This is a genomic window from Natrarchaeobius chitinivorans (assembly GCF_003841505.1).
Taxonomy (GTDB): Archaea; Halobacteriota; Halobacteria; order Halobacteriales; family Natrialbaceae; genus Natrarchaeobius; species Natrarchaeobius chitinivorans.
This window is the reverse complement of the sequence record NZ_REGA01000019.1, coordinates 1-94,459: the sequence shown is the minus strand read 5'-3', so window position 1 is coordinate 94,459 and position 94,459 is coordinate 1. Positions and strand designations below refer to the sequence as shown.

General features: G+C 63.7%; 92 protein-coding genes, 2 tRNA genes and 1 pseudogene. 56 read left to right on the top strand and 39 right to left on the bottom strand.

The genetic code is table 11. The annotated features are described in order from the left end of the window. Positions 1-176: 176 nt before the first annotated feature. The gene (gene polX / locus EA473_RS18055) at positions 177-1,928 is read right to left on the bottom strand and encodes a DNA polymerase/3'-5' exonuclease PolX (protein ID WP_124197042.1); all 1,752 of its coding nucleotides are present in this window, start codon (positions 1,926-1,928) and stop codon (positions 177-179) included. Next, positions 1,928-2,368: a DUF5788 family protein gene (locus EA473_RS18050; protein WP_124197041.1), complete on the bottom strand. Its 441-nt coding sequence runs from the start codon at positions 2,366-2,368 to the stop codon at positions 1,928-1,930. The genes polX and EA473_RS18050 overlap by 1 nt, the downstream gene beginning before the upstream one ends. 230 nt (positions 2,369-2,598) lie before the next feature. Here EA473_RS18050 and EA473_RS18045 point away from each other — a divergent pair, with 230 nt between their 5' ends. The 6 genes from EA473_RS18045 to EA473_RS18020 all read left to right on the top strand — a co-directional run bounded on the left by EA473_RS18045 (position 2,599) and on the right by EA473_RS18020 (position 10,204). Continuing rightward, positions 2,599-3,780 (top strand): sugar phosphate nucleotidyltransferase, encoded by a 1,182-nt coding sequence (locus tag EA473_RS18045; RefSeq protein ID WP_124197040.1) that lies wholly within the window; start codon positions 2,599-2,601, stop codon positions 3,778-3,780. Then, entirely contained in the window at positions 3,780-5,582 is a 1,803-nt protein-coding gene (gene glmS / locus EA473_RS18040; protein ID WP_124197039.1) for a glutamine--fructose-6-phosphate transaminase (isomerizing), read from the top strand. Before EA473_RS18045 ends, glmS begins: the two co-directional genes overlap by 1 nt. A gap of 187 nt (positions 5,583-5,769) precedes the next feature. Beyond that, positions 5,770-6,708 carry a rhomboid family intramembrane serine protease gene (locus EA473_RS18035; protein WP_124197038.1) on the top strand — a complete coding sequence of 313 codons (939 nt, stop codon included), beginning with the start codon at positions 5,770-5,772 and terminating at the stop codon, positions 6,706-6,708. A 557-nt stretch (positions 6,709-7,265) separates the two neighbouring features. Further along, positions 7,266-8,066: an endonuclease V gene (locus EA473_RS18030; RefSeq protein ID WP_124197037.1), complete on the top strand. Its 801-nt coding sequence runs from the start codon at positions 7,266-7,268 to the stop codon at positions 8,064-8,066. Positions 8,067-8,229: 163 nt separating this feature from the next. Next, positions 8,230-9,171, top strand: a complete 942-nt coding sequence (locus EA473_RS18025; RefSeq protein ID WP_124197036.1) for a DMT family transporter — start codon at positions 8,230-8,232, stop codon at positions 9,169-9,171. 211 nt (positions 9,172-9,382) lie between these two features. Further along, positions 9,383-10,204, top strand: a complete 822-nt coding sequence (locus EA473_RS18020) for a LolA family protein (protein ID WP_124197035.1) — start codon at positions 9,383-9,385, stop codon at positions 10,202-10,204. Positions 10,205-10,276: 72 nt separating this feature from the next. Here EA473_RS18020 and EA473_RS18015 read toward each other — a convergent pair whose 3' ends face one another. The 3 genes from EA473_RS18015 to EA473_RS18005 form a co-directional block, all read right to left on the bottom strand. Beyond that, positions 10,277-11,197 (bottom strand): mechanosensitive ion channel family protein, encoded by a 921-nt coding sequence (locus EA473_RS18015; protein WP_124197034.1) that lies wholly within the window; start codon positions 11,195-11,197, stop codon positions 10,277-10,279. Continuing rightward, positions 11,194-11,442: a YhbY family RNA-binding protein gene (locus tag EA473_RS18010; protein ID WP_124197033.1), complete on the bottom strand. Its 249-nt coding sequence runs from the start codon at positions 11,440-11,442 to the stop codon at positions 11,194-11,196. The genes EA473_RS18015 and EA473_RS18010 overlap by 4 nt, the downstream gene beginning before the upstream one ends. 69 nt (positions 11,443-11,511) lie before the next feature. Then, positions 11,512-11,790 carry a ribonuclease P protein component 4 gene (locus EA473_RS18005; RefSeq protein WP_124197032.1) on the bottom strand — a complete coding sequence of 93 codons (279 nt, stop codon included), beginning with the start codon at positions 11,788-11,790 and terminating at the stop codon, positions 11,512-11,514. 258 nt (positions 11,791-12,048) lie between these two features. Here EA473_RS18005 and EA473_RS18000 point away from each other — a divergent pair, with 258 nt between their 5' ends. The 3 genes and pseudogenes from EA473_RS18000 to EA473_RS23265 form a co-directional block, all read left to right on the top strand. Then, positions 12,049-13,812 carry an ABC transporter substrate-binding protein gene (locus EA473_RS18000; RefSeq protein ID WP_124197031.1) on the top strand — a complete coding sequence of 588 codons (1,764 nt, stop codon included), beginning with the start codon at positions 12,049-12,051 and terminating at the stop codon, positions 13,810-13,812. Beyond that, positions 13,812-14,651 (top strand): phosphatase PAP2 family protein, encoded by an 840-nt coding sequence (locus tag EA473_RS17995; protein WP_124197030.1) that lies wholly within the window; start codon positions 13,812-13,814, stop codon positions 14,649-14,651. Before EA473_RS18000 ends, EA473_RS17995 begins: the two co-directional genes overlap by 1 nt. A gap of 345 nt (positions 14,652-14,996) precedes the next feature. Next, positions 14,997-15,593 (top strand): annotated as a pseudogene (locus EA473_RS23265) (class I SAM-dependent methyltransferase); the annotation flags it as partial. Positions 15,594-16,408: 815 nt separating this feature from the next. On the opposite strand, the gene EA473_RS17985 reads toward EA473_RS23265, so the two are convergent. Next, positions 16,409-18,187, bottom strand: coding sequence for a PAS domain-containing sensor histidine kinase (locus EA473_RS17985; protein ID WP_124197028.1), 1,779 nt, complete (start codon positions 18,185-18,187; stop codon positions 16,409-16,411). Between the two features lie 211 nt (positions 18,188-18,398). Between EA473_RS17985 and EA473_RS17980 the strand changes: the two genes are divergently transcribed. Together EA473_RS17980 and EA473_RS17975 are read left to right on the top strand one after the other, a co-directional pair. Next, positions 18,399-18,881: an Lrp/AsnC family transcriptional regulator gene (locus EA473_RS17980; protein WP_124197027.1), complete on the top strand. Its 483-nt coding sequence runs from the start codon at positions 18,399-18,401 to the stop codon at positions 18,879-18,881. Continuing rightward, on the top strand, positions 18,874-19,206 hold the full coding sequence (locus tag EA473_RS17975; protein ID WP_124197026.1) for a HalOD1 output domain-containing protein: 333 nt from the start codon (positions 18,874-18,876) through the stop codon (positions 19,204-19,206). The genes EA473_RS17980 and EA473_RS17975 overlap by 8 nt, the downstream gene beginning before the upstream one ends. Before the next feature lie 113 nt (positions 19,207-19,319). Here EA473_RS17975 and EA473_RS17970 read toward each other — a convergent pair whose 3' ends face one another. Then, a complete protein-coding gene (locus tag EA473_RS17970) occupies positions 19,320-19,787 on the bottom strand; it encodes an MGMT family protein (protein ID WP_124197025.1) in 468 nt (155 codons plus the stop codon). A gap of 92 nt (positions 19,788-19,879) precedes the next feature. On the opposite strand from EA473_RS17970, the gene trpC reads away from it, so the two are divergent. Genes trpC through EA473_RS17950 form a run of 4 tightly spaced genes read left to right on the top strand, consistent with a single transcriptional unit; the run spans position 19,880 to position 23,711 of the window. Then, the gene (gene trpC, locus EA473_RS17965) at positions 19,880-20,704 is read left to right on the top strand and encodes an indole-3-glycerol phosphate synthase (RefSeq protein ID WP_124197024.1); all 825 of its coding nucleotides are present in this window, start codon (positions 19,880-19,882) and stop codon (positions 20,702-20,704) included. Then, positions 20,701-21,972: a tryptophan synthase subunit beta gene (trpB, locus tag EA473_RS17960; RefSeq protein WP_124197023.1), complete on the top strand. Its 1,272-nt coding sequence runs from the start codon at positions 20,701-20,703 to the stop codon at positions 21,970-21,972. Before trpC ends, trpB begins: the two co-directional genes overlap by 4 nt. Continuing rightward, positions 21,969-22,889, top strand: coding sequence for a tryptophan synthase subunit alpha (gene trpA / locus EA473_RS17955; protein ID WP_124197022.1), 921 nt, complete (start codon positions 21,969-21,971; stop codon positions 22,887-22,889). The genes trpB and trpA overlap by 4 nt, the downstream gene beginning before the upstream one ends. Positions 22,890-22,913: 24 nt before the next feature. After that, positions 22,914-23,711 carry a 2-amino-3,7-dideoxy-D-threo-hept-6-ulosonate synthase gene (locus EA473_RS17950; RefSeq protein WP_124197021.1) on the top strand — a complete coding sequence of 266 codons (798 nt, stop codon included), beginning with the start codon at positions 22,914-22,916 and terminating at the stop codon, positions 23,709-23,711. A 74-nt stretch (positions 23,712-23,785) separates the two neighbouring features. Here the strand turns inward: EA473_RS17950 and EA473_RS17945 are convergent, their stop codons facing one another. Beyond that, positions 23,786-24,775: a phosphorylase family protein gene (locus EA473_RS17945; RefSeq protein WP_124197020.1), complete on the bottom strand. Its 990-nt coding sequence runs from the start codon at positions 24,773-24,775 to the stop codon at positions 23,786-23,788. Between the two features lie 59 nt (positions 24,776-24,834). Between EA473_RS17945 and EA473_RS17940 the strand changes: the two genes are divergently transcribed. Together EA473_RS17940 and EA473_RS17935 are read left to right on the top strand one after the other, a co-directional pair. Continuing rightward, positions 24,835-25,422, top strand: coding sequence for a SprT family zinc-dependent metalloprotease (locus EA473_RS17940; RefSeq protein WP_124197019.1), 588 nt, complete (start codon positions 24,835-24,837; stop codon positions 25,420-25,422). Positions 25,423-25,530: 108 nt separating this feature from the next. Continuing rightward, positions 25,531-26,073 carry a hypothetical protein gene (locus EA473_RS17935; protein WP_124197018.1) on the top strand — a complete coding sequence of 181 codons (543 nt, stop codon included), beginning with the start codon at positions 25,531-25,533 and terminating at the stop codon, positions 26,071-26,073. A gap of 153 nt (positions 26,074-26,226) precedes the next feature. Here EA473_RS17935 and EA473_RS17930 read toward each other — a convergent pair whose 3' ends face one another. Then, positions 26,227-26,781, bottom strand: coding sequence for a GMP synthase subunit A (locus EA473_RS17930; RefSeq protein WP_124197017.1), 555 nt, complete (start codon positions 26,779-26,781; stop codon positions 26,227-26,229). Between the two features lie 172 nt (positions 26,782-26,953). On the opposite strand from EA473_RS17930, the gene EA473_RS22405 reads away from it, so the two are divergent. Beyond that, positions 26,954-27,091: a hypothetical protein gene (locus EA473_RS22405; RefSeq protein ID WP_165875322.1), complete on the top strand. Its 138-nt coding sequence runs from the start codon at positions 26,954-26,956 to the stop codon at positions 27,089-27,091. A gap of 25 nt (positions 27,092-27,116) precedes the next feature. Here the strand turns inward: EA473_RS22405 and pan1 are convergent, their stop codons facing one another. Beyond that, positions 27,117-28,334, bottom strand: coding sequence for a proteasome-activating nucleotidase Pan1 (gene pan1, locus EA473_RS17925; protein ID WP_124197016.1), 1,218 nt, complete (start codon positions 28,332-28,334; stop codon positions 27,117-27,119). Between the two features lie 337 nt (positions 28,335-28,671). Between pan1 and EA473_RS17920 the strand changes: the two genes are divergently transcribed. From EA473_RS17920 to rad50, 3 genes are all read left to right on the top strand, one after another. Next, the gene (locus EA473_RS17920) at positions 28,672-28,941 is read left to right on the top strand and encodes a MarR family transcriptional regulator (protein ID WP_124197015.1); all 270 of its coding nucleotides are present in this window, start codon (positions 28,672-28,674) and stop codon (positions 28,939-28,941) included. A gap of 79 nt (positions 28,942-29,020) precedes the next feature. Next, positions 29,021-30,391: a DNA double-strand break repair protein Mre11 gene (gene mre11 / locus EA473_RS17915; protein WP_124197014.1), complete on the top strand. Its 1,371-nt coding sequence runs from the start codon at positions 29,021-29,023 to the stop codon at positions 30,389-30,391. Next, positions 30,388-33,066 (top strand): DNA double-strand break repair ATPase Rad50, encoded by a 2,679-nt coding sequence (rad50, locus tag EA473_RS17910; protein ID WP_124197013.1) that lies wholly within the window; start codon positions 30,388-30,390, stop codon positions 33,064-33,066. Before mre11 ends, rad50 begins: the two co-directional genes overlap by 4 nt. Positions 33,067-33,253: 187 nt before the next feature. Here the strand turns inward: rad50 and EA473_RS17905 are convergent, their stop codons facing one another. The 3 genes from EA473_RS17905 to EA473_RS17895 form a co-directional block, all read right to left on the bottom strand. Further along, positions 33,254-33,724: a DUF7346 family protein gene (locus EA473_RS17905; protein WP_124197012.1), complete on the bottom strand. Its 471-nt coding sequence runs from the start codon at positions 33,722-33,724 to the stop codon at positions 33,254-33,256. Then, positions 33,721-34,323, bottom strand: coding sequence for a DUF7322 domain-containing protein (locus tag EA473_RS17900; RefSeq protein WP_124197011.1), 603 nt, complete (start codon positions 34,321-34,323; stop codon positions 33,721-33,723). Before EA473_RS17900 ends, EA473_RS17905 begins: the two co-directional genes overlap by 4 nt. Positions 34,324-34,554: 231 nt before the next feature. Further along, positions 34,555-34,740, bottom strand: a complete 186-nt coding sequence (locus tag EA473_RS17895; RefSeq protein ID WP_124197048.1) for a DUF7331 family protein — start codon at positions 34,738-34,740, stop codon at positions 34,555-34,557. Between the two features lie 141 nt (positions 34,741-34,881). Between EA473_RS17895 and EA473_RS17890 the strand changes: the two genes are divergently transcribed. From EA473_RS17890 to EA473_RS17865, 6 genes are all read left to right on the top strand, one after another. Further along, positions 34,882-37,602, top strand: coding sequence for a DNA-directed DNA polymerase (locus EA473_RS17890; RefSeq protein ID WP_124197010.1), 2,721 nt, complete (start codon positions 34,882-34,884; stop codon positions 37,600-37,602). A 163-nt stretch (positions 37,603-37,765) separates the two neighbouring features. After that, positions 37,766-38,671: an ABC transporter ATP-binding protein gene (locus EA473_RS17885; protein ID WP_124197009.1), complete on the top strand. Its 906-nt coding sequence runs from the start codon at positions 37,766-37,768 to the stop codon at positions 38,669-38,671. Between the two features lie 59 nt (positions 38,672-38,730). Beyond that, positions 38,731-40,161, top strand: a complete 1,431-nt coding sequence (gene sufB, locus EA473_RS17880) for a Fe-S cluster assembly protein SufB (protein ID WP_124197008.1) — start codon at positions 38,731-38,733, stop codon at positions 40,159-40,161. 1 nt (position 40,162) lies between these two features. Beyond that, positions 40,163-41,383 (top strand): Fe-S cluster assembly protein SufD, encoded by a 1,221-nt coding sequence (gene sufD, locus EA473_RS17875; RefSeq protein ID WP_124197007.1) that lies wholly within the window; start codon positions 40,163-40,165, stop codon positions 41,381-41,383. A 216-nt stretch (positions 41,384-41,599) separates the two neighbouring features. Next, the gene (locus tag EA473_RS17870; RefSeq protein ID WP_165875321.1) at positions 41,600-42,667 is read left to right on the top strand and encodes an SDR family oxidoreductase; all 1,068 of its coding nucleotides are present in this window, start codon (positions 41,600-41,602) and stop codon (positions 42,665-42,667) included. A gap of 90 nt (positions 42,668-42,757) precedes the next feature. Next, the gene (locus EA473_RS17865) at positions 42,758-43,309 is read left to right on the top strand and encodes a hypothetical protein (protein WP_124197006.1); all 552 of its coding nucleotides are present in this window, start codon (positions 42,758-42,760) and stop codon (positions 43,307-43,309) included. Positions 43,310-43,367: 58 nt separating this feature from the next. Here EA473_RS17865 and EA473_RS17860 read toward each other — a convergent pair whose 3' ends face one another. The 3 genes from EA473_RS17860 to EA473_RS17850 all read right to left on the bottom strand — a co-directional run bounded on the left by EA473_RS17860 (position 43,368) and on the right by EA473_RS17850 (position 47,416). After that, the gene (locus EA473_RS17860; protein WP_124197005.1) at positions 43,368-44,957 is read right to left on the bottom strand and encodes an MATE family efflux transporter; all 1,590 of its coding nucleotides are present in this window, start codon (positions 44,955-44,957) and stop codon (positions 43,368-43,370) included. Between the two features lie 129 nt (positions 44,958-45,086). Continuing rightward, entirely contained in the window at positions 45,087-46,265 is a 1,179-nt protein-coding gene (locus tag EA473_RS17855) for an ArsA family ATPase (RefSeq protein ID WP_124197004.1), read from the bottom strand. Positions 46,266-46,315: 50 nt separating this feature from the next. Beyond that, the gene (locus tag EA473_RS17850) at positions 46,316-47,416 is read right to left on the bottom strand and encodes a pyridoxal phosphate-dependent aminotransferase (protein WP_124197046.1); all 1,101 of its coding nucleotides are present in this window, start codon (positions 47,414-47,416) and stop codon (positions 46,316-46,318) included. A gap of 172 nt (positions 47,417-47,588) precedes the next feature. On the opposite strand from EA473_RS17850, the gene EA473_RS17845 reads away from it, so the two are divergent. After that, positions 47,589-48,119, top strand: coding sequence for a CinA family protein (locus tag EA473_RS17845; RefSeq protein WP_124197003.1), 531 nt, complete (start codon positions 47,589-47,591; stop codon positions 48,117-48,119). A gap of 86 nt (positions 48,120-48,205) precedes the next feature. Continuing rightward, the gene (locus EA473_RS17840; RefSeq protein WP_124197002.1) at positions 48,206-48,703 is read left to right on the top strand and encodes a metal-dependent hydrolase; all 498 of its coding nucleotides are present in this window, start codon (positions 48,206-48,208) and stop codon (positions 48,701-48,703) included. A 23-nt stretch (positions 48,704-48,726) separates the two neighbouring features. Here EA473_RS17840 and EA473_RS17835 read toward each other — a convergent pair whose 3' ends face one another. Continuing rightward, on the bottom strand, positions 48,727-49,719 hold the full coding sequence (locus EA473_RS17835; protein WP_124197001.1) for a DUF7139 domain-containing protein: 993 nt from the start codon (positions 49,717-49,719) through the stop codon (positions 48,727-48,729). Between the two features lie 649 nt (positions 49,720-50,368). On the opposite strand from EA473_RS17835, the gene EA473_RS17830 reads away from it, so the two are divergent. The 6 genes from EA473_RS17830 (at position 50,369) to EA473_RS17805 (ending at position 57,847) form a co-directional block, all read left to right on the top strand. Next, a complete protein-coding gene (locus EA473_RS17830) occupies positions 50,369-51,766 on the top strand; it encodes an aspartate aminotransferase family protein (protein WP_124197000.1) in 1,398 nt (465 codons plus the stop codon). A gap of 7 nt (positions 51,767-51,773) precedes the next feature. Continuing rightward, a complete protein-coding gene (locus EA473_RS17825; protein WP_124196999.1) occupies positions 51,774-52,790 on the top strand; it encodes an NrpR regulatory domain-containing protein in 1,017 nt (338 codons plus the stop codon). Positions 52,791-52,931: 141 nt separating this feature from the next. Continuing rightward, positions 52,932-54,029 (top strand): ABC transporter substrate-binding protein, encoded by a 1,098-nt coding sequence (locus EA473_RS17820; protein ID WP_124196998.1) that lies wholly within the window; start codon positions 52,932-52,934, stop codon positions 54,027-54,029. A gap of 6 nt (positions 54,030-54,035) precedes the next feature. Then, a complete protein-coding gene (locus tag EA473_RS17815) occupies positions 54,036-55,145 on the top strand; it encodes an ABC transporter ATP-binding protein (RefSeq protein WP_124196997.1) in 1,110 nt (369 codons plus the stop codon). Beyond that, entirely contained in the window at positions 55,146-57,020 is a 1,875-nt protein-coding gene (locus EA473_RS17810; RefSeq protein ID WP_124196996.1) for an ABC transporter permease subunit, read from the top strand. It abuts the gene before it with no gap. After that, positions 57,017-57,847: a nitrilase family protein gene (locus tag EA473_RS17805; RefSeq protein ID WP_124196995.1), complete on the top strand. Its 831-nt coding sequence runs from the start codon at positions 57,017-57,019 to the stop codon at positions 57,845-57,847. Before EA473_RS17810 ends, EA473_RS17805 begins: the two co-directional genes overlap by 4 nt. 7 nt (positions 57,848-57,854) lie before the next feature. On the opposite strand, the gene EA473_RS17800 is transcribed toward EA473_RS17805, so the two are convergent. Next, positions 57,855-58,886 (bottom strand): DUF128 domain-containing protein, encoded by a 1,032-nt coding sequence (locus tag EA473_RS17800; RefSeq protein ID WP_124196994.1) that lies wholly within the window; start codon positions 58,884-58,886, stop codon positions 57,855-57,857. Positions 58,887-59,064: 178 nt separating this feature from the next. On the opposite strand from EA473_RS17800, the gene EA473_RS17795 reads away from it, so the two are divergent. The 5 genes from EA473_RS17795 to EA473_RS17775 all read left to right on the top strand — a co-directional run bounded on the left by EA473_RS17795 (position 59,065) and on the right by EA473_RS17775 (position 63,880). Next, the gene (locus EA473_RS17795) at positions 59,065-60,387 is read left to right on the top strand and encodes an aspartate aminotransferase family protein (RefSeq protein ID WP_124196993.1); all 1,323 of its coding nucleotides are present in this window, start codon (positions 59,065-59,067) and stop codon (positions 60,385-60,387) included. Then, positions 60,380-61,384: an agmatinase family protein gene (locus EA473_RS17790; RefSeq protein ID WP_124196992.1), complete on the top strand. Its 1,005-nt coding sequence runs from the start codon at positions 60,380-60,382 to the stop codon at positions 61,382-61,384. Before EA473_RS17795 ends, EA473_RS17790 begins: the two co-directional genes overlap by 8 nt. A 93-nt stretch (positions 61,385-61,477) precedes the next feature. Beyond that, complete coding sequence (locus EA473_RS17785; RefSeq protein WP_124197045.1) at positions 61,478-62,569, top strand: pyridoxal phosphate-dependent aminotransferase; 1,092 nt, start codon at positions 61,478-61,480, stop codon at positions 62,567-62,569. Positions 62,570-62,890: 321 nt separating this feature from the next. Beyond that, positions 62,891-63,175 (top strand): DUF5789 family protein, encoded by a 285-nt coding sequence (locus EA473_RS17780; RefSeq protein ID WP_124196991.1) that lies wholly within the window; start codon positions 62,891-62,893, stop codon positions 63,173-63,175. A 6-nt stretch (positions 63,176-63,181) separates the two neighbouring features. Beyond that, entirely contained in the window at positions 63,182-63,880 is a 699-nt protein-coding gene (locus EA473_RS17775) for a CPBP family glutamic-type intramembrane protease (RefSeq protein ID WP_124196990.1), read from the top strand. Positions 63,881-63,957: 77 nt separating this feature from the next. On the opposite strand, the gene EA473_RS17770 is transcribed toward EA473_RS17775, so the two are convergent. Then, positions 63,958-64,722 carry a PHP domain-containing protein gene (locus EA473_RS17770; RefSeq protein WP_243645297.1) on the bottom strand — a complete coding sequence of 255 codons (765 nt, stop codon included), beginning with the start codon at positions 64,720-64,722 and terminating at the stop codon, positions 63,958-63,960. Between the two features lie 264 nt (positions 64,723-64,986). On the opposite strand from EA473_RS17770, the gene EA473_RS17765 reads away from it, so the two are divergent. Beyond that, positions 64,987-65,274, top strand: coding sequence for a DUF7565 family protein (locus EA473_RS17765; protein ID WP_124196988.1), 288 nt, complete (start codon positions 64,987-64,989; stop codon positions 65,272-65,274). A gap of 385 nt (positions 65,275-65,659) precedes the next feature. Here the strand turns inward: EA473_RS17765 and EA473_RS17760 are convergent, their stop codons facing one another. Then, positions 65,660-66,097: a transcription elongation factor Spt5 gene (locus EA473_RS17760; RefSeq protein ID WP_124196987.1), complete on the bottom strand. Its 438-nt coding sequence runs from the start codon at positions 66,095-66,097 to the stop codon at positions 65,660-65,662. Then, positions 66,097-66,270 (bottom strand): protein translocase SEC61 complex subunit gamma, encoded by a 174-nt coding sequence (locus EA473_RS17755; RefSeq protein ID WP_124196986.1) that lies wholly within the window; start codon positions 66,268-66,270, stop codon positions 66,097-66,099. Before EA473_RS17755 ends, EA473_RS17760 begins: the two co-directional genes overlap by 1 nt. A 152-nt stretch (positions 66,271-66,422) precedes the next feature. Between EA473_RS17755 and EA473_RS17750 the strand changes: the two genes are divergently transcribed. Beyond that, positions 66,423-66,611, top strand: coding sequence for a hypothetical protein (locus EA473_RS17750; protein WP_124196985.1), 189 nt, complete (start codon positions 66,423-66,425; stop codon positions 66,609-66,611). A 210-nt stretch (positions 66,612-66,821) separates the two neighbouring features. Here the strand turns inward: EA473_RS17750 and EA473_RS17745 are convergent, their stop codons facing one another. From EA473_RS17745 to EA473_RS17735, 3 genes are all read right to left on the bottom strand, one after another. Further along, the gene (locus EA473_RS17745) at positions 66,822-67,934 is read right to left on the bottom strand and encodes a S1C family serine protease (protein ID WP_124196984.1); all 1,113 of its coding nucleotides are present in this window, start codon (positions 67,932-67,934) and stop codon (positions 66,822-66,824) included. Between the two features lie 586 nt (positions 67,935-68,520). Beyond that, positions 68,521-69,801, bottom strand: coding sequence for an alanine--tRNA ligase-related protein (locus tag EA473_RS17740; protein WP_124196983.1), 1,281 nt, complete (start codon positions 69,799-69,801; stop codon positions 68,521-68,523). A 93-nt stretch (positions 69,802-69,894) separates the two neighbouring features. After that, positions 69,895-70,428, bottom strand: a complete 534-nt coding sequence (locus tag EA473_RS17735; protein ID WP_243645296.1) for a helix-turn-helix domain-containing protein — start codon at positions 70,426-70,428, stop codon at positions 69,895-69,897. Between the two features lie 135 nt (positions 70,429-70,563). Here EA473_RS17735 and EA473_RS17730 point away from each other — a divergent pair. From EA473_RS17730 to EA473_RS17720, 3 genes are all read left to right on the top strand, one after another. Beyond that, positions 70,564-70,648: transfer RNA gene (locus tag EA473_RS17730), tRNA-Leu, on the top strand. Positions 70,649-70,805: 157 nt separating this feature from the next. After that, positions 70,806-71,369 carry a DUF420 domain-containing protein gene (locus tag EA473_RS17725; protein ID WP_124196981.1) on the top strand — a complete coding sequence of 188 codons (564 nt, stop codon included), beginning with the start codon at positions 70,806-70,808 and terminating at the stop codon, positions 71,367-71,369. A 135-nt stretch (positions 71,370-71,504) separates the two neighbouring features. After that, a complete protein-coding gene (locus tag EA473_RS17720) occupies positions 71,505-72,227 on the top strand; it encodes a hypothetical protein (RefSeq protein WP_124196980.1) in 723 nt (240 codons plus the stop codon). Here the strand turns inward: EA473_RS17720 and EA473_RS17715 are convergent. Together EA473_RS17715 and EA473_RS17710 are read right to left on the bottom strand one after the other, a co-directional pair. Then, positions 72,224-73,381, bottom strand: a complete 1,158-nt coding sequence (locus tag EA473_RS17715; RefSeq protein WP_124196979.1) for a LolA family protein — start codon at positions 73,379-73,381, stop codon at positions 72,224-72,226. The two genes, EA473_RS17720 and EA473_RS17715, sit on opposite strands and share 4 nt — an antisense overlap. Before the next feature lie 74 nt (positions 73,382-73,455). Then, positions 73,456-73,770, bottom strand: a complete 315-nt coding sequence (locus EA473_RS17710; RefSeq protein ID WP_124196978.1) for a hypothetical protein — start codon at positions 73,768-73,770, stop codon at positions 73,456-73,458. A 125-nt stretch (positions 73,771-73,895) separates the two neighbouring features. Here EA473_RS17710 and lrpA1 point away from each other — a divergent pair, with 125 nt between their 5' ends. The 5 genes from lrpA1 to EA473_RS17685 all read left to right on the top strand — a co-directional run bounded on the left by lrpA1 (position 73,896) and on the right by EA473_RS17685 (position 78,033). Next, positions 73,896-74,324: an HTH-type transcriptional regulator LrpA1 gene (lrpA1, locus tag EA473_RS17705; RefSeq protein ID WP_124196977.1), complete on the top strand. Its 429-nt coding sequence runs from the start codon at positions 73,896-73,898 to the stop codon at positions 74,322-74,324. A gap of 167 nt (positions 74,325-74,491) precedes the next feature. Continuing rightward, the gene (locus tag EA473_RS17700; RefSeq protein WP_124196976.1) at positions 74,492-75,019 is read left to right on the top strand and encodes an SRPBCC family protein; all 528 of its coding nucleotides are present in this window, start codon (positions 74,492-74,494) and stop codon (positions 75,017-75,019) included. Positions 75,020-75,151: 132 nt separating this feature from the next. Continuing rightward, positions 75,152-75,781 (top strand): nitrous oxide reductase accessory protein NosL, encoded by a 630-nt coding sequence (locus tag EA473_RS17695; RefSeq protein ID WP_124196975.1) that lies wholly within the window; start codon positions 75,152-75,154, stop codon positions 75,779-75,781. 193 nt (positions 75,782-75,974) lie between these two features. Continuing rightward, entirely contained in the window at positions 75,975-76,886 is a 912-nt protein-coding gene (locus tag EA473_RS17690) for a DMT family transporter (RefSeq protein ID WP_124196974.1), read from the top strand. 40 nt (positions 76,887-76,926) lie between these two features. After that, positions 76,927-78,033, top strand: a complete 1,107-nt coding sequence (locus tag EA473_RS17685; protein WP_124196973.1) for a carbon-nitrogen hydrolase family protein — start codon at positions 76,927-76,929, stop codon at positions 78,031-78,033. Here the strand turns inward: EA473_RS17685 and EA473_RS17680 are convergent. Then, positions 78,027-78,785, bottom strand: a complete 759-nt coding sequence (locus EA473_RS17680; RefSeq protein WP_165875320.1) for a helix-turn-helix domain-containing protein — start codon at positions 78,783-78,785, stop codon at positions 78,027-78,029. The two genes, EA473_RS17685 and EA473_RS17680, sit on opposite strands and share 7 nt — an antisense overlap. A gap of 87 nt (positions 78,786-78,872) precedes the next feature. Between EA473_RS17680 and EA473_RS17675 the strand changes: the two genes are divergently transcribed. Continuing rightward, positions 78,873-80,192: a cytochrome P450 gene (locus EA473_RS17675; protein ID WP_165875319.1), complete on the top strand. Its 1,320-nt coding sequence runs from the start codon at positions 78,873-78,875 to the stop codon at positions 80,190-80,192. Between the two features lie 32 nt (positions 80,193-80,224). Here EA473_RS17675 and EA473_RS17670 read toward each other — a convergent pair whose 3' ends face one another. After that, positions 80,225-81,616 carry a tRNA(Ile)(2)-agmatinylcytidine synthase gene (locus EA473_RS17670; protein ID WP_124196970.1) on the bottom strand — a complete coding sequence of 464 codons (1,392 nt, stop codon included), beginning with the start codon at positions 81,614-81,616 and terminating at the stop codon, positions 80,225-80,227. A 182-nt stretch (positions 81,617-81,798) separates the two neighbouring features. Between EA473_RS17670 and EA473_RS17665 the strand changes: the two genes are divergently transcribed. Continuing rightward, on the top strand, positions 81,799-82,770 hold the full coding sequence (locus EA473_RS17665; RefSeq protein WP_124196969.1) for a transcriptional regulator: 972 nt from the start codon (positions 81,799-81,801) through the stop codon (positions 82,768-82,770). A 246-nt stretch (positions 82,771-83,016) separates the two neighbouring features. On the opposite strand, the gene EA473_RS17660 is transcribed toward EA473_RS17665, so the two are convergent. Both EA473_RS17660 and EA473_RS17655 read right to left on the bottom strand, forming a co-directional pair. After that, positions 83,017-83,262 carry a glutaredoxin family protein gene (locus EA473_RS17660; RefSeq protein ID WP_124196968.1) on the bottom strand — a complete coding sequence of 82 codons (246 nt, stop codon included), beginning with the start codon at positions 83,260-83,262 and terminating at the stop codon, positions 83,017-83,019. 155 nt (positions 83,263-83,417) lie between these two features. Continuing rightward, positions 83,418-84,866 (bottom strand): NCS2 family permease, encoded by a 1,449-nt coding sequence (locus tag EA473_RS17655; RefSeq protein ID WP_124196967.1) that lies wholly within the window; start codon positions 84,864-84,866, stop codon positions 83,418-83,420. A 332-nt stretch (positions 84,867-85,198) separates the two neighbouring features. Here EA473_RS17655 and EA473_RS17650 point away from each other — a divergent pair, with 332 nt between their 5' ends. After that, positions 85,199-85,624: an acyl-CoA thioesterase gene (locus EA473_RS17650; protein WP_124196966.1), complete on the top strand. Its 426-nt coding sequence runs from the start codon at positions 85,199-85,201 to the stop codon at positions 85,622-85,624. 145 nt (positions 85,625-85,769) lie between these two features. On the opposite strand, the gene EA473_RS17645 is transcribed toward EA473_RS17650, so the two are convergent. The 3 genes from EA473_RS17645 to dcd all read right to left on the bottom strand — a co-directional run bounded on the left by EA473_RS17645 (position 85,770) and on the right by dcd (position 88,145). Next, positions 85,770-86,465 carry a class I SAM-dependent methyltransferase gene (locus EA473_RS17645; protein WP_124197044.1) on the bottom strand — a complete coding sequence of 232 codons (696 nt, stop codon included), beginning with the start codon at positions 86,463-86,465 and terminating at the stop codon, positions 85,770-85,772. Between the two features lie 21 nt (positions 86,466-86,486). Continuing rightward, positions 86,487-87,386 carry a thiamine-phosphate synthase family protein gene (locus tag EA473_RS17640; protein WP_124196965.1) on the bottom strand — a complete coding sequence of 300 codons (900 nt, stop codon included), beginning with the start codon at positions 87,384-87,386 and terminating at the stop codon, positions 86,487-86,489. A 156-nt stretch (positions 87,387-87,542) separates the two neighbouring features. Beyond that, on the bottom strand, positions 87,543-88,145 hold the full coding sequence (dcd, locus tag EA473_RS17635; protein ID WP_124196964.1) for a dCTP deaminase: 603 nt from the start codon (positions 88,143-88,145) through the stop codon (positions 87,543-87,545). A 122-nt stretch (positions 88,146-88,267) separates the two neighbouring features. On the opposite strand from dcd, the gene pth2 reads away from it, so the two are divergent. Then, positions 88,268-88,606, top strand: coding sequence for a peptidyl-tRNA hydrolase Pth2 (gene pth2 / locus EA473_RS17630; protein ID WP_124196963.1), 339 nt, complete (start codon positions 88,268-88,270; stop codon positions 88,604-88,606). A gap of 212 nt (positions 88,607-88,818) precedes the next feature. Here the strand turns inward: pth2 and EA473_RS17625 are convergent, their stop codons facing one another. Both EA473_RS17625 and EA473_RS17620 read right to left on the bottom strand, forming a co-directional pair. Further along, the gene (locus EA473_RS17625) at positions 88,819-89,175 is read right to left on the bottom strand and encodes a DUF7344 domain-containing protein (RefSeq protein ID WP_207890213.1); all 357 of its coding nucleotides are present in this window, start codon (positions 89,173-89,175) and stop codon (positions 88,819-88,821) included. 163 nt (positions 89,176-89,338) lie between these two features. After that, positions 89,339-89,644 (bottom strand): hypothetical protein, encoded by a 306-nt coding sequence (locus EA473_RS17620; protein ID WP_243645295.1) that lies wholly within the window; start codon positions 89,642-89,644, stop codon positions 89,339-89,341. Positions 89,645-89,724: 80 nt separating this feature from the next. Here EA473_RS17620 and truD point away from each other — a divergent pair, with 80 nt between their 5' ends. After that, positions 89,725-91,086, top strand: coding sequence for a tRNA pseudouridine(13) synthase TruD (gene truD, locus EA473_RS17615; RefSeq protein WP_124196961.1), 1,362 nt, complete (start codon positions 89,725-89,727; stop codon positions 91,084-91,086). A gap of 140 nt (positions 91,087-91,226) precedes the next feature. Here truD and EA473_RS17610 read toward each other — a convergent pair whose 3' ends face one another. The 4 genes from EA473_RS17610 to EA473_RS17595 are packed head-to-tail and all read right to left on the bottom strand — an operon-like array spanning position 91,227 to position 93,867. Next, positions 91,227-91,865 (bottom strand): 30S ribosomal protein S3ae, encoded by a 639-nt coding sequence (locus EA473_RS17610; RefSeq protein ID WP_124196960.1) that lies wholly within the window; start codon positions 91,863-91,865, stop codon positions 91,227-91,229. Next, positions 91,862-92,179, bottom strand: coding sequence for a KEOPS complex subunit Pcc1 (locus tag EA473_RS17605; protein ID WP_124196959.1), 318 nt, complete (start codon positions 92,177-92,179; stop codon positions 91,862-91,864). The genes EA473_RS17610 and EA473_RS17605 overlap by 4 nt, the downstream gene beginning before the upstream one ends. Then, entirely contained in the window at positions 92,176-93,387 is a 1,212-nt protein-coding gene (locus EA473_RS17600; protein ID WP_124196958.1) for an exonuclease, read from the bottom strand. The genes EA473_RS17605 and EA473_RS17600 overlap by 4 nt, the downstream gene beginning before the upstream one ends. Positions 93,388-93,396: 9 nt before the next feature. After that, a complete protein-coding gene (locus EA473_RS17595; protein WP_124196957.1) occupies positions 93,397-93,867 on the bottom strand; it encodes a 30S ribosomal protein S15 in 471 nt (156 codons plus the stop codon). A gap of 260 nt (positions 93,868-94,127) precedes the next feature. On the opposite strand from EA473_RS17595, the gene EA473_RS17590 reads away from it, so the two are divergent. Further along, positions 94,128-94,199: transfer RNA gene (locus EA473_RS17590), tRNA-Ala, on the top strand. Positions 94,200-94,459: the final 260 nt, after the last annotated feature.

Genomic DNA, 94,459 nt, shown 5'->3' with positions numbered 1-94,459 from the left:
CTTTAGCAGGATTCGTGCGCGGGTGATATCCTCTGCTCTATGTTCACCCGTCGAGATAATCGCCTCAAGTTCGCTTCGTTCCTTGTCAGAGAGGTTGACGATGTGCTTTTTCCGTCCCATCCCTATAGAGAGGTGCTCAGAAGAGATAAGCTAAGCAGTCGACGCTTGCAAGTGCACTAGTCGAGAAACGCCCGGAGTTCCTCGAGTTCCCAGGTGTTGATGACGTCGTCGGGTTCGGCCCAGCCGCGACGCGCCGTGTGGACGCCCCAGCGTATGTACTCGAGCGTCGACGGCCGGTGGGCGTCCGTGTTGACCGCGATCGGTGCACCGACCTCGACGGCCGCCTGGACGGCACTCCCCCAGAGGTCGAGTCGGCGCGGGTTACTGTTGACCTCGAGGGCGGTGTCGTGTTCGACGGCTGCGATGGCGAGTTCGGTCGCGTCGAACTCGAGTCCCGACCGTTCGTTGAGCATCCGACCGCTGGGGTGACCGAGCACGTCGACCGCCGGATTCTCGACGGCGCGAACGAGGCGCTTCGTCGCCGTCTCGGCGTCCTGATCGAGCGCGCTGTGAGGCGAGGCGACGACGATATCGAGCGCCTCGATCACCTCGCTCGAGAGACCGATCTCGCCGGTCGCGTCCACGTTCGCTTCGATGCCGGCGAAGACTGCGATGTCGCTCGCGGCGTCGACCTCCCGGACCGCCTCCACCTGTTCCAGGATCTCGGTATCCGAGAGCCCCATTCCGCCGACGATTCCGGGACCCTCGGCGTGGTCGGCGACGCCGTAGTAGTCGTATCCGCGAGCTTCGGCGGCCGCGACCATCTCCTCGATCGGGGTGTTACCGTCGGACCACTCGGTGTGACTGTGGAGGTCACCGCGAACGTCCTCGTGCTCGAGCAACGTCGGTAGATCGCCGCTCTCGGCTGCCACGATCTCGCCGCGGTCCTCGCGCAGTTCCGGCGGGATCCACGACAATCCGAGTGCCTCGTACATTCCCGCCTCGGACTCACCTGCGACTCGTTCGCCGACGCGCTGGCCCGCCTCTTCGTCGCCGACCTCGCTCACGTCGAACGCCCCGTACTCGTTGAGCTTCATTCCGCGGTCGATCGCGTAGTTTCGCAGGCTGACGTTGTGATCTTTGCTCCCCGTGAAGTACTGCAGGGCGGAGCCGAACTCCTCGGGAGAGACGACGCGCAGGTCGACGCGGATCTCGCCGACGCGAACGCTCGCTTTCTCGGCTCCGGACTCGATCTCGCCGTCGACGGAGTCCCAGCCGACGAACGCGTCGATCACCGACTCGTTCGCATCCGTCCCGACGAGGACGTCCACGTCCCCGATCGTCTCGCGCCACCGGCGGATCGATCCCGCGACCTCACAGCGCTCGACAGCGTCGAGTCCCTCGAGAAACGCGAGGACGTCGTCGGCGAGCGGACGCGCCTCGCCGAGCAGGTAGCGCTGTCCGATCTCCCGCGCGAACGCGACGTTCTCCCGGATGTTCTCCTCGGTCTTCGGGCCGAACCCTTTGACCTCGCGGATCTCGCCCGCCTGGGCCGCTTCCTCGAGGTCGTCGAGCGTTTCGACGCCGAGTTCCCGGTACAGTTTGCCGGCGGTTTTCGGACCGACGCCTTCGACGCGGGTGATGTCGGCGATCTCGATCGGCAGTTCCGCGCGGAGCTCCTCGAGTTCCTCGATCGCACCCGTTTCGACGTACTCGACGATCTTCGAGGCGATCGCGTCGCCGACGCCGTCGATCTCCTCTATCGTCTCGCGGTCGCCGTCGGCGACGTAATCCGCGATCGGCGAGGGGTGGGCTCGGACGTTTTCCGCGGCTCGACGGTACGCCCGGGGTTTGTACTCGACGTCGTCGGCCTCGAGCAGGTCGGCGAACTCCTCGAATCGGCCGGCGATTTCGGCGTTCGTCGCCATCAGCGTCCCCTCCGCGCTGCGGTGTCGTCCTCGCGGCCGAGGGCCTTCTTCAGGAACGACATCCACCGTTTCGTGTCGGCGGCCTGTTTTGCCTGCTGCTCTCGCTCGAGATCGGTCGAGCCGAGACTCTCCAGGGCGTTCAGCGCGCGGTCGATGCCGATGACGCTCCGGGCGAGTTCCTCGCCCTCCTCGCGGCTGATTTCGGCTTCCTCGATTCGCTCGAGTCGGTCGGTTCGCTCGCGTCGCAAGTTCCGTTTCGCCTGCTCGACGCGGTCGCGTTCGCCCGCCGGGATCGTCTCGCGGCGTTTGATCTCGAAGACGAACGTCCGGAGATCGATATCTTCGCCCTGTACCGTGATCGTCTCCGGAATCTCCGCGCCGACGGTCGCCCCGTCGCGTTCGACGCGTTCGAGCAGCTGCTTGCGCTCGTACTCTTGCACGTCTTCCCGTTGGGGACTGGTCGGCAAAAGTGTAGTCACGATCGGCGAACGCCCGGTCCTCACTGACGTGTCGAACGCCCGGTCCTTACTGACGTGTCGAACGCCCGCTCCTCACTGACCCGTCGAACTCCGTCTCGTTCCGGTGGCTGGAACAGTCATCGATACTGTTCGTTTCAGGGCTTGTTCCAGTTCGTAAAAGGATTAAATAGGTCGGCATGGCCGGTACTGGCATGTCCGATCTTACCGCCGTCGTACTCGCCGCTGGAGAGGGAAAGCGGCTCCGGCCGCTGACGAGCCATCGGCCCAAACCCATGCTCTCGGCCGGTACGCGACCGATCCTCGAGCATACAGTCGACGCAGTGATCGACGCCGGAATTACGTCGATCGTCGTCGTCGTGGGGTACAAACGAACCGACGTTCAATCGCATCTCGGTCCGTCCTACCGCGGCGTCTCGCTCACCTACGCCGTCCAGGAGAAACAACTCGGAACCGGACACGCAGTGTTGGCCGCGGAGCCGTACGTGGACGGCTCGTTTCTGGTCGTCAACGGCGATCAGGTCATCGACCGCCGGATCGTCGAAGACGTTCTCGAGACACACGCCTCGAGCGACGCCGTTGCGACGCTTGGACTGCTCCGTCGATCCGACGTCGGCGACTACGGCGGCGTCCTGACCGACGGCGAAAGCGTCACCGAGATCGTCGAAGCGCCTCGAGACGATCGGGACTACCGCCTCAATGCGGGCGTGTACGCGTTCGAACCGGTCGTCTTCGATGCGATTCGCCGAGCGGTACCGCGAGCGGGCGAACAGCAGATCGTCGATGCGATCGAGGAGCTGATCGACGAGCGCGACGGCGTTCGGGGAGTCGAATCCGAGGGGTTCTGGGCGGACGCCACGTACCCGTGGGATCTGCTGGACGTGGCGGAGACGATCATCGAAAACGGCGGCCAGACCGAGGTCTCGAGGACCGATTCGTCTCTTTCGGTTCACGACTCCGCGGTGATCAGGGAGCCGATCGTCGCCGGCGACGACTGCGAGATCGGCCCGAACGCGGTCGTCGGTCCGAACGTGACCCTCGGGACGAACGCGACGGTTGGATCGAACGCGGTCGTCGAGCGCTGCGTGGTCGATACGGACGTCCGCATCGGGGAAAACGCGACGCTGATCGACTGCGTCGTCGGACGCGGCGTCCACGTCGGAGCGGGGGCAGTCGTTCCCGGCGGACCGGGCGACGTTCGCGTGGGCGATCGAATCCACGAGGACCGACAGCTCGGCGCGCTCTTCGGCGACCGCGTCGACGACCGGGGCGGGACGCGGTACGTTCCGGGAGCCATCGTCGGCGCTGATGCCGTCGTTCGGGCCGGTTCGCTCGTCAGCGGACGAAATACGGACGTGAGGACGGTGGGTCGCTAATGTGCGGAATCATCGGCTACGTCGGCTCCGATCCGATGCCGGCGGAAGACGTACTGCTCGCTGGCCTCGAGCGCCTCGAGTACCGGGGGTACGACTCGGCCGGGCTCGCGGTCGCCGACTCGGCGCTCGAGGTGTACAAACGAGCCGGCGAGCTCTCGGCGCTCGAAGAGGCGGTCCCGACGGACGACGTTGCCGGTCCCGCAGGTATCGGACACACGCGCTGGAGCACGCACGGGCCGCCGACCGACGAGAACGCTCACCCCCACACCGACTGCGAGGGACGCGTGGCGGTGGTTCACAACGGGATCGTCACGAACGCCGAGGAACTTCGCGCCGACCTCCTCGAGTCGGGCCACGTCTTCGAGAGCGACACCGATACCGAGGTCATCCCCCACCTGATCGAAGCGTCCCTCGAGCGGGGGCTGGACCCGGAGGCGGCGTTCGAACGCGCGATCGAGCACATCGACGGCAGTTACGCGGTGGCAGCTACTATCGCGGGCTCGGACGCCGTCTACGCGACGCGGCGACACTCCCCGCTGGTGCTCGGCCTCGACGGGGAGACGACCTATCTCGCGAGCGACGTTCCCGCGTTCCTCGAGCACACCGACCGGGTGATCTACCTCGAGGACGAGCAGTTCGTTCGGCTGACGCCGTCGGAGGTCGTCATCAGGGACGACGACGGCTCGGTCGTCGAACCGAGCGTGGAGACGGTCGAGTGGGACCCGGAGGACGTCGGCAAGAGCGGCTACGACCACTACATGCTCAAGGAGATCTACGAGCAACCCCAGGCAGTCCGTCAGGCCACCCGGGGGCGAGTGTCGGAGCTGGACGGCTCGATCGAGCTTTCCGCCGTTCCGGAGTCGATACGGCGTGAGGCCGAACGCGTCCAGTTCGTCGGCTGCGGAACGTCGTACTACGCGATGTCCTACGCCGCGTCCCTGTTTCGCGAGCGTGGGATTCCCGCAGCGGCGTTCGTGGCGAGCGAGTACGAGACGGAGCGAGTGCCGATCACGGAGGACACCATCGTAATTGGCGTCACCCAGAGCGGGGAAACGGCCGACACGCTCTCGGCGCTGCGGGACGCGAACGGTGCCGGTGCGACGACGCTCGCGGTGACGAACGTCGTCGGCAGCTCCGCCGCTCGAGAGTGTGACGCCGCCGTCTACATCCGCGCCGGCCCGGAGATCAGCGTCGCCGCGACGAAATCGTTCGCCAGCCAGCTGGCGACGTTGTCGATGATCGCGAGCGTCCTCGCCGACGGGATCGAGCGCCCGTTTCTCGAGGCGATTCGGGATCTACCCGCGCAGATTCAGCGCGTGCTCGATCACTCGAACGCTCGTGAGGTCGCCGAGGAGATGGTAGACTCGGACGCGTACTTCTTCGTCGGCCGGCAGTACCAGCACCCGGTCGCCCTCGAGGGCGCGCTGAAGATGAAAGAGATCACCTACGAGCACGCGGAGGGGTTCCCGGCCGGAGAGTTGAAACACGGCCCGCTTGCACTCGTGACCGAGCGAACGCCGGTCGTCGCGCTCCTGACCGGCACTGACGCCGTCGTCGAGAAAACCCTCGGAAACGTCAAGGAGGTCGAAGCCCGCGGCGCGCCCGTCGTCGCCGTCACCGACGATCCCGACGGCGTCGATCACGTCGCGGACCACGTCCTCGAGGTGCCGGACACACACCGATACCTCGAGCCCGTTCTGACGAACGTCCAGCTCCAGTTGCTCGCCTACTGGACGGCGAACCTGCTCGACCGGCCGATCGACAAACCCCGGAACCTCGCGAAGAGCGTCACCGTCGAGTGATACGGATTGCCGTCCCGATGTCCCGGCGCACCGTCGTCCGGGTCGCGGGTGCGCCGGCAATGACGGGCAGTAAACGGTCTGCCACCGGAGTCCGGATCTCGAGGGCCGACCGGTATTCGATCGGGCTAGGCCCTCTTCCGGGAGCGAACCCCAAATCCCTTAGCCGTGCCACACATACCCCCGGTCAATGGCCAAGTGCGACGCGTGTGGGAAAGACGAAAGTATGCCGTACAACTGTCGGCACTGCGGGGGAACCTACTGTGCCGACCACCGGCTGCCGGAAAATCACGGGTGTTCGGGTCTGCAGAACTGGGACGACCCGAGCGGCGTCTTCGATAGCGGGTTCGACGATAGCGTCCAGAACGGGGGGGCGTCGACGCGGTCGAGGGTAACCGACAAACTCCCGATCGACACCGGTCCGGGCGGGCCGCTCGGGTACTTCCGCGGGAACGTGACCTACACGGTGCTCGCGTTGATGTGGCTGACGTTTCTCTTCCAGTGGATCGCCCTGTTGATCGGCGGGCAAACCCTGCACAACGACCTCTTCGCACTCTCGACGTCCAATCCCGAGTACGTCTGGACGTGGTTCACGTCCATCTTCGCTCACAGCCCGATCGGTATCTTCCACATCGTCTTCAACAGCATCGTGATCTTCTTCTTCGGACCGCTCGTCGAGCGCTACGTCGGCTCGAAGAAGTTCGCGATCCTGTTCGTCGTCAGCGGCGTCCTCGCCGGGCTCGGACAGATCGGCATTTCGCTCTACCAGGGCGTTCCCTCGAACGTCCTCGGTGCGAGCGGTGCCGCACTGGCGATCATGGGCGTGTTGACCATTCTGAACCCGAGTCTCAAAGTCTACCTCTACTTCATCCTCCCCGTTCCGATCTGGCTGCTCACGGCAGGGACGGCCGTCATCAGCGTCTTCTTCATCGGGACCGGCGGCGGCGGCAACGTCGCGCACATGGCCCACCTCGTCGGCCTGGTCGTCGGCCTGGCCTACGGCGAGTACGTCAAACGAACCCAGAACGTCCGCGCGCCGAACCAGTTCCAACTCGGGGGCGGTCCGGGCGGTCCCGGCGGCCCAGGGGGCCCAGGCGGCCCAGGTGGTCCCGGCCGAGGTCGGTTCTAGTACTCCTCTCATACGATTTACTGTAAATCAGTACCGGCGCACCCGGGACCCGGGCGGCGGGTGCGCCGATAAATCGGTACAGCAATCCGTATCAAGCGTCGATCGGTGCGACGGTCGGTCGATTCGCGTTTCTGGGCGACTCGAGCGCGCTCGGCGATGAACTGACCCGGGAGCGAACGGACTCGTTCGATTTTCGGTGGAAGGACTCTCGAGGAGCGTCGACGCGACCCGCCGGCGGTTCCGAGAAGCGGTGACGCGAACTCCGAAGGGTTTCTCGAGGTTGCTTGAGTGCCTTCCGCCAACACTTCTACTTTCGAAGCATTTTACTTTGATATTCGAAGTATAGGAGATTCGGCCTTCCTAGCGGTTCACAGAGATGCATAAGTTCCATCGGATCAACCGCCTTCGAGGTCCCCCCTCGAGCGACTCTTGATTCCGGGTCCGCCCTCGAACGACCCTTGGTTCCAAGTCCGCCCTCGAGCGACCCATGATTCCGAGTTTACCCCCGTAGATACCATACGACTGATTTTCGTCGCGCTCCAATCGGGACACGACCGATGACTCCGCCCCCACCGCCCCGCCCCGACCTCGCGCCCGACGCCCATCTCGAGCGCGCGGAGATGGAGGCCATGCAACGCGAAATCGCCGCAGCCGCCGTCTTCGAGGACGACTTCTCGTTCGACCCCGCCACCCTCGGAAACCCACTCGGAACGGCCTCGAGCGGGACCGAAACGCCGCTCGTCGCGGGCGTCGACCAGTCGTTTCTCACGAACGAGGCCGGCGACCAGGACCGCGCCCTGAGCGCCGTCGTCGCGATGCGAGGCGGCGAAGTGATCGAACGCGTCCACGCCGTGACGTCCCTCGAGATCCCCTACGTTCCGGGACTGCTCGCGTTCCGGGAGGGTGGGCCAATCCTCGCGGCGCTCGAGGAACTGTCCTGTGATCCGGACCTCCTGCTGTTCGACGGCAGCGGCCGCATCCACTTTCGGCAGGCCGGAATCGCGACCCACGTCGGCGTCGTTCTGGACGTCCCGAGCGTCGGCGTCGCGAAGAGTTTGCTCTGCGGGGAGCCTCGAGGCGACACGGAGAACCTGTCGCCGGGGACCCACGTCCCCATCGAGGCGAACTCGCGGGTCGATGCCGACGAGGGGACCCTGCTCGGTTACGCCGTCCAGACGAGACAGTACGACTCGCCGGATCGGTCGATCAATCCCCTCTACGTCAGCCCCGGCCACCGCGTCGGTCCGGAGACCGCCGCCGACGCGGCCGCAGCCCTCGCCACGACGTACAAACTCCCCGAACCCGTTCGACTGGCTGATTCGTACGCCGACGAGGCGAAGCGAGAGTACACCAGGTGAGCGGGTCATCCGAATTCCGTCTCCGCTCGAGGCTCGTCGCGGCGGATCGTAACCTCGATACTCGCGGACTACGAGGTGGGCCTGTGTACGACTTCGACGCTGCCAGTCCGACCGCGAGCCGGAAGCAACTCCAGCCCGAATCACGGTACCCTGGATCCGACTGATGTCGATCCCGGCAGTCATCCGCTCCTCGAGATCGACGGCGATGGTTTCGGCGTACCTGTTCGCTCTCGCCCCCCTCGCAGCGGCGACGCTGTGGGGTGGACTCTACGTCGTGAGCATGTGGGGGTTCGACGCCGTACCGCCGATGACGCTCGCGTTCCTGCGAGTCGTCGTGGGAGCGACGGCGTTGCTCGTCGTCGTTCGGCTGCTGTATCCTCGCCGTCGGTTCGACCGTCGCGATCTCCTCGCGTTCACCGGCCTCGGCGGCGTCCTCGCGGCGTCGATGGCGACGCAGTTTCTCGGGACCGCGCTCACGACCGCGAGCCAGGGCTCGCTCATCACCGTCCTGACGCCGGTGTTTACGATCCTCCTCGGCGTCACCCTCCTCGGAGAGCGACTCACGCCCCGTCTCGGTATCGGGATCGCCCTCGCAACCGTGGGAACGATCGTCGTCGTCTCTGGACAGTACGACCTCGCCGAACTCGCCGGCGTCGCCACGACGGGCATCGTCTTGCTGTTGCTCGCGAGCGTGACCTGGGCGCTCTACACCGTCTGGGGGAAACCGCTGATCGACCGGTACTCCGCGCTCGAGGCGACGACCTACTCCTGTGTGGCGGCGGTGCCGATGCTCGCGGCGCTGGTTCCGCTCGAGGTAGCGATCACGGACGCGTCGATCCGGGCGATCGAACCGACGCTAGGCGTCGTCGGCGCGGTCCTCTACCTCGGCCTCTTCGGAACCGCGGCGGCGTGGTACCTCTGGTACAAGGGAATGGAGTACGTCGACGCAAGCGTCATCTCCGCGTTCTTTTTCGCCCAGCCGATCGTCGGCGGCCTGCTCGGAGCGACGATACTCGGTGAATCACTCGGCACCCGGTTCGTCCTCGGTGGGATCGTGATGGCCGTCGGCGTCTTTCTCGTCTCGAACGACGGGCAAGGATCGTGAGCCCCTCGAGCGACCGGGACGTATCGCCCCGGGATGACACTGTCTCGACGCGACGCCACTACGAAGGTCCGGGTTGTCGTGTAACGTGGAATAATCCAGCAGTGACGGCTTCATCCGCAGGGCTACAGCCGTGGGCTTTCGCCTGTTCTTTCTGTAATACCGCTGTCCAGCGATGAAAAAACTTACCACGATTCTTTCGAGAGGTTCACCAATGGGCCGAAGTCACTCCGTAGCCGTGCTCTGTATTCTCGCCGTCGTCTTGCTCCTTGGCGGATGCAGCGTCCCCGGCGAACCCCTTGGCGACGGTTCCACCGAGGATCCAGACGCCAACCTGGACCACGAGCCGGACCCTGAAGCGGTGTTCGAGGCTGCGTTCGTCCACAGCGACGATCTAGAGGACGTCTCCGGCGTGCGGACGACGACAGCGACGGACGGGACAGAGACCGCGGCGGAAGTCATCAGGGTTCACGAACGACCGTACGTCGACTATCGAAGCGAGGTCCTCGAGTCCCCGACCGCCACGGATGGAACGATCTACGTCTCCAACGCCACCACGACGTGGTGGTACGACGCGGAATCGAACTCGGCGAGTTACTACGAGGCGGACGAACCGTACGGAAACGAGGACGTTCGCGCCGCGCGTGCCGAACAGGCCGAACGGCAACTCGAGATGTACGATCTCGAGTATCGCGGCACGGAGACGATCGCGAACCGTGACGCGCACGTCCTCGAGGTCGAGGCCAGAGACGAAGTCGTCGAAGACGGCATTTCGTTGCTGGTGGGTGAGACGGAGTTCGTCTACGCCCTCGAGACCGTCGACCCGGCCGACGAACTCGCTGTCCACCAGCAGACGATCTGGATCGACGCCGAGTACGCATATCCACTGAAAGAGGAACTCGTCGTCGAACGACCCGACGGGGACCGACACACCCTGACCGAACGGTTCGACGAGGTGACGTTTAACGCCGGCGTCGACGACGAGACGTTCGCCTTCGATCCGCCCGAAGACGCGGAGGTCGAAGACGTCTCCTGACGATCTGTGGCCCGAAAATCCGACCGATTTCCGTCTCGAAATCCCGTGACGGTTCCGAAACCCACGGAGTGACTACTCGGCTGCCGACGAGAGATCGGGCCGTTGCTCGAGTGCCAGCCCTCCCTCGAGAGTGCGGACGGGGTAGGGGATGTCGATACCCTCCTCGTCGAAGCGCTCTTTGACTGCGGTGACGTACTCGCCCTTGATTCGGACGAAATCTGCGCGGGAAGGGTTTTCGATCCAGAACCGCGACTGCAGCCCCACGTCGGAGTTGCCGAGTTCCGTTAGCCGAACGGACGGTGCGGGATCGACCGCGATATCCGGATGATCCTCGGCTTCCGCGACGATGATCTCGGTGGCCCGCTCGATGTCGTCGTCGTAGCCGATACCGAAGACGAACTTCAACCGGAGCGCGTCGGCGTCGACGGGGTTTTTCAAGACGTTCTCGGTGAGCGCCGAGTTTGGGACGGTCAACAGTTCGTTGTCGAACGTTCGCACCCGGGTCACCCGGAGGCTGATGTCTTCGACGACGCCAGCGTGGTCGTCCCACTCGATCCAGTCGCCGATCTTGAACGGGCGGTCGATGTAAATGAACACGCCCGCGACGAAGTTCCTGATGACGTTTTGCATCGCCAGCCCGACCGCCAGCGCCCCGGCGGCGGCGATACCGGCGAGCGAGACGAGGAAGTTCCCGAAGTCCGCCGCCCCGAACGCCGTCGCAAGCGCGACGAACACGATACCGAACTTCGCGATCTTCATCAGCGGTCTGCGGGCGTGGCGGTCGAGGTCGCGCCGATCGAACGCGCGGGTGAGCACCGGAAGCACGACCAGCCGACCTATCACGTAGACGACGAGAAACGCGACGACGAACAGAAGCAGGCGCTCGAGCGCAGCGGCGGCGGTCGCGTCGCCGATCGCCTCGGCGAGTACTTCGCCGACGACGCCCGTATCGGCACCCGGCCCAGCCTCGAGAACGATTGCGGCGACGCTCATCGGTAGAAGACTGCCGTGTGCCCTCGAGTCTCGACGAGGTCCGCACCGACTCTGTCGGCCAGATCCGCAGCCTTCTCCTCCGTCGATTCGCCGGCGCGGGCGGCTCGGAGTAACTTCACCTTGACCAGGTCCCGGTTCGATAGCTGGTCGTCGAGTTCGTCGACGACCGATTCGATCCCGCTTTTGCCGACCCAGACGGTCACGTCGAGGTCGTGTGCGCGCCGTTTCCGTTCCTCGTGGTCCATAACCCCGAATAAGGGAGGCGACTGATTTGAATCTTCTCGAATCGGAACGGCGACGGTCTCCGGTCGCTGTCACTGCTCGTAGGGGTACCTCGCGTGGGATCCGCAGTCGCAGGTGATAACGACGTGTCCGTCCTGTAATCTGACGCGGGCGTTCGTTCCCGGCCGAAGGTAGGCATCACAGGAATCGCAGGTGAACCGACGGAACGATCGGGGCAACGTCAACCGATTTCGTTCGGCCACCCGGCGCGCGAGTCGCACGTAGTATCTGGCCCGGTCGTCCTCGCCGTCGGCTGCCGCTGCTCGAGCCAGATCGTGTAGCCGGTCGATCCGTTCGGCGGCGACGTCCATAGGTGACGTTTCGGCGGTTTGCGTATTGATGTTGCGTTCTGTGGATCCGCCGGTCGAGCACTCGCGACCTCGTGTCGAGATCTCGATCCCCAGACCGGGTTAGTGGTTTCTTATACCCGGTCGGGACCACAATACTATTATGCACACCTCGGGGAGAGAGAAGCAAGTGACCATGAACCGCCGGCCTTCCAGGGGCGTCTCCACGCCATCAGCGAAACCCTGTTATAGCGACACTGGCGAACGTTCCACCGACGCCGGATGACCGATCCCCCTCCGAACAGCGATTCTGCTCGCGGTTTCAGCCGACGAGCGATGCTGGCGAGTGTAGCGGGAGCGACCGTCGCGACCAGTGGTTGCGTTCGCCAGGTCAGAAGTACCGTAAACCGGGACGGGATCGACCAGCTCTCACTGACGATCACCACCGTTCCCGCCGACGCCGACAGGGAGAGTATTCAGCTCGCACGGGCGCTCCGCGATGCGTTCGAGGCGGCCGGCATGGACGTCTCGATCGAGATGCAGGCGCCGGAGGAGTTCCACCGAACGGTGTTGATCAACCACGACTTCGACGTCTACGTCGCCAGACACCCCGGCGGTGTCGATCCGGACTATCTCTACGAAACGTTACACTCACGGTACGTCGACGAAGCCGGCTGGCAGAACCCCTTCGGGTTCGCGAACCTGGCCGTCGACGAGTTCCTGGAGAGCCAGCGAGCCGCTGCCGACGACGACCGGGCAGAAGCCGTAACGGAGACGCTCGAAGCCCTCGCACTCGAGCAACCGTTCGTTCCGATCTGTGTTCCCGAAGAGTACCGCCTCGCCCGGACCGATCGGTTCGACGGCTGGGAAGACGACCGCATCCCGACTCGACTGGGATATCTGGGCCTCGAGACGGGCGAAACCGTCCGAACGCTTCGGCTCGTCCACACGGACGCCCGGCTCTCGGAGAACCTCAATCCGCTCTCGGTCGAGTACCGCGACGACGGGACGGTCACGGATCTGCTGTACGACTCGCTCGCGGTGGAACGACCGGAACACGGCGAGTTAGAGCCGTGGCTCGCCGACGGCTGGGCGTGGGAAAACGAAACGCTGACCGTCGAACTCCGCGACGGACTGACGTTTCACGACGGCGAGTCGCTCACCGCGGCCGACGTCGCGTTCACCTACCGGTTTCTGGCCGATACGACGCTCGGTGACGCCGACGTTCCGGCACCGTCACCGCGGTTTCGCGGACAGGCCGCTGCGGTCGACGGGATCGACGTGGTCGACGACCGCCGGCTCGAACTCGCGTTCTCGATCGGCGAACCGGCGGCCGAGCGGGCGCTTTCGGTCCCGATCCTTCCGGAACACGTCTGGCGTCCGCGGGCGGAACGAGCGACTGTCAGCGGCGTTCGCACCGCGGACGGGACGACCGAGGCGCTCGTCACCGACAACGTCCCGCCGATCGGGAGCGGCCCGTTCGAATTCGCCGACCTGGTCGAACGGGACTCGGTCACGCTCGAGCGCTTCGACGAGCACGTCACGCGCCGACCCGACGTCGACCTCCCCGAGCCGACCGTCGAACGGATCTCGATCGCGATCGATCCGCGGAGTACGTCGGCGATCCAGCTCGTGAGCGCGAACGACGCCGACGTCACGAACCGGCCGCTCGAGAGCTACGTGGTCGACGACGTCCTCGAGTCGGTTCCCGAGGACGTTCGGGTGCTCCAGTCCCCGTCGCGGCGCTTCTATCACCTCGGATTCAACGCGCGAAAGGCACCGTTTAGCAATCCACGCTTCCGTCGCACCGTCGCGAGGCTGGTCGACAAACAGTGGCTCGTCGAGGACGTATTCGACGGCCACGCCAGACCGGCCGCGACGCCGGTGGTCGAGGAGTGGACTCCGGAATCGCTCGAGTGGAACGGCGACGATCCAGAGACGCCGTTTCTCGGAACGGACGGCGACGTCGACACCGCCGCCGCGAAGGCCGCCTTCGAGGACGCTGGCTTTCGGTACGACGGTGACAGGCTTCAGGTGAGACGCTGATGTTGATGCAGGTACTCACCCAGCTGGTGATCGTCGTCTCCCTGCTGATGATCGTCTCGATCGGTGCTTTCGTCGGGCGATACCGGCTGCGGGATACGCGAACGGAGTGGCGGAGGCGGGTTCGAGAGGCTGCACCGATCACGCTTCTCCTCGCGCTCGTTTTACTCGGTAACAGCGTCGCGAGACAGACCGTCCCGGAACTCTCCTGGATGATCGGCTGGAACCTCACGTGGCCTATCTACGACCTCGAGGGTCAGTTCATCCTCTGGCTGCAATCGTACGCGACGCCGTCAGTGACGGCGTACTTCTCGTTCGTCTACATCTACGGCTACGTCTTCTTGCTCGTGTTTCCGATCGTCGCCTACTTCGCGCTCTCGAATACGAGACCGCTTCGGGAGCTGCTGACGGCGTACACGTTGAACTACGCCCTCGGTCTCGTCCTCTACGTCTTCGTCATCGCGTACGGCCCACGAAACCTCATGCCCGAACTGGTCGACGCGCTGTTGTACGATACGTACCCACAGTACCAGCACCTCACCAGACAGGTCAACCGCAACACGAACGTTTTCCCGTCGTTACACACCTCGCTGGCCGCCACGGCCGGGTTCCTCGCCTTCCGCACGCGAGGCGTCTATCCGAAATGGTTCGTCGTCGCGACGGTGCTCGCGCTCTCGGTCGCAGTTTCGACGATGTATCTGGGCATCCACTGGTTGATCGACGTTCTCGCCGGTATCGTTCTCGCATACGTCAGCGTCACACTGGCCGGCCACCTCGTCGGTCGGTGGTCGCTCTCGAGTCGACTCGCGGGGCGCGTCCCGTACGTGTCAGATAACACGTGACCGGTGAGCGGGCGGAATATGAACCACAGGACGTCACTGCACACCTGATCGTACGAGGAGAACGCGGTTCGGAGCGTGCGCGGTTCGGAGCGAGTGAAACGAGCGAGAACCGCGGACTGGCGAGCGGGGAACGCAGTGACCCGTGAGCTGTTCGATCGGTGTGGGAATAGTTCCAGTTGCTACTATAGCCACGGGAAGAGCGTGCCACAGATCACTACTCGCATCTGTCCAGTAACAGATACAGGGTACATCTCGCGCAGTCGTATCGGCGACTCCGAACCGGTTGAACACATCCTGTTCTGAAAAGTGGAAATTTATCGCACCAGAACCTATGGGGTAGGTGAAATGGACGAATCACCAGAACAGTTCCGATTGACCGAGAAATCAGCCTCGGATTTCGATCCCAACTTCGGGAACGCAGCGACGGATTACGAACGGTACCGTGCCACGTACCCATCCGAGTTATTCAGTCGACTGAATGCCGTTGGGGTCGGAACAGAGAATCAACGAGTCCTCGACCTCGGTACCGGAACCGGATTTCTTGCTCGGGAACTACGCCAGCGTGGGAGTAGCGTCATCGGCGTCGACCTCGAGAGGGAGTTGCTCGCTGTGGCTCGTCGTGCAAGTAGAGAAGGGACTGATAATGTAGAGTACATCTGGGCGAGGGCTGAACAGACACCGGTTCGAGAGAACAGCGTCGATGTCGTGACTGCGGGCCAGTGTTGGCACTGGTTCGATCGTGACCTCGTGTATTCCGAAGTGCAACGCGTTTTGACGTCCGGCGGCACAGTCGTCATTACGCATTTTGATTGGCTACCGAGGAGCGGGAACGTCGTTGATGAAACGGAACAGTTGATCCTCGATTGGAATTCCGAATGGCCGGGTGCAGGTGGAACCGGTTTCTATCCCGAGTGGACGCGAAATCTATCCGAGGCCGGGTTTCGAAATATTGAGACATTCTCGTTCGAGACTACCGTCGAGTATTCACACGACGCGTGGCGTGGGCGCATTCGAGCGAGTGCTGGAGTCGGCGGATCGTTATCTGAGGAAGAGATCCGGAAGTTCGATGAGCAACTCGCCGACCACCTGAAATCGTCGTTTCCCGACGAACCGCTCGAAGTCCCTCACCGATCGTTCACCGTCATCTGTACGGCCCCATGAGTGTTGAGTTCGCGTCCCTACCGCCGGGCTGGTGGTTCGCTTGCGCTAACTACCAACTTGATTTCTGAGCAGCAGTAAAGAGTGATATCCCGCGAACGGCTGTCAGTCAGACATTCCACAATTCCGGGGCCTTTCTCACTCGTCTGTAGTGACTGGTTAGAGCGTCGTAAGCCGGTTCGTGCAACCAAGAGAAGAAAACAACCGGGATCAGTCCTGGGACGGACTAACGTAGCGTTTCATCCCTTCCAAAGTAACAGATGCCAGTCATGTTGGAATCGGCATGCAAGAGGTAGAGGATGGGTGCAGTAACCCAACGTCGTTTCTTCCAAGCTACTTGTGATGAATTGGCTGCCAACAGACCTGCGAACCTATAGTAGCCACTGGAAGTCAATGCACACCTGATCGCACGACGAGAGCGCGGTTCGGAGTGAGTGTAACGAACGAGAACCGCGATATGGCGAACGGGGAACGCAGTGACCGGTGAGCTGTGCGATCAGTGTGTAAATAGTTCCAGTTGTTACTATAACGTGACTGCATTTATCAGTTGATTGGGATGACGAGGGCTGTGCTGACTACACAGAATATCGATCATTGTGCTATTGGTTCTGGCGACTTCCAAAGGTTATCTCAAACCGGGCTCCGCCGGCCTCGCTTTCTGTAACAGTTATCTCCCAGCCATGCGCCTCAGTGATTCGTCTGATGATATCGAGCCCAAATCCTGCTTCTTTGGTATTCGAGGTATAGGCCGGTTCGAAGACTTTTTTACGGTCTTCCTGTGGAATACCGGCCCCATCGTCGGCGACGTAAAACCCGCGATCCAGATCGCCGATCGTCACTGTTACGTCGGCACCACCGTGTTCGATCGCATTCCGGATCAGATTTTCCAGCAGCCGTTTCAACTGGCCGGGATCTGCTTGGATCGACTGGTCACAGTCGGTGACCAGTTGTGCGTCGGGGGTCTTTACGTTCTTCCAACACTCGTTAGCAATCTCTTCTAGATTGATGAATTCCGTATCGGAGATAGCCTGCTCCTGCTGGGCTACCGTGAGTAAGTCATCAATCAGTTCGAAAGCGCGATTTAAACCCCTGCGTGCGTCATCGAGATGTTCGATCTCCTGCGTTTGTTGGGCCAGTTGGATGCGGGCTTGAGCGACGTTCAGCGGATTTCGGAGATCGTGTGACAAAATATTAGCGAACTTTCGAAGTCGTTCGTTCTGGCGTTGTAACTCCTGTTGTCGCCGTTTCCGATCCGTAATCTCGGTAATGAACCCCTCGAGCGCTTCAACACGGTCATCATCGGGGTAGACACCCTGTCCACGTTCCCAGACCCACTTCGTCTCGCCTGCCTTGGTGAGGATTCGGTACTCGATTTCGTACGATTCCTGTTCATCGAGTGCGGTCTGTACAGCGGTCCATACTTCGCCTCGGTCATCTGGATGGATCAGGTGCGTTCCAAAGTGACCCTCATCCTGTGAAAACGTGTCCGGAGAATAGCCGGTAAGTTCCTCAACCTCACCTTTAACGTACTCCATCGGCCAGCCCTGGTCGTTTTTGCACCGATACACGATCCCGGGTAGGTTATCGACGAGTGTTGCCAATCGCCGCTCACGGGTTCGTTGCTCGGTGACATCGCGAACAACACCGACAGTCCCCCGAAACCCGTCATCGGACGAACGCAGTGCAAGGTGTGCTTCGACCAATCGTGGAGGCGCATTTGTTGGCCGGATCTCTGTTTCGTATCGCACCTCCTCACAGTCGTTCTCGGAGGAGAGCATGGTTCGAACGCTTTCGAGGTACCACTCGATGATCGTTTCGTCAAAGACGCCGGCCTCGACGAACGTCGTGAACGGTTGCCCGTGTATCTCGTCGATAGTCATCCCGAGAAGCGATGCTACACTCTGGTTAGCGAGTTCAATGGTGCCGTCTTCGTCGAGAATAAACACCCCGTCGGGGACGGCCTCGACAGCGGTCCGATACCGACGGAGCGTCTGTTGCGTTTCAACGGTATGAATCGCCTGCGCCGTGTCATCGACGGGTTTGTCGAGCATCTCGCGCTCGTTGTCGTCCCACTGCTCGGTGCTCTCTAAGATGTCTGTAACAAGCGGGTCTGGCCGGTACCGAACTGTTTCAGCACGAGGATCGAATTCCACGAGGTTTGCATCCTCTAAGGTAGGCAATATCACATGATGCAGTTGGACACGTACCTCTTCTTGATCTTGGTCTTCAGAATAGTGGGAATCGATATATTTGATAAGTTCGTCGTAGGAGGCGACTCCGTCGGTCGTCTCCTCTTCCAAGCACCAGATAGTTTCTCGGTTCTGTTGGTCGGCCAAGATTCGAAGAGCTGTTTCGAGCGCGACTTCTTGAGATGTCATCGTTCTCCCGCGGGCCACGAGCCGTTCATTGGATTGTAATGAATGATTATACAACCCAGCTTAATGTTTTCGCAGAAATTCACCGCCAATAACCCAAGATTAGGACCTCTATTTGCGAAATTAGCAACAATTATTATCTAACCAGACTATTAAGCAGATGTATTTGGAAAAATAACGAAAACAGGATGTAGGTGGCTTTCATAGGGTTGATATGGAGTTGGATGAAGTCGACCAAGGCATCCTCTATCTGCTCCAGCGAGATGCCCGTCGACTCACAACGCAAGAAATGGGGGAACAAGTCGGCGTCGCAGCCAGTACGATCCGCAATCGGATCGAGAAACTGGAAGAGGCAGGCATTATCCGGGGATATTATCCCGATGTCGATTACGACAAGGCTGGCCTCCAGCTCTACGTCGAAATGATTTGTAGTGCGCCTAACCCGAAACGAGAGCAACTCGCGAAGGAGGCACGCAGCGTCGAGGGGGTAATCGCTATCAGAGAAGTTCTCAACGGAGAGGAAAATATTCAGATCGACGCCGTTGGAACGGACTCGGATAACGTCGCTCGTATCGCCGACGAACTCAGCAAGATCGGGTTGAAGGTGGTTAACACGAAGATCATTAAGGACACGTTCACCCAGCCATTCAATCACTTCGGCCAACACGTCGTTACTGAGGGTGAACCTGATGGATGACGCGTTTGACCCACCCGTGTCCGTTCAATACGATCCAGAGACGGAGACGTATCGAGGACGCTTCGACAGCAACGTCGTCACTCCCTCCACCGCAGTCAGCAGAGTCGTCGCTTCTCTTTCCGGGGAAGATGTAACCGACCTTCCCCCGCTGTACGACTTCATCGATCCGGATGCCCTCGATACACTCTGTACTAAGCGAACGAGGAGCCACCGGAAGGGTGACTGCGCTGTCGAATTTACGTATCACGGTCACCGGGTGCGCCTCGAGAGTTATGGAATACTGAAAATTGAACACCTTGGTTCAGACGCCCACAACACAAAATGAGAAAGCACTGACAGCAACTCTGATCAAATAGTTGAATCGGGGGAAACCTACGGTCAGGCTGACACGCTCGTATCGACGTGACTGGGCATCGATGCTCGCCTGTAGAGTGTGGCTTACAGCTCTTCGATCGATCGAAGCTTCTGTTCGACGGCAGGCGGAGCCGCACTCGGGCCGTCCCGTACCCGGTGGTCGGGTATCACGAGCGGTGCCGGGTTGGCGTCGAGTGCCGTTCGCACCAGAATGCGGTCGTCGTCGTCGTCCGGATCGAGTTCCGGCGTCATCCGAGCCAGCGTTTCGACTGTCACCTGATCCCCGTACGGAATCCCCCGAACCCGCTCGAGGACGGCTCGCTGTCCGGTCGGAACCGTCAGTGCGACCTGCACGTCGTCGAACGAGACCCGCTCGAGTCCGTCGAGGTACTCGAAGATCGTCTCGAGGACCGGGTGTTCTGCCGTCGCGTCCGTTGCTGGCGTTTCGGGAAAGGAGACGCTGATAACCCGACCGCTTGCCGCGCCAATCTGTACGTACCGGTCGAGATACGAGGATTCTCGGGCGTATATTCCGGCGTCGGCGTCGTCCATACGTAGTGATTGGCCGGGCGGGCCTTGAATATTCGCCGTCCCGTCTCGATGGCGCAAGGTTTTTGTACACATGAGTACGTCGATGTACAATAATGAACTCTAGAACTGATCTCGCTCCCGCGGTGGAGTCGATACTTGCGGCTGCGCGAGAGCGAGCGGACGAGACCTCCGATCGGTCGCCCCTCTCGGTCGACGCGCGCCCGCTCTCCGGGGCGATAAGGCGAGCGGAAGCCGACGGGCGGGTTCCGGTGATCGCCGAGGTGAAACCGACGAGTCCGACGGCGGAGGGAAGCCGGGAAGACGATCCGGTCGAACTGGCCGAGGCGATGGTCGACGGCGGCGCGACGGCAATCTCGGTTCTCACCGAGCCCACCCACTTCGGCGGTTCACCGGAGGCGTTGACGCGGATCCGCAACGCCGTCGACGTGCCCGTCCTCCGCAAGGATTTCGTTCTCGATGAGTCCGGGCTGGACGTCGTCGAAGCAGACCTCGTCCTGGTGATCGTCCGGTTCGTCGACGACCTCGAGGGCCTCATTGAGGCTGCCAAGAGACGGGGATTCCAGCCGCTGGTCGAAGTCCACGACCCGGAGGAACTCGAGGTGGCACTCGATGCGGGTGCGGAGATCATCGGGGTGAACAATCGGGACCTGGCACGACTCGAGGTCGATCTCGAAACGTTCGAACTGGTGGCCCCCGAAGCCCCCGACGACGTCACGCTGATCGCCGAAAGCGGCGTCTCGACGCCGGCGGACGTCCGCCGAATGCGTGAGGCCGGGGCCGACGCCTTGCTGGTCGGGAGCGCGATCATGGACCACGGCGAGGGTGAGACGGACGTCGGCGAGAACACGCGGCGACTGACTCGAGCCGGGACGCAACTGGACGAACGCGAGAACGACGACCGATCCACCGAGATATGAGCACGATCGATTCAGACCACGACGGGGAGGAAAGACGCGACAGTACGAGCACGTTCGGGGACTACGGCGGGCAGTACGTCCCCGAAGCGCTGATGCCGGCGGTCCAGGAACTCGAGGACGCCTACGAGCGGTACGTCCTCGAGAACGAAGACGGCTTCATGGACGAGTTTCGCCGGCGAATGCGGGAGTTCGGCGGCCGGCCGACCCCGCTTCAGCGCGCGGATCGGCTGAGCGACCGGTACGATCGCGACATCTACCTCAAACGGGAAGACCTGGTTCACGGCGGCGCGCACAAACTGAACAACGCGCTCGGACAGGTCCTGCTCGCGAAGTACATGGGGAAAGAGCGCATCGTCGCCGAAACCGGGGCCGGACAGCACGGTACCGCGACCGCGATGGCCGCGGCCCATCTCGAGATGCCGTGTGAGATCTACATGGGACGGACCGACATCAACCGGCAGCGACCGAACGTCTACCGGATGCGGATGAACGGGGCCGAGGTGAACCCCGTCGACGCCGGCAGCGGGACACTGAAGGAGGCGATCAACGAGACGATGCGCGACTGGGCGACGACCGTCGAGACGACCCACTACGTGATCGGCTCGATCGTTGGCCCCCACCCGTTCCCGAAGATGGTCCGGGACTTCCAGGCCGTTATCGGTCAGGAGGCCCGCGATCAGGTCCGGGAAGCGACCGGTCGCCTCCCCGACAGCGTCGTCGCCTGTGCGGGCGGCGGCTCGAACACGATGGGAACGTTCCACGCGTTCGTCCCCGACGAGTCTGTCGCGCTCTACGCCGTCGAGGCCGGCGGATCGAGCCTCGAGATCGACGCTGACGCGGGTCTCGCGCCCAACTCGGCGACGCTCTCGACGGGGACGGACGGCGTCCTCCACGGTGCGATGACGCGACTCCTCCAGAGCGACGAGGGTCAGATCATGGAGTCTCACAGCGTCAGCGCGGGGCTCGACTACGCCGGGGTCGGCCCCGAACTGGCTCACCTCGTCGAGAGCGGCCGGGTTACCCCCGTCACCGTCGACGACGACGCCGCACTCGAGGCGTTCCATCGACTCTCCGAACTCGAGGGCGTCATTCCGGCACTCGAGTCCAGTCACGCCCTCGGCTATCTCGAGCACCATCACGAGGACCTCGGTGACCTCGTCGTCGTCAACGTCTCCGGACGAGGGGACAAGGACCTCGAAACAGTTCTCGAGGAGACGGAGAAACGCGACCTCGAGGCCGCTCCGGACGTGGAGGTGTTCGACGGATGAGCCGCGAGCCGCAAGTCGGAGGCGACGACGGCCGGGTCCAAGCGAGCGGAACCAAGTCGGACGGTGGCTCCGACAGCGACGTCGAGTCGGCCATCCGCCAAAATCGTCCGGCGCTTATCACCTACATCACCGCAGGCGATCCTTCGCTCGAGGCGACCGGCGAGTACGTCGAGGCGCTGGATCGAGGCGGTGCGGACCTGATCGAGCTCGGGCTTCCGTTCTCCGAGCCGATCGCGGAGGGGCCGACGATCCAGGCGGCGATCAACCGCTCGCTCGAGGCAGGGACGACGCCCGCTGCCTTCTTCGACCTCGTCGACGGGCTGGACACCGACGCGCCGATTCTGGTGATGACCTACTACAACATGATCCTGCAGTTCGGCCCCGAGGCCGACGTTCGACCGTTCGTCGAGCGCGCGGCCGACGTCGGTCTCTCGGGGATCATCGTGCCCGACCTCCCCGCGGAGGAAGCCGGTCCGCTCCGGGCCGCCTGTGACGAACACGGGCTCGATCTCGTCTTCATCGTCGCGCCGACGACCGAGGGCGAGCGGCTGGATCGAATCATGTCTCGAGTTACTGGCTTCGCGTACGTGCAAGCGAGACTCGGGACGACGGGTGCACGCGCCGACGTCTCGACGGCCACCCACGACGGCCTGGCTCGACTCACCGAGTACGACGTCCCGAAAGCGGTCGGATTCGGGGTTAGCGAAGGTGACCACGCCGCCGAAATCGTCGAAGCCGGCGCGGACGGCGTCATCGTCGGGAGCGCGCTCGTCGATATCGTCGCCGACCACGGAGCCGACGGAGATGCACCCGCAGCGGCCGACCTCGAGGCGAAAGCGCGCGAACTCAAGGCGGGTGCGCGGCGCGGCACGACGGACGACCGGGCGGAAGACACGCCGGAACCAGAACAGCCATAACTGCAAGCTTGTTACACACTCGCAATGAACTCCACAGGAACGCAGGCACGACTCGAGCGGATCGGTACAGACGGAGCACACCTCATCGTCCCGATGGACCACGGCATCACGATGGGTGCCGTCCAGGGGCTCAAAGAGATCGAATCGACTATCGACGCCATCACGCGTGGCGGCGCGGACGCGGTTCTCACGCAGAAGGGAGTCGCACCGCGCGTCCACGAGAACAAAAACGGGAAGGGTTACATCGTCCACCTCAACGGCTCGACGACGATCGGGCCGGACGAGAACGACAAACGCCTGACCGGGACCGTCGAGGAAGCAATCCGGGCCGGTGCGGACGCCGTCTCCTTTCACATCAACGTCGGCTCCGATCACGAACCCGATCAGATCAGCCAGCTCGCGGAGATCACCGACGAAGCGGGCCGGTTTGGAATTCCGGTACTGGCGATGGCCTACGCCCGCGGCCCCGGCATCGATCCCGAGGATCCACAGGCGCTCGGTCACGCGGTCCGGCTCGCGGAGGAACTCGGTGCAGACGTCGTCAAAACCGGCTACAGCGGCGACGCGGACAGTTTTCAGCACGTCGTCGAGTCGACCCGTCTCCCGGTCGTCATCGCCGGCGGCTCACGGGGAACGGATCGCGAGACGATCGAGATGGTCCGGGGCGTGATGGACGCCGGCGGGTCGGGCGTCTCGATGGGCCGGTCGATCTTCCAGCACGAGGACCCGAAAGCGATCACCCGGGCGGTCGCCGGCGTGATCCACGACGACCTCGAAGTCGACGAAGCGCTCGGGAACGCCGGGCTGGCACTCGAGGCCTGATACGTAGGCTGCGATCGGTCAGCGCCGTGTGAGCCTCTCTACGGTCTCACGACACATCGGTCTCGCAATCCGTCTTAGGACTGTAGTCCAAGTGGATCGTCCGTTACGAGCGTGTCGACGACTCCGGAGCCGACGCGGGCAGCGTTCTCTATCGCGAGCGCGAGACTCGCGTCGTTTCCGTCGAAGCTCTCCTCGACCGACTCCCCCGGCGACGGTCGGTCGTAGTTCGAGACCGCTCGGACGCTGAGATACCGATCGAGGCAATCGAATCGGTCGAGCGCCGTCGCCGTCGCCGCGTCCTCCATCTGCGTGGTGACGTAGGGGCCGACACCGTACCGTTCACAGAGGTATTCGACCTCGCGGGCGTAGCCGGCACCGTGCCAGAACTCGTCGCCGCAGACGGTGGTTCCGGCACCGACGATCGGCCCGGTTTCCGGCGCGTTCGGGTACCGACACTGGTACTCGAGCGTTTCGTCGTTTTCGACCAGCGAAACCGCCCGGGCACCGCGGAGGCCGGTTTCGAGGACTCGATCGTCCAGCTGGTGGACGTAATCGCGTGGCCGATACGAGAGCAGATCTATCGATCGGGGTTCCGCGTTCGTATCCGCGCTCCGGTCCTCCCCGTCTGCGTCGGTCCCGCGGTCCCAGCGGTGTTTTCGGTCCCAGTCGACGACGGCGTCGGCGAGGATGACAGAGCCCAACGCGGTCGTTTGGGGAGAAGAACCGGCGATACCACAGGAGACGACGTACGCCGACTCGAGGTCGATCGCCGAATTCGCGAGCAGCGCCGCGACGGTCGTCGCCGCGTCGCTCTTGCCGATTCCGGTGGTCGTGATCGCGACCCCGTCCGTGGTGAGATACAGCGACGTGTCGGTACCCGGAACGGCGTAGACGTCCTCGAGTTCGACCCGCTCGAGCCACGGACGGCGTTCGTCGAGGGGAGCCTCGGCGGCCGCCGGAAGGACGAGCGCTGTCGGCCGGACTGGATCGGCCGGATCGAGCGGGCGCGTCGCCGGCCGGTCGTCTCCCGCCGACTCGTCGTCGGTACGGCGGTCGTCGTTCATGCACGTCCCTCGTCGGGAAAACGGAAAGCATTTCGGACCGTGCGTTCCTCTGACAGGCCGTGACGGACGGGAAACGATTGACGGTCGACGACGAGATCCTCGCACGGGCGCGGATTCACGCCCGCGAGGTCCTCGACGAGTACGACCTCGACGAGTACGACCTCGACGTCGACCTCGACGCCCTCGAGTGGGAGACGTCGGCGCGGGCCAAGCGCCGGGCCGGTGCGTGTCGATGGAACAGTCGTCGGGAAATCGCGACCATCGTCCTCACTCGCCGAGCGTACGAGTGCTACGACTGGGAGGAGTTTTCGGCCGTCGTCAGACACGAACTCGTCCACGCCTGGGAGTTTCAGCAGTTCGGCGAGTCGGGCCACGGTCCCCGATTTCACGAACGCGCTGCGGCGCTCGATGCTCCTCGGCACTGCCGGTCGTTCACGGAACCCCGGTATCGTCTCCGGTGTCTCGAGGCCGACTGCGAGTGGACGGCGACGCGTCACCGCGCCTCGAAGCCGGTGACGTCGCCCGGTCGGTACCGGTGTGGGTCCTGTGGCGGATCGTACGAGGTCGAACACACCGAAAGCGGCCGGTCGTGGACGTCAGGAAGCGGGTACGGCGGTGCGAAGTCGGCGCTCGGCGAGGAGTGGTAGTTCCCCCGGACCGCTCGAGAGTCGAGGCGAACGGTCGGCCGATCTTCGCTTCGTCGCACGCGGAATGGCCGCGGAACACTTATTCGGCTCAACGGGCCTGTTTCACCCATGGGAATACTCGATCTGATGCTGGGGAAGTCGGGCCCCGGCGAGCAGGGGGTCGAAGGCCAGTCGTACACGCTCCCGAAGGAAACCCACGAGTTCGTCTACCCCGTCGCAGTGAGACGCGAGGAACTCGAGGCGTTCGACGCGTTGCTGGAGGCCGAGGCCGACGCGCCGTCGTTCGCGGAGGACGTCGACGAGGTACAGGAGGCGCTCGATGCGGTCCTCGAGGACCACGAAATCGACGCCGAAGAACTCGCGAACGAACGCCGCCGGCCGCGGCGAGTGGCCGAACCGGTGATCGATCACTGGCTCGATAAGTTCGGAGACGGTGCGGATATCGGCGTGGTCTACGCGCTTCCCGGAACGCGTCCGGCGCTCGTCTCGTTCGTCGGACTCTGTCGCCGCCGCGATCAGGACGTCGACGACCCGTTCGAACTCCCCGAGTCCGTTTCGCGCGTAACGTCGTTGCTCGCCCGCCTCGAGGAGGCAACCGGCAGCCAGTACCGGGCCGTCGTCCACACGGATCTTCTGGCAGCCAGCGAGTGACGAACGTCGAACTCCGGTCCTTCTCCGGACGCACCGTTTCACCGACCACGATGGGACAATCGGACCGATTCACCCGGAATCGTACAGCTGTCGTTCGATCAGGCGTGAGTGATTTTCAGCGGCTACTGTAGCGAGAGGAGGATGAGTGTCGGGCTACCGTGACTGACAAATCTCGAGGAAGTTCTCGAATATCTCGTCCCCTTCTTCGGTGTGGGCGACCTCCGGGTGCCACTGCACGCCGTAGAGGTCTCGATTCGTATCGCTCATCGCCTCAACGTCACAGACGTCGCTTGTGGCGGTCAGTTCGAACCCGTCGGGGAGTTCTTTGACCTCGTCGGCGTGGCTCGCCCAGACTCTGGTTTCCGGGTGAAGCGTTCCGGTCAACGGATCGGCCTCGTCGACGATGTCGACGGTGACGTCGGCGTAGCCGCCGTAGTCGCCGCTCCCGACGCGACCACCCAGTTCCTCGGCGATCAGTTGCATGCCGAGACAGATCCCCAGTACGGGGACGCCGGCCTCGAGGTACTCCACTGACTTTCCGATGCGGTCCATATCCGGCCCCCCCGAGAGAACGACCCCGTCGGCGTCGACGTCTTCGGGTGGCGTCTCGTTGTCGATCAACTCCGTTTCGACGCCGAGGTCCCGAAGCGCCCGCCGCTCCAGGTGCGTGAACTGTCCGTGGTTGTCCACCACGACGATTTTCGTCATTGGCGGCCCTAGCCAGTCGTCCGGTAAAAGCGGTCCGAAAATCGATCTCGAGTCGGCCGTCGGGAGTCTCCCGGGATCGCCACTTCAATCGGCCACGAACGGGAACCGTCCTATCCGGGCATCGTCGTGGCCGTCCGGTACGTTTATGCCGTCACCGGCGGAGTCGTTTCGTATGCCAGTCGATCTCAGTGAGTTCGGTCATCCGTCGTGGATCACCGCCGCCGGAACGGGAGTCGGATATCTGCTGATCCTCGCGGTGTTGACGCTTGCGCTGTTCGTCGTTCCGTGGCTCGTCTTCGCGTCGTTATAAACAGAGAAACAGAGAACGAAGCGGGTCAGGCGAACGTCTTGGAGACATCTTCGGTTCCGTCCGAATCTGCCTGGATCTTCTCCCAGGCTTCGCGGAAGTCGTCCATCCTGATCTCGGTGCGATCGTCGCGGATGGCGAACATCCCTGCCTCGGTGCAGATCGCCTTGATATCGGCACCCGAGGCTTCTTCGGCCTCGTCGGCCAGCTCCCCGAACTCGACGTCGTCGGCGACGTTCATGCCGCGCGTGTGAATCTCGAAGATGAGTTCGCGACCTTCCTGATTCGGTTTGGGCACCTCGATCAGTCGATCGAACCGGCCAGGCCGGAGGATCGCACGATCGAGCATGTCGAAGCGGTTGGTTGCGGCGATGATCCGGATCTCGCCGCGTTCTTCGAAGCCGTCCATCTCGGAGAGCAACTGCATCATCGTCCGCTGGACTTCGGCATCGCCCGACGTTTTCGACTCCGTGCGTTTGGCTGCGATAGCGTCGATTTCGTCGATGAAGATGACGGCGGGTTCGTGTTCGCGCGCCACCTTGAACAGGTCACGAACCAGTTTGGCACCCTCGCCGATGAACTTGTGGACCAGTTCGGAGCCGGCCATCTTGATAAACGTCGCATCGGTCTGGTTCGCGACTGCCTTCGCGAGCATCGTCTTGCCGGTCCCCGGCGGTCCGTACAGCAAGACGCCGCTTGGCGGATCGATCCCGACGTCGTCGAACATGTCGGGGTTCTCGAGGGGCATCTCGACGGTCTCGCGGACCTCCTGCATCTGGTCTTCGAGGCCACCGATGTCTTCGTAACTGACGTCGGGGCTCTCGGTGACTTCCATCACCCGGGCGCGGACGTCCGTCTCGTTCGAGAGGGATTTGACGATAGACAGCGAGTTGTTGACCGCAACGCGCGCGTCGGGTTCTAGTTCCTCGCGCATCTCCTCTGTCACTTCGGTCAGCGCCTCCTGGTTGTTCCCGTGCTGTTTGATGATGATTCCGTCGTCCGTGATCTCCTGGATCGTGGCGACGAACAGCGGGGACTGTTTCAGCTTCTTGTTCTCGTGAGTCAGCCGTTCGAGTTTCTGCTGGTACTTGTTGTTCTCGGCGTTCGCATCGAGGAGCTTGTCTCGCATCTCCTCGTTTTGCGCCTCGAGGATCTCCAGCCGTTCCTCGAGCGCCTGGATCTTCTCCTGTTGGGACGCCTCGTCCTCGTCGTACGGGAGGTCGACGTCGTCCACAGTGTCGCTCATCACCCTTCGTTTGGGTGTTGGCTCATAAGAGGCTTCGGGTAGCACGCACCGGTTGCGCCTCGGCTCCGTACGGTTCGTAAATCCAGGCTTAACCGACTGTTCTCGTCGCTCTCCCGTCGTCGTGATCGGCCGTTCGTCCATGCACCGTCGGGCCGGATCGAGCCGTCCCGTTCCTGCCGACGACCGCGCCCGAACGCCGGACGACCGGAGAATTCGCCGAACTGGTCCGGACGGTAGCGAACCCGGTTTCGACGGACCGCCCCCCGCCGCATTATAACCACCAGGCATTATACGAAACAGAAAATATTATCACGTCGTATTCCAAAGGGGGTATACGATGAGTGCATCAGAGACGTTTCGACAGGAGTCCGAGCAACGCGGTACGTGGGAAGACGTTCGCGACCTCCCGCCGAGTGCCAAACTGGTCGCGAAAGTCCTCGAATACAACGAGACGATGACCCAACAGCAGATCGCCGACGAAACGCTTCTCCCCTCGCGGACGGTCCGGTACGCACTGAACCGCCTCGACGACGAGAACGTAATCGACTCCCGGTTTTCCTTCTCGGACGCCCGCAAGCGACTCTACACGCTGGATATCGACTCGTAGCCACACATCTCCGAGTACTCGTTCACTTTCGCCCCGGTCACGGAATTCCTTTAGGGACGACCCGCCAATGGCGAGATAGATGACGCGGGTGATACATACGGGCGACACCCATATCGGGTACCAGCAGTACAACGAACCCGAGCGTCGGCGGGACTTCCTCGAGGCGTTCCGGTCCGTCGTCGAGGACGCGGTCGACGACGACGTCGACGCCGTGATCCACGCCGGCGACCTCTTTCACGACCGCCGGCCGGGATTGATCGATCTGCAGGGAACCGTCGACGTGTTGCGGACGCTCGCCGACGCCGGGATTCCGTTTCTGGCCGTCGTCGGAAACCACGAGGGGAAACGCGACGCTCAGTGGCTCGACCTGTTCGCCGATCTCGGTCTCGCGACGAGACTCGGGGCCGATCCGATCGTGGTCGACGACGTCGCGTTCTACGGGCTGGACTTCGTTCCCCGCTCTCGCCGCGAAGACCTCGAGTACGAGTTTGACCCCGTCCCCGACGACGCCGATCACGCCGCGCTCGTGAGCCACGGCCTGTTCGAGCCGTTCGCCCACGCCGACTGGGACACCGAACGGCTCCTCACCGAGTCGACCGTCGAGTTCGACGCCGTCTTGCTCGGGGACAACCACGCGCCAGACACGGCCGAGGTGTGCGATACCTGGGTCACCTACTGCGGCTCCACCGAACGCGCAAGCGCGAGCGAACGCGAGGATCGCGGGTACAACATCGTCGACTTCCGGTCGGAGGCGAACGAATCGGTTGCGATCAGTCGCCGTGGCCTCCCCTCGACCCGCGAGTTCGTCTTCGTCGACGTCACTCTCGAGGACGGCGAGGGCGTCGACCGCGTCCAAGAGCGGGTCCGCCAACACGACGTCGAGGATGCGGTCGTCGTCACCACGATCGAAGGCGACGGACGACCGATCGCCCCGGCCGAGATCGAGGAACTCGCGACCGACCGCGGCGCGCTCGTCGCCCGCGTAAACGACCGGCGAGACCACCCGGACGAAGACGAGGACGTCTCAGTCAGCTTCGCCGACCCGGACGACGCCGTTCGCGAGCGGGTCCGCGATCTCGGCCTCAGCGACGCCGCCCTCGAGATCGACCGGACCGTCCGCGAAGACGAACTCCCGGACTCGAACGTCCGCGAGTCGGTCGAACGTCGGGTCCGGGACCTGCTCGAGGACGACGTCGACGCGTTCGACCCGGCACCCGAGCGAGATCCCGAGACGGTCACCACGGTCGCGGATCACCTCTCGAGTTCCGACGACGGAGACGACGCCGTGACAGAAGACGACGGGCCGGCCGGCGATCACGAGTCGGCGACGGAGGAACCGGCGGAGTCGAGTGCGGAAACTGCGGACGAGTCGGCAGAATCGACTGCAGAACGCGAATCGGTGGACTCCCCCGACGAACCGGCGGATGCGTCGCTGGGTGATTTCGCGTGAGGGTCGACCGAATTCGGCTCCAGCACTTCAAGTGTTACGCCGATGCCGACCTCGAGCTCGAGGACGGCGTGACAGTCGTCCACGGCGTCAACGGCAGCGGGAAGTCGACGCTGCTCGAGGTCGTCTTCTTCGCGCTGTACGGATCGAAGGCCCTCGACGACCGGACGCTCGACGACGTCATCACCACCGGCGAGGACGACGCTGCAATCGAACTGTGGTTCGCTCACGACGGCCGGGAGTTCCGCGTCGAACGACAGCTCAGGCTCCGGGGAGATCGCGCGACGACGACCAAATGCGTCCTCGAGACGCCCACCGAAACGATCGAGGGGGCTCGCGACGTCCGCCGAGAGGTGACCGAACTCCTGCGGATGGACGCCGACGCGTTCGTCAACTGCGCGTACGTCCGCCAGGGCGAAGTCAACAAACTCATCCACGCCTCGCCGAGCGACCGTCAGGACATGATCGACGAACTCCTCCAGCTCGGCGCGCTGGAGGACTACCGCGAGCGCGCGAGCGACGCACGCCTCGGCGTCAAGACCGTCCTCGACGGCCAGCGCGAGGTTCTCGAGGACGTGCGAACCCAGGTCGAACGCAAGGAGGACAAGGACCTCCACGAGCGCCTGAACGGCCTCGAATCTCGGCGCAGCGAAATCAGCGAGGATATCGAGAACTTCGAGACCCAGCGCGAACAGGCGCAAGCGACCCACGATACCGCGGAGGGCGTCCTCGAGCGCCACGAGGAGACGCGAGCGGAGATCGAATCGCTCGAAGCGGAGATCGAGACGTTGCGATCGAAGATCGAGGAGACAGAACGCGACCGCGAGGAGACAAAAGAGCGGATCCGATCACTCCAGGACGAACGCGAGGAGCTGGCAACGGAACGAGCGGAGCTGCTCGCCGACACGGACCTCGACGACACCGACGGCGAGTCCGTGCGGAACCGAATCGATGAACTCGAGGAACGAGACGAAGCGCTTCGAGACGAGATCACGGACATCCAGGTCGAGCTGACCGAAACCTCGGGCGACGTCGAACGACTCGAGGAAGAGGCCGACGAACTCGAGAGACGGGCAGACCGAGCCCGCGAGGACGCCGAGGAACTTGCCTCGAAACTCGAGGCCGACGAGGAGACGATCGAAGAGCGCGAGGGGAGTCTCGAGGAACTCGACGACGAGATCGAAGCCGCGCGAGCGAACTTCGCGGACGCGCCGATCGAGTTCGGCGAGAGCGAAAAACTCCTCGAAGAACTCGAAACGGAACGCGAGGAACTCGCCTCGACGATCAACGACGTCACGGCCGAGATCAGGGCGACCGAGAACGCGATCGAAGAGGCCGAGTCCCTGCTCGAAGAAGGAAAGTGTCCCGAGTGCGGCCAGTCCGTCGAGGACTCCCCACACGTCGACGTCCTCGAGGACAGGCGCGAAGAACTCGCGGATCTCGAGTCCGAACTCGACGAACTCGAGACCGAATGCGCCGATCTCGAGGAGCGAATCGAGCGCGCCGAAGGGCTGTGCGAGGCCGAACGACGGGTCGACCGCCTCGAGGAGAACCGGACAAACGTCGCGCAGTTGCTCGCCGAGAAACGTGAGACGGTCGACGACCGACGGGAGGACCGCGCCGAGTTGCTCGAAGACGCCGCGGAGTACGAAACCGAAGCCGAAGAGAAACGGGCGTCTGCCACCGAGCTTGCCGACGAACTCACCGCGCTTCGGGAATCACTGGGTGAGATCAACGCCGAACGAAGCGAGATCGGCGACCAACTGGAGACGCTCGAGCGAGCGATCGACATCGGCGAGAAGCGAGGGGAACTCGCGGACGAGATCGACGCCTGTCGTGAACGCCGAACGAACTGGCAGACGATGAACGACGAACGTCGCGAGCAACTCGCGGACAAACGGGACCGGAAACGGGACCTCGAGTCGGAATTCGACGAACAGCGGGTCGAGACCGCTCGGGAAGACAAGCGTGACGCGGAAGAGTACCTCGAGAAGGTCGACGAGAAGCTCGCGGAGCTTCGAGACCAGCGCGACGAGATCCAGAACGCGATCGGTGCGGTCGAGAACGAACTCGAGGAACTCGACCGCGTCCGCGAGCGTCTCGACCGCCTCGAGGCCCGAAGCGAGCGCCTCGAATCCCTGTACGATGAAGCCGAAACGCTGCAGGCGACCTACGGCGACCTGCGGACGGAGCTTCGCCAGCGAAACGTCGAGACGCTCGAGCGGTTGCTCAACGAGACGTTCGATCTGGTGTACCAGAACGACTCCTACGCTGGAATCGACCTCGACGGTGACTATCGGCTGACGGTGTACCAGAAAGACGGCGAGAGTCTCGATCCCGAGCAGTTATCCGGCGGTGAACGGGCGCTGTTCAACCTCAGTCTCCGGTGTGCGATCTACCGGTTGCTCGCGGAAGGGGTCGAGGGGGCGGCACCGATGCCGCCGTTGATCCTCGACGAGCCGACGGTCTTCCTCGACTCCGGGCACGTCACGCAGCTCATCTCGCTGGTCGAGTCGATGCGTTCGCTCGGCGTCGAACAGATCGTCCTCGTCAGTCACGACGAGGAACTCGTGGGCGCGGCGGATTCGCTCGTTCGCGTCGAAAAAGACGCCACCTCGAACCGCTCCAGCCTCGACCGGGGCAAACCACCGGAGACGGCGTTGCTCGCGACGGACTGATACGGATTGCTGTCCCGATGTACCGGCGCACCCGCCGCCCGGGTCGCGGGTGCGTCGGTACTGACGTACAGTAAACCGTATGATACGGTCTGTCGGATCGATTTGCTGGCTCAACCGCCGGCGGGTTGCGGTTGTGCCGGCACCCAGTTTTGAATCCTGTGACACTCCAAGAACCGTCAGGTCGACGTCACAGACCGCCTTCGACTCGTCTGTCCGGACGGTCGGTCACTTCGTCCGAATCCCGTACTGCCTTCAGTGCGGTTTCGCACCGATCGGTGAGCCGGTATCCCCGTTCGTCGGCCACCTCTGTTTCGGCGAGCAAGCCGGCGCTCGTCAACACGGCCAACCGACCGTGGAGGTCGCTCTCACAGAGATCGTAGCTATCGAGGAGGGTTCGGACGGCGAGCGGCCCGCGGTCGTCGAGTTCGATCAGCAATCCGAGCGTCTCCTCGTCGTGAACGGCCGTCAGAAGCGTCCGGACGGAATCGGGGACGGTCCGTGCGGCCGTCTCGAGCGTTCCCGCGTCTCCGACCTCCTCGAGGCGGTCGTTCTGAACGTAACACTCGTTTCCGTTCCGTGGGTCGCGGACGAGACTCGCGTATTCGGATCGTTTGAGCAACAGGTACCGTTTTCCGGTGTCGTCCTGAACGGTTTTCATGGTCGGTCGGTATCGTCGGCTGGTTCCTTTTCGAAGACGTCACTTGAAACCGTTTCGCTCGGTGAGAGTTCGGCTTCACGTTCGCCGTCGTCGGAGTCTGGTTTGCCGCCGTCGGAGTCTGGTTTGCCGCCGTCGGAATCTACCTCGGCGTCGTCCGATTCCGAGTTACCGTCGTCGGAGTCTAATTCGGCGTCGTCCGAATCCGATTCGTCCCGGCCCGCCTGGAAGTTGTTGTATCTGCGGACAGCAAAGCCAAAGAGGACGACCCCGGCGACAAACGACGCGATCGTGTGACTCGTCACGCCGTGGAATATCAGGAATATTATACCGAGCGAGACGCCGAGTACCGCTCCGTTGACGACGAGAACGATCGCCCAGAACGTCCTTCGGAGCTCCGCCGGGACGTCGGAGTTGTCGACCGTCGGCTCGTGGGGTGAACCGGAACCGATCCCGAAATCGGATTTCAGATCCGCCGTGAGGGTGGATCCAGCGTCTTCGGTTGGGACGCGCGGAATCGTGAGCGAGTCGCTATCCGGATCCCGATACTCCGCTTCGGGATCGTACTCGTCCGGTTCATGTTCGGACCGGTCAGAGATCACGTGTAGGGACACGTCGGGCAAGAGGAAAAGGATTCGCGTTCACACGGCTGGCCCGGCGTGCGAACGTCGACTGCGAGTCTCGCTCTCGGTGTGTTCGAACCCCTGCGCTCGAGGCTAATACGGATTGCTGTGAGTTTGTACCGGCCGACCGCACAACGGTGGGCGATCGTCCGGCAATCAGTCATCGAAAACCGAATCAGTCCCACCCGAACTGACGTCCAGGCGTTCGTATCAGGCGACTTCGTCGAGTGCGAGTGGACGGGAGGCCTCCATCCAGGCGAGCGGATTCTCGGCGTCGTAGAAAACGACGCCGTCGTCGGTTTCGTAGGACTCGATCGTCGCGGTCCCCGCGGGCACGGTTCGTCGCTCGCTGCGATCCATCACGTCGTCGTCGTTCAGGGAAGACACATCTAGCACCTGTACGGATGTCATGTGTTACCATATTATATGTCTTTTTGCCTCCGCAATATCACATTGGCGAGTTCGACCCAGAAAGGCGAGACCGATTCGGGTGTGGATTGCAGGGGTTTTTATCCGACCGCTGCAAATTCGGCTACCATGACCGAGGCGGGCCAAACCGGACTCACGGAGTTTGGCGCGGAGTCCGAAGACAGGCCGGACGAAGAGGCAGTCGCCGTCGCCGGCAACGGCGGATCGAACGCCGCCGACGTGATCGACGTCGTCGCAGAGACCCTCCCCGATCCGCAGGGCGAACTCGAGTTGGCGGTGATGCAGGTCGATTACACCGTCGCCGGCTACGGCGACGAGGAACGGCCGATCGTACACGTCTTCGGGAGGACGCCTGACGGGGACCTCGAACACGTGCAGGTAGTCGGCTTCCGGCCGTACTTTTACGCCCCGACGGACTCGCTCGAACGCCCGCCCGAGGAGGCCTACGACCGGCTGACGGACAGCCAAGAGGTCGACGAGAACGGCGAGCACTACGAGAGCATCCGCGGGGAGAAACTGACGAAGATCTTCGGCCAGACGCCCCGCGACGTCGGCCAGATTCGCGACGACTTCGAACACTACGAGGCGGACATCCTCTTTCCGAACCGGTTTCTGATCGACAAGGACGTCCGGAGCGGGATCAGCGTTCCGGAGCGCCGCGCGGAGGACGACTCGCTGGTCGTCCCCCACGACGAGGTCGAGGCGGCTGACGTCGACGCCGACCCGCGCGTCCTCACCTTCGACATCGAAGTCGAGGACCGCCACGGCTTCCCCGAGGACGGCGAGGAGCCGATCGTCTGTCTCACGAGCCACGACTCCTACCGCGACGAATACATCATGTGGGTCTGTGCGGCCGACCAGGGCGACGGCGTAATTCCTGACGAAATCTCCGACTACGAGCCCATCGAGGGCGAAATCGACCACGAGGTTCGCAGCTTCGACGAGGAGGAGGCGATGCTCGAGGCCTTCATCGAATACGTCAGAGAAACGGACGGAGACGTCCTCACGGGCTGGAATTTCGAGGATTTCGACGCACCGTACTTCCTCGACCGCCTCGAGGAACTCGACGGCTCCCACCACGACTACGACCTCTCGATCGATCGCCTCTCGCGGGTCGACGAAGTCTGGCGGAGCAACTGGGGTGGACCGGACATCAAGGGGCGGGTCGTCTTCGACCTGCTTTACGGCTACCAGCGGATGGTCTTCTCCGAACTCGATTCCTACCGGCTCGACGCAGTCGGCGAGTCCGAACTCGGCGTCGGCAAGGAACGGTACGCCGGCGACATCGGCGACCTCTGGGAGGACGACCCACACCAGCTGCTGGCGTACAACCTCCGGGACGTCGAACTCTGCGTCGAACTCGACCGCCAGCAGAGCATCATCCCGTTCTGGGACGAAGTGCGCTCGTTCGTCGGCTGTAAACTCGAGGACGCTCCTACGCCCGGCGACGCGGTGGACATGTACGTCCTCCACCAGGCCTACGGCGAGTTCGCGCTACCGTCGAAGGGCCAACAGGAGGCAGGCGAGGAGTACGAGGGCGGTGCCGTCTTCGAGCCGATCACGGGCGTCAAGGAGAACGTCACCGTGCTCGACCTCAAATCGCTGTACCCGATGTGTATGACGACGATCAACGCATCACCGGAAACGAGGGTCGATCCCGAACGCTACGACGGGGAAACCTACGAAGCGCCCACGGGGACGCACTTCCAGAAAGAGCCCGACGGCGTCAACCGGACGATGATCACCGAACTCCTCGCCGAGCGCGAGGAGAAAAAGGCGCTGCGAAACGAGCACGAACCGGGGACGGCCGAGTACGAGCAGTACGACCGACAGCAGGGGGCGGTGAAGGTTATCATGAATTCACTCTACGGGGTGTCGGGCTGGGAACAATTCCGTCTGTACGACAAAGAGGCAGCATCCGCAATTACGGCGACCGGTCGTGAAGTGATCGAGTTCACGGAAACTGCCGCAAACGAGTTGAATTATCAGGTTACGTATGGAGACACGGATTCGGTCATGCTCGAACTGGGTCCGGACGCCTCCAAAGACGAGGCGCTCGAGCAATCGTTCGAGATCGAGGAGCACATCAACGGTCGGTACGACGATTTCGCCCGCGAGGATCTGAACGCCGAAAGCCACCGATTCCAGATCGAGTTCGAGAAGCTTTACCGCCGGTTCTTCCAGGCCGGAAAGAAGAAACGCTACGCCGGACACATCACCTGGAAGGAGGGCAAAGACGTCGACGACGTCGACATCGTCGGCTTCGAGTACCAGCGCTCGGACATCGCCCCGATCACCAAGGAGGTTCAACACCGCGTCATCGAGATGATCGTCAAGGAAGGCGACGTCGAGGGCGCAAAGGAGTACGTAAACGGCGTCATCGAAGACGTCCTCGCCGGAGACGCTTCCCTCGAGGAGATCGCCATCCCGGGGGGGATCGGCAAACGCCTCGACAACTACGACACCGACACGGCACAGGTCCGGGGCGCGAAGTACGCGAACCTCCTGCTCGGGACGAACTTCCAGCGGGGGAGCAAGCCGAAACGGCTCTACCTCGATCGGGTCGACCCCTCCTTTTTCGAGCGACTCGAGGACGAGGAAGGCTTCGACGCCCGCACCGATCCGCTCTACGGGGCGTTCAAGCGCGATCCGGACGTCATCTGTTTCGAGTACGAAGACCAGATCCCGCCTGAGTTCGAGGTCGATTACGAGACGATGCTCGAGAAGACGCTGAAAGGCCCGATCGAGCGCATTCTCGAAGCTCTCGACGTCTCCTGGGAGGAGGTAAAAAGCGGCCAGGAGCAGACGGGACTCGACAGCTTCATGTGAGCACGGCAAGTGGTGGATTTCAGATCACGGTTGCCGGAACGATTCGGCTGATCTAACGTTCGTTTTCTCATTCGAGAACTTATTTTCGTTATTCGTCAGTGTATTCAATCAAGTACGAAACCGTTATGAGGCGCACGCCCTACCTTTCGGACGACAGAGTACTATGGCACGTCTCGAACTACGCAACCTGCACGCGGAAGTGGCGGAGGGCGACGAAAAAATTCTCGAGGGAGTCAACCTCGAGGTCGAATCCGGCGAGATTCACGCCCTGATGGGGCCGAACGGATCCGGCAAGTCGACGACCGCGAAGGTCGTCGCGGGTCACCCGGCCTACGAGGTTACCGAGGGCGAAGTGCTCGTCCACCTCGACGAAGACGAGTTCGGCGACGAAATCGAGATCGACGACGACCAGCGAACCTGGAACCTCCTCGAACTCGAGCCGAACGAACGTGCGGCTCTCGGCGTCTTCCTCGGATTCCAGTATCCGGCCGAGATCGAAGGCGTAACGATGACGAACTTCCTCCGGACGGCACTCAACGCCAAGATCGAAGAACGCGAAGAGCTCTTCGAGGAAGACGACGAAGACGACGAGGAGGAAGACGAAGGGTTCGAGACCTCGCCGATGGAAGGTCCCGCCGACGACGGCGAGATCGGCGTCGCCGAGTTCCAGGAGATCCTCTCGGAGAAGATGGAACAGCTCGACATGGACGAGAAGTTCGCCCGCCGCTATCTCAACGCGGGCTTTTCCGGCGGCGAGAAAAAGCAAAACGAAGTCCTTCAGGCTGCGATTCTCGAGCCCTCGGTCGCCGTCCTCGACGAGATCGACTCGGGACTGGACATCGACCGACTCCAGGACGTCTCGAACGGGATCAACGCGCTTCGAGACGAGCAGGGAACCGGGATCCTCCAGATCACACACTACCAGCGCATCCTCGATTACGTCGAACCGGATCACGTCCACATCATGCTCGACGGGAAAGTCGTCAAAAGCGGCGACGCGTCGCTCGCCGAAGAGCTCGAAGACAAAGGCTACGATTGGGTCCGTGAGGAGGTTTACGGCACGGCGTAACCAATTTCAGCTAGAACAACGGTAATAACCCTCCAGCCGTAAACAAACATAATCAACCCATGAGTTCAGAACAAGATCACCTCAAAGAGACCGACACCGAAGCGCGGTTCGAGTTCAAGAAAGAACAAAACGCCGCGGTCAAATCCGACAAGGGACTGACCGAGGACGTCATTCGGATGATATCCGAGGACAAAGACGAACCGGACTGGATGCTCGAGCGCCGTCTGCGCGCGCTCAGGCAGTACCAGAATATGCCGCTTCCGACGGACTGGCCCGGCCAGCCCGACCTGACCGAGCTGGATATCGAAGAGATCGTTCCCTACATCCGCCCGGACGTCGACAAGCGCGAAGGCGTCGACGACTGGACGGAACTGCCCGACGAGATCAAAGACACCTTCGACAAGCTCGGCATTCCGGAGGCCGAGAAAAACGCACTCTCCGGCGTCGGTGCCCAGTACGAGTCCGAGGTCGTCTACCAGAACATGCAAGACCAGTGGGAGGAGAAAGGGGTCATCTTCATGAACATGGACCGCGCGGTCCAGGAACACCCCGAACTCGTCAAAGAGCACTTCATGACGACCTGCGTGCCGCCGAGTGACAACAAGTTCGCCGCGCTCCACGGCGCAGTCTGGTCCGGCGGTTCGTTCGTCTACGTCCCCGAGGACGTCACCGTCGAGATGCCAGTGCAGGCGTACTTCCGGATGAACTCCGAGGGGATGGGTCAGTTCGAGCACACGCTCATCATCGCCGAGGAGGGGTCGGAAGTCCACTACATCGAGGGCTGTTCCGCACCGAAATACGGTGCCCACAACCTCCACTCCGGCGGCGTCGAAGTCTTCGTCGGCGAGGACGCCCACGTCCAGTACTCCACGGTGCAAAACTGGTCGAAGAACACGTTCAACCTCAACACCAAGCGTGCGATCTGTGAAGAAAACGGCACGATGGAGTGGGTCTCGGGCTCGATGGGCTCGAAAGCGACTATGCTCTACCCGTGTACGATCCTCAAAGGGCGTGGCTCGACCGACACCCACATCACGATCGCGTTCGCGGGTGAGGGCCAGGACATCGACACCGGCGCGAAGGTCTATCACAACGCACCGAACACCAGTTCGACGATCGAGTCCAAATCGATCGCGAAAGACGGCGGCCGAACCAACTACCGCGGCCTCGTCCACATCGCCGACGGTGCCGAGAACTCGAGCACGGCAGTCGAGTGTGACGCGCTGATGTTCGACAACGAGTCCACCTCGGACACCATGCCGTACATGGAAATCGAAGAGTCGAAAGTCGACGTCGCCCACGAGGCGACCGTCGGGAAGATCGGCGACGAGGACGTCTTCTATCTGCAAAGCCGCGGACTGGACGACGACGACGCCAAGAAGATGATCGTGGCCGGCTTCATCGAGCCGATCACGGAGGAACTGCCGATCGAGTACGCAGTCGAACTGAACCGCTTGATCGAACTCGAGATGGAGGGGAGCCTCGGATAATATGAGCGCAGGAACACAGGTACACGCCAATCTGACCGAAGAACAGGTACGCGAAATCAGCAACCGCCTCGACGAGCCAGACTGGCTCACGGAGACGCGTCTCGAGGCACTCGATGCGCTCTCCGATCTCGGGATGCCCGACGTCATCCGGACGCCGGGTCGAGACTGGACGAACCTCCACGGACTCGACTACGAGTCGCTCGTGGATCCGCTGAACGCCGCGGAGAACAAAGATCAGGTCGGTCCCGACGAGGTCGACGTTCTCTCGTGGGCAGACGCAGTAGCGGAACACGAGGACCTCCTGCGGGAGCACTTCGGCAGCGTCGTCGATCCCCAGGAGAACTACCTGACCGCGCTGTCGACTGCGCTCTTTAGCACGGGGACGGTCGTCTACGTTCCCGAAGGCGTCGACGCCGAAGACGTTACCATCCGCACCGAGCAAAACTCCCGCTCGCTCTTTAACTATACGCTCGTCGTCACCGAGGAGTCGTCGTCGGTCACCATCCTCGAGCGCCAGTCGACGGGCGAGACGCAGGACGAACAGTACTACAGTGGTATCGTCGAGATCGCCGCCGGCGAGAACAGTTACGTCCAGTACGGCAGCCTGCAGAATCTCTCGGAGGACGCCTACAACTTCACCGTCAAACGCGGTGACGCCGACACGTACGCGACGATCAACTGGATCGAAGGCAACATCGGCACCCAGTTGACCAAGACCGAGGTCTCGACGGAACTCAACGGCGACAGTTCCGAGACGCAGATCGTCGGCGCGTTCTACGGTCACAACGACCAGCACTTCGACCTCGACGTGAAAGTCTGGCACAAGGCCGAACACACGACGGCCGACCTCGTCACGCGCGGCGTCACGGACGACGTCGCCCGCTCGGTCTACGAGGGCGTCCAGGACGTCGGCCGCGAGGCGTGGGACACGAGTTCCTACCAGCGAGAGAACACGCTGATGCTCTCGGACGAGAGCGAGGCCGACGCCTCCCCGAAGCTGATCATCAACAACCACGACACCGAGGCCAGCCACTCGGCGACCGTCGGCCAGATCGACGCGGAGGATCTGTTCTACATGACCTCCCGCGGCGTCTCGCCACGCAACGCCCGCAACATGCTCGTCGAGGGCTTTTTCGTCCCCGTCTTAGAGGAGATCGCCGTCGACGAACTGCGAGAGGACCTCGAGGAACTGGTCGCCGCGCGCCTGCGAAACCGCGCGTAACGATCTCCGTTCCCCTCGCCGCGGGTCGTTTCTTCGCGTCTACGACCGCTCGGATAGCGACGAGGCCGGTCAGCGATCGCGGTGGACGCGAAAACACAGGGGTCCCCGGCGCGAGCGGCTGCCGGCTCGAGAGTGAGATCGGTGACCCGAACGTGACTGTCCGATCAGCGCGACAAACCGTCGATACTTAGGTATCGCCTCCCGAACGGGTCAGGTATGGCCAGCGCTGACGATGCTGACGGAACCGACGACGGGGCCGACGGGGCGGTCGGCGACGATCCGGAACCGGAACCCGACGCGGGGTCCGGCGACGCGGACACAGAACCAGGCGGCGACCCCATCGATGGAACCGAACGCGAGCGGGACGAACAGACCGTGGACGCTTCTGCGGACGCGTCCAACGATCCGTCGCGCGAGCGACCGTCGACGGCCGGCCCGTCGGACGACCGCTACGTGAGAAAAGACTGCGTGTTGATCACGGGCTGTTCCTCGGGAATCGGCCGCGCGGCCGCCCGCGCGTTCCTCGAGGAGGAGTGGCAGGTGATCGCGACGGCTCGGAACGTCGAGGACATCGCGGAACTCGAGGAAGCGGGGTGTACGACGCTCGAACTCGACGTCACCGATCACGACCAAGCGGCGAGGATCGTCGAACGGACCGTCGAGATCGGCGGCGCGATCGACTGTCTGGTCAACAACGCAGGCTACGCCCAGATTGGGCCGATCGAGGACGTCTCGATGGCCGACCTCCACCGGCAGTTCGACGTCAACGTCTACGGCCCCCACCGGCTCACTCGAGCCGCGCTCCCGCACATGCGGGCACAGGGGGAGGGGCGGATTATCAACGTCTCGAGCGTCACCGGCCGCGTCTCCTTCCCGGGATCCGGCGCGTACGCGGGGTCGAAACACGCACTCGAGGCGATGAGCGACTCGCTGCGGGCGGAAGTCGAGGAGTTCGGCATCGACGTCGTCGTGATCGAACCGGGGCTGGTCGAGACGAACCTCACGGACCGAGCCGAGGAGGAGCTTCCCGGTCCCGAACGGACGCCGGCGTACGAACAGTTGTACGAACTGTACGACGACATGTACCTGATCGGCGGCGGGAGCGGCGGCCCGTTCGCCTCCGAGCCGGAAGACGTCGCGGCGGCGATACTCGAGGCGGGAACCCACCCCGAGCCGCCGGCGCGGTATCCCGTCGGGCCGCTGGGACAGTTCGGCGTCTACGCCCGGTACCTTCCGGACAGTTTGCGCGACGCTGGATACGCGTTGCTCCGAAAGCTGAGTTGAGTCGAATGAACGCGTGAAACCGAGCCGAGCGTGTCCGGCGTGACGTCAGCGTGAGAAAATATTTGTCCTCGAGGAGTCTATCGAAGTGCGATGTCCGAATCGACGCCGGGCGTCGTCGAACTCGCCGACGATATCTCCGCCCTCCTCTACGGAATCGCGGGCTGGCTCTCGATCGGGTTCGGCGTCCTCCTCGCCGGTAGTGCCGTCCTGAACCTGATTCTCGCCGGACTCGCCCTATCGGGCGCCTCGGCCGTGTTCGCGGCGATGATGCTGATCGTGGCGTTCGTCTTCATCGCTCTCGGCGCGTTCGTCAATCCGCGCACGCGGCGACGGCTGAACCGTCGTCACGAGCCGTCGAAATTCGGGCGGGTCCACAGCGTCGACCAGCGCGTGATCCGCGCGGACGAGGGGTGTTCCGAACGGTGTGTCGGCTGTGGCTGTCGCGTCGAGGAGGGTCTCCTCAGGCGGTATCGCGAGGAGTTCGCACTCGCCGGCATCCCCGTCTACACGACCGACGTCGGCTACAACCACTACTGTCTCGAGTGTGCGACCGAGGAAGTCCTCGGAACGCGCCCCGATACCGCAGCCGGTCGACGAGCCGATGAGTACGCCGAGCGAGAACTGTCCCTCGAGCGCGAGTGAGTGCCGGGCGGAGACGTCGAGAAGGCTGCTCGGCGCCGCGAACGGCCACTACGCCATTTCAGCTGGTCGATCCCTCAGCGACCGGTTCGGCCTCCGCCTCGTCGATGTACGTGTCCTTCCAGGTGCCCCGGGAGAACCACGCCGCGCCGACGATCGCACCGAGGACGTTTCCGACGGCCATCCCGGTCCAGATCCCGGTCGCACCCCACTCGAGGACGAACACGAGGACGAAGACGGTTCCGACGCGACCCACCCAGAGCGTGATGAGCGAAATCGTCATCGCAATCTTCGTGTTGCCAGCTCCCCGGAACGCCCCGAGCATCACCTGCGAGACGCCGATGAAGGCGAATTCGACCGATCTAATCCGCACGTACTCGACGCCGAGAACGATCGTCTCCGGTGCGTCGGGGACGTCACCGAGGAAGACGCCGACGATCGGTTCGGTGAACGTCACCGCCACGACCGCGACGAGGAGCATCACGCCCGCACCGGTCGAGGCCGCGAGCCAGACGGACCGAGAAGCCCTGTCCGCCCGATCGGCACCGAGGTTCTGTCCGACCATGGTGTCGATCGCCCGTCCCAACCCCATAGCCGGCAGGAAGACGAGCGAGATGAGTCGGTTTCCGAGCCCGTAGGCCGCGACGACCGGCGGCGAGAACGTGACGACGATCGCGGTCAGAGCGATCATCGCCAGCGCGCTCGTACTCTGCTCGACCGTACTCGGCGTGCCGAGCCGAACGATGTCCTCGACGAGCCCGAGGTCCGGCTTCAAATCAGCCAGCGTCACGCTCGGACCGATGGTGGTTCCAAAGAGGATCCACAGTCCGAACCCGGTCGCGACGCCGCGGGCGACGATGGTCGCCACCGCGGCTCCCTGTATCCCCCACCCGGTGTAGCCCGTCGCCGAGAACAGCGCGGTCTCGAGTCCTCGAAGCCCGAGCCAGCCGAAAAGCGGGTTGTTCTGAAAGCCGAAGATGAGAAACGGATCGAGGACGACGTTGACGGCCACTGAGGCCACCATCACCAGCATCGGCGTCCGCGTATCACCGTAGCCTCGCATCAACGCGGAGAAGACGAAAAAGCCGAACATCAGCGGCATTCCGAGAAAGAGAATCTCCATGTAGTCGGCCGCGAGCGGAACGACCGCGGCGGACGTCTCCGGATCGCTCGGCAGGATCTCGAGCGCCGGACGGGTGTAGAAGTAGCCCCCGATACCGATGACGACCGACAGCAATCCGACGAATGTGACCGTCTGACCGGCGACCAGTCCCGCGGAACGATCCCCCTCCGCGCCCGTGTACTGGGCGACGAGGATCGCCCCCGCAGTGGTGAAACCGCCGGCGATCGCGATCAACAGGAAGACGAGCGGAAAGGCGAGGCTGATCGCGCCGACCGCGTCCGCCGAAAGGCGACCGAGATACAGCGTGTCGACGACGTTGTAGGTGACCTGCAACAGCTGAATCATCACGATCGGCCAGGCGAGGTGAAACAGCGGCCGAACGAGACTGCCTTCCGTAATAGAGCCGGGCGACGTGCCGGAATCCGATCCCGCTCCCGCTCCCTGGTCCGCGTCGGCGTCGTCGCTATCGGACCCGCCGTCCGTCGTGGCGGGGCGATCGGGATCGGTAGAGGAATCTCCAGGGCTCATACTCGGTACGGGACGTTTTCGAGCGGATCGCGGCTCACGAGATCGGCGTGAGCGATCCGAACGTACTGACTGATTAGTCAGCCACCGTCGATAAAGCAGTTTCGAAGTGCCAACACGACGGATCGATTCCTACCGCAGACAGGCGGCGACGACCTCGAGCATGTCCTCGCCGCGGACCTCGTCCGCGAACAGCGGGACGCGTTTTACGGTCGTTCCACGGAAGAGCTCCTGTGCCTCCGCCAGCGCCGTCTGCTGGACGTCCCACCGGCGCTGACAGAACGCACAGTCCTCGAGATCGGGCTGGAGGAACTCCCCGCTTACGTCGTCGGTGACGTCAGAAAGGGGCTCCATCACCCGGTTGACGACGACCGTTCCGACGGGAATCTCGAACTCTCGGAGCTGTTGGCGGAGTCGTTTCGACTCGAAGACGCTCATCTCCTCGGGAACCAGGACGATCCGGAAGTCCGTCCGATTCGGATCGCGCAGGGCCGCCCGAAGTCGTTCGATTCGTTCGCGCAGTTGCTCGAGGTCGGCGAGGTCTGCACCCTCGTCGGGGACGTCCTCACCGCCGAACATGCCCGTGACGTTTTCGAACATGCCGCTGATGCGCTGGCGAAACTGGAGGAGCCGCCCCGTCATGGTGTCCATGAGTTCGGGCAACTGGAGCAATCGGAGGGTGTGACCCGTCGGCGCGGTGTCCACGACGACTCGATCGAATCGTGGATCGTCGAGGTACTCGAGCAGCAGTTGCATCGCCGCCGCCTCGTCGGCTCCCGGCATCGCACCGCCGAAGAGAGCGTCCAGGGGATTGTCACCGCCGAACATCTCGCCCAGACCGCCGAGGTCGCCGGGCATCTCGGGACCCTCGCCGCCGCCAGGCTCACCGCCTCCGACCCCGCCGAACGCCGCCTTCCCGCTTTCGATCGCCGCCTCCGGATCGATTTCGACCCCGTAGAGTGGAACGTCCTCGCGGATTCGGCCCGGTTCGGACGGAACGTCGGTCTCGAACGTATCGGAAAGCGAGTGAGCCGGGTCCGTCGAGACGACGAGCGTCCGGGTTCCGCCGCGCGCGCTGTCGAGGGCGGTCGCGGCCGCCATCGTCGTCTTGCCGACGCCCCCTTTCCCGCCGTAGAGGACGTACTCCGGCCCCTCGAGTGGGTCGTCGGAGGGGTCGACCTCGATCGTCTCGCGATCGTCGTCGGAACCGACGTCGCTCGTCGGCGTTACCTCGATGCTGTGTCCCCCGTCGTCGCGTGCGGTCTCGTCGCGGTCGTCTTCCTCGACTGGCTCGACGTCGATTCCGCTCATGGCAGTCGATACCCCGTACTGACACGAGTATTCGTCGGTCTCGTCTCCGCTCACTCGAAATAGTCGGCCAGCCGTCGTGCGGCCTCTTCGATTCGCGGCGAGACGAGCGCGAACCGCAGCCATTCCGTCCGCGAGTCGCCGAAGGCCTCGCCGGGCATCCCCGCGACGCCCGCCTCGTCGATCAGGCGAAAGACGTTCTCGAGGGTCCCCGGGTAGTCGTCGAACCGGGCCATCACGTAGAACGATCCCTGCGGCGTCGTGTACTCGGCCCCGGCGGCCTCGAGCGCGTCGGTAAACGTCTCGACGCGCTCGCGGAGCAGTTCGCGTTTTCGTTCGTAGTACGTCGGATCGGTCTCCCACAACGCGTGTAACACCGCGTACTGGGACGGGCGGCTCCCGGCGACGTTGACCAGCATGTGTCGACTCCTGACGTCGTCGGCGAGGTGGGGCGGAACGATCACGTAGCCGACGCGAAAGCCGGTGATCGCCATCGACTTCGAAAACGAGTTCGTAACGATCCGATGGTCGGAATCGACCGAGAGCGCACTCTCGAAGGTCCCCGAGAGGTCGAAGTGATCGTACACCTCGTCGCTGATCAGGACGGCGTCGTACTCCTCGGCGATCGCGACGAGTTCCCGGATCGTCTCCGCCGGGTAGACCGCGCCGGTCGGGTTGTTCGGCGAGTTGGCGACGATCGCCGCCGTCTCCTCGCTCGCCGCCGCGCGGACGTCCGCCGGATCGAGCTGACCCCGGTCGTCCGTTGGGACGAACGTCTGCGTTCCGCCGAGCATCGTCGTCTTCCCGGGGTAGTACGGGTAGACCGGATCGGTCAGCACGACCTCTTCGCCCCGGTCGCGCTCGAGCGCTCGCGCCATCGCGAGGTAGTTCGCCTCGCCGGCTCCGTGGGTGACGACGACCTGTTCCGTCTCGACGCCGCGGCGGGCGGCGATCTCCTCGCGAAGCTCGAGCAGTCCGTCGCTCGGCGGGTACTGAAACGCCGCGGGCTCGAGGTCGACGTACTCCCGAAGCCCGTCGCGCAGCGCGTCGGGGGGGTCCCAGTCGGGGTTCCCGCTCACCATGTCGATCACGTCCCGGTCCGCACTCGAGGCGTACTCCATGACCCGGAGAAAAAGCGGCGTCTCGTACTCCATATCCCGTCCTGTTCGCGCCAGTACGTCGTTCTTTCCGTTCAGGCGACCGGCCGTCCCGCTTGCCGATGCTGTCACGTCACCCACACCGACGCTTCACGTCGCACTCTGACCGACGCTTTCACGTCGCACTCTCACCGACGCTTTCACGTCGTCTCCGGCCGTCGGCGTACCCATGAACGACGCCATCGATCGCGGGCTGCCGATGGATCTCGCCGACGCGCTCCGGGAGAGAGACGACACACTCGCAGTCGCGGAATCCTGTACGGGCGGGTTGATCGGTGCGGCGGTCACTGCCGTTCCGGGTGCGAGCGACTACTTCGATTCGGGCGTCACCGCCTACGCCTACGACGCGAAACGCAGACACCTCGGCGTCAGCCGCGAGGCACTCGACGAACACGGCGCGGTCTCTGCACAGGTCGCCCGCGAGATGGCCCGCGGCGTCCGCGACGTCGCCGACGTTACGTGGGGGGTTTCGACGACCGGCATCGCGGGGCCCACCGGCGGAACCGACGAAAACCCGGTCGGAACCGTCTACATCGGGGTCGCCTACGCCGGCCCCTGGGGAAGCGAATCCTCGTTCGCGACCACGAACCGCTACGAGTTCGACGGCGACCGCGCGACGGTCCGGGCCAGAACCGTCGAGCGAGCGTTCGAGGACCTGCTGTCCGCACTCGAGAATCAACACCACCGATCGGACGGGTGAGGGCGGTCGTTCTCACCCCTCGTTCACCGACGGGCGACAGTCTCGAGAGAAAACTATTCGGCGGTCGGTTCCGGAGTAGGTGATGGATGAACAAGAAGGGGCACGTACTCAACGCCGTTTTGTTGAGTATCGGACTGGGGTACATCCTCGAACCGGCGACCGAACTCGCGGCCGTTCCGGCGACGCTCGAGACGATGGTCATGATCGCCGTTCCGGTGACGCTCGGGGCGATGGTCCCGGACATCGACACCGCGTTCGGAAAACACCGCAAGACGCTACACAATCTGCCGTTACTTTTGGCGTTTTTCGTCTTTCCACTGCACTTTGGCAACCTCGAGTTCGTCTGGATCGGCGTGCTGACCCACTACGTGCTCGATATGGCCGGAAGCAGACGGGGTATAGCGCTGTTTTACCCGCTGTCTTCGACGGAGTACGACCTGCCGACCGGCGTCCCCGTCAGCAGCAGATACGCGACCATCGTGACGGTCCTGGTCACCGGCGTCGAACTGATACTCGCCGCTGCGATCGTCTTCGACGTCCCCCGGTGGGGCCTCGAGGTGGGGCGACAGGCGATTGGAATGTAGTCCTCCCCGCCTGAAACGGCGAATTACCGACTGTTCGGGACCCACTCCTCGCAGGCGTCCATGTCGTCCATCGCCCGCTCGTGGCGGGCACAGTAGGGAACCATTCCGGAGGAAGAACGGACGTACTCGAAGTGCCGACAGTTGCCACAGTACCGATCCGTGACCTGGTCGGGGTCCGGTTGGGTCGCCGGTTCGACGATCTCCGCGTCGTCGCCGCCGTCGAGCGGCGAGGAGAGGTCTGCCGTCGCCGATCCGCCGTCGCTCGTCGGGGTTCCGGCTGTCGCGGGCCCGCCGGTCGTCGGGGACCCCTGTGATCGGGCCGTCCGTTCGGACTCGCCGAACGAGAGGATCGTTCCGTCGTCGGCCTCGGTCTCGGCGTTCGCGTCGGGATCGGTTTCCGCGTTCGTCTGGGTCTCGACCTCTCCGTCGGGCGTCGCGCCGAAAAACCCGATCCCGCCAAACCCACTGGAGGACTGTTCGTCTTCGGGAACTTCGACGATCGTCTGATTTCGACGCGTCACGTTCATCTCGAGCATCCCGCCGGGATCGTTTCGCGTCTTGAAGTTGACGACGGCGGTGAACAGACACCAGACGGCGGTAAACAGCCCGAGCAAGTAGACCACGGACACCTGAAACGTCAGATCGTCGCCGACGCCGTTCCAGTGGTAGGGGTAGGCGTGCCAGAAGAGTGCGACCCCGAACACGCAAAGAGTCGCGCTGATCGCGGCGGCGGCCTTGACGCGTCTGCTCGCCGGTAACACGATGAAGACGCCGACGAGCGCCACCGGAACGCCGAGTCCCGCGAGCAGCCCCGCGATGCGAACGGACGCGTACGTTTCTCCCATCTCCCAGGCGAGCGAGCCGACGAACCACCCGAAGAGGTCGGTCGCCGCAAAGAGGACGGCGACGGCGGCGAGGACCGCACCGACCAGTACGAGTGCCGTTCCAGCGTACAGCCGCCGGGGGCTGGTTACCCCCCGTGCGTCCCCCTCGTAGACGTCCGTCAGGCTTGTCATGCGGGGACATTGAGCCTCCCTGCACAAAACGCTACGTCAGACACAGGTCAACGCACAGAGAGGAACTGGTGGGCCCGTGACCGACGCGGCGGGACGTCGACGGCGGGAGCGCCGACAAATACGGAAACTAATTTCCGGTTTCGTGGGGTGCGACCGACGGTTCTCCGATCCCGTCGGTCGGACGATTTCGTAGCCACTGCACGTCATCGCACCCCTGATCGCCAAACCGTCTACCGATGGGTGTGTAACTCGTTGCCGGCATTTCCGGGGACCGAGACCCAGAGGATCCACCAGCACATCGCGACAGCAAACCGTATGAAACTGTACTCGGGCCGATGGGCTGGAGTGTCGTCCCGGAGTTCTCGGCCGTACCTAGTACCCTCCCAAGCGTCGACTGCTGAGCGAAATCGGACCACACCGTGTGATTTCGCCCACCAGTGCAGGCTTGGGACGCCACTAGCGGACAGGGGCCGCCAGAGGAGGGTCCTCACCTTGGACGGCCACCGGACCTGCGGTAGTGGGAAGCGGGAGGCCGTCGCACGTACTACCGTGTGACCGATCCGGGGTGACGTCTCCTCGATCGCCGATAGATATAAGTCGGCCCGCGCCGACCCTCCCATTAACCGGAAATAGATTTCCGGGTTGTGTGATGACGGAACCGAACTCGAGCCCCTCGACGGACGAACTGCTCGCGCGAGAATACGAACGATACAGGGATCGGACCCCGAACTCGGCGGAGATGGCCGAGGAACTCCGAGAGGTCGTCCCGGCGGGCGTCTGCAGTACGTTTCGGGCGTACGAACCGTACCCCATACACGCGGACCGCGCCGCGGGAACGACGATCTACGACGTCGACGGGAACGAACTGCTCGACTTCGCGTTGAACAACGGAACGCAACTCGTTGGCCACACTCATCCGGAACTCGACGACGCCGTCGTCGAGCAGATCGATCGTGGAACGCTGTACACCCGACCGTCGGACCGCCTCGAGTTCGCAGCCCAGCCGTTGATCGATCGCTGGGACGCGATCGAGCAGGTTCGCTTTACCAACAGCGGGACGGAAGCGGTGATGCACGCAACCCGCCTGGCGCGGGCGTACACCGGTCGGGAGAAGGTAATCCGGATGGAAGGTGCCTATCACGGCGCACACGATCCGGCACTCGTGAGCAAGATGCCGCCGCTCGAGCAGGCGGGACCGGCGGACGATCCCCGCCGGGTCAGAGAATCCCAGGGCGTCCCGGAGTCGGTTCCCGAGGACGTGTTGCTGGCACAGTACAACGACGCCGAAAGCGTCGAGGCCTTGCTTCGCGAACACGGGCCGGAGGTCGCCGCGATTCTCGTCGAGCCGGCCTGTCTCAACCTCGGGCTCGCCGAACCGGAAGACGGCTTCCTCGAGCGACTGCGCGAACTGGCCGACGAGTACAACGTCGTGTTACTGTTCGACGAAGTGAAGACGGGGGTCAAACTCGCGCCGGGCGGCGGCGCGGAGTACTACGGCGTAGAGCCGGACATCGTCGCGCTCGCGAAGGCCATCGGCGGCGGCTACCCCGTCGGCGCGTTCGGCGGTCGCCGGGAGATCATGGAACGGATCGCGGCCGACCTCGACGATGGCGTCGCGACCGGCGCGGCCCACTACGGGACGTACAACGGGAACCCGCTGGTCCTGTGCGCCGTCGGCGTAACCCTCCGGGAGATTCTCACGGAGGATGCCTACGACCACGTCAGCGACCTCAACGAACGACTCGCCGCGGGATATCGCGACGTCATCGAGGACGCGGGTCTCGAGGCGCAGGTGAAAACCGCCGGCTCGCAGGGAGCGGTACACTTTACGGACGAACCGATCCGGACCTTCCGCGACTGGCAACACGTCGACGAGGAGTTCCACGAAGCATACTGGATCGGGATGGTGAACAGAGACGTCGTTCCCCACCCCCACGACGCCTCCCAGCAGTGGACGATAAGCGTCCAGCACACGGCGGAGGAAATCGACGCACACGTCGAGGCCTTCGCGGATCTCGCCACACATTTATTCATGGCCCAGCAGTAATCGAACAATGGCGACCGATCCCGACCGGCGGACCTACGACGTACTCCGATTGCTTGCCGAACACGAGCCGATTGGAAGCGTCCGTCTCACCGATTTCCTCCAGGAGCGGGGATACTCGATCACGGAGCGGTCGGTCCGGCTCACACTCGCGGATCTCGACGACGACGGCCTCACCGAAAAAGTCGGCGGCAAAGGGCGGCGGCTCACGGCAGACGGCCGCGCGGAACTCGAGCGCGGCGGCGTCCAGGGCCGCGTCGAACAGGTCAGAGAGCGTCTGGCCGACCTGACGAGTCGGGTGAGCTACGATCCCACAACCGATACCGGCGACGTCGTGGCGGGGACCGTCACCGTCCCCCGGTCGAAACGCGCGGAACTCGAGACGGTACTCGAGCGGATCGCCGACTCACCGCTCGGTCCGGTCGTCGCGGGAATCGAACCCGTCGAACTGAACGGCACCGACTGTCTCGAGGTCGCCGTCCCCTCGAGCGTGACGATCGACGGCGTGTTTCTCGCAAACGGGATCGAGAGCTATCCCGATACGATCGGCGTCGTCGAGTACCACTCCGATCCGGAGCACGTTCCGTACGACGATCCCGAGCCGGCGAGACACGGCGGCGCGATCCGTCGGTTTACCGACGTGATCGGTGACGAGCGGGCGACGCTCGATCTCGTCTCGCTGTTGATCGAGGCGCGCCAAACGGACGTCGACAGCGCCGTGGACGGCGAAACCGGATTGCTGGTCGCCGACAACAGGGAGTTTCCGCTCGCTCACCACGATACGGCTCGCGAACTCGCAGTCGAGACGCGTAACCGGCTGGGAGGCGTCCTCGACCTTCGTCGGCCACGAGAGTCGGGACCGTTCCCGTGGGGCGATCCGGGATGGGCGTTCGCGTCGCTCACCTACGCGGGCGGATCGGAATGCGTCATCTCGGCCTGCGTCGAAGCCGGAGTGGCCCTCGAGTGGACGACCCTGGCGCGAGTCCAGCCCCGGTCTCGTTTTTCGACTGTCACGATCCAGAAGTAGAACTTTTTTAGAATTTCTCCCCTGGCGTGAATCAATATGTGCTTAAAAGGGACTCTAAAACAACTATATAAACAATTTTTGAAATTCCGTGAGAAGGTTTATATATTGGAAACGTAGATAGTGTGATACGGTGGCAATAGTATGCCGGGACCTACTCAACACGGACGACGGAAGTTTCTCGAGCGTGCGGCGATCGGCGGGAGCGCTGTCTCGCTCGCCGGGCTCGCAGGGTGTACGGGATTCCTCGACGACGATACGCTGACGGTCGCCGTCTACGGCGGCGTGTTTCAGGACGTGATGGACGAGGAACTGTTCGCACCGTTCGAGGAGGACGTCGACTTCGAGGTGGAGTCGGAAGCACAGCCGACCTCCGAGGAGGCACTGACCCAGTACGAAAACGCCGTCGGGGCGGGAGAGGCACCGGTCGACGTCGCGATCATGGCGGAGACCGGCGTCAGGCAGGGACTGAACTCGGAGCTGTGGCACATCTGGGACGACGGCGACTTCGACAACGTCCAGTACATCAGCGACGACCTGGTGGGCGAGGCCGACGGCGGAATCTCGAGCGTCGGGGCGCTGTCGTGGTACATCAACCTCGTCCAGAACACGGACGTCATCGAGGAGCCGGTCGACACCTGGGAAGCGCTCTGGGACGACCAGTACGAGGATACCCTCGGCTTGCTCGGATACGCGTCGAACTCCTTCCTGCTCGAGGTCACCGCGGAGCTTCACTTCGGCGGGCAGGACATCCTCGACGACCGCGACGGCGTCCTCGAGGTGTTCGAGGTACTCGAAGACGTCAGACCGCAGGCCAACTTCTGGTACGAAAACGAGGCGGAGTTCCAGCAACGCCTTCGCGACGGCGAAGTTCCGGCAGGAATGCTCTACAGTGACATCACGCTCGTCATGCAGGACGACGGCGCGCCGGTCCAGTCGAACTTCGTCGAAGAGGGATCGATCCTCGACTCCGGGCTGTGGGTGACACTCGAGACCTCCGAGGTCAAAGAGGAAGCACGCCAGTTCATCGATTACGCGAGCCAGCCCGAAGTTCAGGATCGCCTCGCCGAAAACCTCTATACGAGTCCGACGGTCGAAGAGCAGTACTCCGAACTCGACGACGAGACGTACGAGCGGATCGCCGGTCCGGGGCCGGACGCGGCGATATCACCGAAGTACGAACTCTACGTCGAGGAGGAAGACTGGGTAAGCGAACGGTGGGAGGAGTTCATCATCGGTTAACTCAGGATGAGTAACATCTCTCTCGAGGGCGTGACCAAGCGGTACCCTGGCGGCGTCCTCGCCGTCGACGGCGTCGATATCGACATCGAAAGCGGCGAATTCGTCACGCTCGTCGGCCCATCAGGCTGTGGAAAGACGACGACGTTGCGGATGATCGCCGGCTTCGAGACCCCGACCGACGGGGAGGTCGCGATCGGCGACAACGACGTCACAGACGCCCCTCCCTACGAGCGCGACACCGGGATGGTGTTTCAGGACTTCGCGCTGTTTCCGCACATGACCATCCGCGAGAACGTCGCCTACGGCATGGAAGCATCAGGGGAGTACACCGACGAAGAGATCGACGCTCGGGTCGCGGAGATGCTCGAACTGGTCGAACTCCCCGGCGTCGCCGACCGGACGCCGGATCAGTTATCCGGCGGCCAACAACAGCGGATCGCGCTGGCTCGAGCGCTCGCTCCGAAACCGAAGGCGCTGTTACTCGACGAACCGCTCGCGAGCCTCGACAAGAAGCTGCGCGAACAGATGCAAGTCGAGTTGCGCCGCATCCAGGAGGAGATCGGCATCACGACTGTCTTCGTTACGCACAACCAGGAAGAGGCGCTGACGATGTCGGACCGACTCGCGGTGATGAACGACGGCCGATTCGAACAGATCGGTCCGCCAGAGGAGGTGTACGACGACCCCGACTCGCGGTTCGTCGCGGACTTCCTCGGAACCGCGAACATCTTCGACGGTGTGATAGCGTCGGCCGAAGACGGGTACGCGACCGTCGACTGCGACGACGTCACGATCCGGTCGACGAACCCCGCCGGAATCGATCCGAGAACGGACGTCTCGGTCGTCGCCCGGCCGGAGCGCTTCCGGTTCGAGGGAGCGAGTACCGACGGCGGGGCGGCCACCTCCGAGACGGCGACTCTCTCCGACTCGATCAACGCCTTCGACGGAACGATCACGTTCAAACGACACCTCGGCAGCAGCGTCGAGTTCCGCCTCGAGACGGACGGGGGCAGGGAACTCGTCGTCGTCCGCCGGAGCGGACTCGACGAACACGCGCCCGGCGATCGGACGACGGTCACGATCGACCCCGAGGACTGCCGGCTCGTGGAGGCGTAGATGGCGACGGAGAGCGTTTCGGACGACGGCGCGGACGAGTCCGGACGAGCGGGTCTGAAGGCCAACACGAAGTGGTTCGTGCTGTCGTACCCGCTGTTCTGGCTCACCGCGATCTTTCTCGTCCCGCTTGCCATGCTGGTCGTGTTCAGTTTCTGGATCAACATCCCCGGCGGCCAGTACGAACTGGGGTTCACGCTCGAAAACTACGTCCGGTTTCTCACGAGCACCCTCTATCTCGGCCAGCTGTGGCTGACGATCGAACTGTCGCTGGTCACCGCAATCCTCTCGCTCCTGCTCGGCTATCCCATCGCGTACTACCTCGCGCGGATGGACCGGCCGTGGCTGCGCAGTCTGTTGTTGCTCACGATCATCTCCTCGCTGTGGGTGACCTACGTCATCCGGGCGTACGCCTGGCAGGTCATCCTCGCCTCCGGCGGCATCCTGAGTTCCTTCGGCGTCGCCGTCGGCATCCTCGCCGAACCGCGTTCGTTCTATCCGGGCTACTGGGGGCTCGTCGTCGGCATGGTGTACGTCTTCCTGCCGTTTATGATCCTCACGCTGTACAGCAGCATCCGGAACATAGACGACGAGTTGCTCGAGGCCTCGAAGAACCTCGGCGCGGGACCGGCCCGGACGTTCCGCAAGGTGACGTACCCGCTGTCGAAAAACGGCATCGCGAGCGGAACCGCGCTCGTGTTCATCCTGGCGCTTGGCTCGTACGTTCTGCCGCGTCTCCTCGGGAGTTCAGCCGAGCGGACCCTGCCGGTCCTGATCGAACAGCAGATCATGAGCGAGAGCAACTACCCGTTCGGCGCGGCCATGAGTATCGGGCTCATCGTCGTCGTGCTCGCGTTCCTCTGGGTGATGATCCGGGTGACGAACGTGACGACCGGGAGCCTGAGCGGGAGCGACGAAATCGCCACCGACGGCGGACCCGACGTCGCCGGTTCGGTCGGCTCCTCGAGTTCCGGCGTCGGAACCCGCGTTCGGTCGACTGTCGCCGATGCAGCCTCGAGCGTCGGGCTTACGCGAGCAGTCAGCGGGATCGGAGCGGCCGTCGACTCGGTCGTGACGACGGTCGATTCGACGACGCGCGAATCGATCATCTGGGTGACGTTCCGGGCGTACGTCACCGCGGCGATGGCGTTCATCGCCGTGCCGCTCGCGATCATCGTCGCCGTCTCGTTCACTCCCGAGGAGTTCCTCACGTTCCCGCCCGGCGGCTTCTCGTTCCGGTGGTACGTCGCGTTCTTCACTGACGCAAGCTGGATGGTGGCGCTCGCGAACAGTCTCGGGATCGCACTGGCTGCGGCGATTCTCAGCACGACGATCGGCGGCGGACTCGCGTTCGCGCTCGACCGGTTCGATTACCGCTGGGAGACGATCTACGGAACGCTCGGCGTCCTTCCGATCCTGGTTCCGCCGGTGATCATCGGCGTCGCGTTTCTCGTGTTCTTCCTCGAGGTGGGCCTCGCCGGTTCGCGGACGGCGATCATCGTCGCCCACGGCATCTTCTACGCGCCGTTCCCGTTTATTCTGGTCTCACAGGGGCTTCGCGAGATCGACCGGACGTACGAGGAGGCGGCGATGAACCTCGGTGCGTCGCCGGTGCGGACGATTCGGACGATCACGTACCCGCTTCTCCGGGCGAACGTGATCTCCGGCGCGCTGTTCGCGTTCATCCTCTCGCTCAACGAGTACATCATCGCGTGGCTGTTGTCGCTGTTTCTCGTCGAGACGATCCCGATCCAGATCTTCAACCAGCTTCGCTACTCCTACCCGCCGACCATCGCGGCCGCGAGCGTAGTCTTCATCGGGCTCACGGTCGTCGTGATGACCGCGATCGATCGCCTGTCCGGAGGGATCTGGGAATGACGGCCGGCGAGGCCCGAGTCGTCGTCGCCCAGACGGTTCCCGAGTTCGGTGCCGTCGAGCGAAACCGGGAGCGAACCGTCGAAATCGTTCGGGATCACGCCAACGCCGACCTGGTCGTCCTCCCCGAACTCGCGACGTCGGGATACGTGTTCGAATCGACCGACGAGGTCGAGTCGATGGCCGAATCGCGGGACGGCGACACCGCTCGAGCGTGGTCGACGGTCGCCGAAGAGACTGGGACGTGGATCGTCGGCGGCGTCCCCGAGCGGGCCGACGACGGCTACTACAACAGCGCGTTCGTCGTCTCGCCGGACGGGCTCGAGGGCGTCTATCGAAAGGTCCACCGCTGGAACGAAGAGGAGTACTGGTTCGAAGCCGGCGAACGACTCCCCATCTTCGAGACGCCGTTCGGGCGACTCGGCGTCCAGATCTGCAACGACCAGTGGTTTCCCGAGGCGACGGTCGCCCAGGCCCGAGACGGCGCGGACCTGATCGCCGTCCCCACGAACTGGGTCCCCAATCCGACCGTGGCGGACGGGAGTCGCCCCGGCGGGTGGACGATCGGCGTCCACCACGCGGTGGCACACGCGAACGCAAACCGGGTGTTCATCGCCTGTGCGGATCGTGCGGGGACCGAGCGGGACGTCCCGTTCGAGGGACAGAGCGTCGTCGTCGATCCGAACGGCCTCCCCCTCGCGGGGCCGGCACCGATCGAGGGCGAGTGCGTCCTCGAGGCCGACTGCGATCTCTCACGAGCCCGGAACAAGTCGCTGACCCCGCGGGACGACGCGCTGGGCGATCGCCGGCCCGACGTCTACGAGCGATAACGCCGGATCAGTCGTCCGCGTTCGGCGCTCGAGCGATCGCCTCGACGGGTTCGAGTTTGCGCCTCGAGACCATCCCGTACAGCGTCTCCCAGGAGGTAGAGAGGTCGTACTCGTACAGCGCAGTCAACAGGAGTTCGCCCGTTCCGGCGTACGTGATCGATCCGAACGACCACCCCGAGTTTCGGTTCTGGAACTGCGTCCGTTCGCGCGGCCGCTTGAAGCCGACGACGCCGCCGAGTGCGTCCCGCGTCGACTCAGCGAGGTCGCGTGCCTCCTCGAAGCGGTTGATCGGAAACTCCCGATCGTCGCCAAGGATGAGTCCCGTCTCCGAGGATTCGAGGACGCTCGAGACGTCGCTTCGGCCGGCCTCGATCAGGAGCGTGATGACGTCGATCGACGATCCCTGTCCGTTTATCACGTCGACGTGACGGACGATTCGCCCACCTGCGGGAGAGTCGTCGTCGGTGCTCGACGCTGCTGGCGGTTCGTACTCGAGAACCGCCGCGTTGGTCAGGGTGGCGTTGATTCCGTGAGCGAGCAAGACGCCGTCGAGGGAGATACTCGAGGGAACGAGCAGTCGGTAATCGCCGGGTTCGTCGTCGGCGCTCTCGCCGAAGGAAGCCGGGACTGGACCGAACGAGCGCGACTCGAGGCGGGAGAGCAACGAGAGAGCTTCGTCGACGTCCTCCTCCTCGAGGAAGGCCGCGCAGGCGATGAGAACCCCCGCGTCTTCGGACGGATCGTACGTCACCCGGCTGGTGAGCTGTGCGATTCGAGCGCGAATCTGCTCGAGGCGGCCGCTTACGTTCCCCTGCTCGAGTTCCCGCCGGCCCTGCTCGGTGAGACGACGGCCGCGGCCGGGGACCTTCGTCGTCAGCCCGAGATCGTCGAGTTCCGACAGCGTCAGTCTGATCGTTCGGCCCTTGATGTCGTAGCCGTGGACCTGCATCAGTTCGACGAGCTGAATGCTGCCGATCGGGCCGTGGCGGTCGACGAGCCTGAGGATGTCGTACGTCCGACGATCGAGATCCGGGGGCATTCGATCGAATAATTGGATACCGGCGACACTAACGTTTGCGTTCGAGCGCGGACACAAAAAGACGGTTTCGCCGCGGGTCGACCGAGCGTTCTCGACGGAGAGTCCGTTTCGTGGGGTAACCTTTTATTTCCTGTAGACCGTCGGATAGGGTGGCAACAAATTTCCATACTGTGTGACAATGGCTTTCAATAAAACGTTCAGGGACAATCGGGACGTGGAGTCGCGGTACGACGAGTACGTGATGTCGATCTGGAAGGATCTCGACGTTCCAGTCAAACGTGCGGAGGACTGTACGCTCGAGGACTTCGAGGGGAATACGTATCTCGACCTTTTTTCGGGGATATCGGTGGCGAATGTTGGCCACAACAATCCGGCAGTCCTCGAGGCCGCGAGCGACCAGCTCGAAGAGTTCGTCCACGGCTGTTCGTACGTCCACCCCAACGCGCCCGTCGCCGAACTCGCCGAACGAATCGCCGAAATCACGCCCGGTGATCTCGAGAAGAGTTTCCTCTGTAACTCCGGAACCGAGGCCGTCGAGGGCGCGATCAAGCTCGCGCGGAAACACACTGGCAACACCGAGGTCGTCGCCCTGGAGATGGCGTTTCACGGGCGAACGCTCGGCAGCCTCGCCCTGACCGGGAACAAATCCTACAAGGATGGCATGGCGCCGACCATAAACGACGTCGCCCACGCGCCGGCACCGTACTCCTATCGGTGTCCGTCCTGTGACGGGAACTGCACCGCCGACTGCGCCGACCGCCTCGAGCACGTCATCGATACGCACACCTCGAACGATCTGGCCGCGGTCGTGGTCGAACCCGTGATGGGCGAAGGGGGGATCATCGTTCCGCCCGAGGGGTGGCTCGAGCGGGTTCGAGAGATTACCCACGAGCGCGGCGGCCTGCTGATCGCCGACGAAGTTCAGTCGGGGTACGGCCGGACCGGCGAACTGTTCGCCGTCGAGCACTTCGACGTCGAACCGGACGTGATGACACAGGCGAAAGGGATCGCGAACGGCCTGCCACTGGGCGCGTTCACCGCGCCGAGCGAGATCGCCGACAGCTTCGACTCCGGCGACCACCTCTCGACGTTCGGCGGCAACCCCGTCGCCTGCGCCGCCGCGCTCGCGACGATCGACGAACTGGAGGGCGGAATCGTCGACAACGCACGCGAACAGGGCGAGTGGCTTTCGGGTCGGCTGACGCAACTCGAGTCGTTCGACGTGGTCGGCGAGACTCGAGGCCTCGGACTGATGCAGGGAATCGAACTCGTCGATCCCGACGAGACGGGACCGCTCGGCGTCGCCGACGCGCCGGACGCCGATCTCGCAAAGGCCGTCTCGAAGCGTCTCCGCGAGGACGGAATCGTCATCGGCGTCGGCGGCTACTACGGGAACGTCCTTCGGTTCCAGCCGCCGCTGACGATCGGCCGCGAACAGCTCGAACGCGCCGTCGATACCCTCCACGAGGCCCTCGAGACGGAGGTCGAGACGGATGCGTGAACGCGATCGGCCAGCGGCGTTTCGTGACTCGGTTCCGGGTGCGGACGTCGAACTCGCCTACGCCGGATTCAACCGGTTTCTCAAGGGCGACGAACGGGAGGTCGACGACGTAGACGACGTCGAGGCGGCGGTCCTCGGCGTTCCGTACGACGGGGCCGTCTCGAACCGTCCGGGTGCTCGATACGGACCGGAGGCGATCAGGCGGGCGAGCGGCTGGTGGGCCTACATCTCCGATTACAAGAGCGGGCTGACGAACATGCAGACCGGGAAAAACGTCGACTTCGGAAAGCTTTCCGTCGCCGACTGCGGCGACGTCCCGGTGTTTCCGATGGACCACGAGACGACCGCCGAGAGCATCACCGCTCACGTCGCCGCGGTCGCCTCACAGACGTTCCCCGTCCTGCTCGGCGGCGACCACTACTGTACGTTCCCGTCCGTCCGCGGCTTCGCGGAGGGGGGCGGCTACGACAACGTCGGATTCGTCCAGATCGACGCTCACACCGACACCGTCTCCGAGAGCCCCGTCTTCGGTACCGACTTCCACGGCTCGAGTACGGCCCTGATCGCCGACTCGCCGTTCGTCGACTACGAGAACGTCAGCCAGGTCGCTATCCGGGGGTACGAATCCCCCGACTTCTTCGAGTTCGCCGACGACACCGGCCTCAATCTGTACACGATGCGTGAGGTCGAGAAACGCGGCATCGGGGACGTCGTCTCCGATGCGATCGAGGCTGCGGCTGCGAATACTGACGCGGTCTACGTCAGTTTCGACATCGACGCGGTCGACCCGAGCGTGGCCCCGGGAACCGGGACGCCGATCCCCGGCGGACTCTCCGCACAGCAGGCCCTCGAGACGATGGAGATCCTCGGCTCCCACGAGGCCGTCGGCGGTGCCGACCTGATGGAGGTCGCGCCGCGGTACGACCCGACCGATGGAACACAGCGGCTCGCAGCGTATCTCCTCGTAACGCTGCTCGAGCGAGCCTTCGCGGAGTGATCGATCGTGAACGCACCACCCAACGGAGGATTACCCGACGGTCTGATCGGGACGGGACGAACGGACGGCGTCGCCGAGTCGGTCATCCGGGAGATGACCCGCGAGGCGCTCGACCGGGGCGCGATCAACCTCTCGCAGGGGATTCCCGACGAAGACGAGACGCCACCGGAGATCAAACGCGCCGCGAAGGAAGCGATCGACACCGATAGCCAGTATACGATCACCTGGGGACTTCCGGCGCTCCGTGAGGCAGTTTCCGAGCGCTACGCCGAGTGGAAAGGCATCGAGTACGACCCCGAGACCGAGGTGACGATCACCAGCGGAACCAGCGAAGCGATCATGTCGACGATGCTCGCGTTAGCCGGTCCCGGAGACGACGTCATCTACTTCGAACCCGTCTACGAGAGCTACATCCCGGCGAGTCAGTTCGCCGGTGCGAACGCCGTTCCGATCGACATGACCGACGGGCTCGAACCCGACTACGACGCGCTTGCCGACGCGGCCGAGCAGGCGCGAATCCTCGTGCTCAACACGCCCATGAACCCGACCGGGAAGGTGTTTACCCGCGCGGAACTCGAGCGAATCGAGGAGATCGTCTTCGAACACGACCTGATCGTTCTCACCGACGAGATTTACGAGCACATCGTCTACACCGACGACTACGTCAGCCCGGTCGAAGTCGGCGACCTCGCCCATCGAACGGTGGTCTGTACCGGCATGTCCAAGACGTTCAGCGTCACCGGCTGGCGGGTCGGCTTCTGTCTCGCGCCCGAGTACCTCTCCCAGGAGCTTCGAAAGGTCCACGACTACACGAGTATCTGTGCGCCGACGCCGTTCCAGCGCGCGGGCGTCGAAGCGCTCTCGTTGCCCCAGTCGTACTACGAAACGCTCGCCGATTCCTACGAGCGGCGTCGCGATCAGCTCTGTGCCGGACTTCGAAACGCCGGGCTCGAGCCCGTCGAACCCGACGGTGCCTACTACGTCATGACACGCTATCCGACCGACGAGACCGACCTCGAGTTCTCCTATCGGCTGATCCGAGAGGCTGGCGTGGCCCCGGTTCCGGGAAGCAGCTTCTACACCGACCCCGACGCGGAGGCCGACTGGGTCCGGTTTACGTTCTCGAGAAACGAGGCGACGATCGACGAGGCGATCGATCGCCTGCTCGAGAACCGCTGGTGGTAGCGGACCCTGATACGGATTGCCGTCCCTGTACACCTGATACGGATTGCGGTCCCTGTACATCTGATACGGATTGCTGTCACTGTTTACCGGAGCGACCGCGGAACGGCGCGCGGTCTTCGGGAATGACGTACACCAGACCGTCTGCCGTCGAAGTCACGATCCGATCACAACCGCCGACGCAGACACTGCTGTCCCGATGTACCGGTAGGCTGCAGACGACTCGCGATCCCACCGGCAACGACGGACAACAGACCGTGTGGTCCGCCCATTCCACCCGGCAGAAGCGAAACCTTGAATCGAGACGCTCGCAAACCGTCACCCATGAGCGACGACGAGGACGAGGAACCCGCCGTCTCACTCGGAGAACACACCCCCGTCGAGGGCGCGCCCCTCGCTCGAGTGAGCTCGCGTCTGAGCTGGCCCAAGGAGAAAAGCGAGATCGACCGACTCGAAGGCGACAGCGTCGTCCGGACGCCCGATGGACCACGGGAGCTGTCGACGATCCTCGAGGACGTCGAGGAGACGTACTTCGAACGCCACCAGGAGTTCGAAACGAACGTCCGAGACGTCGTCGGAACCGGACCGATTCCGACCGCGGACGAGTAACCACCCGTGGCGACCGAGGACGGAAATCGTGTTCTCGGGGTCGTTCGCGACGGGTTCGATCGACTCTCCTGGGTACAGAAATCGCTACTCGTCGGCGCGATTCTAACGGTCGTGTGGATGTCCGCGGTTCCAACCGGACTCGACCGGCGGATCGTCTTCGACTCCGTCCTCCTGATCGGAGGGCCGCTCGCACTGGGGATAACCCACGGTCGACACATCGGCTGGAACGTCAACCGCGTCGCCGTCCGGAACGCCGTCTTGCTCTCGATGTTCGTCCTCCCGTTTTATCTCGTCGGCTCGACGCTCCCGACGATCCGTGAGTTCTATCCGATCTGGGAGACGTCGGCGGCACCGGGGGAGTTTCTCCCACACGCGATCAAGTTGTTCATCCTCGCGTTGGCAACCGAAACCTACTACCGCGGACTGCTCTGTGTCGGCGTCAAAGAACTCGGGTTCGTCGCGGTGTTCATCAGCCCCGTCGTCTACATGATCCACCACGCCTCGAAGCCGCCGATCGAGTTTCTGCTATCGGGTCCGACGGACGTCCTCTTCGGAGCCGTCGACTACAAATCGAACTCGATCCTTCCGTCGGTGATCGCCCACGGGGCCGGTCTCGTCTTGCTCGACTGGCTCGTCCTCCACGACCCGATTTTCGATCCGACGCCGTTTTTGCGACACCTCGAGTGGCTCCCGGTACCACTGTAACCAGGTTCTCCCGTCCGTTTTCGGGCCTACCGGCCGAAGTCGACGCGAAACCCACTCTCCCTCGGTCCGACGCAGTGCTAATAGACCGAGACGTCGTCGAATCGGCCGTCGTAGGCGATGTGGCGGGGATGAGTCGGTTCGACGGCCGAAAGGAAGAGCCGATCCGCCTTCTTCCAGGTATTTTCATAACAGAGGTGTGCCAGTTCTCGCGCCGTCGTCCGCACGCGCTCGAGGCCGTTCTCGTAGACGACGGTTCGCGAAACGCCGTCTTCGAAGGCAGCCACCAGATCCGCTTCAGTGTCGATTTCGGCGTCGAACGCGGTGTGTGCGGTTCCAACGCTTCTCGGCAGGTGCGCGTACGACGAGGTAAACGGCGGGAGATCGAGTTCCGTCGCGAGCTTGCGCGCTCGCCGGTTGTGCGACGGGAAGTGTTTCGGGTTGAAGATCTCGACGGCGTCGATCGTCTCCGCGTACTGGTGGAGGTCGGGTCCGGTGATGCTCATCGTCGCAAACTCCGGGTGAGGTGCAAGCACCGCCGCATCCTGGCGTTCGAATTCGGCCATCGCCGCCTCGAGCGGGATGAAATCCGGGACCGGCTCCTCGAGGCCGAGCGCGAGGACGTGTCTGCGGTCGTGCCAGGAGCCCGTAAACACTTCGCGGCCGGGGACGACCAGCAACTCGTCGGTCGAGTAGGCGGCCGCTCGCTCCCGGATATCCGGCAGGCGGGTGAAGTGTGGTGCGTAGACGATGGCGTCGAGCCCCGCACGCGTCGCTCGCTCGACGACCGTTTCGTCGAGCACTTTGACGTGGCAGTCGACGCGGGATATTCCTCCGGCGTTCACGAGGACTCCTTTCGGGACGGTCGAGTTATGAATTCTGATTCGTCCACGTCGAGTGATTCGGGGTACTGTCCGTCATTTTCGGCGTACCCGCCGCCCGGGTCGCGGGTTCGCCGGTGCACCGCGTTCGCCGGCACATCGGTACAGCAATCCGTATGAGACCCAGCCGACCGTCGGATCGTCGGATGGACTCGAGAGCGACCCGTGGAACCGACGATGGGATACTGCGAAAAGACCAAGGTGACGGGCCGTCGATCTGACCAGTAAATGGCCTGGGAATGCGGGATCGACGGCTGTGGTTCGGTGTTCGAGGACGTCGAGTCAGCAGTCATCCATCAGGCGACCGAACACGAACGTCCCGAGTGTAAAGTCTGCGGGACGATCGTTCCGGACGGCTACCTCGCTATCCGACACACGTTCAACGAACACAGCCGCGCGGAGTACGTCCGCGCGTACGGAGCGAGTTCCGAAGAGGTTCGCGAGCGGGAGGAACTCGTCGAGGAGATCGAGGAGGTCGCCGACATGGAAATGATCGCGAACGAACTGACCCGGTAGTGACGTTCAGTTCGGCGAGTTCGGTGGCACCGATCGTCTGATACGCCTCGAGCGCTGTCGAATACGCCTCGAGCATACGGCGGGTTCACGTATGCGAACCCGGCCATCAGGGATTGTCACTCGGCACCTTTCGTCCTGGCAAACGGTTCTGGACCGCTCTGGATCCCGCCCCACAACGTTCGACCGAACCGCTTTGGAGTTCCTTGTCTGGAGAAGAACCGACTCGCTATCGCTCGTCGGAATCCAGCACGCGAATCTGGTCGCCCCGCACCGTCACACGCCTAAATTTTACGTCGTCGGGTGGCTTCGCTCCCCATCAGCCACCCCTCCTCGCAAAATTTAGTACAAAACGACCTCGGCGCAAAGCGCCGAGCGAACCGACTCGCTATCGCTCGTCGGAATCCAGTACGCGAATCTGGTCGCCCCGCACCGTCACCGGAATCGGAACCGTCGCCTCGTACAGTTCGACCGTCACCTGATCCTTTCCTTCGTCGATACGCTGAACCTGTGCCTTCTCGCCTTTGAACGGCCCGGCGATGAGCTCGACGATGTCGCCTTCCGCGATCCCTTCGACGTCCGGCTTCGGCGAGAGGAAGTGCTCGACTTCGGAGATGTCCGACTCGCCGGGGACGATACTTCGTGCGTGAGGGATATCCTCGAGTACGCGCTCTAAGACGGCGTTGCCTTCGGCTTCGACCATCACGTACGACGTCAGCGAGTCGGGCGCAAGCGCGGCGTGGATCTCCGCCTCCTCGCGATTGATGATCATGTCCGCGACGGTTTGTTCCTGGCTCGCTGTCGTCTTGACCGCGAAGATTCCCATCAGATACCACCGGTCAGCAACAGCATGATTCCGCCGATGATAAAGCCGATGAATCCGACGAGCAGGATTCCCGCACCGGCGATTTTCGATACCTGGAGGAACTCCTCAGTCGTGGGTGTCGTCGCCATCTTCAACACCCGAACGTACGAAGTGAGGTCGTACGGAACGTCCATATATGTCTATTCACAGCCCGGCGTCTTTTATCTGTCTTTCGTGTCCGTCCGGTTTCTATTTCGATTCGAAGGACGGTATCCGCCGATCGTAGATCCGGCGTTGCACTCGACGGCCCGCCGACCAAGCCACTCGAGGACGACGTTCACACGTTATGGCTGAAGACGACAGCGACCGCGCGAACGAGTACGACGCCGAGCGGGAAGCCGAAATAGAGGACGAACTCGAGCGCATCGATCGCGACCCCGACGAAGTCGACGACGGGGGCGATCTCGGCACGCAAAACGCACCCCGAAGTGACGGCGAACCACAGGAGGATCGCGAAGAGTCCGAAGAGGGCTGATTCCGCCGAATCGACGATAGGACGAGCACGGAGCCGTCCGGTCCGACGAGACGGTTGTCGGTCGTCAGTTCCGGCACAACTGCAGAGGGGTCGCGCTCGCACGGTGATCCGTTAATGACGGACCGTGTCATACGGATTTCTGCGACGACTTACCGGGGCCCCCGTCGCCCGAGTCGCGGGTGCGCCGGAAATGACGTCCAGTAAGCCGTATCAGGGGACGTCGACGTCGGGTCGCGACTCGAGAGTCAATTCGGCCGTCGTTCGCTCGCCGTCGCGAACGATCTCGATCTCGACTGTCTCTCCGGGCGACGTCTCGAGTGCGAGCGTCGACGAGAGCAGGTCCTCGTTGGGGATCTCGCGACCGTCGATTGCGATAATCACGTCGCCGCCCGCCCGGACGGTCTCGCCGTCGATCATCGTCGTCTCCGTCGCTGCTTCGAGGACGCCGTCGGCGGGCGCGTTCGGGACGACCCGCGTCACCAGCACGCCGCCTGCCTCCTCGAGATCGTTCGCCTCCGCGATCTGCGGACCGACGGGGGAGACGCTGACGCCCATGTACGGGTGATCGTACTCACCGTCCGACGCCAGTTCCGGAACCACGCGACTGGCCAGCAGGGAGGAGATCGCAAAGCCGATCGTCTGCCCGGCACCCGCGAAGACGATTCCGAGGACGTCGCCGTCGAGGGTCACGAGCGGTCCGCCGCTGTTACCCGGGTTGAGCGACGCGTCGGTCTGGATGGCCGCCGGAATCGCAAAGCCCGTCGGGCTCGGTAACGATCGGTCGGCACCGCTGACGATCCCCCGCGATAGCGAGGCGTCGAGTCCGAGCGGATTCCCGAGTGCGAGAACCTCCTGTCCGATCACCGGCTCTGCGTCGGCAAACGAGAGTCCGCTCGCGACGTCAGGGAAGTCGTCTACAGTCACGACGGCGAGATCGCTGTGGGGATCCGCTCCGACGACCGACCCCCTCCGCCACGATTCGTCGCTGAACTGTAACTCGACGGTCGAGGCGTCGCGGACGACGTGCTGGTTGGTCACGACGTATCCCTCGTCGAGGACGAACCCCGACCCGATTCCACCGGGTGCGCGGTCGTCACCGACCAGATCCACGAGGACCACGTCGTCGATGCTCTCCTCGTAGACGTTCGTATACCGACTCCCGGCGTCCAGTTCGTCCTCCTGGCTCGACCCGCTCGAGGTGGCCCGAGCCGTTCGGCTTCCGGCGGTCGCGACCGACGAACCACCTGTGACGATCGCCGCGGCGATTCCGGAGCTCGTACGCAAAAACCGGCGTCGACCGAACCGGGATCGATCTGGCGACATAGCGAACGTCACCCCGACGAGAACAATAAAACACCCACCACCAACGACCGTGATCGGTGGAACGCTGTTCAACTGGTTCCCGTGTCGCCGGTCCTAAAGAAACGACGATCACGGTGTGTTGATCAGCCGAGGAGGATCGATCGGCCGGTGTTGTCCCCTGGCCCGAGTTGGCTCGTGGGTACTTCGAGAGCGTCCTCAACTACGCAACTCCCCCCGGCCTCTACTCCGAGAGGATCGACCCGGCCGACGGACAGGTGCTCGGTACTTCCCACAGACGGTTTCCCACCTGAAGCGTGTCGATGGAGCGACGTATCTCGCGCGTTCACTTGATGCCGATGCGGACGTCGAACCGGACGACTCCCGGCCCGAAAACGTCGAGACGCTGTTTCGACGCGGCGGCCCACCGGACGTCTAATGCCACCAGACGTGGACGTACAACGGACGAATACAAATAGAAACACTTAGTAATTTCCAGTGGTGACTACTGTATGCGAGCGGGGTCATGCCTATTTCGTTCCCGCAATCGCCTCTCCGAAACCGCTCGGAGCCGCGAGTTACCGGGGGTACGCTCCCCCGGTTTCGAGAATCATTCGAGCGACGCGTAAATCTCCGCCGACGTCGCGTCGAACCCACCACCACGTGCGAGCGTCTCGGATCCGCCACCGCCGCCGCCGAAGGTCGCCGTCAGTTCGTCGAGAACCGCCGTCGCCGATCGTGATTCTGCAGTTCCGACGACGGCGAACGTCGACCCGGATTCGCCGAGGGCGACGATCACGTCCTCGGACGCGTTCGTCCCCTCGCGATCGGTGATGCGGTCACGAACGACGTCTCCGACGAGGTCCGACTCCACCTCGCCGACCGTCGCGATCCGCCAGCGCTCGCCCTCCCGATCGAGCGAGTCGGCGTGCTCGAGCCGGGTGGCGATCAACTCTCGCTCTCTCGCCCGGACCCGATCCGCGAGCTCGTCGCGCTCGTCGCTGAGGCGTTCGAGTTCAGCCGTGAGATCGTCGATCCCCGTTTCGAGCGTCCGCTGGGCGGCGAACACGGAGCGTTTCTCCGCCGTCCGGCGATCGATCGCGTTCGGGCCGACCGCAAATTCGACCCTCGTCAGGCCTTCGCCGGGGTTCGACCGCCCCAGCACGGTCACCGGACCGATCTCTCGGGTGTTCCGTACGTGCGTCCCGCCGCAGGCTGCGACGTCCCACGCCGCGCTCCCGCCGGTCGTGCCACCCGACGTCCGGATCGCGGCGCTCCGACCGTTTCGGCCGCCGCCGTCGCTGTCGTCGCCGATCGTTACGAGCCGCACCTTACCCTTTCGGAGCGCGTCGGCCTCGGTCGCTTCGTTGAACGCGACGTCCTCTCGCCTGCGTGCCTCTTCGACCGGGACCTCCTCCCAGGAGACCGGTCGAGACTCCCAGACGGCCCGATTGACGAGTTCGTCGAGTTCGATCAGTGCGTCGTCGTCGATTTCCGTGCTGGTCTCGAGGTCGACGCGAACCTTCGTTTCCCCGATGTCGAAGCCGCCGTAGCCGAGATCGTCGAGAACCCGTCGGCCAGCCCCGTAGAGCACGTGACTCGCGGTGTGAGCGCGCATACAGTACATCCGGAACGACCAGTCGACCGAACACAGGACGCGCTGTCCCGGCCTGAACGACGGTTCCGTCTCGAGGACGTGCACCTGCTCGCCGTCGACGACCTGTACGTCGACGACGTCCGTATCGCCGACCGTCCCGCGGTCGGCCGGCTGGCCGCCGCTCTCGCCGTAGAAGTAACTCCGCTCGAGCCAGACCCGTCGCCCGTCGACTCCCGTCACCTCGGTTTCGAATCGCGTGGCGTACGGTTCCGCCGCCGCCAGTTGCCCACTCATCGGTTTGACTCCGACGCCCGGTACCAAAAACCTGCTCGCCGACTGCCGACCGACTGACTCCGAACCGGTTCACTCTGAGAGCGCAAAACCGATTCACTCCGAGAGCGTAACCTCGAGACGCTCCTCGAGTGCCTCGATCACGCCACCGCCGATTCCGGCCTGGGTCGCACGGCCCTGTTCGACCGCCAGCAACTCTTGCTCGCTGATTCCGAGTTCGTCGGCCAGTTCCTCGCGCTGGAGCCCAGCTTCCTGACGAGCCTCGACGACGACCTCCCCGTACTCGGAGACGAGATACGGAAGCGGATCGTCGTCGTAGTTCGTCCCCTCTCGCTCCCAGTGTTCGGAGTCGCCGTCCCAGACGGGATTTGCCTTCGCGACGTTCTGGGCCGCCTTCTTCTTGCGGTTGGGTTCGCTTCCGGCGGAACCGCTCCCGCTCGAGTCCGGCGATCCACCCGATCCTCGAGAACGCCCTTTCGACTGCGTATCGTCGTGCGGTGCACAGTCCGGACAGACCTCGAGTTCGGCCCCCGCAACCGACGCGAGTGTGAGCGAATCGCTCTCGGCTCCACAGAGTTCGCAGTTCGTCCCGCCGCCACCGCCGGACGAACCGGTCGAGTATTTAGCCATGGTACCTCTTGGCAACTGGTGCATTTCAAATCTCCGCTCGGGCTCGATTCCGTGTGACTCCGGAGCAGGCGCGGGCCAAAGGAAAGGGCTTTTATAACCACACTGGATACGTTCGAGTGCAGAAAGAGACCGCGAGCGTGGGTAGCCAAGCCAGGCCAACGGCGCAGCGTTGAGGGCGCTGTCCCGTAGGGGTCCGCCGGTTCAAATCCGGTCCCACGCATCGCACACGCGGCGTTGCCGCGAACACACGATGCAGGTGATTTCCCTTCGCGGACATCACCCACGCACAATCCTTTCGAAGCTACCACCGAACAGCGAGGGCGCCTGCGACGGCACTCGACAGTAACCGCTTTCCCGCCTCGAGCGAACGACGACGTATGGAGTACGTCTCTCGAGAACGCGTTCGTCCGCTCGCGGCGGTTTTGAGCGTCGTTTCGCTGGCTATCGTCTTCGCAGCTGCCGGCGGTCGGGTTCCGCAATCGGTCGTTCCGCGCGCTCCGGGGTGGGTGTTGACGACGATTCCGCACGTAAACGTCGCCATCAGCGCGACGGCGATCTTCACGATCACGATCGGGTGGCGTGCGATCCGCCGGGGTGACGTCGAGCGGCACCGTCTCGCGATGCTCGCCTCGTTCGCGTTGTTCGCGGCGTTTCTCACGCTCTATCTCTATCGACTCGTCGCGACTGGAGGTCCCCAGCCGTTTCCCGGCCCCGACCCCGTCTACCAGTTCGTCTATCTCCCTATCCTCGCCGTTCACATCCTCCTCGCGGTCGTCTGCATTCCGTTTCTCTACTACGCGCTGTTGCTCGCGTTCGCGTACCCAATCGAGGGACTCCGTCGGACGAGTCACGCCCGGGTCGGACGCATCGCGGCAGGCCTGTGGCTGATCTCGTTTTCGCTCGGGATCGTCGTCTACGGCCTGTTACACGCTGCCTACTGATCGTCTTCGACTATAGGCATCCACGATACCTATTCTGCTGGAGTACCACTTTACCCCTCGAGCGTTCACCTGCCGGTCTAACCTTCAACCGTCTGGGTGTCGTACGCCGGACGAGCACACCGCTCAGAGTACCTGATGACTGACGAACACGACCACGACCTGCTAACGGACGTCTCGGACGGTAGCGAGTCGGTCGAGGCCGAGGACGTACCACAACCCGCACAATCCGTCGCCGCAGCGGTGACCGAAGGGGTGAAAAACGGGACGGTCCCGCTGGCGAGCGGTGGCGTCTTGCTCCTGGCGGCCGTTCGGTCGGCGGTCCGGGGGCAGATCCGTGCGATCCCGAAGGGGATCGTCGGCGGATTGCTGATTCGCTACGGACTGGACCGCCGCCGCTCGAGCGAGAAAGCCGACGCCAACGGGGAGAGAGAAGACGACGAAACGATCGAGTCGGAGGGGACGGATTCGGACTCCAAGATCGAGTTCGTCGACGACGACGGGCTGTCGGAACCGCGGTCGAAGCCCACGATCGACGAGGACGAGTCGTCCGATCCGCGCCGGTCCAGCGACGAGGGCGGAACGGAAATCGACGTCTCCGATGCGGCCATGGCCGACGAACCGGGCGAAGCGACGGGACCGGATCCCGAACAAGCCCAGCCGGCTCAGACGGAGTCAACCGAGCCCGAACCGACGCCCGAGGAAGACGCCGCCGAGATGAGAGTCGATCCGGAGGAGGGAGACGAACCCGACGACGGCGAGACGAGTACCGAGGACGAAACGGGAAGCGGCGAGACGGACGCCGATGACGAAACGGGAAGCGGCGAGGCGGACTCGAGCGACGACGACGGGCGAGACTAACACCCGATCGAATCGGCGATCTCGAGTGCGACGTTCTCCTCGAGCCCGTCGGAGACGAACACCGAATAGTAACGGTCCTCACACGACCACTGCAGTTCCGTTCCCTCGTCGGTCGATTCGATCGAGCCGCTTTCGTCTCCGAGGTCGATCGGATCACCCTCGGTCGCGAACGAACGGGGTCCGTCGCTCGTCGTAACCGACACCGTTCCGGCCTCGCCGCGATAGAACAACGACACCTGCGTCCGGTTCTCGTCGGGAAACTCGTACCGGCTGATTCCATCGGCCTCGAGGCCATCCGGGATCGATTCGGGATCGGGTTCGGCGACGGCGAACGGGACGCTCGCGTTCGCGCGGTCGACCGATTCGAAGTGATCGATCGACGGCAGTTCGATCTCCACTTCTCCATCGTCGGACTCGGCGTCCGAGGCCGACGGCGGTTCGAACAGGTCGTCCTCGAGCCCGGGTTCGATCACGAGGTCGCGGTAGGTCGTCTCGAGTTCGACGCCGTCACCGGAGACGCGGTGGCGGACCGGGAACAACGTCTCCCGATCGAGCCAGACCTGGACTTCGTCGACGCGCCGGTCGTCGACGTCGCGTTCGCTCGTCTCGAGTGCGAGGACGTACTCGGTGTCTCCGACGAGGACGTCGATCGAGCGATCGACCGTCTCGCCTTCCGGTGGATCGTACGTGAGGTGATACGCGTCCCTGTCCTCGATCGACGTCTCGTCAACGTCGGTGAGGACGTACTCCTCGGCGGTGAGATAGCGCTCTTGCTGGGCGTACAACCCATCGAGCGTCGACGGGGCCTCCGGGTCGAGTTCGATCGTTCGTACGGAGTCGTCCTCGCGGTCGTGGTGCCACCGTGTCTCGCCGTCAGTGACGACGAGATCGCCGTCGTGCGTCTCGATCCGGCTGGTTCCGTCGCCACGGAACCAGACCTCGTCTTCGTACCGGGTCATCTCGCCGTCGACCTGCGATCGGACCTCGAGGGTCGCCGCGATCTCGGTGGGCGGTTGGGCGTCGGTTATCCGTTCCTCGAGTTCCGTTCCAGTACCGTCGGTTCCGGGGACAGCGACGCAACCAGCCAGCACGACGACGAGTGCGAGCGCACAGAGTATCTGGAGGGGGTGGAGACCGGCAGGGCTCGGGGACATTTATCTACGTCGTTGAGGCGAGTTGATATATAGCCGGCGGATCTTCGTCGATCGCCTCGCCGGACCACCGTTCGTCACTCCCGGTAGCCGACGCCCCGTGCAAACAGCTTCGAGACGTAACTCAGGACGAGCAGCGTGACGACGAGCGCACCGAGTAGAAACGGACGAAAGCCGTACCGAAACTCGTGGACTGCGTAGGCTACGACCAGCATCCCCATGAGTAACGCGGTTCCCCCTGCCCACCGCGAAACGTACGCCGGATCGACGGACTCGTCGTAGCTGCCGTGTAAATCCGCACGTCCACGGAAGGTTATGAGATATCCGAGATACAGGATCGCCAGCCCGCAAAGCAACCAGACCGACCCGCTTACGTAGTGGATCTCGACCATCGTCTTCGTCGAAACTGCATCGAGTGGGAGAATAAGTCCGACGATCGGTTCCGACAGTACATCGAGGGTGATCCAACGTTTTCGTATACAAAAGATATTTTCCTATCGGAGCAAAACGGGAGAACATGAGCACCCAGGCGACGGAAGATCGCATCCTCCAGGTTCTCGAAGAGGATGCACAGGCGTCCTATGCCGAAATTGCCGATCGGGCGGACGTCTCGAAGCCGACGGTTCGAAAGTACATCAAACAACTCGAGGAAGAGGGCGTTATCGTCGGCTATTCGGCCGACATCGACCCGAAGAAACTCTCGAGTCAAACGATCGCACTGGTGGGACTGGACGTCGCGAGCGAGCGGTACGTCGAAGCGACGAAGGCGCTGAAAGAACTGGACGAAATCGAAGCGCTGTACAGTTCCAGCGGGGATCACATGCTGATGGCGGAGGTTCGAGCCGAAGACGGCGACGCACTCGGCGAGTTCATCTCCGACCGATTGCTCGAGATCGCGGGCGTCACTGCGGCACATCCCTCCTTTCTACAGGAACGACTGAAGTAGTCCGAACCGACACGTGCGATGGTTCGAACCGAACCGGAGCCTACCCGTCGCCGGGGACCTTCGGTCCTCGAGAACGATTCACCGTCGCTGTAATGTGGGTGAGATTTCACGCCACAGCGACGCAGTAAGGGACCGATATTTTGGGTCTGGTTCACGTAGCGAACCCCATGGCGACTTACGAACGGCGGACGACCGTCGACGCACCCCTCGAGGACGTCTGGACGTTTTACTCCCGTGCGTCCGGTCTCGAGGCGGTGACGCCCGCCTGGATGGGGCTTCGGATCGAATCAGTGGTCGGCCCCGACGGAAAACACCGGTCGGGCGAACTCGAGGCGGGATCGGAGGTTTCGGTGTCGACCCGTCCGTTCGGAATCGGACCGCGCCAGTACTGGAGTTCGGAGATTACCGAACTGGACCGGAAGGGCGAGCGCGCCTACTTTCGAGACCGGATGGTCCACGGGCCGTTCGATCGGTGGGTTCACACTCACTCGTTTTTCGCCGACGGCGACCGAACGATCGTCCACGATCACGTCGAGTACGAACTTCCGCTGGGGCCACTTTCGGAGGTTGCGTCGATCTTTTCCTGGATCGGGTTCGAAGCCATGTTTTGGGAACGCCACCGGAAAACGAAAGCCCTGATCGAGGGGGCGTCTCGTCCCCGTCGGACGGCCAACGCGGCGCACGAAACCCGGTGAACGATCGTTCTGCCGTCGGCGGAGTCGTCGGACGGGTGGCGAGGGGTTCGGACGCGTTGCCTCCAGAACGTCTGTTCCGCGTTCGAGGGACGAACCACGTCCGTTTTGGCGATCGGACCGGTAGAGATTCGTATGACCGGAGGTGCACGCGACTTCGCCACACGTCGACGCGTCCTCGAACTGGCGGGAACGGGGATCGCGGTCGGCGTCGCGGGGTGTCTGGGTGAAAACGGACCTGGTGACGAGCACGACGATCACGGGGACGACAGTGGCGCGGACTCTGACGGCGAACACCAGTACGCCACGCACCTCGAGCATCCGGGCGGCGAGCCGATCGAGTTCGCCAACGGCCAACGGTGTCCGGTCTGTAACATGCAGCCGGCGGATTACCCGAACTGGCAGAGCCAACTGGCCCACGACGACGGAACGGGGGCCGCGTTCGATACGCCGGGCTGTCTGTTCGCGTACCTCGTCGCGCCCCCGACCGACGCCGCGATCGACGGCGTCTGGGTGACCGACTTCGAAACGGGGCAACTCGTCGACGCGACCGAGGCACACTTCGTGATCGTCACCGACGACAGCGCCGTCCCCGAGGAGGTGATGGGTCTGAACCCGCGGCCGTTTGCCGACCGGGAGGACGCCGTCGCCTACCTCGAGGAGTGGGACGCCGAGGAGTTGACCGAAGACGACGTCATCGGCCTCGAGGACGTCGACCGCGACGTCGCCGCGATTTATCGCGGGAATCGGCTGCCGGACGAGTGAAACGGGCTACTGACCCGAGCGTGATGGGATTGGGAGGGGGAATACGGGCTATTGTACCGATGTACCGGTGGGGCCGAAAATGGACTACAGCCCGGCAGGCATCGGCGTCGTCCGTATGACCCCTCGGCCGGTCGGCCGAAGGTGCGTCGGCGCTTCGTAAAGTGTTTCCTGCCAGGGGTGAGTCGGTATCGACGTGAACGAGTGGGCACTCAGAGAGGAGACGACGCCGTACGTCGCGCTCGCGTGTGCGGTGTTCGCGGCGAGCACGAGCGCTATCCTCGTCCGGTGGAGCCACGCGCCGAGTTCGGTCGCCGCTTTCTACCGGGTGCTGTTCACGACGGCGATGATCGCACCCGTCGCCGTCGTGTGGTATCGCGACGAGTTCGCGCGACTGTCGTGGTCGGATCTGGGGTTTGCGATCGTCGCCGGTATCGCACTCGCCGTCCACTTCGCGGCCTGGTTCGAGAGTCTCAACCACACGAGCGTCGCCGCGAGCGTCACCCTCGTGCAGACCCAGCCGATCTTCGTCGCCCTCGGCGCGGCGCTCGTTCTCGGCGAGCGGGTGTCCCGGGAGACGGTCCTCGGAATCACGATCGCGATCGTCGGCGCTGGCGTCATGTCCCTCGGCGATGCGGGCCAGGCACCGATCTCCGATGCGACGGCGTTCGGAAACGCGCTCGCCCTCCTCGGCGCGGTCACCGTCGCGGGCTACGTGCTCGCCGGCCGTTCGATCCGCCAGCGCGTCTCGCTGTTTCCGTACGTGACCGTCGTCTACACCGCCTGCGCGGTGACGCTGTTCGTCCTCGTGGGCGTACAGGGCCACGACTACGTCGCCTATCCGGCCCGCGAGTGGCTGCTCTTTCTCGGGATGGCCGTCGGCCCCGGCGTCTTCGGCCACACCGTCATCAACTGGGTGTTGAAACACCTCGAGTCGGTGGTCGTCAGCGTCGCCTGGCTCGGCGAACCGGTGGGGGCGACGCTGCTCGCGCTGGCTCTGCTCGCGGAGGTACCCGACGAGGTGACGGTGGTCGGTGGCGTCGTCGTCCTCTGTGGAATCTACGTGACGACGATTCAGCGGGAACGCAGACGGCGACCGAGCGGATAGGGCGATCGAATTTATAGCGGAGGAGGTACAGCGTTTGTCTATGACTGACACAGTTCGGGTCGCCGCCGTACAGCAGCCGCCGGTGTTTTTCGATCGAGAGGCGACGATCGAACGGGCGTGTGAACTCGTCGAAACGGCCGGAAGGCAAGGGGCGGATCTCGTCGCGTTTCCGGAATCGTACGTCGCGGGCTATCCGGGCTACTACACCCCCGGACCAGCAGCTGACGCCGACGAACAGTCGGCGTACCTTCTCGCGTTGCAGGAAAGCGCCGTCCGCGTTCCACAGGACGTCGAACCGCTGGCCGCCGCGGCCGACGATTCCGACGTCGTTCTCGTCGTCGGCTGCAACGAGCGCGATCAGAGACCGGGGAGCGAGACGATCTACAACACCAACCTCGTGTTCGATAGCGACGGGACGCTGGTCGGTCGCCATCGAAAACTCGTCCCGACGTTCACCGAGCGCCTGTACTGGGGCCGTGGTGACGACACCGACGTCGTCTTCGAGACGGACGTCGGCCGCGTCGGGACGCTCATCTGCTGGGAGAATCACATGCCGCTGGCTCGCGCACACGCGCTCCATCAGGGGGAGACGTTCCACGTCTGCAACTGGCCGGGATCGTGGGGAACCGGCGAGCGCTACCTCGAGGCGGAACGGTCGACCGACTGTGACTGTTATCCGGCGATCCGCGAGCAGGCGTTTTCGGCCAACGCGTTCGTCGTCTCCGCACACGCGGTCCTCGACCCCGCGGATGTGCCCGACCGCTTCCATGCCCTCTTCGAATCCGAATGCGGCTCTCTCGAGTGGGCCTGTGGCGGTTCCTGCGTCGTCGATCCGTTCGGTCAGTACGTCGCGGGACCGGTCTTCGACGATCGGACGATCCTCTATCACGACTGCGACCTCGAGAAACGCCAGTTGGCCGCGGTCGAGTTCGACCAGCCGGGTCACTACAGTCGCGACGACGTGTTCGATCTCCAGGCGAGCAATCGAGACGACGTCGTCTCCTCTCCGGACTCACCGACTCCCCTCTCGGACCTCACCGACGAGGACGTCGCCCTCGTCTCGGATCGCCTCGAGGAGGATCCGGATCGCATCCGGGAGATCCTCGGCGCGCTCGCGGACGTACGGGAGGACAGAGCGTATCAGTAGGGATTCGCTTTGCCGCTCGCCGAGGGATCCCCCTCGAACACCTCGCTCACGAGCCGCTTTTCTGCCTTACGGAGGTGTTCACCGACCGTGCTGGGTGCACACTCGAGGACGGACGCGATCTCCTCGTGGCTCGTCTCGCTCGGTCGTTCGTAGTATCCCAGCTCGTAAGCGGTTTCGAGCACCTCACGCTGCCTGTCGGTCAGCGACTGTCCCCGATAGAGCCCCTCGCGGTAGGTGCCGACTTCGAGCACCGACACCTCGAGAAACGGGGGGAGCGTCTCGAATGCCCGCGAGAGATCCGATTGGGTCCCGACGACGGTGAGTTCGACGCTGTCGGGGAGAAACGTCGCAGGGAGCACGACGACAAGACTGTCCTGCGTGAACTGTTCGCGGAGCACGCCAACTCCCGGCGGGGCCCGAAACCGGACGTACGCGTAGACGAACCCGGATTCGGCGCTCGAGATCTCCCACGACAACACGTCGGGGTCGGACTCGAGGATCGGTCGAACCGCAGGTTCTCCTCCCTCGATCGAGAGCGTGTACGTCGGCGTATCGGTGTCGGCGACGCCGCCGGCCAGCAGGCGGACCGATCCGATCTCGTCGCTGCCTGCGAGAGCGGCGATCGGCGTCGCGTACTTCCCGGATCGTTCTCTCGCACTGTCCCCGGAAACCCGCTCGTCGACGGCCGCTCTCCCATCTGAATCCGCAGTTCCGAACGACAGCGGCCCGATCCGAGCACGGACGAACTCCATTCTCGTCCCGATTTCTCCGGCTCTACTTATAAATACCCGGTTAGAACCGGCACCACGATCACCCGGATGGTGGAGAAACGAACTCATATGAGCGAAACGATCCCAACCGCCGACCGACTGCCGCTGCTGGGAAGCGCACTCGAGGTCGGACGGGACCCGTTCCGGTTTCTCGAGCGTGCGCCGGCGGAGTACGGTCCCGTGTTCCGAGTCTCGATTCCCGGTCTCTCGTTCGTCTGTTATACGGACGCAGAGCTGGTCGAACGGGTACTGGCCGCCGAGTCGGACCGGTACCGGAAGGATCCCCGCGAACTCGATCTACTGGGGGACCTGCTCGGGGAGGGGTTGCTCACCGCCCGCGGCGAGATCTGGGAACGGGGTCGTGAGCACGTCCAGCCCGCGTTCTATCCGGGTCGATTGCTCGAGTACGGCGAGGAGATGCTGGACCGAACCGGCGACGAACTCGAGCGCTGGGAGGACGGCCACCGAATCGACGTTCACGAGGCGGCGACCCGACTCACGCTGTCGATCGTCGCGACGACGATGTTCGGCGTCGAGGACGTCGAGGAGACCGACGCGATCGCCGACGCCGCGGACGCGATCACGAGTCGGTTCGAACCCTCGAGAGTCCCGATGGAGATCCCGCTGTGGGTACCCACTCCGGCGAACCGTCGATATCGGCGGGCGACCGACGACCTCGACGACGTCATCGAGGCGATACTCCGACGCCGACGGGAGTCCGGGGGCGAGACCGACGCCGATGACCGACCCGATCTGTGCTCGGCGCTGCTCACGGCTGGCGAGTCGGGCGCGCTTTCGGACGCGGAGATCCGGGACCACCTCGTCACCATGTTGCTCGCCGGCCACGAGACGACCGCGATCGCGCTGACGTACACTCTCGGATTGCTTGCGTCCCACCCCGACGAACGCGAACGCGTGCTCGAGGAGGTCCGAGCGCCAGCGGAACTCACCCCACGGACGGAGCTTCCACACACTGACCGGGCGATCCGCGAAGCGCTCCGGCTGTATCCGCCGACGTACATGCTCTATCGAGAGACCGCGACGACCGACACCGTCGCGGGATACGAAATTTCGGAGGGAACCCGCGTCTGCCTCTCGCAGTGGGCGGTTCACCGGAACGACCGGTACTACGACGACCCTCTCGAGTTTCGACCCGGCCGGTGGACGCCGGAGATGCGCGAGTCGCTGCCGGAGTACGCCTACTTCCCGTTCGGCGGCGGCCCGCGACAGTGTATCGGCCGGCGGTTCGCCCTGCTCGAGCTTCGGCTCTGTCTCGCGCGGATCCTGCGATCGGTCCGAATCGAATCCGTTCCGGAGACGGAACTGACGCCGACCCCCGCGCTGACGTCCCGTCCCGACGGCCCGGTCCCAGTTCGGGTTCGACGCTGAGCGAGAAGCCGCGACTGGAGTCATCCCACTACCTACCGCTCGAGGTGGGTTTTCGTGTCGAAGCCGCCGCGAACGAGCGGTTTCGCGATGTGTCTGCGGGCACACGGTGGGACCTCGTACCACCCCTCCTCGAGTTCCCGCTCGATCGGCACCGTTTCCTTTCCCGGCGCGGTCGTCTCGCAGTCCCGACACCGGTAGCCCTGATCGCGACCGGCGCTTTCCATCGTCCGGTCGCAACCGGAACAGGTCGGGGTGACCCGCTCGGTCCTCACGAGGTCCCGGACGGCGAACTTCTCGAGTTTCAGCGTTCCGCTCGACACCTCACCGCAGGCCGTGATCCGGTCCCCGACCCGGAGCGCGCGAACGCGGTCGCGAAACCGCTTGGTCGGTTCGAACGCCGCACACTCGAGGCGTGGTCCGTCGCTGGACGCGTCGTCGGTGTCGACCGCTCGGTCTGTGCCTGCGCCGTCGCCGTCGCCGGTGCCCGTCGTCGCTGGGTGAGCCAGCGAGAAGAAGACGTGTCCGCCGCGGCGAGTTTCGGGTTCGGTCGCAACCTGCCCCTCGAGTCGGTACGCGCGGCCGTCGCGAGCGTCGGCGATCGTTCCCTCCCGGAGGTGGGCGTCGGTTCCCTGGTTCGTGACGAACAGCCGACTCGAGGCGACAGGTTCGCTCTCGATCTCTCGGCCGAGCCGACGCACGGTCTCGAGACCGTCTCCGCGGATACCGTAGAGGATGGGACCCGGCGTGTGCGGGACGCAGACGGGCTCTCCTTCGACCCGATCGACCGTGTCCCACGCCTCCGGATAGCCGCGATCGGCCGCATCGAAGACGCTCTCGAGGTCGACGTCCCGCGTCGTCCCCCAGCGTTCTCGCTCCCGGTAGGAGATGTGTTCGTACGTCCACTCCTCGAGTTCCCGCCAACTGCCGACGGCGGCGAGCGCACCGACCAGGCCCCGGCCGTCGCCGTCGGACCAGGACCGGTAGCCGTGGCGCTCGATCAGTTCCGTCGCCTCCCCGATCTCGAGGTGATCGCGGATCGCCCGGCGAGCGAACCGACCGATTTCCTCGGGGATCGTCTCCGCCGCGAGGCCATCTCCCCCGGCGGGGTGGTCGGCGACGACGAGTCCGGGGTTCGTCCGGTCGTCCCCGACTTCGGCGAGCGACTCGAGGTGCCCGCGGGCAATCTCGAACGCCCGGTCGGGATCACAATCGGTGTGAATCGCGAGGGCAGCGTTCCCTCGAGTCTTGTACTCGACGGCGGGGTTGAGCCTGACGAGCAGCGTTCTCGAGATCGAGGCAGTGTTGCCCGCGGAATCGGAACTCGTCCGCTCGCCGCACAGCTCCTCAGCGATTCGGGAGGCGACGTAGGTCGTACACATCCCGTACTCGCGGGAATCCGTATCGTCCAGGCCGACGACGGTCATCGTCGGCGGTAGGGGCGCGAAGACGTAACACCTTTCGCCACGAGCCGACTCGAGTCGCTCCCGATGTGCCGGTCGAACAGAACCAGTATATAAGCGTAGCGTCCACCTAAATCCGAAATTGCGACACAGCTTCCGGGTATCCGGGGCAACACTCTTGTAGGGGGAATCGCTTACATTACTGTATGTCCCGTTCCGCACTGGTCGGAAACGTCACCGCGATGCTAGAGGATGCAGGATTCGTGGTGAGCGACCGGTGTGCGATCCGACCGAAGAGTTTCGACGTCGCAGCGCGCCGTGGAGAGGACCTGATCCTGGTGAAGATCCTCGGAAACATCGACGCGTTCAACGAGGAAACCGGCCACGAGATGCGCCGGCTCGGTACCTATCTCCAGGCGACGCCGCTGGTCATCGGGTTGCGAAGCCGTGACGAAGACCTCAAACCGGACGTCGTCTACTTCCGCCACGGCGTTCCCGTCTTCAGTCCGGATACCGCGTACAACCTGTTCATCGAGGGCGTCCCGCCGCTGATCTACGCTGCGCCCGGTGGCCTGTACGTCAACATCGACGGCGACCTCCTCGCGGACGAACGCGAGGACCGCGACTGGAGTCTCGGCAGACTCGCGAACGAACTCGGCGTCTCCCGGCGCACCGTCTCCAAGTACGAAGACGGAATGAACGCCTCCGTCGAGGTCGCGATGGCGCTGCAGGAACTGTTCGACGCGCCGCTGACCAGTCCCGTCGACGTCCTCGAGGGGGCCGACGATGTTCACGAAACGGAGTCGACGCCGGACGATCCGAAAGCGGATCCGGACGACGAGCGGGTGGTCACGGTCCTCACGCAGGCCGGTTACCGGGTCCATCCGACAGTCAGGTCGCCGTTCAAGGCCGTCAGTCGAGACGAGGAGGACGTCGACGAAGAGGTCGTCCTCACCGGCCACTCCGAGTTCACCAAGACGGCGGAGAAACGTGCCCGGATCATGAGTTCGATCAGTCGCGTCACGCGGACCCAGTCCGTGTACGTCGTCGACCGCGCCAAACGCGACGCCGTCGACGGCACCGCGCTCGTCGAACGCGACGAGTTAGCGCAGTTTCGCGACGCCGACGACCTCCGAGACGTCATCCGGGAGCGCGCAGAGCAAGAAGAAGCTGCGTGATAGCCGTTTTCGACCGTCGGCCGAGTTCTCGAGCGCTCACGCTACCGAACACACCGCGTCGGTGTCGCGCCGTCTCAATACCGACCAGAAACGCAGCCGGTCCGCTGTCCGTCAGTACCGGAAAACCGTGATACGTCTGCGATTGCGCCGGGCCAGCAATTCGTCTCATACGGTTTACTGTACGTCAGTACCGAAGACCGCGGGACGGGGCCCGGTCACTCCGGTACACAGGTACAGCAATCCGTATCAGGCGTACGTTTCCTCCAGATACTGGACGATATCGTCGCTCTCGTGCATTCCCTCGACGTCGTTTGCCTCGTCCGTAATGACGGGGACGCCCGTCTGACCGCTGACGCGTTCGACTTCCGTCCGGTCCGCGTGTGACCGGGGGACCTCGATCACGTCGTACTCGAGGTCGAGTTCCTCGAGTTTCGACCGCACTTTCGCACAGTACGGACAGCCGGGGAGGTCGTACATCGTGATGTCTGTCATTGGTCAGTGTTGACGACTGAGATGTAAGAGCCCACTGGTAGAACGCGGTGCTTGCCGGAAACGACGCGAACCGGTCGGACGGGTTGCGATGACTGATTGCCGGTCGGTCGCAAAACGGTGGGCGATCGACCGGCAAAGACTCATAACAGACCGTTTTAGACGGTGATCTGGCCGGCTTCGACCGCGAAGTAGACGACGAAGTAGAGGACGAACACGATCGCCAGAACCCACTGGCCGAGCGAGACATCGCGGCGTTCGCCCATCGCGGCCTTCACGAGCGGGTAACTCATGATACCCGCGGCCAGACCGTTTGCGATCGACGCGGTCAGCGGCATGATCGTGATCGTCAGACCGCCGGCGATCGCCCAGGCGGGATCCTGCCAGTCGATGTCTGCGACGCCCTGGAGCATGATGATCCCGACGACGACCAGCGCGAGGTAGGACGCGTAGGTCGGAATAGCGGCAATGAGCGGAACGAGCAAAAGTGCCAGTACGAAACAGATGCCGACGACGAGCGCGGTGAATCCGGTTCGCCCACCCTCTTCGACGCCGGTCGACGACTCGATGTACGTGGTTACCGTCGAGGTGCCGATCATCGCCCCGAACGTGGTGCCCACCGCGTCGGCCATCAGCGGTTTCTCGACCGCCGGCAGGTCACCCCGTTCGTCGAGGAACCCGGCGATCTGGGAGACGCCGATCAGCGTCCCCGCGGTGTCGAAGAAGTCGACGAAGAAGAACGTGAACACGACCAGCAGGAAGATAAACGGCTCTTCGGCGATCAATCCGAGGCCCTCGACGAAGCCCCAGAAAAGCGGCGTGAAGTCGTAGTGAGCACCTCCCACCCCTCCGGCTGGAGTGATGGTTCCAGGTTCGGTGAACCCGGAAAGCGTCACGACCCACGCCGCGACCGCGGTCGTCACGATACCGAGCACGATCGAGCCGCGAACCCCGCGCGCGTAGAGCAACAGCGTGAACACGAGCCCCGCGAGCGAGAACGCTGCGACCGGACTCTCGAGGACGTTTCCGAGCGTCACGAGCGTCGAATCGTACGCGACCACGAGTTGCATCTCCTGAAGCCCCAAGAAGAGCAAGAAGACACCGATACCGGCCCCGACCGCGAACTTCACCGGCTCCGGGAACAGTTCGATAATGTACTTTCGCGCACCGACGGCGGTCAACAGGATGAAGATAATCCCCTCCACGAACACGGCCGCGAGCGCCATCTGCCACGGAACGCCGAGAATGAGCACGACGGTGAACGTAAAGAAGGCGTTCAGTCCCATCCCTGGGGCGAGTCCGAACGGTCGCTTCGCGTACAGCGCCATCACCGCGATCGCGACGATCGACGCGAGGATCGTGACGACTGCGAGCATCTGCTCGACTTGCTGGAGCGTGTATAGCTCCCCGCCGATGGTAGTCGTCGAACCGGGCTCGAGTTCCCCCGGCGGTTGCCCGAAGATGGCCGGAGCGAGGATCGCCGGATTGACGACGATGATGTACGCCATGGCCAGAAACGTGGTCACCCCCGCGATGGTCTCGGTTCGATAGTCGGTCCCATACTCGTCGAAGTCGAAGTACTCCGCCAGCGTATCTGAAGCCCCCATGTTGGACGTTCGAGCATAGAAACAGCGACAAGTTAAAATTACTTGTCCCGAGATCCGCGCCGATATACAAACACGTGGATACACTGACGTGTGTGAACGTCAGGAACGGTAACGGGTGGCCGACGCCACCCCGATCGATCGACGACGGTAACCGACGTCGGACGATCGAGTCTCCCGTTTCGTACGGATTGCTGTACCTGTGTACCGGAGCGACCGGGCGCCGTCCCGCGGTCTTCGGTAACGACGTACAGCAAACCGTATCACTCCCGGGGACTCGAGCGTGGTGGGCCAGATCGGTGTGTACTTCCGTCCCAGCGACGTCCACTGGCACGATGAGCGAGGAGTTTACCGTCGAGGTCCCCGTCCGCTACCGCGACCTCGATCCGTACGACCACGTCAACCACGCCGTCTACGTGAGCTATCTGGAGTCCGCACGGGTCGCATACATCGACGAGGTGTTCGAACTCTCCGAAGACGAAATCTCGTTCGTCATCGCGAACCTCGAAATCTCCTACGGGCACCCGATCACGCTCGGTGACGAACCGGTCGTCGCACTCTGGGTCTCCGACCTCGGCGACTCGAGTTGTACGATGCGCTACGAGATTCGCGTCGACGGCGAGGTCGTCTCGACAGCCGAGACAGTCATGGTAAACCTCGACCCTGAAACAGAGCGTCCAGCCCCGTATCCGGACGACGTTCGCGAACGGATCGTCGAATACGAGGGACTCGAGACGGCGGATCGAGACAGAACGCGGTAGATCGGACCGAGTCTGATCGCGAACCGGACCAACGGCAGATCGAACCGAATCGGATCGCGAACCGGACCAACAGCGGATTGTACCGAATCGGATCGCGAACCGGACCAACAGCGGATTGTACCGAATCGGATCGCGGACTATATGGTTAGTCGTCGGGGAGCCGACCGCCCGTGAGTCGAACGACCCCGAAGACGTGGCTCTCGTCGGCGACGGCGACGGCGCGTTCTCGAAGGCGGGTGTGTGCGGCGTCGATCTTCTCGTCGAGACGCACGTGTGGCTCGTTTTCGTACCGGAGCTTCGCCGTGGGCGGCGTCGAGAGGACGACGATCGCCCTGAAGGCGGCGTTGACCGGCGGCGCGTACCACGCCTCGCTTCGCGCGGCATTCGCGAGGACGACGTGTCCTCCCGGTTTCACCAGATCACACCAGTCGTCGACACCGCGTTCGGGCTCTTCGAGCATGCCGACGACGAACGTCGCGAGAATCGCGTCGATCTGTTCGTCGACCCCGTCGTCGACGGTCGCACCGAACGGCGGCTCCGTCGCGTCGGCCCGCAGGACGTGGACGTTGTCGTACGCCGCGGTCGCGTCCCGCGCCCGCTCGAGAACCGGCCGCGTGAAGTCGATTCCGATCACCGTCCCCTCCGGGCCGACACGCTCGCGGAGGTACGGGAGGTTCGCACCCGTCCCACACCCCATTTCGACGACCGTGTCGCCCGGCTCGAGTCGACACGCCGTCGCGACTCGTCGCCGCAGGCGGGCGATTCCGGGCGTCCGTCGGGCGACCACGTCGTAGAGATCCGCCCACCGACCGTAGAACTCCTGTGCGGTCTCGTCCGTCATCGATTCGAGATTCACGATCGATCAACTCAGCGACCGCACGTCGTCCGCGACCGACTCCGCGTCGGTCCCGAGGACGTAGATCAACGGTTCGATTCCCATGCCGCCGGTCTGGTAGAGCACCGTCGCGTCCGGTTCGGCACCGACCGCGTCCCCGACGCTCGAGGCGATGTCGCCCGACTCGTTGAACTCGGCGGTGACGTGTCCCAGCTCGTCGAGTTCCGCGAGGAGGGCCGGCTCGTACCTGACGTTGATCGCCGCCGAGACGTCCCCACCGTGATCCCGGGCAGCCAGCAGTACCGTCGCGACGTGTTCGGAGACGCCGAACTCTGGACCGGCGGGCACCGTCGCCCGCCCTTTGACGTCGAAAATTCGACCCGGAACGCCGGCGACGTCGTCGACGCCCTCGGCGTCCGGCGTGCAGGCGACCAGATTCGACCCGACCGCCGGAATCAGCGCCGAAAAGCCGCTCGCGTTCTCGAGGATGCCCAGCCCGCGTCGAAGCGAGGAGAGGACTCGTTCGCTCGTCCGGAGTTCGTTCTCCGGGTCGTGAATCCGGAAACTCGAGTCGTGGTCGGCGAGCCGGGGGACGGCCTCCTCGTGAAGCTGGGCGAGCAGGTCCCCACCGGTCTCGAGTTCGCGGACGAGAACCTCGATCTCGATCAGCGCACGGACGGGCGTCACGTCGCCCGAAGCCAGTCCCTGTGCCAGTTCCTCGACGAGCGATTCGACCCGTTCGTCCGACGCGATACGGTCGTTGACGGTGACGTCGCCGTGGGCGTACTTCGAGACGGCGCTCTGGCTAATTCCGAGCACCTCGGCCACCTCGCTCTGGGTGAGCCCCCGCTCTCGGAGTGCCGTCGCCAGCATCGAGCGGACTGTCGGCAGAAACTCCTCGACGACTATCTCTTCGACGAATTGCATTTCGTGGCGGAGGTTACGCCCTCGCGGGGAATAACTTGTGGGTCCGGACGGAACGTCATCATCGGGTTGTGGTCCGGACGGATCGTCATCGGCGGGTCACTCGAGCCAGCGTCGACCGCCGACGGTGGTCGGGTGATCTCGACGGTGTTCCGGAGATCACTCCTCGCGCTCGAGCTGGTCGCCGCCGAACTCGTCGTCGCTCTGGATGCGCGAGGCCTGTGGCCCGTCCTGGTCCTGGTACTTCGATCCGCGGTCGCTCCCGTACGGTCGGTCGGCGGGCGTCTTGAGTTCCGTAAACGTGAGCTGGGAGATGCGCATGCCGGGCGTCAGGGCGACCGGTGCCGTTCCGAGATTCGACAGCTCGAGGGTGATCTGCCCGCGATACCCCGGATCACACAGTCCAGCGGTGGCGTGGACTACCACGGCGAGACGGCCCAGCGACGATCGGCCCTCGACGTGGGCGATCAAATCCGGCGGAATCTCGACACGTTCGTGCGTCGTTCCGAGGACGAAATCGCCCGGATGCAAGATGAAGTCGTCGCCGTCTTCGACGACCGTCTCGGTGACGTACTCGTCGACCTCGCGTTCCGAATTCGGGTGAATACAGGGGATGTTCGTCCGCTGGAACTCGAGAAACTCCCGGCCCAGGCGGAGGTCGACGCTCGCCGGCTGGATCTGTAACTCGAGGTCGTCGAGCGGCTCGACAACGAGGTCGCCGGCCTCGAGGCGGTCCAGAATGTCCGCATCGGAGAGGATCATTAGACGGTCAGTGGAATCGGGCCGTCCTAAAACCCCCGAAACGTCTCGGGCCGAAGCGTCTCGGCCGCCGTCGGGACTGGTGGATCATCGAACCTATACCCCACCGTCCCGTTCGTCTCGGCATGAAACAGGCCATCGTCGCCCGAACCGACGTCGGCATGGGACAGGGAAAGCTCGCCGCACAGGTCGCTCACGCGTCGCTGTCGGCGTACGAAAAGGCGGACGATCAGCTCCGAGACGAGTGGAAACGTGGCGGGCAGAAGAAAGTCGTTCTCAAAGGTAATGGAGAGCGCCAGCTCCACGAACTCGCCGCGATTGCCGACAGCGAGGGAATCCCCAACGCCGTCGTTCGCGACGCCGGTCACACGCAACTCGAGCCCGGGACCGTCACCGCGCTGGCGGTCGGGCCGGCGGCCGACGATCGCGTCGACAGCGTTACCGGAGACCTCTCGCTGTTCTGACCGATACCGTCGCCCCGCCCGGGGAGTGAACTCGGAAAAACGCACCAGCGACAACCGTGTGTGTCTCCTGATTGGATTCTGTCTGCTGTGGGGTGCGCGCGTTGTTGGATTCTGCCTGCTGCGACGACCGTTCGGTATTACATGCTACCTGCTGCGACGACCGTTCGGTATTACATGCTACCTGCTGCGACGACCGCTCGCTAATCGTTCGGCTACGCACCCGCGTTGTCGGTGAGCCGAAGGTACGGCGTCACGACGCTTCGATCGACCACGAGTTCCACGAGTTCGGTTTCCTCGTCGAACGTGACGATGCCGGCGTCCGTCAGATGCGGTAAGTGATTGTGATATAGGTCCGTCAGAATTCGTTCGTACCGATCGTAGGATGGTTCTCCCTCTTTGAGCGCGATGTATTCTGCGAGGTCGCCGACCGGAATCGCTGCTGGTTTTTGCGTTAGATAGCCGATCGTCCGCTGGCGACGATGAGCCGAGAACGCGGCAAAGAGGTCCGTCGACGTTATCTGTGGTATACCCGTCTCTCCATCGTGAGGATTTCGTGTCTGGGGCTTCATGCTGTCTCCGTACTTCACCTACGCGGCTCCCGGTGACCGACATCTCTCGCGTTCCGACTTCAGCAGAGTACGGGTGTGAGATCGGAGTCGGGAAATATAGCCTTTGTTGTTCGAAATACTCAGCGAAAGTAATATATCAGGACGACCGACCGTTGGTACCGTGTCACTCCTCGAGATATCGAGGGTCGAACCCCGAATCAGTTTCGGACGGGCGTTTTTCGATCGCGACCGACCAGTCCGGAGCCCCGGAAATGGGGGTCTCGATCACCCACACTGCCTCGACTGCAGCGCCACGAGCGAACGCGGTCGTGACCAGTTCCTCGAGTTCGGCTTCGAATGCGGCCGTCGCTTCGGTACGGTTCGTCTGAGAGGGGTTCGAATCCATGATAGCGGAGAGACGATCGAGTCGTGCTCGATCCCTTGCCGCCCGGAAGCCAGCAGTGATAATAACCGTATCGCTGCTTCCCACGGCGTTCGGTCCCCGACCGACCGGCCACTCTCCCGGAAAACCGCGGGCTCTTTGGGACACACCGCGAACCGGCGTGACGAATGCGTCCATCCCATCCAACAGAGCAGGCCGTCGGCATGGAACAGTACGTCACCGACGCCGACGGCGTCGGCGGCCGCCTGCGCGAGGACGACGACCACTTCCGGGTACGCGAACTCGAGCGCTTCTCGACGGAGCCGCTCGACGTCTCGACGGACGCCTACCCCCACCTCGTCGTTCGTGCGACGCTTCGCGGCTGGGATACGAACGACTTCGCCGCGCGCCTCTCGGATGCACTCGGTATCTCTCGCGAGCGAGTCGACTGGGCCGGGACGAAAGACAAGTACGCCGTCACGACGCAACTGTTCTCGGTGTACGGCGTCGATCCCGAGGATCTCCCCGACGTCGGGGGCGTCGACCTCGAGGTCCGCGGACGTGCCGGCCGGGGACTCGAGTTCGGGGATCTCGCGGGGAACGCCTTCGAGATCGTCGTGACCGATCCCGATCGGCCGGAAAACGTAGCGGCGATCACCGACGAGTTACACGAGTTCGGCGGCCTCGAAACCGACCACCAGGACACCCCCGCTTCGTCCCGATCCATCGGCGTCCCCAACTTCTTCGGCCAGCAACGCTTCGGGAGTCGGCGACCGATCACCCACGAGGTCGGCCTCGAGATCGTCCGCGGCGACTGGGAAGGCGCGGTGATGGCCTACCTCGGCAACCCGACCGAAGCCGAACCGGAGACGACCCAGGAGGCACGGGCGTTCGTCTCGGAGACGCGAGACTGGCAACCCGCACTCGAGCGGTTCCCCCACCGGCTTCGCTACGAGCGATCGATGCTCCACGAACTCGCCGAGAGCGACGACGATCCCGACGCAGAGACGTTCCGGGCGGCCCTCGAACGGCTTCCGTCGAACCTCCAGCGACTGTTCGTCCACGCCGCCCAGTCGTACGCGTTCAACCTGATGCTGAGCGAGCGCCTCGAGCGCGGCCTGCCGTTCGATCGGCCGATCACCGGCGACGTCGTCTGTTTTTCGGACTCCGACGCCCCCGAAGGCCTCGAGTTACCCGACACCGACCGCCTCCAGCGAGTCGACGAGCGCCGGCTCGAGTCGGTGACCCGTCACTGCGATCGCGGCCGGGCGTTCGTCACCGCACCGCTGGTCGGCACCGAGACGGACCTGGCTGACGGCGAACAGGGCGAGATCGAACGCGAGGTGCTCGCCGACCTCGACCTCGAGCCAGCGGACTTCGACCTCCCCGGCGAGTTTCACTCGACCGGCACCCGGCGTGCGATCCTCGTTCGGACGGCCCTCGAGCTCGAGTCCGATCCGCTTAGGCTCTCGTTTTCGCTGCCAAAGGGATCGTACGCGACGGTCGTCCTTCGAGAGTACCTGAAAGTCGACCCGGTGGATCTGGGGTAGCGACCCCCCTGTTTGGAGTGATGACCTCCTGCTTAGGGTAGTAACCCTCCTATTTTGGGTAGTGACCCCTCTCCACCTGTCGTTGAAAGGATAATCGGCGTCGGTGAGAAAAACGTCGTGACAGTCCGAACTCGTCCCGTTCAGTCGGCCGAGACGTCTTCTTCGTCGACGTCGACCGAGGTCGCTTCCTCTTCGGCGACCTCTTCGGGGTGGGCCTCGAGCGTCGCTTTCTGGATCTCGACGCGTCGAAGCGGATAGATCGTCTTCGATTCGCCGTAGATCGCCGAGGAGAGTCGCCCCTCGACCACGCTCGAGATGAGTTCCTCGAACGTGCGCTCGGCGGCTGCCTCTTCGACCATCTCGACCATGTTCTCGCGGATGGCCCGCTCCTGGCTCGCGTCGGCTTTCTTGGTCGTGAACGCGACCGGCTGGATCTGGACGCGGTAGTCGTCCGTCGTGAGGACGGTGACGTACGCTTCGATCTTCGACGCGCCGCGTCGGACCAGCGATCGAAGGTAGTCACGAGTCAGCGAGTGCGCTTTGAACTCCGTGTACGCCGAATCGCTGCCGACGTCGGTCACCTTGAAAGTGAGCTTCGTGTTGTTCTCGCTTGCGTTGTTGGTCAACTCGCCGAGCGTCGTCTCGATCGTTCGGCCGTAGACCTTCTCCGGTTCATCTGCCGGTGTCTCACCGAGTTCCTGACGATCGAACTGTTCGGGTGCCAGGATGGTGTACCACCGCTTTTCCTGTTTTGTGCGTGAAACTGATCGTTCACTCATTGTGTGTTAGAGTCGTGTTCTGATTCGCAGTCGGGTTCGGACACAGGTCCCGTGTCCGTCGGTTCGTCGTCCTGTTCGTCCCGTCCGTGGGCCGCGACGTCGATAGCGACCTCGAGGTTGACCACGTAGTCGTCTACCGTCGAGTGGAGACCCGTCGTCGTCTCGCGCTCGATTCGGGTGACGATCCGGCCATCCGCTTGTCGATTCTCGCGTTCGACGCTCGTCTCCATCTCGTCCGTGTTGTCGGGACACAGCGCCCGGGCGAGGAGGTCGGGATCGTCGCACGCCGTCCGAATCGTCGCTCGCCGGCTCATAGCTCCCCCCGGACCGCCGTGATGAGAGTCGAATCGTCCACCCTCGAGTCGTACCGGAGATATCCACGCCGGGGACCGACGTCGTATCCGACGTCCGTGTCCCCGTCCTCGGTGGGGTTCTCACGGGTTTCGTTCTCGAGTTCTCGAGCGATGCGTTCGACGGTCGGTCCGAGCGGCTCGCGGTTTCGAGTCGCGAGCGCGGCCTCACCCTCGCCGACCGCGAGCACGGTCGGCTCCGGCGAGCGATACTCGACGGCGAGGCGGGCGACCGTTTCGACCGGTCCGTCGTCGATGTCGAGAACCGATAGCCCATCGTAGCGGGCAGTCGATGCCCTCGCGAGTGAACCGTGGGCCGCCCTGGCGTGTTCGCGCCAGGCAGCGAGCGTCGGCTCGCGGGCGTCGTGTCCCATCGCGAGTGCAACACCGGTTCCCGGCTCCGCGCGTGCGGATGCCTCGAGCACGTCGGCGTAGCCGCCAACCGTCTCGAAAGGGGCCTCGGGCGTCTCGTACGGCCGCAGGATTCGCTGCACCGTCTCCGCTGCGACCGGTGGCGCGTCGTCCGTCCCGACCGCCTCGAGCGCGACGAGCGAACCGATCGACCGGTGATCGTCCGCGTCGAGTTCGGCGGCCGAGTCGACGGCGACGCCGACCGCCGAAAGCGCTTCCCCCGCGGCATCGGGATCGCCCGACCACGGTGTGGAAAGCTGCGTCGAGTGAGCGACGCCGTCGACCGGATCGGCAGTTGGGACGGCGACGCCCGGTCGGCGATCGATCAACCCGCGTTCGCGGGCCGCCTCGAGGATCCACTCGCTTTCACCCGCACCGGGTTCGACGCCTGCAGCGACGAGTCCGGCGAGTGCGAGCACTGGCTCAGGCGTTCCCTCGAGAGTTCGAACGAGGTCGACGGCCGCAAGCGTCGCGGCGCGGTCGGTCGCGTCGAGGCGCGGGACCTCCGCGTCGACCGCACCGATAGCGAGCGTCAGGTCGCGGTCACCGGCCTCCGCCGCCCCGATCCGGTGTGTTCGGTCTGCGACGGTGCGTTCGACGGTCATCTGAAACGGCGTCCCGCGGTCTGCGAGCGCCCTCGCGACGAGCCCACTGGCCGCGAGCGCGTCGCCGTCCGCCCGCGTCACGAGGTGGACGAAGCTCGCGCTCTCGATTCCGGCAGTGGCCTGCGTCGCGTCCGCGGTTCGACCGTCGGTGGACATACGGATTCGTTAGTTCTCCTCTATGATCTCCGTTGCGACGTCGTACGAGTACGAGAAGTCCGGCTCGATTTCGTCGCCACGATAGTAGTTGACGAGGCGGCGAACCTTCGACTCGGTGTTTTGCAGCGCGCGCTTGTTCTGGTAGTCCTGTGGGTTTTCCTGAACGTGCTCGCGCAGGCGCACCGCACGCTCCATCAGGTTTCGAAGATCTTCGGGAAACTCGGGATCGGCGTCGTTCTCCTCCAAGATTTCGGAGATCTTCTTTCCGGTCGCCAGCTTGACGTCCGGAACGGGCGTCCCAGTGACGCCCTCATCACGCAGTTTGATCCCGATCTGGCTGGGATCGTGGCCCTGTTCTGCCAGTTCGACGACCCGATTTTCTACCTGCTCTGGGTCGACGTCACTCCACTCCGGTGGTTCGTCTGCCGTTGGCTTGTCCGAACCGGACGAGCCGCGACGGCGGGTGTGCATTCGTGCCATTGGTCAAGGATAGGAATCGCACTGACCGCTCGAGACGTGCGACAGTCGACTCCCGACTGTCGGTGCACTTCCGCAATCCCAAGCCGCCCGAAGCCGGACGGCGAGTCAGATTTGCGGCCGTGCGCTTCCCACCGTCGCTTTCACCGGCGCGGACTAAAACGTTGCCATGTGGATGGCTACTGGAGTGTGCGTCTTTCTCACTGGCTCGAGCGTTTCGAGGGGTTTATTTGTGCTCCCGGAAAAGCAGTGAATGCCGACGAGGGCTCGTAGATCAGCGGTAGATCACTCCCTTGGCATGGGAGAGGCCCCGGGTTCAAATCCCGGCGAGTCCACTCGGAATTATCCGTTTTACACGGGGAAATTAAATCTACGAGAGGTAGCCTCTCGTAGCGGTTTTCCGGCGAATTACCGTTGCAGAATCTTCCATCTCAAAGAGAGTCCACTTGGGGGCGTGACGGACCCCGACGCTGTCTTGCGGTCGTTTGAGGGAGGTGATGCACGTGAGTTCGCCTGAACAGCGGGTTCGAGCGTTTACGCCGCCCGTCTGTCGGTTCTGCGGTCTCGAGATAGCGACAGTCGACGAGCAGTGCCC

What these genes read in the sequence shown, in the direction of transcription:
- polX (WP_124197042.1), bottom strand. Translation starts at nt 1,928, where the DNA reads ATGGCGACGAACGCCGAAATCGCCGGCCGATTCGAGGAGTTCGCCGAC.
- EA473_RS18045 (WP_124197040.1), top strand. Translation starts at nt 2,599, where the DNA reads ATGTCCGATCTTACCGCCGTCGTACTCGCCGCTGGAGAGGGAAAGCGG.
- glmS (WP_124197039.1), top strand. Translation starts at nt 3,780, where the DNA reads ATGTGCGGAATCATCGGCTACGTCGGCTCCGATCCGATGCCGGCGGAA.
- EA473_RS18035 (WP_124197038.1), top strand. Translation starts at nt 5,770, where the DNA reads ATGGCCAAGTGCGACGCGTGTGGGAAAGACGAAAGTATGCCGTACAAC.
- EA473_RS18030 (WP_124197037.1), top strand. Translation starts at nt 7,266, where the DNA reads ATGACTCCGCCCCCACCGCCCCGCCCCGACCTCGCGCCCGACGCCCAT.
- EA473_RS18025 (WP_124197036.1), top strand. Translation starts at nt 8,230, where the DNA reads ATGTCGATCCCGGCAGTCATCCGCTCCTCGAGATCGACGGCGATGGTT.
- EA473_RS18020 (WP_124197035.1), top strand. Translation starts at nt 9,383, where the DNA reads ATGGGCCGAAGTCACTCCGTAGCCGTGCTCTGTATTCTCGCCGTCGTC.
- EA473_RS18015 (WP_124197034.1), bottom strand. Translation starts at nt 11,197, where the DNA reads ATGAGCGTCGCCGCAATCGTTCTCGAGGCTGGGCCGGGTGCCGATACG.
- EA473_RS18010 (WP_124197033.1), bottom strand. Translation starts at nt 11,442, where the DNA reads ATGGACCACGAGGAACGGAAACGGCGCGCACACGACCTCGACGTGACC.
- EA473_RS18005 (WP_124197032.1), bottom strand. Translation starts at nt 11,790, where the DNA reads ATGGACGTCGCCGCCGAACGGATCGACCGGCTACACGATCTGGCTCGA.
- EA473_RS18000 (WP_124197031.1), top strand. Translation starts at nt 12,049, where the DNA reads ATGACCGATCCCCCTCCGAACAGCGATTCTGCTCGCGGTTTCAGCCGA.
- EA473_RS17995 (WP_124197030.1), top strand. Translation starts at nt 13,812, where the DNA reads ATGTTGATGCAGGTACTCACCCAGCTGGTGATCGTCGTCTCCCTGCTG.
- EA473_RS17985 (WP_124197028.1), bottom strand. Translation starts at nt 18,187, where the DNA reads ATGACATCTCAAGAAGTCGCGCTCGAAACAGCTCTTCGAATCTTGGCC.
- EA473_RS17980 (WP_124197027.1), top strand. Translation starts at nt 18,399, where the DNA reads ATGGAGTTGGATGAAGTCGACCAAGGCATCCTCTATCTGCTCCAGCGA.
- EA473_RS17975 (WP_124197026.1), top strand. Translation starts at nt 18,874, where the DNA reads ATGGATGACGCGTTTGACCCACCCGTGTCCGTTCAATACGATCCAGAG.
- EA473_RS17970 (WP_124197025.1), bottom strand. Translation starts at nt 19,787, where the DNA reads ATGGACGACGCCGACGCCGGAATATACGCCCGAGAATCCTCGTATCTC.
- trpC (WP_124197024.1), top strand. Translation starts at nt 19,880, where the DNA reads ATGAACTCTAGAACTGATCTCGCTCCCGCGGTGGAGTCGATACTTGCG.
- trpB (WP_124197023.1), top strand. Translation starts at nt 20,701, where the DNA reads ATGAGCACGATCGATTCAGACCACGACGGGGAGGAAAGACGCGACAGT.
- trpA (WP_124197022.1), top strand. Translation starts at nt 21,969, where the DNA reads ATGAGCCGCGAGCCGCAAGTCGGAGGCGACGACGGCCGGGTCCAAGCG.
- EA473_RS17950 (WP_124197021.1), top strand. Translation starts at nt 22,914, where the DNA reads ATGAACTCCACAGGAACGCAGGCACGACTCGAGCGGATCGGTACAGAC.
- EA473_RS17945 (WP_124197020.1), bottom strand. Translation starts at nt 24,775, where the DNA reads ATGAACGACGACCGCCGTACCGACGACGAGTCGGCGGGAGACGACCGG.
- EA473_RS17935 (WP_124197018.1), top strand. Translation starts at nt 25,531, where the DNA reads ATGGGAATACTCGATCTGATGCTGGGGAAGTCGGGCCCCGGCGAGCAG.
- EA473_RS17930 (WP_124197017.1), bottom strand. Translation starts at nt 26,781, where the DNA reads ATGACGAAAATCGTCGTGGTGGACAACCACGGACAGTTCACGCACCTG.
- EA473_RS22405 (WP_165875322.1), top strand. Translation starts at nt 26,954, where the DNA reads ATGCCAGTCGATCTCAGTGAGTTCGGTCATCCGTCGTGGATCACCGCC.
- pan1 (WP_124197016.1), bottom strand. Translation starts at nt 28,334, where the DNA reads ATGAGCGACACTGTGGACGACGTCGACCTCCCGTACGACGAGGACGAG.
- EA473_RS17920 (WP_124197015.1), top strand. Translation starts at nt 28,672, where the DNA reads ATGAGTGCATCAGAGACGTTTCGACAGGAGTCCGAGCAACGCGGTACG.
- mre11 (WP_124197014.1), top strand. Translation starts at nt 29,021, where the DNA reads ATGACGCGGGTGATACATACGGGCGACACCCATATCGGGTACCAGCAG.
- EA473_RS17905 (WP_124197012.1), bottom strand. Translation starts at nt 33,724, where the DNA reads ATGAAAACCGTTCAGGACGACACCGGAAAACGGTACCTGTTGCTCAAA.
- EA473_RS17890 (WP_124197010.1), top strand. Translation starts at nt 34,882, where the DNA reads ATGACCGAGGCGGGCCAAACCGGACTCACGGAGTTTGGCGCGGAGTCC.
- EA473_RS17885 (WP_124197009.1), top strand. Translation starts at nt 37,766, where the DNA reads ATGGCACGTCTCGAACTACGCAACCTGCACGCGGAAGTGGCGGAGGGC.
- sufB (WP_124197008.1), top strand. Translation starts at nt 38,731, where the DNA reads ATGAGTTCAGAACAAGATCACCTCAAAGAGACCGACACCGAAGCGCGG.
- sufD (WP_124197007.1), top strand. Translation starts at nt 40,163, where the DNA reads ATGAGCGCAGGAACACAGGTACACGCCAATCTGACCGAAGAACAGGTA.
- EA473_RS17870 (WP_165875321.1), top strand. Translation starts at nt 41,600, where the DNA reads ATGGCCAGCGCTGACGATGCTGACGGAACCGACGACGGGGCCGACGGG.
- EA473_RS17865 (WP_124197006.1), top strand. Translation starts at nt 42,758, where the DNA reads ATGTCCGAATCGACGCCGGGCGTCGTCGAACTCGCCGACGATATCTCC.
- EA473_RS17860 (WP_124197005.1), bottom strand. Translation starts at nt 44,957, where the DNA reads ATGAGCCCTGGAGATTCCTCTACCGATCCCGATCGCCCCGCCACGACG.
- EA473_RS17855 (WP_124197004.1), bottom strand. Translation starts at nt 46,265, where the DNA reads ATGAGCGGAATCGACGTCGAGCCAGTCGAGGAAGACGACCGCGACGAG.
- EA473_RS17850 (WP_124197046.1), bottom strand. Translation starts at nt 47,416, where the DNA reads ATGGAGTACGAGACGCCGCTTTTTCTCCGGGTCATGGAGTACGCCTCG.
- EA473_RS17845 (WP_124197003.1), top strand. Translation starts at nt 47,589, where the DNA reads ATGAACGACGCCATCGATCGCGGGCTGCCGATGGATCTCGCCGACGCG.
- EA473_RS17840 (WP_124197002.1), top strand. Translation starts at nt 48,206, where the DNA reads ATGAACAAGAAGGGGCACGTACTCAACGCCGTTTTGTTGAGTATCGGA.
- EA473_RS17835 (WP_124197001.1), bottom strand. Translation starts at nt 49,719, where the DNA reads ATGACAAGCCTGACGGACGTCTACGAGGGGGACGCACGGGGGGTAACC.
- EA473_RS17830 (WP_124197000.1), top strand. Translation starts at nt 50,369, where the DNA reads ATGACGGAACCGAACTCGAGCCCCTCGACGGACGAACTGCTCGCGCGA.
- EA473_RS17825 (WP_124196999.1), top strand. Translation starts at nt 51,774, where the DNA reads ATGGCGACCGATCCCGACCGGCGGACCTACGACGTACTCCGATTGCTT.
- EA473_RS17820 (WP_124196998.1), top strand. Translation starts at nt 52,932, where the DNA reads ATGCCGGGACCTACTCAACACGGACGACGGAAGTTTCTCGAGCGTGCG.
- EA473_RS17815 (WP_124196997.1), top strand. Translation starts at nt 54,036, where the DNA reads ATGAGTAACATCTCTCTCGAGGGCGTGACCAAGCGGTACCCTGGCGGC.
- EA473_RS17810 (WP_124196996.1), top strand. Translation starts at nt 55,146, where the DNA reads ATGGCGACGGAGAGCGTTTCGGACGACGGCGCGGACGAGTCCGGACGA.
- EA473_RS17805 (WP_124196995.1), top strand. Translation starts at nt 57,017, where the DNA reads ATGACGGCCGGCGAGGCCCGAGTCGTCGTCGCCCAGACGGTTCCCGAG.
- EA473_RS17800 (WP_124196994.1), bottom strand. Translation starts at nt 58,886, where the DNA reads ATGCCCCCGGATCTCGATCGTCGGACGTACGACATCCTCAGGCTCGTC.
- EA473_RS17795 (WP_124196993.1), top strand. Translation starts at nt 59,065, where the DNA reads ATGGCTTTCAATAAAACGTTCAGGGACAATCGGGACGTGGAGTCGCGG.
- EA473_RS17790 (WP_124196992.1), top strand. Translation starts at nt 60,380, where the DNA reads ATGCGTGAACGCGATCGGCCAGCGGCGTTTCGTGACTCGGTTCCGGGT.
- EA473_RS17785 (WP_124197045.1), top strand. Translation starts at nt 61,478, where the DNA reads ATGACCCGCGAGGCGCTCGACCGGGGCGCGATCAACCTCTCGCAGGGG.
- EA473_RS17780 (WP_124196991.1), top strand. Translation starts at nt 62,891, where the DNA reads ATGAGCGACGACGAGGACGAGGAACCCGCCGTCTCACTCGGAGAACAC.
- EA473_RS17765 (WP_124196988.1), top strand. Translation starts at nt 64,987, where the DNA reads ATGGCCTGGGAATGCGGGATCGACGGCTGTGGTTCGGTGTTCGAGGAC.
- EA473_RS17760 (WP_124196987.1), bottom strand. Translation starts at nt 66,097, where the DNA reads ATGGGAATCTTCGCGGTCAAGACGACAGCGAGCCAGGAACAAACCGTC.
- EA473_RS17755 (WP_124196986.1), bottom strand. Translation starts at nt 66,270, where the DNA reads ATGGACGTTCCGTACGACCTCACTTCGTACGTTCGGGTGTTGAAGATG.
- EA473_RS17750 (WP_124196985.1), top strand. Translation starts at nt 66,423, where the DNA reads ATGGCTGAAGACGACAGCGACCGCGCGAACGAGTACGACGCCGAGCGG.
- EA473_RS17745 (WP_124196984.1), bottom strand. Translation starts at nt 67,934, where the DNA reads ATGTCGCCAGATCGATCCCGGTTCGGTCGACGCCGGTTTTTGCGTACG.
- EA473_RS17740 (WP_124196983.1), bottom strand. Translation starts at nt 69,801, where the DNA reads ATGAGTGGGCAACTGGCGGCGGCGGAACCGTACGCCACGCGATTCGAA.
- EA473_RS17735 (WP_243645296.1), bottom strand. Translation starts at nt 70,428, where the DNA reads ATGGCTAAATACTCGACCGGTTCGTCCGGCGGTGGCGGCGGGACGAAC.
- EA473_RS17725 (WP_124196981.1), top strand. Translation starts at nt 70,806, where the DNA reads ATGGAGTACGTCTCTCGAGAACGCGTTCGTCCGCTCGCGGCGGTTTTG.
- EA473_RS17720 (WP_124196980.1), top strand. Translation starts at nt 71,505, where the DNA reads ATGACTGACGAACACGACCACGACCTGCTAACGGACGTCTCGGACGGT.
- EA473_RS17715 (WP_124196979.1), bottom strand. Translation starts at nt 73,381, where the DNA reads ATGTCCCCGAGCCCTGCCGGTCTCCACCCCCTCCAGATACTCTGTGCG.
- EA473_RS17710 (WP_124196978.1), bottom strand. Translation starts at nt 73,770, where the DNA reads ATGGTCGAGATCCACTACGTAAGCGGGTCGGTCTGGTTGCTTTGCGGG.
- lrpA1 (WP_124196977.1), top strand. Translation starts at nt 73,896, where the DNA reads ATGAGCACCCAGGCGACGGAAGATCGCATCCTCCAGGTTCTCGAAGAG.
- EA473_RS17700 (WP_124196976.1), top strand. Translation starts at nt 74,492, where the DNA reads ATGGCGACTTACGAACGGCGGACGACCGTCGACGCACCCCTCGAGGAC.
- EA473_RS17695 (WP_124196975.1), top strand. Translation starts at nt 75,152, where the DNA reads ATGACCGGAGGTGCACGCGACTTCGCCACACGTCGACGCGTCCTCGAA.
- EA473_RS17685 (WP_124196973.1), top strand. Translation starts at nt 76,927, where the DNA reads ATGACTGACACAGTTCGGGTCGCCGCCGTACAGCAGCCGCCGGTGTTT.
- EA473_RS17680 (WP_165875320.1), bottom strand. Translation starts at nt 78,785, where the DNA reads ATGGAGTTCGTCCGTGCTCGGATCGGGCCGCTGTCGTTCGGAACTGCG.
- EA473_RS17675 (WP_165875319.1), top strand. Translation starts at nt 78,873, where the DNA reads ATGAGCGAAACGATCCCAACCGCCGACCGACTGCCGCTGCTGGGAAGC.
- EA473_RS17670 (WP_124196970.1), bottom strand. Translation starts at nt 81,616, where the DNA reads ATGACCGTCGTCGGCCTGGACGATACGGATTCCCGCGAGTACGGGATG.
- EA473_RS17665 (WP_124196969.1), top strand. Translation starts at nt 81,799, where the DNA reads ATGTCCCGTTCCGCACTGGTCGGAAACGTCACCGCGATGCTAGAGGAT.
- EA473_RS17660 (WP_124196968.1), bottom strand. Translation starts at nt 83,262, where the DNA reads ATGACAGACATCACGATGTACGACCTCCCCGGCTGTCCGTACTGTGCG.
- EA473_RS17655 (WP_124196967.1), bottom strand. Translation starts at nt 84,866, where the DNA reads ATGGGGGCTTCAGATACGCTGGCGGAGTACTTCGACTTCGACGAGTAT.
- EA473_RS17650 (WP_124196966.1), top strand. Translation starts at nt 85,199, where the DNA reads ATGAGCGAGGAGTTTACCGTCGAGGTCCCCGTCCGCTACCGCGACCTC.
- EA473_RS17645 (WP_124197044.1), bottom strand. Translation starts at nt 86,465, where the DNA reads ATGACGGACGAGACCGCACAGGAGTTCTACGGTCGGTGGGCGGATCTC.
- EA473_RS17640 (WP_124196965.1), bottom strand. Translation starts at nt 87,386, where the DNA reads ATGCAATTCGTCGAAGAGATAGTCGTCGAGGAGTTTCTGCCGACAGTC.
- dcd (WP_124196964.1), bottom strand. Translation starts at nt 88,145, where the DNA reads ATGATCCTCTCCGATGCGGACATTCTGGACCGCCTCGAGGCCGGCGAC.
- pth2 (WP_124196963.1), top strand. Translation starts at nt 88,268, where the DNA reads ATGAAACAGGCCATCGTCGCCCGAACCGACGTCGGCATGGGACAGGGA.
- EA473_RS17625 (WP_207890213.1), bottom strand. Translation starts at nt 89,175, where the DNA reads ATGAAGCCCCAGACACGAAATCCTCACGATGGAGAGACGGGTATACCA.
- truD (WP_124196961.1), top strand. Translation starts at nt 89,725, where the DNA reads ATGCGTCCATCCCATCCAACAGAGCAGGCCGTCGGCATGGAACAGTAC.
- EA473_RS17610 (WP_124196960.1), bottom strand. Translation starts at nt 91,865, where the DNA reads ATGAGTGAACGATCAGTTTCACGCACAAAACAGGAAAAGCGGTGGTAC.
- EA473_RS17605 (WP_124196959.1), bottom strand. Translation starts at nt 92,179, where the DNA reads ATGAGCCGGCGAGCGACGATTCGGACGGCGTGCGACGATCCCGACCTC.
- EA473_RS17600 (WP_124196958.1), bottom strand. Translation starts at nt 93,387, where the DNA reads ATGTCCACCGACGGTCGAACCGCGGACGCGACGCAGGCCACTGCCGGA.
- EA473_RS17595 (WP_124196957.1), bottom strand. Translation starts at nt 93,867, where the DNA reads ATGGCACGAATGCACACCCGCCGTCGCGGCTCGTCCGGTTCGGACAAG.